This window comes from Rosenbergiella metrosideri, assembly GCF_022602565.1.
Lineage (GTDB): Bacteria > Pseudomonadota > Gammaproteobacteria > Enterobacterales > Enterobacteriaceae > Rosenbergiella > Rosenbergiella metrosideri.
On sequence record NZ_JALBCV010000011.1, the window covers coordinates 1 to 91050 of the forward strand.

The 91050-nt window shown below is 47.3% G+C and carries 110 protein-coding genes and 1 pseudogene; 83 read left to right on the plus strand and 28 right to left on the minus strand.

What is annotated here, in order from left to right:
- The 15 genes from MKR94_RS11225 to MKR94_RS11295 all read left to right on the plus strand — a co-directional run.
- On the plus strand, positions 1 to 6766 hold a 6766-nt coding region (locus MKR94_RS11225; RefSeq protein ID WP_241646978.1), incomplete at its 5' end, for a helicase-related protein.
- A gap of 88 nt (positions 6767 to 6854) precedes the next feature.
- The gene (locus MKR94_RS11230) at positions 6855 to 7316 is read left to right on the plus strand and encodes an olxA (protein WP_241646979.1); all 462 of its coding nucleotides are present in this window, start codon (positions 6855 to 6857) and stop codon (positions 7314 to 7316) included.
- Positions 7309 to 7560, plus strand: a complete 252-nt coding sequence (locus tag MKR94_RS11235) for a hypothetical protein (protein ID WP_241646980.1) — start codon at positions 7309 to 7311, stop codon at positions 7558 to 7560. Before MKR94_RS11230 ends, MKR94_RS11235 begins: the two co-directional genes overlap by 8 nt.
- Before the next feature lie 56 nt (positions 7561 to 7616).
- Positions 7617 to 8138 (plus strand): VRR-NUC domain-containing protein, encoded by a 522-nt coding sequence (locus MKR94_RS11240; protein ID WP_241646981.1) that lies wholly within the window; start codon positions 7617 to 7619, stop codon positions 8136 to 8138.
- Positions 8139 to 8214: 76 nt separating this feature from the next.
- On the plus strand, positions 8215 to 8406 hold the full coding sequence (locus tag MKR94_RS11245) for a hypothetical protein (RefSeq protein ID WP_241646982.1): 192 nt from the start codon (positions 8215 to 8217) through the stop codon (positions 8404 to 8406).
- 2 nt (positions 8407 to 8408) lie between these two features.
- Positions 8409 to 8702: a hypothetical protein gene (locus MKR94_RS11250; RefSeq protein WP_241646983.1), complete on the plus strand. Its 294-nt coding sequence runs from the start codon at positions 8409 to 8411 to the stop codon at positions 8700 to 8702.
- Between the two features lie 115 nt (positions 8703 to 8817).
- A complete protein-coding gene (locus tag MKR94_RS11255; RefSeq protein ID WP_241646984.1) occupies positions 8818 to 10239 on the plus strand; it encodes a hypothetical protein in 1422 nt (473 codons plus the stop codon).
- Between the two features lie 454 nt (positions 10240 to 10693).
- Positions 10694 to 10978, plus strand: a complete 285-nt coding sequence (locus MKR94_RS11260) for a hypothetical protein (protein WP_241646985.1) — start codon at positions 10694 to 10696, stop codon at positions 10976 to 10978.
- Complete coding sequence (locus MKR94_RS11265) at positions 10978 to 11619, plus strand: Thoeris anti-defense Tad2 family protein (RefSeq protein ID WP_241646986.1); 642 nt, start codon at positions 10978 to 10980, stop codon at positions 11617 to 11619. The genes MKR94_RS11260 and MKR94_RS11265 overlap by 1 nt, the downstream gene beginning before the upstream one ends.
- 27 nt (positions 11620 to 11646) lie before the next feature.
- Positions 11647 to 12057 carry a hypothetical protein gene (locus MKR94_RS11270; RefSeq protein WP_241646987.1) on the plus strand — a complete coding sequence of 137 codons (411 nt, stop codon included), beginning with the start codon at positions 11647 to 11649 and terminating at the stop codon, positions 12055 to 12057.
- Complete coding sequence (locus MKR94_RS11275; RefSeq protein ID WP_241646988.1) at positions 12057 to 12263, plus strand: hypothetical protein; 207 nt, start codon at positions 12057 to 12059, stop codon at positions 12261 to 12263. Before MKR94_RS11270 ends, MKR94_RS11275 begins: the two co-directional genes overlap by 1 nt.
- 291 nt (positions 12264 to 12554) lie before the next feature.
- Complete coding sequence (locus tag MKR94_RS11280; RefSeq protein WP_241646989.1) at positions 12555 to 12695, plus strand: hypothetical protein; 141 nt, start codon at positions 12555 to 12557, stop codon at positions 12693 to 12695.
- A gap of 81 nt (positions 12696 to 12776) precedes the next feature.
- A complete protein-coding gene (locus tag MKR94_RS11285; RefSeq protein WP_241646990.1) occupies positions 12777 to 13196 on the plus strand; it encodes a hypothetical protein in 420 nt (139 codons plus the stop codon).
- Positions 13197 to 13261: 65 nt separating this feature from the next.
- Positions 13262 to 14569 (plus strand): hypothetical protein, encoded by a 1308-nt coding sequence (locus MKR94_RS11290; protein WP_241646991.1) that lies wholly within the window; start codon positions 13262 to 13264, stop codon positions 14567 to 14569.
- The gene (locus MKR94_RS11295) at positions 14566 to 16074 is read left to right on the plus strand and encodes a terminase (RefSeq protein WP_241646992.1); all 1509 of its coding nucleotides are present in this window, start codon (positions 14566 to 14568) and stop codon (positions 16072 to 16074) included. The genes MKR94_RS11290 and MKR94_RS11295 overlap by 4 nt, the downstream gene beginning before the upstream one ends.
- Before the next feature lie 15 nt (positions 16075 to 16089).
- On the opposite strand, the gene MKR94_RS11300 is transcribed toward MKR94_RS11295, so the two are convergent.
- Positions 16090 to 17184 carry a hypothetical protein gene (locus tag MKR94_RS11300; protein ID WP_241646993.1) on the minus strand — a complete coding sequence of 365 codons (1095 nt, stop codon included), beginning with the start codon at positions 17182 to 17184 and terminating at the stop codon, positions 16090 to 16092.
- A 764-nt stretch (positions 17185 to 17948) separates the two neighbouring features.
- On the opposite strand from MKR94_RS11300, the gene MKR94_RS11305 reads away from it, so the two are divergent.
- From MKR94_RS11305 to MKR94_RS11320, 4 genes are all read left to right on the plus strand, one after another.
- On the plus strand, positions 17949 to 18974 hold the full coding sequence (locus MKR94_RS11305; protein ID WP_241646994.1) for a tyrosine-type recombinase/integrase: 1026 nt from the start codon (positions 17949 to 17951) through the stop codon (positions 18972 to 18974).
- 81 nt (positions 18975 to 19055) lie between these two features.
- Positions 19056 to 19394: a hypothetical protein gene (locus tag MKR94_RS11310; protein WP_241646995.1), complete on the plus strand. Its 339-nt coding sequence runs from the start codon at positions 19056 to 19058 to the stop codon at positions 19392 to 19394.
- On the plus strand, positions 19375 to 19899 hold the full coding sequence (locus MKR94_RS11315; RefSeq protein WP_241646996.1) for a hypothetical protein: 525 nt from the start codon (positions 19375 to 19377) through the stop codon (positions 19897 to 19899). Before MKR94_RS11310 ends, MKR94_RS11315 begins: the two co-directional genes overlap by 20 nt.
- A gap of 26 nt (positions 19900 to 19925) precedes the next feature.
- Entirely contained in the window at positions 19926 to 20867 is a 942-nt protein-coding gene (locus MKR94_RS11320; protein ID WP_241646997.1) for a hypothetical protein, read from the plus strand.
- Positions 20868 to 20917: 50 nt separating this feature from the next.
- Here MKR94_RS11320 and MKR94_RS11325 read toward each other — a convergent pair whose 3' ends face one another.
- Together MKR94_RS11325 and MKR94_RS11330 are read right to left on the minus strand one after the other, a co-directional pair.
- Positions 20918 to 21250: a hypothetical protein gene (locus tag MKR94_RS11325; protein ID WP_241646998.1), complete on the minus strand. Its 333-nt coding sequence runs from the start codon at positions 21248 to 21250 to the stop codon at positions 20918 to 20920.
- Positions 21243 to 21629 carry a hypothetical protein gene (locus MKR94_RS11330; protein WP_241646999.1) on the minus strand — a complete coding sequence of 129 codons (387 nt, stop codon included), beginning with the start codon at positions 21627 to 21629 and terminating at the stop codon, positions 21243 to 21245. Before MKR94_RS11330 ends, MKR94_RS11325 begins: the two co-directional genes overlap by 8 nt.
- Before the next feature lie 115 nt (positions 21630 to 21744).
- On the opposite strand from MKR94_RS11330, the gene MKR94_RS11335 reads away from it, so the two are divergent.
- From MKR94_RS11335 to MKR94_RS11445, 23 genes are all read left to right on the plus strand, one after another.
- The gene (locus MKR94_RS11335; protein ID WP_241647000.1) at positions 21745 to 22404 is read left to right on the plus strand and encodes a Ref family recombination enhancement nuclease; all 660 of its coding nucleotides are present in this window, start codon (positions 21745 to 21747) and stop codon (positions 22402 to 22404) included.
- 189 nt (positions 22405 to 22593) lie between these two features.
- Positions 22594 to 22797, plus strand: coding sequence for a host cell division inhibitor Icd-like protein (locus MKR94_RS11340; protein ID WP_241647001.1), 204 nt, complete (start codon positions 22594 to 22596; stop codon positions 22795 to 22797).
- A gap of 95 nt (positions 22798 to 22892) precedes the next feature.
- Positions 22893 to 23363 (plus strand): hypothetical protein, encoded by a 471-nt coding sequence (locus MKR94_RS11345; protein ID WP_241647002.1) that lies wholly within the window; start codon positions 22893 to 22895, stop codon positions 23361 to 23363.
- 15 nt (positions 23364 to 23378) lie between these two features.
- Entirely contained in the window at positions 23379 to 23825 is a 447-nt protein-coding gene (locus MKR94_RS11350) for a hypothetical protein (protein WP_241647003.1), read from the plus strand.
- A gap of 24 nt (positions 23826 to 23849) precedes the next feature.
- On the plus strand, positions 23850 to 24080 hold the full coding sequence (locus MKR94_RS11355) for a hypothetical protein (RefSeq protein ID WP_099823708.1): 231 nt from the start codon (positions 23850 to 23852) through the stop codon (positions 24078 to 24080).
- A 110-nt stretch (positions 24081 to 24190) separates the two neighbouring features.
- Positions 24191 to 24628 (plus strand): tellurite resistance TerB family protein, encoded by a 438-nt coding sequence (locus MKR94_RS11360; protein ID WP_241647004.1) that lies wholly within the window; start codon positions 24191 to 24193, stop codon positions 24626 to 24628.
- Positions 24628 to 24795, plus strand: a complete 168-nt coding sequence (locus tag MKR94_RS11365; protein WP_241647005.1) for a hypothetical protein — start codon at positions 24628 to 24630, stop codon at positions 24793 to 24795. Before MKR94_RS11360 ends, MKR94_RS11365 begins: the two co-directional genes overlap by 1 nt.
- A 71-nt stretch (positions 24796 to 24866) precedes the next feature.
- Positions 24867 to 25277 carry a hypothetical protein gene (locus MKR94_RS11370; protein WP_241647006.1) on the plus strand — a complete coding sequence of 137 codons (411 nt, stop codon included), beginning with the start codon at positions 24867 to 24869 and terminating at the stop codon, positions 25275 to 25277.
- Positions 25277 to 25495, plus strand: coding sequence for a hypothetical protein (locus MKR94_RS11375; RefSeq protein WP_241647007.1), 219 nt, complete (start codon positions 25277 to 25279; stop codon positions 25493 to 25495). The genes MKR94_RS11370 and MKR94_RS11375 overlap by 1 nt, the downstream gene beginning before the upstream one ends.
- Complete coding sequence (locus MKR94_RS11380) at positions 25492 to 25725, plus strand: hypothetical protein (RefSeq protein WP_241647008.1); 234 nt, start codon at positions 25492 to 25494, stop codon at positions 25723 to 25725. The genes MKR94_RS11375 and MKR94_RS11380 overlap by 4 nt, the downstream gene beginning before the upstream one ends.
- A 35-nt stretch (positions 25726 to 25760) precedes the next feature.
- Positions 25761 to 26480 carry a hypothetical protein gene (locus tag MKR94_RS11385; protein WP_241647009.1) on the plus strand — a complete coding sequence of 240 codons (720 nt, stop codon included), beginning with the start codon at positions 25761 to 25763 and terminating at the stop codon, positions 26478 to 26480.
- Entirely contained in the window at positions 26480 to 26788 is a 309-nt protein-coding gene (locus tag MKR94_RS11390; RefSeq protein WP_241647010.1) for a hypothetical protein, read from the plus strand. The genes MKR94_RS11385 and MKR94_RS11390 overlap by 1 nt, the downstream gene beginning before the upstream one ends.
- Positions 26788 to 27153, plus strand: coding sequence for a DUF7694 domain-containing protein (locus MKR94_RS11395; RefSeq protein WP_241647011.1), 366 nt, complete (start codon positions 26788 to 26790; stop codon positions 27151 to 27153). The genes MKR94_RS11390 and MKR94_RS11395 overlap by 1 nt, the downstream gene beginning before the upstream one ends.
- The gene (locus MKR94_RS11400) at positions 27134 to 27610 is read left to right on the plus strand and encodes a hypothetical protein (RefSeq protein ID WP_241647012.1); all 477 of its coding nucleotides are present in this window, start codon (positions 27134 to 27136) and stop codon (positions 27608 to 27610) included. Before MKR94_RS11395 ends, MKR94_RS11400 begins: the two co-directional genes overlap by 20 nt.
- Complete coding sequence (locus tag MKR94_RS11405; RefSeq protein ID WP_241647013.1) at positions 27607 to 28116, plus strand: hypothetical protein; 510 nt, start codon at positions 27607 to 27609, stop codon at positions 28114 to 28116. Before MKR94_RS11400 ends, MKR94_RS11405 begins: the two co-directional genes overlap by 4 nt.
- Before the next feature lies 1 nt (position 28117).
- Entirely contained in the window at positions 28118 to 28330 is a 213-nt protein-coding gene (locus MKR94_RS11410; RefSeq protein WP_241647014.1) for a hypothetical protein, read from the plus strand.
- Entirely contained in the window at positions 28318 to 29058 is a 741-nt protein-coding gene (locus tag MKR94_RS11415; RefSeq protein ID WP_241647015.1) for a DUF2786 domain-containing protein, read from the plus strand. Before MKR94_RS11410 ends, MKR94_RS11415 begins: the two co-directional genes overlap by 13 nt.
- Before the next feature lie 2 nt (positions 29059 to 29060).
- A complete protein-coding gene (locus tag MKR94_RS11420; RefSeq protein ID WP_241647016.1) occupies positions 29061 to 29534 on the plus strand; it encodes a class I SAM-dependent methyltransferase in 474 nt (157 codons plus the stop codon).
- Between the two features lie 6 nt (positions 29535 to 29540).
- Positions 29541 to 30062, plus strand: coding sequence for a hypothetical protein (locus MKR94_RS11425; protein ID WP_241647017.1), 522 nt, complete (start codon positions 29541 to 29543; stop codon positions 30060 to 30062).
- 96 nt (positions 30063 to 30158) lie between these two features.
- Positions 30159 to 30404 (plus strand): hypothetical protein, encoded by a 246-nt coding sequence (locus MKR94_RS11430; protein ID WP_241647018.1) that lies wholly within the window; start codon positions 30159 to 30161, stop codon positions 30402 to 30404.
- A 1-nt stretch (position 30405) separates the two neighbouring features.
- On the plus strand, positions 30406 to 30606 hold the full coding sequence (locus MKR94_RS11435) for a hypothetical protein (RefSeq protein ID WP_241647019.1): 201 nt from the start codon (positions 30406 to 30408) through the stop codon (positions 30604 to 30606).
- 137 nt (positions 30607 to 30743) lie between these two features.
- A complete protein-coding gene (locus tag MKR94_RS11440; protein WP_241647020.1) occupies positions 30744 to 31454 on the plus strand; it encodes a hypothetical protein in 711 nt (236 codons plus the stop codon).
- 32 nt (positions 31455 to 31486) lie between these two features.
- Positions 31487 to 32122: a hypothetical protein gene (locus MKR94_RS11445; RefSeq protein ID WP_241647021.1), complete on the plus strand. Its 636-nt coding sequence runs from the start codon at positions 31487 to 31489 to the stop codon at positions 32120 to 32122.
- A gap of 53 nt (positions 32123 to 32175) precedes the next feature.
- On the opposite strand, the gene MKR94_RS11450 is transcribed toward MKR94_RS11445, so the two are convergent.
- Both MKR94_RS11450 and MKR94_RS11455 read right to left on the minus strand, forming a co-directional pair.
- Complete coding sequence (locus MKR94_RS11450) at positions 32176 to 32499, minus strand: type II toxin-antitoxin system RelE/ParE family toxin (RefSeq protein ID WP_241647022.1); 324 nt, start codon at positions 32497 to 32499, stop codon at positions 32176 to 32178.
- Entirely contained in the window at positions 32474 to 32704 is a 231-nt protein-coding gene (locus MKR94_RS11455) for a TA system antitoxin ParD family protein (protein WP_241647023.1), read from the minus strand. Before MKR94_RS11455 ends, MKR94_RS11450 begins: the two co-directional genes overlap by 26 nt.
- A gap of 266 nt (positions 32705 to 32970) precedes the next feature.
- On the opposite strand from MKR94_RS11455, the gene MKR94_RS11460 reads away from it, so the two are divergent.
- The 3 genes from MKR94_RS11460 to MKR94_RS17185 are packed head-to-tail and all read left to right on the plus strand — an operon-like array spanning position 32971 to position 33903.
- The gene (locus MKR94_RS11460; protein WP_241647024.1) at positions 32971 to 33552 is read left to right on the plus strand and encodes a hypothetical protein; all 582 of its coding nucleotides are present in this window, start codon (positions 32971 to 32973) and stop codon (positions 33550 to 33552) included.
- Entirely contained in the window at positions 33552 to 33725 is a 174-nt protein-coding gene (locus MKR94_RS11465) for a hypothetical protein (protein WP_241647025.1), read from the plus strand. The genes MKR94_RS11460 and MKR94_RS11465 overlap by 1 nt, the downstream gene beginning before the upstream one ends.
- On the plus strand, positions 33712 to 33903 hold the full coding sequence (locus MKR94_RS17185) for a crAss001_48 related protein (protein WP_422047523.1): 192 nt from the start codon (positions 33712 to 33714) through the stop codon (positions 33901 to 33903). Before MKR94_RS11465 ends, MKR94_RS17185 begins: the two co-directional genes overlap by 14 nt.
- Before the next feature lie 227 nt (positions 33904 to 34130).
- On the opposite strand, the gene MKR94_RS11470 is transcribed toward MKR94_RS17185, so the two are convergent.
- A complete protein-coding gene (locus MKR94_RS11470; protein ID WP_241647026.1) occupies positions 34131 to 34430 on the minus strand; it encodes a helix-turn-helix domain-containing protein in 300 nt (99 codons plus the stop codon).
- Between the two features lie 2 nt (positions 34431 to 34432).
- Positions 34433 to 34786 (minus strand): type II toxin-antitoxin system RelE/ParE family toxin, encoded by a 354-nt coding sequence (locus MKR94_RS11475; protein WP_241647027.1) that lies wholly within the window; start codon positions 34784 to 34786, stop codon positions 34433 to 34435.
- Between the two features lie 373 nt (positions 34787 to 35159).
- Here MKR94_RS11475 and MKR94_RS11480 point away from each other — a divergent pair, with 373 nt between their 5' ends.
- The 9 genes from MKR94_RS11480 to MKR94_RS17050 all read left to right on the plus strand — a co-directional run bounded on the left by MKR94_RS11480 (position 35160) and on the right by MKR94_RS17050 (position 43255).
- A complete protein-coding gene (locus MKR94_RS11480; protein WP_241647028.1) occupies positions 35160 to 35819 on the plus strand; it encodes a maturation control protein in 660 nt (219 codons plus the stop codon).
- Positions 35820 to 35821: 2 nt separating this feature from the next.
- Positions 35822 to 36148, plus strand: coding sequence for a baseplate protein (locus MKR94_RS11485; RefSeq protein WP_241647029.1), 327 nt, complete (start codon positions 35822 to 35824; stop codon positions 36146 to 36148).
- Complete coding sequence (locus tag MKR94_RS11490; protein WP_241647030.1) at positions 36141 to 37337, plus strand: phage tail protein; 1197 nt, start codon at positions 36141 to 36143, stop codon at positions 37335 to 37337. The genes MKR94_RS11485 and MKR94_RS11490 overlap by 8 nt, the downstream gene beginning before the upstream one ends.
- Before the next feature lie 2 nt (positions 37338 to 37339).
- Positions 37340 to 38212, plus strand: coding sequence for a phage tail protein (locus MKR94_RS11495; protein ID WP_241647031.1), 873 nt, complete (start codon positions 37340 to 37342; stop codon positions 38210 to 38212).
- Entirely contained in the window at positions 38209 to 38976 is a 768-nt protein-coding gene (locus MKR94_RS11500) for a hypothetical protein (RefSeq protein ID WP_241647032.1), read from the plus strand. Before MKR94_RS11495 ends, MKR94_RS11500 begins: the two co-directional genes overlap by 4 nt.
- Before the next feature lies 1 nt (position 38977).
- Positions 38978 to 39952, plus strand: coding sequence for a tail length tape measure protein (locus MKR94_RS11505; protein WP_241647033.1), 975 nt, complete (start codon positions 38978 to 38980; stop codon positions 39950 to 39952).
- A complete protein-coding gene (locus MKR94_RS11510) occupies positions 39952 to 40560 on the plus strand; it encodes a phage baseplate assembly protein V (RefSeq protein WP_241647034.1) in 609 nt (202 codons plus the stop codon). Before MKR94_RS11505 ends, MKR94_RS11510 begins: the two co-directional genes overlap by 1 nt.
- A 75-nt stretch (positions 40561 to 40635) precedes the next feature.
- Positions 40636 to 41550: a recombination-associated protein RdgC gene (locus MKR94_RS11515; RefSeq protein ID WP_241647035.1), complete on the plus strand. Its 915-nt coding sequence runs from the start codon at positions 40636 to 40638 to the stop codon at positions 41548 to 41550.
- Positions 41537 to 43255 (plus strand): DNA adenine methylase, encoded by a 1719-nt coding sequence (locus MKR94_RS17050; RefSeq protein ID WP_338328023.1) that lies wholly within the window; start codon positions 41537 to 41539, stop codon positions 43253 to 43255. The genes MKR94_RS11515 and MKR94_RS17050 overlap by 14 nt, the downstream gene beginning before the upstream one ends.
- Positions 43256 to 43330: 75 nt before the next feature.
- Here the strand turns inward: MKR94_RS17050 and MKR94_RS11530 are convergent, their stop codons facing one another.
- The 10 genes from MKR94_RS11530 to parM all read right to left on the minus strand — a co-directional run bounded on the left by MKR94_RS11530 (position 43331) and on the right by parM (position 49560).
- Entirely contained in the window at positions 43331 to 44032 is a 702-nt protein-coding gene (locus MKR94_RS11530) for a replication initiation protein (RefSeq protein WP_241647036.1), read from the minus strand.
- A 349-nt stretch (positions 44033 to 44381) separates the two neighbouring features.
- Entirely contained in the window at positions 44382 to 44789 is a 408-nt protein-coding gene (locus MKR94_RS11535; RefSeq protein ID WP_241647037.1) for a type II toxin-antitoxin system HicB family antitoxin, read from the minus strand.
- A gap of 66 nt (positions 44790 to 44855) precedes the next feature.
- A complete protein-coding gene (locus MKR94_RS11540; RefSeq protein WP_241647038.1) occupies positions 44856 to 45044 on the minus strand; it encodes a type II toxin-antitoxin system HicA family toxin in 189 nt (62 codons plus the stop codon).
- 93 nt (positions 45045 to 45137) lie between these two features.
- Positions 45138 to 45500: a S24 family peptidase gene (locus MKR94_RS11545; protein ID WP_241647039.1), complete on the minus strand. Its 363-nt coding sequence runs from the start codon at positions 45498 to 45500 to the stop codon at positions 45138 to 45140.
- Positions 45501 to 45573: 73 nt separating this feature from the next.
- A complete protein-coding gene (locus tag MKR94_RS11550; protein ID WP_241647040.1) occupies positions 45574 to 45804 on the minus strand; it encodes a hypothetical protein in 231 nt (76 codons plus the stop codon).
- A gap of 207 nt (positions 45805 to 46011) precedes the next feature.
- Complete coding sequence (locus tag MKR94_RS11555) at positions 46012 to 46869, minus strand: AbaSI family restriction endonuclease (protein ID WP_241647041.1); 858 nt, start codon at positions 46867 to 46869, stop codon at positions 46012 to 46014.
- A 114-nt stretch (positions 46870 to 46983) separates the two neighbouring features.
- Positions 46984 to 47277 carry a hypothetical protein gene (locus tag MKR94_RS11560; RefSeq protein ID WP_241647042.1) on the minus strand — a complete coding sequence of 98 codons (294 nt, stop codon included), beginning with the start codon at positions 47275 to 47277 and terminating at the stop codon, positions 46984 to 46986.
- A complete protein-coding gene (locus MKR94_RS11565; RefSeq protein ID WP_241647043.1) occupies positions 47274 to 47900 on the minus strand; it encodes a ParA family protein in 627 nt (208 codons plus the stop codon). Before MKR94_RS11565 ends, MKR94_RS11560 begins: the two co-directional genes overlap by 4 nt.
- Before the next feature lie 253 nt (positions 47901 to 48153).
- Positions 48154 to 48591, minus strand: a complete 438-nt coding sequence (locus MKR94_RS11570) for a plasmid partitioning/stability family protein (protein ID WP_241647044.1) — start codon at positions 48589 to 48591, stop codon at positions 48154 to 48156.
- Positions 48592 to 49560: a plasmid segregation protein ParM domain-containing protein gene (gene parM, locus MKR94_RS11575; protein ID WP_099823782.1), complete on the minus strand. Its 969-nt coding sequence runs from the start codon at positions 49558 to 49560 to the stop codon at positions 48592 to 48594. It abuts the gene before it with no gap.
- Positions 49561 to 49983: 423 nt separating this feature from the next.
- Here parM and MKR94_RS11580 point away from each other — a divergent pair, with 423 nt between their 5' ends.
- The 3 genes from MKR94_RS11580 to MKR94_RS11590 all read left to right on the plus strand — a co-directional run bounded on the left by MKR94_RS11580 (position 49984) and on the right by MKR94_RS11590 (position 51508).
- Positions 49984 to 50268 carry a PAAR domain-containing protein gene (locus MKR94_RS11580; protein WP_099823784.1) on the plus strand — a complete coding sequence of 95 codons (285 nt, stop codon included), beginning with the start codon at positions 49984 to 49986 and terminating at the stop codon, positions 50266 to 50268.
- 31 nt (positions 50269 to 50299) lie between these two features.
- Complete coding sequence (locus tag MKR94_RS11585) at positions 50300 to 50812, plus strand: hypothetical protein (protein WP_241647045.1); 513 nt, start codon at positions 50300 to 50302, stop codon at positions 50810 to 50812.
- Between the two features lie 159 nt (positions 50813 to 50971).
- Complete coding sequence (locus tag MKR94_RS11590; RefSeq protein ID WP_241647046.1) at positions 50972 to 51508, plus strand: DUF7338 family protein; 537 nt, start codon at positions 50972 to 50974, stop codon at positions 51506 to 51508.
- A 34-nt stretch (positions 51509 to 51542) separates the two neighbouring features.
- Here the strand turns inward: MKR94_RS11590 and MKR94_RS11595 are convergent, their stop codons facing one another.
- Both MKR94_RS11595 and MKR94_RS11600 read right to left on the minus strand, forming a co-directional pair.
- Positions 51543 to 52001 (minus strand): hypothetical protein, encoded by a 459-nt coding sequence (locus MKR94_RS11595; RefSeq protein WP_241647047.1) that lies wholly within the window; start codon positions 51999 to 52001, stop codon positions 51543 to 51545.
- Complete coding sequence (locus MKR94_RS11600; RefSeq protein ID WP_099823792.1) at positions 51998 to 52399, minus strand: hypothetical protein; 402 nt, start codon at positions 52397 to 52399, stop codon at positions 51998 to 52000. Before MKR94_RS11600 ends, MKR94_RS11595 begins: the two co-directional genes overlap by 4 nt.
- Before the next feature lie 154 nt (positions 52400 to 52553).
- Between MKR94_RS11600 and MKR94_RS11605 the strand changes: the two genes are divergently transcribed.
- The 8 genes from MKR94_RS11605 to MKR94_RS11640 are packed head-to-tail and all read left to right on the plus strand — an operon-like array spanning position 52554 to position 59331.
- Entirely contained in the window at positions 52554 to 54263 is a 1710-nt protein-coding gene (locus MKR94_RS11605; RefSeq protein WP_241647048.1) for a capsid protein, read from the plus strand.
- On the plus strand, positions 54260 to 54478 hold the full coding sequence (locus MKR94_RS11610; protein WP_241647049.1) for a hypothetical protein: 219 nt from the start codon (positions 54260 to 54262) through the stop codon (positions 54476 to 54478). The genes MKR94_RS11605 and MKR94_RS11610 overlap by 4 nt, the downstream gene beginning before the upstream one ends.
- Before the next feature lie 51 nt (positions 54479 to 54529).
- Entirely contained in the window at positions 54530 to 56119 is a 1590-nt protein-coding gene (locus MKR94_RS11615; protein ID WP_241647050.1) for a phage tail protein, read from the plus strand.
- Between the two features lie 12 nt (positions 56120 to 56131).
- Positions 56132 to 56884: a hypothetical protein gene (locus MKR94_RS11620; RefSeq protein ID WP_241647051.1), complete on the plus strand. Its 753-nt coding sequence runs from the start codon at positions 56132 to 56134 to the stop codon at positions 56882 to 56884.
- Positions 56885 to 56927: 43 nt separating this feature from the next.
- Positions 56928 to 57518 carry a hypothetical protein gene (locus MKR94_RS11625; protein WP_241647052.1) on the plus strand — a complete coding sequence of 197 codons (591 nt, stop codon included), beginning with the start codon at positions 56928 to 56930 and terminating at the stop codon, positions 57516 to 57518.
- Between the two features lie 11 nt (positions 57519 to 57529).
- On the plus strand, positions 57530 to 58021 hold the full coding sequence (locus tag MKR94_RS11630) for a baseplate protein (RefSeq protein WP_241647053.1): 492 nt from the start codon (positions 57530 to 57532) through the stop codon (positions 58019 to 58021).
- A gap of 2 nt (positions 58022 to 58023) precedes the next feature.
- The gene (locus tag MKR94_RS11635) at positions 58024 to 58578 is read left to right on the plus strand and encodes a hypothetical protein (RefSeq protein WP_241647054.1); all 555 of its coding nucleotides are present in this window, start codon (positions 58024 to 58026) and stop codon (positions 58576 to 58578) included.
- A 9-nt stretch (positions 58579 to 58587) separates the two neighbouring features.
- Positions 58588 to 59331, plus strand: coding sequence for a phage tail protein (locus tag MKR94_RS11640; RefSeq protein WP_241647055.1), 744 nt, complete (start codon positions 58588 to 58590; stop codon positions 59329 to 59331).
- A gap of 431 nt (positions 59332 to 59762) precedes the next feature.
- On the opposite strand, the gene MKR94_RS11645 is transcribed toward MKR94_RS11640, so the two are convergent.
- Positions 59763 to 60641, minus strand: a complete 879-nt coding sequence (locus MKR94_RS11645) for a RepB family plasmid replication initiator protein (RefSeq protein WP_241647056.1) — start codon at positions 60639 to 60641, stop codon at positions 59763 to 59765.
- Positions 60642 to 60982: 341 nt separating this feature from the next.
- On the opposite strand from MKR94_RS11645, the gene MKR94_RS11650 reads away from it, so the two are divergent.
- The 14 genes from MKR94_RS11650 (at position 60983) to MKR94_RS11715 (ending at position 80722) form a co-directional block, all read left to right on the plus strand.
- Complete coding sequence (locus tag MKR94_RS11650; protein WP_241647057.1) at positions 60983 to 61810, plus strand: hypothetical protein; 828 nt, start codon at positions 60983 to 60985, stop codon at positions 61808 to 61810.
- Between the two features lie 123 nt (positions 61811 to 61933).
- Positions 61934 to 66043, plus strand: coding sequence for a hypothetical protein (locus MKR94_RS11655; protein WP_241647058.1), 4110 nt, complete (start codon positions 61934 to 61936; stop codon positions 66041 to 66043).
- Positions 66044 to 66046: 3 nt separating this feature from the next.
- The gene (locus MKR94_RS11660; RefSeq protein WP_241647059.1) at positions 66047 to 66403 is read left to right on the plus strand and encodes a hypothetical protein; all 357 of its coding nucleotides are present in this window, start codon (positions 66047 to 66049) and stop codon (positions 66401 to 66403) included.
- Positions 66404 to 66412: 9 nt separating this feature from the next.
- Positions 66413 to 67846, plus strand: a complete 1434-nt coding sequence (locus MKR94_RS11665; RefSeq protein WP_241647060.1) for a baseplate J/gp47 family protein — start codon at positions 66413 to 66415, stop codon at positions 67844 to 67846.
- Positions 67847 to 67856: 10 nt separating this feature from the next.
- Positions 67857 to 68705, plus strand: a complete 849-nt coding sequence (locus tag MKR94_RS11670) for a phage tail protein (protein ID WP_241647061.1) — start codon at positions 67857 to 67859, stop codon at positions 68703 to 68705.
- A 60-nt stretch (positions 68706 to 68765) separates the two neighbouring features.
- Positions 68766 to 69218, plus strand: coding sequence for a phage tail protein (locus MKR94_RS11675; protein ID WP_241647062.1), 453 nt, complete (start codon positions 68766 to 68768; stop codon positions 69216 to 69218).
- A gap of 2 nt (positions 69219 to 69220) precedes the next feature.
- Positions 69221 to 74668 carry a tail fiber protein gene (locus MKR94_RS11680; RefSeq protein ID WP_241647063.1) on the plus strand — a complete coding sequence of 1816 codons (5448 nt, stop codon included), beginning with the start codon at positions 69221 to 69223 and terminating at the stop codon, positions 74666 to 74668.
- Positions 74668 to 75243 (plus strand): tail fiber assembly protein, encoded by a 576-nt coding sequence (locus MKR94_RS11685; protein ID WP_241647064.1) that lies wholly within the window; start codon positions 74668 to 74670, stop codon positions 75241 to 75243. The genes MKR94_RS11680 and MKR94_RS11685 overlap by 1 nt, the downstream gene beginning before the upstream one ends.
- Positions 75244 to 75297: 54 nt before the next feature.
- Positions 75298 to 76221, plus strand: coding sequence for a hypothetical protein (locus MKR94_RS11690; protein WP_241647065.1), 924 nt, complete (start codon positions 75298 to 75300; stop codon positions 76219 to 76221).
- A gap of 103 nt (positions 76222 to 76324) precedes the next feature.
- Positions 76325 to 76645 carry a holin gene (locus MKR94_RS11695; protein WP_241647066.1) on the plus strand — a complete coding sequence of 107 codons (321 nt, stop codon included), beginning with the start codon at positions 76325 to 76327 and terminating at the stop codon, positions 76643 to 76645.
- Positions 76642 to 77097 carry a lysis protein gene (locus MKR94_RS11700; RefSeq protein ID WP_241647067.1) on the plus strand — a complete coding sequence of 152 codons (456 nt, stop codon included), beginning with the start codon at positions 76642 to 76644 and terminating at the stop codon, positions 77095 to 77097. Before MKR94_RS11695 ends, MKR94_RS11700 begins: the two co-directional genes overlap by 4 nt.
- A complete protein-coding gene (locus tag MKR94_RS11705; RefSeq protein ID WP_241647068.1) occupies positions 77081 to 77704 on the plus strand; it encodes a defense against restriction DarA-related protein in 624 nt (207 codons plus the stop codon). Before MKR94_RS11700 ends, MKR94_RS11705 begins: the two co-directional genes overlap by 17 nt.
- Positions 77697 to 80318 (plus strand): antirestriction phage head protein DarA, encoded by a 2622-nt coding sequence (darA, locus tag MKR94_RS11710; RefSeq protein ID WP_241647069.1) that lies wholly within the window; start codon positions 77697 to 77699, stop codon positions 80316 to 80318. The genes MKR94_RS11705 and darA overlap by 8 nt, the downstream gene beginning before the upstream one ends.
- 2 nt (positions 80319 to 80320) lie before the next feature.
- On the plus strand, positions 80321 to 80722 hold the full coding sequence (locus MKR94_RS11715) for a hypothetical protein (RefSeq protein WP_241647070.1): 402 nt from the start codon (positions 80321 to 80323) through the stop codon (positions 80720 to 80722).
- A gap of 11 nt (positions 80723 to 80733) precedes the next feature.
- Here the strand turns inward: MKR94_RS11715 and MKR94_RS11720 are convergent, their stop codons facing one another.
- The 3 genes from MKR94_RS11720 to MKR94_RS11730 are packed head-to-tail and all read right to left on the minus strand — an operon-like array spanning position 80734 to position 82275.
- On the minus strand, positions 80734 to 81774 hold the full coding sequence (locus MKR94_RS11720) for a type II toxin-antitoxin system HipA family toxin (RefSeq protein ID WP_241647071.1): 1041 nt from the start codon (positions 81772 to 81774) through the stop codon (positions 80734 to 80736).
- The gene (locus MKR94_RS11725; RefSeq protein WP_241647072.1) at positions 81764 to 82078 is read right to left on the minus strand and encodes a HipA N-terminal domain-containing protein; all 315 of its coding nucleotides are present in this window, start codon (positions 82076 to 82078) and stop codon (positions 81764 to 81766) included. The genes MKR94_RS11720 and MKR94_RS11725 overlap by 11 nt, the downstream gene beginning before the upstream one ends.
- Positions 82066 to 82275 carry a hypothetical protein gene (locus tag MKR94_RS11730; protein WP_241647073.1) on the minus strand — a complete coding sequence of 70 codons (210 nt, stop codon included), beginning with the start codon at positions 82273 to 82275 and terminating at the stop codon, positions 82066 to 82068. The genes MKR94_RS11725 and MKR94_RS11730 overlap by 13 nt, the downstream gene beginning before the upstream one ends.
- Before the next feature lie 165 nt (positions 82276 to 82440).
- Between MKR94_RS11730 and MKR94_RS17190 the strand changes: the two genes are divergently transcribed.
- Both MKR94_RS17190 and MKR94_RS11740 read left to right on the plus strand, forming a co-directional pair.
- Positions 82441 to 85380 carry a hypothetical protein gene (locus tag MKR94_RS17190; protein WP_241647074.1) on the plus strand — a complete coding sequence of 980 codons (2940 nt, stop codon included), beginning with the start codon at positions 82441 to 82443 and terminating at the stop codon, positions 85378 to 85380.
- Positions 85373 to 85696, plus strand: coding sequence for a hypothetical protein (locus MKR94_RS11740; protein WP_241647075.1), 324 nt, complete (start codon positions 85373 to 85375; stop codon positions 85694 to 85696). The genes MKR94_RS17190 and MKR94_RS11740 overlap by 8 nt, the downstream gene beginning before the upstream one ends.
- A 38-nt stretch (positions 85697 to 85734) precedes the next feature.
- On the opposite strand, the gene MKR94_RS11745 is transcribed toward MKR94_RS11740, so the two are convergent.
- Positions 85735 to 86022 carry a type II toxin-antitoxin system RelE family toxin gene (locus MKR94_RS11745; protein ID WP_241647076.1) on the minus strand — a complete coding sequence of 96 codons (288 nt, stop codon included), beginning with the start codon at positions 86020 to 86022 and terminating at the stop codon, positions 85735 to 85737.
- A complete protein-coding gene (locus MKR94_RS11750) occupies positions 86019 to 86270 on the minus strand; it encodes a type II toxin-antitoxin system Phd/YefM family antitoxin (RefSeq protein ID WP_241647077.1) in 252 nt (83 codons plus the stop codon). Before MKR94_RS11750 ends, MKR94_RS11745 begins: the two co-directional genes overlap by 4 nt.
- 128 nt (positions 86271 to 86398) lie before the next feature.
- Here MKR94_RS11750 and MKR94_RS11755 point away from each other — a divergent pair, with 128 nt between their 5' ends.
- The gene (locus MKR94_RS11755; protein ID WP_241647078.1) at positions 86399 to 86896 is read left to right on the plus strand and encodes a glycoside hydrolase family 24 protein; all 498 of its coding nucleotides are present in this window, start codon (positions 86399 to 86401) and stop codon (positions 86894 to 86896) included.
- A 45-nt stretch (positions 86897 to 86941) separates the two neighbouring features.
- On the opposite strand, the gene MKR94_RS11760 is transcribed toward MKR94_RS11755, so the two are convergent.
- The 3 genes from MKR94_RS11760 to MKR94_RS11770 all read right to left on the minus strand — a co-directional run bounded on the left by MKR94_RS11760 (position 86942) and on the right by MKR94_RS11770 (position 90780).
- Positions 86942 to 87793: a hypothetical protein gene (locus tag MKR94_RS11760; protein WP_241647079.1), complete on the minus strand. Its 852-nt coding sequence runs from the start codon at positions 87791 to 87793 to the stop codon at positions 86942 to 86944.
- 289 nt (positions 87794 to 88082) lie between these two features.
- Positions 88083 to 89084 carry a head processing protein gene (locus tag MKR94_RS11765; RefSeq protein WP_241647080.1) on the minus strand — a complete coding sequence of 334 codons (1002 nt, stop codon included), beginning with the start codon at positions 89082 to 89084 and terminating at the stop codon, positions 88083 to 88085.
- 4 nt (positions 89085 to 89088) lie between these two features.
- Complete coding sequence (locus MKR94_RS11770; protein ID WP_241647081.1) at positions 89089 to 90780, minus strand: portal protein; 1692 nt, start codon at positions 90778 to 90780, stop codon at positions 89089 to 89091.
- Between the two features lie 68 nt (positions 90781 to 90848).
- Between MKR94_RS11770 and MKR94_RS11775 the strand changes: the two are divergent.
- Positions 90849 to 91050 (plus strand): annotated as a pseudogene (locus MKR94_RS11775) (hypothetical protein); the annotation flags it as partial.

The following is a 91050-nucleotide window of genomic DNA, read 5'->3' on the forward strand; positions in this document are numbered from 1 at the left end:
TCAAAAAACGCGGCGCACGGCTAACGATGCCGCGATTGAATTACTTAACGAATTACCGATTGGTACAGATGGCAATACGCTGAGCGATGAACAACGTGCAATTCTGGCTAAGTACACTGGCGAAGGTGGGCTACAAGGCGAGGGCGGCAGTCAGTATGAATACTACACGCCTCAGTTTATGGCCGAGGGTATTTGGGACCTAATGAAAGAGTACGGTGCGAGCGCTGGCCATGTACTTGAACCGTCAGCCGGAACGGGGATTTTCCAGGAAACTAAGCCGACTACCTCTATCATGTCGAGCGCTGAAATCTCGCCGATTTCTGGACGCATTAACAAGCTATTGCACCCCGAAGATGAAGTGAATTTAGGGGCCTTTGAGAAGTTAGCCAGCGCGGTACCGGATGGGACTTACGATCATGCCGTGGGTAACGTTCCATTTGGTGAAGGACGCTCCGGCTTTGCTCAACTGGATCCGGCTTATGCGCAAGAGAAGAACATCGGTAATTACTTTGTACTGCGTACCATCGACAAGGTTAAGCCTGGCGGTTTAGTTGTGCTAGTGGTGCCCAACGGTATGACTGACAGCACTAAGAGTAAGAAGCTACGCGATCAGGTATCACGCAAGGCTGAGTTTTTAGGCGCGCACCGTATGCCGTCCGGTACCTTTGCTGAGTCTGGCACCTCAACGGTTGTCGATGTGTGGGTCCTGCGCAAGCATACCGAAGCCCTCAAGACGATCATTGACGACAGTACCGACAAAGTATTGAAGCAAGCCAACGTTTTATGGCCGGAATTTTTAACAGGTAAATGGTTCCTGCAGGACGGTAAAAAATTCGTGCACGGGGAAATGGAACGCACCGAATATCAAAACATGCTGGTGGTCAAAAAGGATGCGCAAATCACCGATGCTGCCATGAAAACCGCGTTATCACGCCGTTTTGAGTCCCGTATTGATTATGACGCGTTAGGCACCCCCACTAGCACATTTCAAGGCGCAAAAGAAGGAGATCACCGACTGGTCTCAGGTATTTGGCATGAATTTAACGGTGAAATGTGGGTTAAGCAGACGCAAAGCGACACAACCATTGTGGATGCAACGCAATTTGGTGCGCAGAATTACGCTGAGTTAAGTGGCCGGACTTCCTCAACTGAGGGGCTATTGAGCTTTAACGCCGAGCAGCTGCAGAACATCGCGCGAAGCTACCCGAATCTTTTAACCGAGCAAGTTCATGCCGTTGTTCAATTCGCTAACTCACAGCCACCGGCTTCCCGTGAGCGCGTTTTACGGGGTGGCATGATTGGCCTTGAAATCATTAAGGGAACCGACAGGGCGGCACTAGGACAAGACTCAGCCGAAATCTTTGCCGATGCCGCGAAGCTTGTTAGTGCTGAGTTTGATCAGTATGGCCGGTGCGACACGATTAAGGCTAAAAACCTTTCCGATCCGCGCTCCCGTGCCTGGTTAGCGTTTAAGGGCAACGTTTCACCCACTGGCGAAGTCTCTGATCTCTTGTCAGGTACGCTCGATACAGAGGCGGCTGTAGGCGTTAACTTTGCGGAACCTGAGCAAGTGATCGCGCACCTCTTTAGCCAGGTAAGTTTAACGCCGGTCACGCTTGATGACTTTCGGGCAAACTTCACCGGCGAGCTGCCGGCAGATGATGACGAGGCACTGACCTACCTCGCGCAATTTAAAGAAATCGCCCTCGATGGCAACGGCAACTTACTGCCGATGACGCGCGCCACCTCCGGCGATGTACGCGGTCGTGCCAAAGACCTCTTGGCGCTGGCCGGCTCCGTGCCAGAAGGCCACCAGCAAGATAACTACCTACGCCAGATTGATGAAATCAACGCGAAACGTGGTCGTATCGAGCTGAAAAAAATCAAAATTAACCTCAATGCGCGCTGGCTTGACCGCCGACTTATCCAGGAGTTTTTAGCGGATCAGGGTTATGACCAGTTCAAGTACACCACGCCGGATCTGGATATTCAGAATGGCGAGCTCTTATCGCCAGATGGGTATGCCGGCAAAGATGGCGTATTCACCGGCTACCAGATGCGTACCGTGGTTTCACCAAAAACAGGTGAAAAAGAGTTTAAGAAGGCCACTAATGCTAACGGTTTCCTGAATCAGTTAGAAAACTACCTCAACGGCGTGAAGCCGCGCGGCTCTAATGCAGGTAAATACCTGACCAAAATCGCTGCCATGGAGGAAAGCTTTAACGAGTGGATCGCCTCTCACGCCAGCGCCGAACAGGTTGAGGATGACTACAACGATGCGTTTAACGGCTATGTGGCGTTCGCGCACTCTGATGCGAGCCTGAACCTATCCGGGATTAGTGGCAAACGCATACCAATGAGCCACCAAAACGAGGAAGTGCGCCGCTTATCAGAAGATGGCCGGGGCATAATGGGCTTTGGTACCGGACTTGGGAAAACAACAACCGGCTTAGCACTTGAAGCGTATAACTTTGAGAATGGCCGGACGAAACGCACCGCGACCGTAGTACCGAAAGCCGTCTATCAAAACTGGTACCACGAAGCGCGCGAGTTCTATTCGGATGAAGCTTTCGCCACGATGCTGTTTGTTGGCCTCGATGTGGTGACGGGGGATGACGGTAAACCATTAACCGCGCCGGTGCGTAACGAGAAAAACGAAATCGTCACGGATAAAGACGGTAATCCCGTTGTGCGTGATGTAGTTAAGGAGTCCTCAGCCGCCGATATTTTGCTACGCCTGAACCAGATCCCTACGTCTAACTGGCGAAACGTGATCCTGACTAAAGAGCAATTCGCCTCAATTCCACTGCGCCAAGAGACTATTGAGGCGAACCAACAACAAGCCGTATTCGATGCGATTGAATCTGGCCGCGTTGATATTGGTAAATCCTCGCACCGTGAAGCGAGCAAGATTAACCGCCTCAAGGACAAAGCCGCCGATACCGGCAGCGCGAAAAAGCAGAACGTACCGTATTTTGAAGACATGAATTTTGACAGTGTGATCGCCGATGAAGGCCACAACTACCGAAACTCATTCTCTGCAGGGCGTGAAGCCGGACAATTGGCCTATCTGCCGACCTCTGCAGTCTCGCAAATCTCGCGTGACATGGCGGTGAAGTCGTCTTATCTGATGAATAAGAACAATGGCCGTGGTGTAGTCATGCTGACTGCTACACCGCTCGTTAACTCCCCGATTGATGCGTTTAACATGCTTTCGCACGTTATTCCTGCAGGTGAGTGGCAAGCGATGGGCGTTTATACGCCAGATGACTTTGTTAGAGTATTCGGTGAAACAGCGACCGTGGATGTTCAGGCCATTTCAGGCGCTATCGAACAGAAACAGGGGCTAGTGGGCTTTAAAAACCTTGATGGCTTGCGTGGTATCTTCCACCGTTGGGCGTCAATCAAGACCGCTGCAGACGTTAAGGCTACCGTCAAAATACCGGACATTATCGAGAAATCCGTAGCGGTACCGATGACAGACGAGCAATCAGAAGCCTATGAGGTGCTACGTCAACGGGCGACCTTGCTCAGTAGCGGCACGTCCCTGGTTAAAATGGATGATGGCGATACAGGCGTATCAAACTCTAAGCCTGACGATGCTATTTTCTCAATTATCCGCGACATGGATAAGGTTTCACTGGATCCTGATTTATACAAAAACCAGATGCGTTTTCAGTTCAAGCCCGAAGACGCGGAAAAAGTTAAGGCAATTGTCGCTAAGTTACCGCTCTCAGCCGGTGGTAGTGATGACGAAGACGACAACGGCAGTGATAACCCTCTCAAACAGTCGAAAGAAATCACGACAACGCTTACCGATAACGGGACCTACTTAGAGCTGACAGTCAGTGTCGAGCTCGAAAAAGAGGTACTCAAGGCCATTGCTGATGCAGGAATTGATCTCAGTCAAGTTTCCCATCCAGTACCGCCTAAATACGCGGCCCTTATCGAAAACCTCAAAACCGGACTAGAAGACGGTAAGCAAATCATTTTCATTGATGAAAAGACGCAGCACGGCAAATTACAGCGCATTATCTCTCAAGCCCTGGGAATGGATGCAAGCCAGATAGGGATTATCAATGCCACAACCGTTGCAAGCGCTGGTGGACCAAAAATCAAAGCCGTTAAGCAGCCGGTGGAGCCGAAAGAGGGCAAAAACGGCTACAAAGATGGCGCGTGGGAGAAGTATTACGCGGATAAGGCTCGTTATGAGGACTATATCGCCGCGAAAAGTGATGTAAGCCTGTCTGGCATGGAAGGTATCGCCGCTGATTACAACGAAGGCCGTACCCCTATCGTTATCTGTAACAAGAAAGCGGAAGTCGGGATCAACCTTCACAAAGGGACCACGGACATTCACCATTTAACGTTCCCGTGGACACCGGCGAGTATTAACCAACGTAACGGACGTGGCGCGCGCGTGGGATCGAGTAATGAATCTGTCCGGGCGCATTACTATTGCGGCAAAGGAACCTTTGATGACTTCCGCTTAGAGACGCTGCAGCGTAAAAAAGATTGGCTGACCACGGTAATGACGTCTGACGAGTCTGAAATGGCGAACGGTGACGCCGCAAGCCATGAAGAACGTGCCGTTATGCTTGCTGCAAACCCCGAAGAACGCCGCGCAATGCTTGCCAAGCAAAAGGCTGAGCGTGAAGCGGAGCAAAAGCGCGTAGCGACTCAGAACGCGACTAATGCCCTCAATACCTACCTAAAAGCCAGTAATGCAGCTTCAAGACCGATTGAGCAGCTACAAAGTGAAGTCGATACAGCCACCAAAGCGGTAGCTGATTTAGGGGTGGATCTCGAAAGAGCGCGTGAAAACCAGACGCACTACGAGGAAGCCATGAAGGATAGCCGCACCTCGCTATCTAGCTACTACCAAGGTGAGCGCCGCAATGCGCGCCGGAAGTTCAAAGAAGTCAGCGCAAGCTTGCTAGACGCACAAGACACACTCAAGAAGGCAAACAATGCCCTTAAACGTGCGAAAAGTGCTGGTAGTGCTATCAAGCGCTCGCTCGCAGACGTGGAACGAGCTGTTAAAGATGGCGTATTAGATATTGACCAGGACGTGATTGATAATCCGGCCTCTTATACGCAGTTACCGGATGGACGCCTGGTTAAAGTCGGCAACTACTTTAAAACATCGGCCAATGAAGAAGGCGACATTACCGCCGTTGTTCGCCTAACAGCCATTTACCCGGAAAAGGGAAGCTGTAGCGTTGAGGTGATCAATATCACAAGGTCATCTGGTTATTCCTACACAAATTGGGGACCAGGCGACACGCGCAATGTGACCATGAGCAATTTAGGCGAGAAGGTCACTCTCTCAGAGAGTGATGCACAATTGCTTAAACGCGCGGCAATGGGCGTTCTTAGTACCGAGATTGCGAGTAGTTTTACCGCAAGTAAATTCGCTGAGCTCACTAAAGATGCCGGAATTAAGGTGAACGTGGTCCGTAACAGCTATTCATCCAGCGGTGCTGACTACTGGTTAGCTGATAAAGGAGGCAAGCTTGCGAGCGTTAGCATGTCCCGTGACACCCTCCAAGGGGATAACCTGCTTTACCCTGATTCGAGTAATGAGCAGTTAAAAACCCGTGTCGCTGAGTGGTACCACGATTCCAGTAATTCTAGTTATGGGCTTAAAGAGTTTCTTAAAGCGTTATATGGATCTAATTACCTAACTATCCTTCAAGGTTACGGCGCGCAAGCCACCATCAAAGACGTTGAGCCGGTTTACGATAAGTTCATCGCCAAGTGTGAGGAAAAATACCCTCAGTACGGCTCATTCTTCCACACTGACCTAGAACAAGGTAAGGCGTTCTACTTCACCAAGACCGATGCATTAAGTCGCTGGCAATACAGTATCTCTGATTACTCTGTCCGGGCAGAATTGACCGCGAAATTCTCAAACGAGAAAGAGATCACCGAGTTTATCCGTACCGTTAAAGAGGCGCGCATGAAGGCGAAAGGCGATGCCCTGGCGCAAGCCGGTGCTGAGTACGGCCAAGCTGTCATTAAGGCGATTAATACCGTGTCACAGATGCAGATAAACAGCGCGCTATCGGACATGGTAGGGGTTGGCTATTACAACCTAATCAACACGGCCAGAAACGACCAAGAGGCGATCCGCTCCGATATTCCACTGTATATCGCTACAGGGGTATTTTTCGGGGCTGTCATGCAATCAGAAGTCGATGACGCGAAAACATGGAGCGCGATTACACAGCTAGTCACTTCCACCAGCCAAACTATCAACGCTCTAAGAGCCGGTAAGTATCAAGATTCTGGCCGCGTGGAAGGTGAAGCCGACATGACCTTTGATGAATGGATTAAGGCGTTAACGGGCGAGCTAACCGATGCAGAACGCGAAACTATTAAAACCAATGCCGCTAAAGCTGCCACCGTGGCAGACCAGACGGTTGAGGCTGAGGTGGATAGCCAACAAGCAGACGGTTACACGATTAACGTTGTGAAAAATGACCTCAAAGCGAGCGTTAAGTCTAAATTCCGTGGCCGTTTCTACACGCGCACCTTAAACATTGATGCCGGTAACGGCGTGGTGCTTGTGGATGTAGGCAGTGAGCCGGTACTTAAACAGAAGGAAGTGCGAGAGCTATTAAAGACTCAATACGGCGCAATCTTTTGGGACTTCTCACAGAATCCGGTCGCCGGTAGTGACTTCAATATGCCAGCTTGGGTGATTGAAAAGAGCGTGGATCAGATACAACTAACAACCGCGATAAATCGCGTTAGAAAATAGATACAAACCTAATAATCAGGGCGGTAATATTCGCTCTGATTACAGTATAGTTATACAATATAAAATATATATAAAAGGTTAATAGAATATGACAACTTTAGTCGATACTGTAATACCACAAGAGGCATATTTAGAGGAAATATTACGAGGTGTAATGCCAGATGGTATGACCGAAAATAATTACTTGGACAGTTCACTCACTAATATTAAATCGCTGATCCTTTCGCAGCCAGAACGCTATATTGCGTATGGTCCCTGGTGGCCGGCACTAAAACAATTGATAGTCGAAAGTGGGGAATACGGACTAGGACAAAATATAGATAGTGACGTGGCAGCTATCTACTCTTACCAGCGTCCCGCCCTAACGGTTCTTTCTGCCATCATTTACAGTGCTGAGCGTCTTGTTGATCACATTGTCACCGACCCGTATCATTACCTCGATGTATCAGAAAGTGCCGATGATACAGAGCCTTATATGTATGTGAGTACAGATATTTCGATAACAAAATTCAACTTACCGACACAGGGGAGCGACCAAAAAAGTGACTAAATATAAGCGCGTTTACTGGAAGGATATTGCTGAACTTTGTGCAGCAAATGGCTCGGCAATTTTGCAGCATCCACAGTCCCGATCGATGACCTATGTAGCGAAATCAGGGCACTCTGTATGGTTAATTAATCCTGAAACAGAGAAGGTGATCAAAAAACTATCAGAATTAACGTTAAGCGAGTGGAAAGCACTAATTGACGAAACTCAATTAAATATTGAAGGGCAAATTAATAAAAATTTATAGTAATTTTAAATAATACAAGGCTACAATATTGCTTTATAACAGTATGTAACGAAATTATGACTTTACGGTTCTCAGAAGACTGGTATCAAGGCTATGTGAGTAAGAAATCGGTACCATCTAAAGCTAAAGGTACACCCAAAAAGCGAGCGAGTCGTAAAGTTGCAACGAACGTTAGTCCTCATGCTATCGCACTGGCAAAACTAGCCAAAAATCCAAGCTTAGAAGATGGAAAAGGCGAGCACTATTCGCAGGTTCGCTATTTTGATTATTTTGAGCGCTTTCACCCCGATGTGTACGACCTGATCCACGCCACGCCTAACGGTGGATATAGAACGGAAAAGGCCGGGGCAGAAATGCGAGCAGAGGGACAGAAAAAAGGGTACCCCGACATATCTTTAGACTCGGCGCAGCAAGGGTTTTACGGACTGAGGATAGAGATGAAATATGGAAAGAACAGCCTCACTGCAGAACAGAAGATTTGGCGTGAAAGGCTAGAAGGGCAGGGATATAAGTACGTTGAATGTCGTTCTACAGAAGAAGCAATTAGCGTGACACTTGATTATATGAATTTGAACTAGGGAATTTCTCTTGAAAGAAGCATCATTACAATCACAGCACGAAAACAAGACAGCTACTAATCTCACGTACTCTGAGGTGGAGTCTTTACTAAACGCTAAACATGGTAACGCTTCCTTTTACCGTGCCAGTTGGCCGAAAGGCGAGTTTTTATTCATCGAAATAAGTACCAAAGAGATCCAAGTCGTGCGTGATGGAAAGATACAAGGTCCAGCAAGGTTTATGCCGGACGATCTATTAGCAAACGATTGGATAGTTGAGGCGATGTAATTGTGCGTAGTCATTTTTTTAGCGTCACGCTGGCCGACAATGACGGCCGGATGCAGACCAGCATTATCAAGCACAGCGAACGAAACCTTACCGCGCCAGTAATTAACGCGCAGTTAGATGAGGTTAACGCTTATCAGCCTGTCATTATCGCTTCCATCAATTACCTGGGGAAAATGTCAGATCACTACTTTGAAACGGGCTTTAAAAAGCTGGTGGATCATTGGTGGTCAAAGTGGGTGATATTGCCCTCAATAGGTTTTGCGCTCGGTACCGCCGCGTATTGGCTCTCTCTATAAAGAATTCTACAAGCTCGGTTATGCCGGGCTTTTTGATGTATGCAACTTGATAAAACGGTTATAACCTTATAGATTTACGCGCAATTATTATCTAATAGAGTATTGTAGGCGTAAAATGGAACCACAAGCACAAGCAAAAACCCTCGAATTACCAGCCATCGTGCCAGGCGAAACCCCTTATACAGACGATTATTTCCAGCAAGCGGCCATGTCAGCCTTTAGCCAATTGGACATGGTGATCCACCGCTGCAAAGGTGATGACCTCAACATTAAAGCTATTCAAAACTGTAAAAGTGTTGTTGAACAGGTGATTGCCGACCTAAACGCGCGCCTAGACCATGAGGCGAGCGAATATAACGGCGTATTGGACGTGGTAGAGCAGCTGTATGACCGTCTCAAAGAGTCTTTATCTGCGATTGAGTCCCTAAAGGCGCAAGCCGCGACCGGCACTGATACATTAAGCGAACGGTTAGCTGAGGAAATCGACAAATCCGATACCCTACAAGCCAATTACGACCGATTAGAAGCCAAGTTTGAGGCGTTTCGCCACGAACACGAAAAGATGGTGATTAATAATGATCGCGTGGCCGAGGTGGCTGCCATTCAATTACGCCAAGAACGTGCGGAGTTTGCTCATTACCGTAAGGCATTGCCGGAAAGCCTAAGTAAAGACAATCAAAAGCTGCAGCAAGAGAACGCCAAGTTACGCGCTGATCGCCGCGAAGATGCTAAGGTTCGCCAGGAGATATTAACGACCAATAAAAAATTGTCGTCCGAAAATAACACTCTGCAGCGTAAGCTATCTGACACCGAAAAATCAGCGAACAATATTCAGTTACGCAATCTCAATCTTGAGCATGACATGGCTGAAATGGCCCACCACATAAACCGTATGTCCGGTACTGATGGTTATACCGAGCACACAACGAGATCAATTGCCGGCCATAATATCACTTGTCACATAAACACGTTCCATCATCAAATCCTGATGCCGTTATATGGCGACTTTACCGAGCGTGATTGTCATTACGGGGTAAATGCACATTGGCAGATTAGAACGGCCACCATGATCGATATGACGGTATTAGCGTCACCATGGGGCAGAGCAATATTCCATAAGTTGCCGCACCTGGAACAGCATTGGAACGAAGACATAACCATTGATTTAGAAGGGCGCATTGAAGCTGCCTTTGAGGTAGAAACGCCACAACTCTACAAGCGCATTAAAGCCGGAGAAGAAGCCCCACTATCAGAGCTAAACCTTTCCACGCGTACAGCCAACACGCTTATGAATAACCGTTTTGTGACGGTACGTGATGTAGCGGCGATTCTGACACCGGAATTTAAAGATATTGATGGGTGCGGTGATGCGATGACTAAAGAGATTATCAATGCGGTGATCACCTGGGAAAATAACTGGTCAGCCGAGAATGGGGCAGTTGAGGAATACCGCCGTAGCAAGCTTTCAAGCCTTAAAATGCCTAACGAGCCGAACCGCGAACAACGCCGCAAACAGAAGGCAAAGAATAAACAGTGATCAGTCGGTTTTTTTTATCTGATTTCTGCTAGACAATTATAACCGGAAAATGTATATTTTGCCTTGTGACGTCATACGGCCTCAAGCTTAGCAGTTTCATCGGAGGCGTCACAATCTGTAGTTTTAGTAGTAGGCACGTTTTTGTCGGGGTGGTGAGGTTTTTTTTATGATCCTTAAATTTTTCCTCACTACCTCGCCGAGACTAAAACATTTAATTCAATATTAGTTTATTAAATTATTACAGATACTATCACTCAGCCGCCTTTGAGCTCATGGGCATTAGGCGACTTAGGCGGCTGACTGATAGTGAATGAACGGCGCTATCGGTGTTGAACTACCTGACATACCTTTGATTGCAACATTATAAAAGACCTTTGTATCAGTAGTCTTTGCCAGCGGGAGCTAAACACTTCCGCTTTTTTTTTGCCTGAATTTACATAAGCACCTTGGAACCATGCGTAAACTCATTAAACAAGCACTCAGCCGCCTAATAGGGCGCAATAAGCACAAAGCAGTCGAATCTGAGCTATCCAGACGTATCGATATGCTGGTGGCCGATAAGCAGACACCTACCACGACCGTTGATACGAACCAGGAACCGGCAGTCGAAACAGCCCCGGAGCCTGTCGTTTATGAGCTTCCTGTAGTCCCCGTGATTAAACGCAAATCTAAGACGCGCGCGACCGCAAAAAGCATCCGTAAATCACGTAAACGTATCACTCGTAAGGGTAAGAAGTAATGGAACAGCTAAGAGCAGGTAAAGCACTACCTAAAGCCAAAGCAAAGAAAGTCTACGACACACAAGACGATGCCGTCATTTCTCGCTACTTAGGCGTAAAGGACGTTAAAGAGTGGATAAGCTGCCACAAAGAGCTTATCGACTTACTTCTAAATTCTGGCCACACGATCGACATTGACGATTCAGACGAACATTTCAACCGCGTATCAGTAGGCAAACACGGCCTTACTCTTTCTGGTAAAGGGGAATCCCTCAGAGAAGCACTGGTACACGCCACCGTGAGTTTCGTCACCTTCATGCAAGACACCGGACAATCCAAAACTGAACAGCCTCAACGCGCTCGATCAGCCATGCCATTTCATACTGCATTAAGTTGGATGATAGAAGGGCGAACAGTACGCCGCCAGGTATGGGCTAAAGAGCAATCCGTAAAGCTTGAGGCAGGATTCCTACCAAAAGACAGTGAAATCCTTTATGGACGCGTTCTAGGTGTTCCCGTTGAATATTATCAGCAGGGTGTAGAGGGTGAAGAACTCAGGCCGTTACAGGATCCAAAATTCATTATGACGTTCGGTACCAATGCAGGTGATTGGAAACCATCAACCATTGCAGTATTAGCGAGTGATTGGGAGTTAGTGTAATGAACGAAGAAAATTGGGGCGTATAAAGTGGCTCAGTATCGCAAAAAGCCTGTAGTCATTAATGCGATTCAATGGACAGGCGAAAACCTTGGCCAATGCAAAATCTTTCTTGGTGATAGCTTTGCTGGAGCATTAACCGAAAAAAGGATCGGTGGGAAAAGGGACTTATTAGTTCAAACCCTTGAAGGAAAGATGATGGCTTCAAAAGGCGATTATCTTATCCGTGGCGTACAGGGCGAATACTACCCATGTAAGCCTGATATTTTTGCTGCAACCTACGAAGCAGTAAATCAACCTAAGACCGAAGAACACGTATACAAGTGCTCCGTTTGCCTAAGAACAGTAACGTCTGAATCTCAGTTTGCGTTGAGCGATTTATATTGCCACCGATTACCTATGATCATGAGGAAGGAGACCTGTAAAGAGGGGATAAAATAGTGTCAAAGCGTCTACTTATTGATGCAGCACTACTCTTAGCAGGATTTAGCCTTATGGGCGCGTCTGTTTATCTATTCGAAACAACACTATCAATATCTGGTGCCTTTCTCACGGGGGCACTATTCACGACTGGTTTTTTTATAGCCGGTATCACTGCATTATCACTTCAATTAAAGAGCACCATCAATGAGAGTAACCCCATTTAACTGGATTTCCGCACTATACGTTTTCCCATTGGCGCTTGATTGCTACACGAAGCACGCTGTATGGGCCAGCATTTCACGCGTTCAGCTATGGTTAGCTATCGCATACGGCGCTTTATCAGTCGTTGCATACGTGGCTTACGCTATGGCCACCAAGAAAAAAGAGGGACTAATCACGCGTATTGGTAAGGCTATCTATTTTTACGCGGGCCCGTTCGCTCAGCTAATTAGGTTTACTCTGTTCTGGCGCATCGTATTTATCACCTTAATGACGTGCGTATGTATCAATAACCTATGGAATTATTCGCTGGTGGCTTTCTTATTGCTATCCCTATGGAAATGCTGGCCGGAGAAGAAGGCCAAGACGGTATAAGAGAATACCCCCAACAAGCCTTGCTCATTGCAGGGCTTTTTTTTAACCATTTTTCGGGGTAAGTGTATGTAAGTTATAGCTTTGCTCTTATTCAAAAAATCACCATTCTTATAATTCCCTTACTATTATTGTGAGGATAAGAAATGCGAAAAGTGTGTAGCTTAGAAATGGCACAGCTAATGATTGAGCAAAAGGAACCCTTAACCATCAATGAGATAATTTCGCTGGTGGTAAAACGATACCCGAACATCATAGTAGACCGTAGCCAGATAAGTAGCATGGTCCGTAATTTCGTATCTTCACGTTTTTGTACCTGCATCGCAGTTAAAGACGTCTATCCCCATAAATACCGCCTATTATCCCTTAATGGCTATACCTTCAAGATCCGCAATGATGAAGGCTTAGTGCGCGACAGCTTCCCGTTATACGTCAAATCCGGTTCCCCACGCATCGCTCGTGAATATGCCGATAAAGTTGAGAAAGAGCGCAAGGTAATGGCCTCTCAAGCGTTCCTGATTATGGGCCGCGCAAATAATGATGGCTCACACGCTCGTTACGCATAACCCATCCTCGCAAATAGCGAACCTCCTATAGTGCGCGCTTATTATCGACATACAGAGCGCACCACATGGCAAAGGTAGATTGGGACTTACATCGTGAACAATACGCACAGTTACGCGCTGAGAAGGGCATAACTGCGCGTGAGTACGCTGAGTACCATGGCCTTAACCCTAATACGGCGCGCCGCGAACTAAAGAAAGCCGTCCTCAATGCTGAGGAAGTTGGCGTTATTCGTGATCAGAATAGTGATCAAAACAATGATCAAAAACGTGATCATAACCGTGATCAAAAGCGTAAAAAGGGCAAAAGTGATCACAATTCCGGTGACGCAGCCGCCAAGGGAAAAGGGCGAAAATCCAGTGATAGCAAGGTTTCAGGCGGTGATAGCGATTCAAGCGGAAGCGAAAACACGCCGCTTTCAAAGTCGCGCAAGAAAGATAACGCCAAAACCCAAAACGCGAAAATGATCACAAATGGCGAGGGTAAGGGCGAGCTGGTCCACGTTAAGAAGCCACGCGGCGAAGGTCGCCGTCACAAGCCTGGCAACGAAACGAGTATTAAAACTGGCGAACATGCCACGCCACGCCAGCAAGATTACATCGCCGCTGATGAAATGATGGAGCAAAGCATAGAAGCACTGGCCACCCAGGCGCTACGCGAATCCATTGCTCACATGCACTTAATAAAACGCTCCGTATCCCACGCCGTAGAGATATTGGACCAAGAAATTGAGGCCATCGAGCACCCGAATCCGGAAGATGACCTGGATCCATTCGGTACCCACCCGACCATTAAGAAAGCCAAGCTATTGATGGATGTTGGCTACCTACACATCGCGCATAACAACATGCTTAGCGGCGTGATAACCAGTACAAACAAGGTCGATTTAGAGGACCGTAAAGTTACCCTGGCAGAAGCCAAGGCCGCTAACCTCGATGTTTCCGCGAATATCGTCAAACAGGCTATCGAATTTAGGGACAAACACGGTTGGTCAGACATTCAAACCGCCGAATATATTGAAACCTTTGGCGTGAAGGTCCCAGCCTCACTCATGGCCCGTGCAGCGAAAGCCATTGCCGATATTGAGCCAGAAGTAGACGACACCGGCACCGTTGACGAGGCTCAGTTAGATGCTGAGGCGCGTGCTTATGCACTCTCGAAGATTGAAGCTGCAAACTTTGTTCATAAGCGCCGTCAAGAGGTAGCTGCCCTGACTGATACGCTTGGCCTTGGCGATCACGATAGTACCGGCGAGCGTAAAGCCGGTGAGTTTGAGGAAGGGGAATCTGACCTCGATATAGACTATGAAGCCACCAGCGACCTATACGGCGAGGATATACCGCCAGCCATAGCCATAGAAGGCGATGACGAGTGAGCGGTGCGCATAAGGTAAAATCCGTCACAACGGATCCCCGTTGGAGAGACCTCGTTAGGCAGTACCGCTACAATTGGGCTGAGGCTATCGTTCTGCTATTCGGTATGACGCCGACCTGGCAGCAAGATGAAATCATTGACTCAGTACAAGAGACAGGAAGCCGTACAACGGTAACGTCTGGACACGGTACGGGTAAATCATCCCTTACGGCCATGATGCTACTTATCTACATGATCATGTTCCCTGATGCCCGTGTCGTTCTGGTGGCCAACAAAATCGCCCAGGTGCGCACCGGTGTATTCAAATACGTGAAAATGTTTTGGGGTAATGCGATAAAGCGCCACCCCTGGCTACAAAACTACTTTGTCCTCACTGATACAATGTTTTATGAGCGTTCACGTAAAGGGATATGGGAGGTTTTGTGTAAAGGCTATAGGCAAGGTAACGAGGAATCGCTTGCAGGTGAACACGCCGCGCATATCCTGCTAATTCTCGATGAAGCGTCCGGTATCTCTGATAAAGCCCAAAGTATTATGCGTGGTGCGCTGACAGAAGTAGATAACCGCATGTTAATGCTCTCTCAGCCCACACGGCCAACCGGCTATTTCTACGAATCCCATCATAACCTGGCTAAGTCACCTGATAACCCACACGGGATCTGGACGGCTATCTGCTTAAACAGTGAAGAAGCGCCTCACGTTACTATGCAGTTCATCAAAGAAAAATTGATGGAGTACGGCGGTCGGGACTCCCTTGAGTACATGGTGAAGGTTTTAGGGCGCTTCCCTGACGTTATCAACGGCTTCCTGCTTGGCCGTGACGAGATAGATCGTGCAGCGCGCCGTAAAGTGTACTTAGAGCGTGAATGGGGATGGATAGCCACCGCTGACGTGGGGAACGGTCGTGATAAGTCGGTCCTTAATATCTGTAAGGTGTCTGGCCGGCGTAATAAGCGGCGTGTCGTAAACCACAAAATGCTAGAAATGCCCGGAACAATGAAGCCAAAAGAGTTTGCGCACTTCATTGCTCAGGAATGTACCCAGGAGCGTTACCCGAATATTCGTATCGCGGTCGATAGTGATGGCATCGGTGCGGCCACTGCAGATGAACTTCAATCTATGGGGATCTCCGTTACTCGTATCAGATGGGGCAAACCGATGTTTGCGAAGGTCGATAAAGAGCGCTTTGTGAGCCAACGTGCGTTCGCTAACTTTGCGGTAAGGGATGCTATTCAATCTGGCCGTCTGCGTCCTGACAGCTCACAGGCAACGGCTGAGCAGGGTTCTAAGATACCTTTTATGATGAATGAGTCCGGCCAACTCTGCATGATTAAGAAAGAAGTCATGCGTAATAAGATGAATATCAAGTCACCGGATAGGTGGGACACCTATTGCTTTATGTGGCTGGTGGATTATGTACCGGCATCGGAAGCGATGGGCGAAGATGTTGAGGACTTACGGAATAAGGCGGCTGAGGTGCTAGAAGTAGAGGGCTTAGAAATTTAAGCCCTCAGAGTGACGTTATTTCTTTTTAGGAAACAAGTCTTGATACAGGGGGATCCCTTGGTCAATGAGCTCCTGGCGGCGCTTGTTGACTGTTTTAGGGTAATAGCCGGTCGCTAGTTCATCGTCATACAGGTAACGCGCGCGAATATCGACAATGCTTTTCAGGTCGAATTCTGCAGTATCACGTAAACGTTCAACGAGGATGTAGTCTTGCTCAATGAGCCACTTACGGATCGGGCGTAGTGCGTTAGCGTTCGCAATATACGTATTGTATTTCTCGGTACCACGATACTTGCGGCGCGCCTCTTTCTCGCGTTTTTCCCAGCCATTACGCATTGATACGTCATTGCGTTGGACTAAGCGGTAGGCTTCACGGAACTGACGCTCAAATTCAACATCATCAACACGGTATAGCTCGCCTTGGTCCAATACGGAACATGGCAGAGGTGCTATACGGTCATACACTGAACGCTGATCTGAACTCTGAACGTCACGGAAACTAATATCATCCTTTGTCATCGTTTCAGAGAAGAACAGCGCGCCGTGCGCACCGATCTGAGCGCGTTCCGGGGAAAGGTCTGCTCCTGGACTATGTAGGTATGTTAGCTCAGTAAAGCCCGTTGCACGTAAGCGGTATAGGGTGCCTTCCGGTTCGCCCAGGAAGAAATCACGCTCTTGTTTTAGGTAATCAATAAATTTGACTGCAGCAGTGACTTTAGAAAAGCGAGCGATAGTCGAGTCGTAACGAGACAGTAATGATTCACGAGGATGCACAAATGATGTACTAGCCGGGCGGCGGATTATCTCAAGCTCTTTTTTTACCTTTACGATATATGGAACAGGTAAGTAAGTTTCTTTTAGTATTGTTGATTTACTCCCCTGTGCTTGCTTGTTGAATACGTCTGCGAAGCGCTGCCAATCGGCGACGATTCGCTCTGCTTTTTCAAGTAAGTTAGGGTCATTAATCAGGCCCACAAACCGGAAAGGAATACCTCTGGTGTCGGTGTCAGAGTAGATAAGAGCATCTTTAATAAGGGTTTCCCACTCAGCATGTACGCTGCGAAAGTCGCGGTACATTTCCTCGAATTTTTTATCAGTAAAGGTAGCCATTTTACGCCTTTAGGCAAAAGAGAAAAAAGTAACAATTACGGTAAGAATATATTATAAGGAATCTAAAATAAATTTATTTCTTTATGCTAATTGTAATACAGATTAAACGAAAATCGTTTGCTTTCAAGGTTTAGAATAATCCTAAAATTTCTTTGAAAATGTTTTATAAATAATTGGTAATGTTAACGTTAATGTAAGTCCCTAATAACCAGAGGATTACAAAAAAAACTAATCATATCAATGCTTATACTGTTTTGAACACTCTTTAGGCTGCTAAGATCTGCAACATCTAAAGCATTATAATGGAGCAACATAATAACAATGCTAATATAATCCAGATTTCTGTATAGCATGTAATTTATCGTGATAACTTAATTGTACAATTAATAAAATTAACCCTAAGAAGCAATTATATACATAGCGTTACAACTGTCTTACTTAAGTGATCAGGTGTTGCAATGCACTTAGGAATGATCATGTAAATGAAACGGTAAAAATTCGTGATCAAAATGACCAATCCTTTTCCGCTTTCCCTCAAAAACACCACCAGCACTGAGCTATTGAGAAAATAATCAGAAAATGATAACTTTAGATAATAACAGTTATATAAAGTTATAGTGTGATCACTGGATAGATGTACACTTGATTTTGATCACCAACTATGGCAGGGATTTTTGACGCGTTTACGTGAAAAGTTACGGGTTTCTACCCCCAACATAAATAAAGATTCACGTAGCGTTACCAAACGGGAAATAGAATAAATTATGAGCCAATTACCTACAATTCGTACAATTAACATGCCGGCGCACTTATCCCATGTCACGGCCGAGGATGTTGAGAGCAATTTACGGAATTTCTTTAGAGATAAAGAAGGATTCTCGCCTAACACACTCAAGAGTCTATTAAGCGGTGCAAAATTGTACGCGAACTGGTGTGTTGAGCGTGGCCATAGTTGGCTACCCGTTGATCCTGATAACTGCCGTGAGTATTTAATATGGATGAAAGACGTTAAAGGCAATTCTATTAATACTGTTAGGACGCGTCTTGCCATGTTGAATATGCTGATGAAAATATCTGGCTTGCCGGCTGTAAGCATGGATAGTGTTGTGAGCTTAGGGATGAAAAAGCTAAACCGTGTCGCGGCGACCAGTGGTGAGCGCGTAGGCCAGGCGGTGCCGTTTCACCTTGCCGATCTGCAGGTGGCCGACAGGCTCTATAAGCAATTAGGAACCGAGTCGGCATTGAGGAACCGCGCATTTTTGTTTGTGGCCTACAACACCATGTTGCGTATGTCCGAGATCGGGCGACTACGAGTGCGTGACCTGCAGATAAACGGTGACAACGTAACGTTATTCGTGGCCTATACTAAAACCAATACCGTGACCGAAACCATTAAGCAGCTGTCAGAGAAAACCGTTAGCGCCCTTTTTGATTGGCTCAAGGCGTCTGGCCTCAGTGCGCACCCGGATGCGATGATGTTTTCCCAGGTATATAAAAACGGTAAAGCTAAGATAGCTGATAAGCCAATGAGTAGTGTGGCCATAGAGCAAATCTATAAAGACACTTGGCAATTGATGGGTAAAGATGATGAACCGGCGAATAAAGGTCGCTATGCGCAATGGTCCGGCCATAGCTGCCGCGTTGGTGCCGCTCAAGACCTGAATACGACAGGTGCATCACTGCCTCAAATCATGGCCGAAGGTGGTTGGAAGAACACGGAAACTGTTATGCGCTATATGCGTAACTCAGGATCGATCGTGAGTGCCGTTACTGAAATGATGAAATTTTAAAAATATAATAAAGTTATAACCCTCTCTTGATTAATTTATAGTTTACATACAGAATCCCCGTCATGTTGATGGGGATTTTTTATGGCTGATAATCAGGTATTTGATACTCGTAAAATGGAAATTGACGGCTATACCGTTACTTTCACTGCCGGGATCAAGTCTGGTCGCCCTCTCGTTGTTTTCGGTATTTATACCAACGACAGCACAATCCCACTCGTCACATTAGAAAAAGACTATCCGAGCATCCAGAACGCCATCGGCTACACCATGGCCGTGACTGAGAAAGCCGGAAGAAAACTATTAGAATATTATTTATCGAATTTTGCCGATGTTGTGACGCGCGTTTCTAGCGCTATGAACAGCACGAAGATTACGCCGACACCACGGAACCCAAGAAATAATGCTTACTACAAACCATAAATGGTTGTTAGGTACGCCATTTATTTGCGCCTCTTACCCTGATGTGGCCCTGAAAATCATTGGGGAACTCTCCCAGGCTGGATTGGCCGGATTGGATAGATGGGGAATTACTGCAAAATGCGAGGGTATTTCTCCGCATAAAATTAGGATCTCGATTAACCAATTGGAATCATACGGCGTCATTGATTGCGACACGCGTAACTACACGTTGGCACTCTCTGATTACCGTTCCTGCATCATTGATAAGTTTAATTCTACCCAGGCGCGGTTACTGAGTTTCATTACTCGCCATCGCAATGGAAAAGCTGCTACCGCTGGCGAAATTCACGCGCATTACCTGCTAGAACGCTCACAGCTGCAACCGGCAGCTCGCAGACTTGAAGCTAACGGGTACATTACGATCACCCTATCTAATGACCCAGGCACCCGAAGTAAACTGATTTATCAGTTAAAAGACCTAACCGCTAAAACGGTTGGGGCTCTGCTCGACTTGCAATACCCATAAACTAATAATCTAATAGCGAGATAGTTATGCAATATTTAATTACACCAGAAATCAAAATTGAATTAGAAGCAGAAACGGGCATTACCATGCGTGATTTATCACGAATGATGCTGATTCTTGGCGATCACAAACTGATTAAACAAGAAGAAGGTTATGACGTTTTTGCTAACATCAACGATATTGATACTACTAAGCTGGTGGTTGTTCTTGACCCTAATTTAGATGGCGAAGCGTTAGCAAAAGAGCATGAAGGTATCCTTTACTCCCCATTACACGATAACGCCCTGGCACACGCTTTAATGCGCAAGTTCAAACTGCAGTTAACGCCTATCGTGACTATCAACGGCAACCTAAGCCCATCTTGGAAAGCTGAGCGTATGGGTACATTCATGTCCTTGGATCAGCAATACACCGGGCTGTTATCACCAGAAAACGAGCCGCTGGCATACGTACACCGTGACGCGATTACCGCAATTGGTATCTGTGCAATGATGGCAGTCGGTATTGGCCGTACAACCTTCATCACGTTTAATGAAGCCGGTAACGCGAGCCTGTTATACATGGCACATGAAAACGTACCAACCCTCTTCAACAAAGGATTAGGCCGTACTATCTTCCCTGCTCCTGACCTGGACCAGTACAACGTTGTTGGCGTTCCAGCTGATATTCTGGATGCGGCGATCGCTAAAGCACGTACCGAACTGGAAGCGGCTAAGGCGCAAGATGACACGCCAGCGGCTAATGTTCAAGATGCTGATCCGGCACCGACTGCAGAAGATAACAAAGATGATGCACCGGCACCGGTAATTGAACCTGCACCAGTTGCGCCTGTTAACCCTGCTCCGGTCATTGAGCCTGTAGCAGCTGCGCCAGTAGTTGAGCCAGCACCGGCACCGGCACCAGCTGCGCCGAGCGTAGAGTCTTCCCCATCTGTGGATTCATCCTCAGCACCATCTGACAGCATGTAATTGCCACCCCTCAGATAGAACAAAGCCCGATCATTGTCGGGCTTTTTTCGTTAGTCGATAACCTTTTCTACACTGGCTTCCAGATTAGCGCGCCATTCTTTATCACGGTAACTCAGCCGCATAGTGATTGATGGCCGTCCTTGTTTATGTAACCAGGCCATAGCGCCCATGCACTGATGTTCGTTGCCTGTTTCCTCATATTCGCCCATTTCACACTCTTCACCGTCCAGTGTCTTGTGGCATAGGAACCCTGAGAAATCGTCCTCTAACAATCCCTGTTTGATGCTTTCCATGCGATCGGGGTGCAAGGTGTGACTGATGGACTTCTCAGAGTCCAGAAAAGGACAGTTACCGCATGGCCGTGCTAATCCCATATTAGACATTAACGCCCCCTATTTTCGCCTGGTATGTCATGCGCGCCATTTCAGCGCTGTAATTTAAGCAGTTACCGATAAGGCGTGACGTTGTGACGGTACCGAGATCCCAAGATGGCTTAATGGGTAGATTGGCGATCATAAGGTAACTAGGGGCCATTTCGTCACTGCGCTGGCCCATCTTAGCAATGACTTTATTACGGATCAGGTTCCAGATTATCGCTTGTGCCAGTGAGACAGGTTTCTTGTTGTCTTTTAGGTAGGCGCGCACTTGTTTATTGGTCACGATAACGTTTTGGCTGTGTGCTTCCACGAACCCCTCAGACAGTTGGTTGATGGCTTGTACCCGTGCTTTTCCTTTTAACACTACTTTCTTGCTGGTGGTCATAACGGCCTCAAAACTATTTCTCAATACTATTTTAATCTATTAGATAATTATAGTATTGATATATTGCACGAGGCAATATATTATTGCCTCACTTTCCGGTAACGCAGTAACGACTATGAATACTGATTACGCCGCTAAGCTCGAAAAAGCGAGGCAGCAACAGGAAAGAGCAAGAGAACGTCAAAAGGCCAAACAGAGTAACCCTGAATACCAGGCGAAAGTGAAGGCTAAGGCTCAAGCAAGAGCCAGCAAAGCAGTAGAAAAGCAACGGCAAAAACTCTCCGACCCCGTGTATATAGCGAAACAGAGAGAAAAACAGAGAAAGGCTATTGAGCGGCGGTTAGAAGTAGCCAAAACGAAAAAGCCCGAATCTAAGCCACCAGCGGCGCGCAAGTCAGGGACTAAAATCGCTTATCGAGAACGGTCCACAAGCACTGATGAAAAACGCTTATGGGATGAACTAGGCCAATTACCTTGTGTAGCTTGCCTGGAACACGGGAAAGAAAGACACCCCGTAGCAATTCATCACATGAGGGGGCGTACGTCTGAAAATTGCCATAAATTTGTAATCCCTTTATGCGACTGGCATCACGACACGCCAGCACCAAAAGAAGTGGTTGCATTGCACGAGTGGATGATACCGCGACATGCGAAAGGCTCTTTAGGTGGTAAGCCAGCGTTTGAAGCGGCTAACGCAAAAGAAACTGATTTGATGCTGACCGCTTACACAATGATCGGTCGGCGTGAAGAAGCCTTAAAACTTCTTGCTCTTTAACAATATGACCTGTTAAATTCGCCCCGTCTTGGGGTATTAACGAATCCCGAAGGCATCACGTCAATGGTGGCGTGTTAGTACGCTCACGCGTACCAAGGTCGTGCTTGTCCTTGGGGTTCCAACTAACACGCCGCCACCAAATTAGATTGGACCTCTAATTAATGACGGCTTAAACAATGAGACAAGCACATGAAAATGACTCAATGTAAAAAGCAATCCCTTTATGTATGGCGCTTTGGTACAACTCGTATTGATGACGAGCGCGAAACAATCAAACCTCAAACCGTTATCGCTCGTACCGAGCATGAAGCCCGTAGCTCTCTCGATGATTATATTTGCTATTTTTCTGGCAAGCGCCCTGCTTCACCGGATGAAATCAGCACATATCAATGATCATCACCAGGCCGCAATGCGCGGCCTTTTTTGATCGAGCTAAACATCTTGTTTCCAGGGTGCTTAACTCGATTAAAACAGTAAGAGAGCTACCCATGGCTAAAATCAATACCCATCACCCTGACTACTTATCCGCTGATCGCGTTCGCCAGGCATTGCAAATGGCCGGAATTAAGCCGGTAAGCGGCTGTAAGTATGCGCATGAGTACCGGATTAACGGTTGTGGTTATCACTATCACATCCACTACTACGTTAAGACGCCTGAACAAGCGCAATACACTCCTGCAGTAATGGTTATTCACCCTTTCAGATTGGACCAACTGCAACACGTATTCGATAAGGTACCGGATGCCGTTCTGTGTAAGGCTGATTTAAGTACCTCTTTCTTAAAACTTGCACCTTATGAGGGAACGAACTCACGGATCGGCTATAGCGTTGTCTTTAAAAAACATCGCGCGGTCGCAGACTTCCTTAAAGAGCTACGTTCAGCGTTAAAGGCTGGCATTGTGACTGACGAGATAGAGCCTACCCTTACAGAAGGACAGGCATTTATTAGTTGCCACTAACAGCGAGGTTACGTTGTGCGTGTATCAAAACAGCAGTACCAATTAATTGTGGCGTTCGCCTCAGCAATCCCTTGTGAACTTAAACCACCCGAAGGTACGCCGGCGCTGGTGGACAGCTCAGGCTTTTACTATGGCGATGGCATCACCCGACATGAAAGAGCGATATTGCAGCTATTTAAGGCTCGCATACTGGACTGTCACGGCGATGAAGACGATTACACGGTTAGGCTGGTGGATAGGGATGGCTTCTTACTCTCGTTTAAGGCCGGTGCGCGTGAAGCGGCTAACGGTAATGGGATCGGCTACATAGATTACAGCGATTGCCCTATGGCGTTTATGGCTGGCTATGAGCACTGGCATAACCGCCAGAAGAAGAACACACGACCTTATAGCGAACAAGATTTTGATGTTTGTCACGGCTTTATTAGTGCTGACACCGGTAATGAATGGCTCCAACTATAACAATCCGTCAAAAGGAGTAAAAAGATGGCTAAGAAATCAACTAAAACCAAAACGCACATGATTACTCTCGTAAGTGAAAAAGGCAGAAAGCGCGTCAAGGTTCACGAAACCGCTACATCGTGGGTAGTTGGCGTAAATGAAGGTTACTGTAAGCAAACAGGACGCCGTAACGCGTGTCCCACCAGCTACCGTCGCTTATTGATCGACACATTGACTGAGATCGTCGTGTTAGAGCCACTGCGCGTTTGTGCATAAAATCACTGGAATTTGACTCAGGCCGCTCATTGCGGCCTTTTTTACGCCTAAATTTTGCATAAAGCCGCTAATTCTGGCGGTTTTACCCAACGTTTATAAGAGAGTTGATTATGTTCGGAATGTTTAAAAATAAAGTTCGTAAAGTTGCCGGTAACGTTAAGAAGATGGAAAACCGCGATGCGGTAGAAGCCTCAGTGTGGGGTGCATACGCGGTCGCGTTCGCTGACGGTAACTGCGAGCCATCCGAGATCGCTATTCTTGAGAAAACCCTTGCTGCCACCCCGGCTTTCGCTGGTTTTTCAGGTGAAATTTCTCAAATGAGCAGCAATATCCGCGCGCGTTACGAAGCCTCGCCTCGCGCAGCCAACGTTGCCGCCCTACGTGAACTGGCTGATATTGCCGGTACGCCGGAAGCTGAGGACGTTGTTGCCCTATGCTTGGATATTGCCGCACAAGGTGGGGAAATCAGCGAAATCGGTGAAGATGAAATGAGTGTCCTCAAGAAAATTGCTCAAGCCCTGCAAGTACAACTTGAAAAATTCTTTTAATGACTAAAGCCAAACTGGTTTTTGCGCTGGTGGCATTGTTGGTCCTGGCAACATTGGGACTCAGTAGCCGCCTTATCGGCTTGTTTGCCGATTTAACACTGATGGGAATACTACTTTGCATCATTGTTTATGTATTGAAGCCTCGCAACTCCACGCATAAAAAATAACGCTTCACGCATAACACCACACACTTAACGCATAAGGCCGATTAATACCGGCCTTTTTTTATGGGATCACTATGGCATTAGAAATTATAGAGACAGATAAAATTGGACTGACCGGCTCAGTTAAAACGCGCACTGGCGATAAGTTAAACGTCCTAATAACTGAAAATAACGAGCGCGCCATGATCATGCTTATTCAGAATGGTGAACTTGAAGCTTTTAAATATATTCCTAATGATGACTTTAACAGTGTGGTACGCGAAATCGTTGAAGTATGGTCCTTTGATCATTTGTACAACTTGCTTTGGCCTAATGCGTTGTTCACAGAAAAACGCGCATTGATGATTGAAGGGCTTGTTTTCTTTGTAGAAACAATAGTCATAGAGCTATTGGAATCCATGCACGGTCATGTCTGCGAAGACTGCAGGGAAGAAGAACACAATCACCATGAAGTACACGCCGCACCAGGGGCAGTTCTTCACTAATGACAAGACGTAAAAAGAAGCCGGTTAAGTCCGGCTCAATTCCCCTCTATATCGGTTCATTCATCATGTTTTCCACGCTGTTTCTTGGGATCCGCTTATATGGCTTTGAATGGACCGTACACCACGTAACGCTAGGTGCCGTTCTATTCGGGTTAGGCTCGATGGCCGGACGTGACCACCAGCGCCAAATTCAACGTAACAGAGCAAGCCGAAAATGAAGAAACGCACTAAGCAAGTGACAGCGTTCGGGCTGACCTTTGATGTGCATCGTGATGTGAAATTTATCACGGTAGATAGCGATGGCATGGTGCAAGCCCACTATGTTGATCCAGCACGTAAGCAGTCAGTGTGGCAAAGCCATACCAAGGGCTTGTATGAGCAATCAGATTGGCTCTTTAAGGTCAATTTTGAAGGCGAAGATTGGAAAGAATGTATCGCCGCAGTGTAACCAACATCAATTTTCCCATTCTGAGGTATCACCCCATGGAACAACAAAAACAAGCACAAACAATCGCCGCTGGTGGCCCGTTAAACAACGAATCCTTCAAGGACTTCATTCAACGCCTACGCCATGACGTAGCCGGTGAGAGAGTCCATGACCATTGCACCCGTGACGCCATTTTTACCGTGCAACGCTTACGCCGTATTGAAGGCATTGACCTTAACTTTGAACCGCCAAGACTTCTTACAGACAGTGACCACGAAAGGTATTGGTTTTCCCCTAAAGAATATTGGGACGAGTTAGAGCTAGAAGAAAAGAAAGCGCTCAACCAGGAAGCTATACAGGCAGAAGATAAGTTCTTTCTCGATATGAACGAGAACGAGCAATGGGACTTCCTAGCGGATCGCGATTATCTAAACGTGTATGGCTATCAAGAAGAATGGGAGCACGTTAACTCTCACCTTACCTATGCGGCCGCTGAGGCGTTTATTAAGCGTAAAACCAATGATTACCCTGACGGGCTACGTATCTTCACTGACAGCCGCGTGTGGTGCCCTGAGTTCACCATTATCGTTGATGCCCTTCTCGCTGGTCAGCTCGTTCTCAATACACCTGATAGTGACAATTACGCGGCGCTGAATTCTCTCAATAACGTTAACGAACAATTACAACGATTCGGAATTGATGAAGGCTCAGCGCAGTTAGGCGTACTTAAACTCATTGAATTGGCAAATCTTAGTAAAGTCACAAAGGCACCGTAATGAACGCACCGAACACTTACGCCCCACCTATCGAAACATTGCGCTATATCGTCATGCTTTGTGATGGACTAACCGTTAGTCAGATAGCAGCACAGGTGGGAAAAACCCGTCAGGCAGTAGCACAGGCACTTGTGACCTACGAGACACGCACCGGCACCGCGATTATTGAATCAGTAAGGCCGACTACAACGCTCACTCTCGAAGGTAAAGGGATCGCAATGATTGCCCGTGATGCTGTAGAGCAATATGACTATGCCAACAAGTTGATTGCCGAGTTAAACGAAAGAATGAGCAAGGAAAGCAGATAATGATTACCTCAGCGCGTTTCATTTCAATACCAAAAGAGAAATGGCCTCAGAAGTTATACGACCCTAAGCGCGTGGCCGTGTGGTTGAGTCCTGAGTTCCTTGTGCAACAAATTGCCGAAGAAAACGGCGTAATTCGCCTCACGATAAACCTTAATTACCGTAACGGTAATGGACGTTGGGAGGACGGCATTTCTTGGGATGAATTACAGCAAATCAAAAACGCCGTTGGCTTTAGTGAGTATGACGCCGTAGAGGTTTACCCCAAAGCAAGTGACCTGGTTAACGTTGCCAATATGCGCCACCTTTGGATTTTGCCTGAACCGCTGCCGTTCGCATGGAGAAGTGATGACAAACGAACAGATTAAGCAAATCTTCCTTGCTAACGGCTTCACTGAGAAGCCGCAAGCTGGTGGACATACCGATTTAAACCCTTACGTCTATGACGCCGCTAGGGCGCTTATAGAAGCCGATAGGGAAAATAGTAAACCCACATTTACTAATCGGGAAGAAATCAGACAAGCCGTTGTTACCATGTCAAAAGCTGTATATCTCTACTATAGAAGCCTTCCTGACGGTATAGAGAAAGATGAAGCCTATAGCGTCTACAAAGCCTTGGGTTTTTTGCGTTTTTCCACGGTGGCTAAAGAGTTTATTGAAGCCATCAATCCACGGACAAGCGTTAAAGATGACATTATAAAAATCACCAATCTGTTAGCGGAAAACGAATGGGCTGAGCATATTGCCAATACGCCATTAGGCCAACGCCTTGAAGGGCAGATAACAGACATGATTAACCGCTTTAACGGGAGTAGTGACGAATGATTGCATTAACACAAGAGAAGCGGCAAAAGAGAATTGACTGGCTAAAGGGCCGCATCTCCAGCATGGAACAGTGCCGAGATGAAATCCCATTTGGCTTGAGCGAAGATGAATCGATGGAGCTTTCTGCTTATAAGGATTCATTGTCATCACTAACGGCTGGTAAGCTATCAAAAGATGCATCTGAATCTTTAATTGCGATGGTTGAATATTCCCTTTCTCACAGAATATGTATGGGGATGGATGAAGGGTTTAAGTCTTTCGACCCAGTGGTCGAGCATGACTTTGTGCAAGAAATACGAGACTTTATTGCTTCTGGAGATAGTTTCTTCACCGCCCCGCCAGTGCCGGAGATTAAGTTGCCAGATGATGATCTGTGTGAAGAGGGATTAAAGAAGCACGGCTTAAGAACAAAATCAGAAGGTATTAGCCAGCTTTCTGATGGGTTTAGGTGTGGCTTTGCATGGCATGAGAACGAAATCAAACGCCTAAACGGATTGGGGGAGTGATATGAAAACTCAGATGCAATTAGCCAACCGCGCGTGGCGTGTTGAAACAAAAGCTATTGGTTGGGATAAGGGGTGGAAAAAAGGCCGTAAGGGGTGGAGGACTTTTTGTAGAGAAAATGCAGAGGTAACGGCCCAAGAAAGTCATGAATACTTCGACTCACAGGAAGCCGCGAATGATGCAGTTCGCGAAGAAATTAGTGAATGGACACCTTAACCATGAATGACGATCGCAAGCGTTACCTGAATAAAATCCGCAAACTAATGAATCTGGCCAACAACACAAGCAGTCCCGCTGAGGCTGCAAGTGCTCTCTCAAAAGCCCAAGCATTTATGCGTGAGCATGGCTACAGTGAGTCAGAGGTGCAATTCTCAGAGATTAGCACCAGCGAGACCAAGTCAGCTCCTAGTAACGCGGAGAAGCTACCTAAGTATATGACTATCTTAATAGCCTCAGTTGAGAAAGCTATGGGAGTGAAGGCACTAATTAGGTGGCGAATCACTGACGCTGGACACGCTAAAAGAGTTATTAAATTTTATGGGCTAGATCGCCGCGATGTAACGGCGGCGTATGTCTTCGATGTGCTGACCCGCTTAATAAAAAAAGCACGTAAAGAATTCCAATCAACATACTGTCCCTTCATGAATTCAGCTCAAAAATCACGAGCCGCTAATCAGTTCTGCGATGGATGGGCGTCAGGCGTTTATTATGCAATCAGTGAATTTATTGTGCCTGACGAACAAATCGAAAAGATGGATGCTTATACTGAGTCTTTGCGTAGGGATGGCCTAGAGGTTGCTAAGGAGCAGCGAGAACAGTCCCAAAAAGGGCGTAAAGACTCAGCCTATAAATTCCTTGGCTATGTAGAGGGAAAAAAAGCGGCAATATTTCAAGGCGTTGATGGTGGCAAGACTGTAACGCCTCAGTTAGCTGGTGGAACGTGACCATGGAGCCGCAAATACTTGATATGTGTTGCGGCTCTCGTATGTTCTGGCTCGACAAAGACGATCCTCGCGTCATGTTCTGCGATGTGAGAGCCGAAACACACGAAATGCCCGACAGAAAACCCCTTACCATTTCCCCTGATATTATCGCCGATTTTCGTAACCTTCCTTTCCCTGATGAATCATTCTGGCAAGTGGTATTCGACCCACCCCACTTATTGCGCGCTGGCATAAACGGTTGGATGCGCAAAAAGTATGGCCAGCTCGATAAAGAAACGTGGCCAGAAGATATAAAGCAGGGTTTCAAAGAGGCTTTCAGGGTACTCAAGCCCAACGGCACATTGATTTTCAAGTGGAACGAAACTCAGATCCGGATAAGCCAGATCCTTCCTCTTACCGAGTTTAATCCTACCGTATGGCAGCGTACCGGTAAGGGCGATAAAACTCATTGGATTTTGTTTATTAAACCAGAATAGGCACCCATGGACAGAAAAGAACTACTCCAAAAGGCGCATAAGCGCCTTTCTACATTGCGCGGTATGAGAAAGTATGGGAATGACGGCACCTGTATGCCCCGTGGTGGCGTTCGGGAGCAATACGATACTGATATTGCCCTAATGGAAGCCGCAATTGCTCACTTGAAGTTACGGCCACTTAGCGAGATTAAAACTACGCTGGTGAATAATGACGAGGCAGCTAAAGAAGTTATAGAAACAGCGCGCCTAATAATACCTCATGCCACCCCTGGCGATTGGTGGATGGACAGCCACGGCACCGCCCTTGTGTCGTTTGCTGACTCAGACATGAGAACCATATTTAGACCAATTGACGCAAGGGAAAAGCCCCACAGGCATGAAGCCACAGGAAGGCTGTCACATTGGGAAAATGACGCAGACGCCTCTTGGATCGTGTTAATGCAGCCTCGCAACGTCAAGCTGTTATTAGACGAGATAGAACAGCTGCAATCGAAAGTCTCAGAGCTAGAATCTCAACTGCCTAAATAACATAACCCCCTCTTTTTCATTCTTATTTCACCCTTTTCGTTGACTTAATCACCCCTGTAAATATAGTATATACATACTACTTACTGAGGCTAAAAGATGAACTATATCAACGAAGAAACTCGTACAGAGTCGTTACGCAAACTAGCGGAGGGTGAATCAATCCTTCTTGCCCCTTACCAGGGAAATACCTACGCAAGAGAATCCGCTTCAATTAAATCAACAGGCGCGCGTCTTGGCGTGTTGTTCATAATCAAGAAAGCATTAGTCGTTGTCGAAGATGAAGCACCGTTTGCAATGATCCGTGTCACGCACGGCGGCCCAATTAAGAAACAAGAGGCATAAAATGGCTAAAGGTTTTGAAGCATTATCGACAGTAGCAAACAGCCTTGAACAACAAATATGGGCCGCTGCAGAGAACAACAGTGATGTAGCATTAGAAATACTCGCTAATCTTGCAATGAGGACGATGCTACGCGCTGAAAGTGAAGATGCAGAGCTAGAATTCCTCGGAATGAAGGTACAAATCACGCTCGAAGTAGAATAGTTACGTACCACAAGTCGCCTAGTTCGGTGCTTTGAGAGTGATACAGGAAGCGAACCCCTTATGCCCTCAAGTGCCGAGCTAAATTAAAAACCCCTTCTTTATTTTTATTACCCCACAAGCACAAACGAGAATACCCCATGAAAGCAATCCTTACGCCGGACATATCACCGGCGATGGGGCTTGTTATATTCAAGCCTAGCAAAGAACTATTACCCCTATTCGAGAATGGCCGCGTGGTCATTTCACCTGAATTGCCCCACTTAAAGAATGTCGCTAGTGGTCCTATCCCCCACGCTAAGCAACCTCTCGCAATTAAGCGCGGTTTATCGTCATTCTTTGCAGCTGACGAGGTGATCAAAAAACTAGGTGGCGTAGGGATGTTGGTTCAGTACGTTAAAGGGTTGGCCCAAGGTCAGTGCCAAGCAACAGAAGAAGATGAAGATAAGTATCATTTTAAATATTTCTGCGAACTGCATACGGAATGTGGCGTTGTCTGGCTATGCCACCACCATGATAACCACTATCGAGATAACGGCGCGACTGAGGCACTTAACGAGCTCGCACAGACACAGCGCATAGAGTGGATTATCTCACGCATTATCCAGGCATTAGGCAAGGACCCCGATCACACGCTCTCACTGCAAGAGCTATGCTGGTGGGCTTTTACTCACGGTGCGGCGCACTTTCTTTCTGATTACGTTTTACGTGAAGCAGCCGGTACCGCAACACGAATGGAAGCGATTAAGAGCGAGTATAAAGAATCAGAATTAATCGTTGATTCATACGACCAGAATTACACCTATCTTGCCGATTGCTGCAGTCAATACACCGCCCACCAGCCAGAATAACTAAGGAGCCGGAGCAATCCGGCCATATAACCATGAAAAACAGATTTTACCTTTCTTGCCAGCGCGACAACGTAGGCGGCAACATGGCGTTTCACGGTCAAAACGGCCAGGGCTACCACACGAACATAGACAAGGCCCATGTTTACACGCGTGAAGAAGCACAGCGCGCGTGGGAGTTAGGGCGAGACTTTGATGTACCTATCAGTGCCGATCATGTTGATACTCTCACGGTATGGCGCGTAGACCATCAATACATTCCTTGTGAAAACCTGCTAGTGGATGGGTGCGATCAGTATGTCGCGTTCGTCAAAGGCTCATGGAACGGTAACGATGTGTATTGGCTCACTGATTATCGAACCAGTGACGATTTTTCAAAGGTGAAAGTATTCAGTCAGCCTGATTTAAGCGATACAGAATTGGTATGGATGCCGTATAGCGTGGCGAATGAGCAAAAGCGGCGCACCTTTGACGTGAGTAACTATTCGCCCAGGAAGATGACACAAGGCGCAGGGATTAAGATACCCGGACACGTTAAAAGAGCTAAGAATCGCAAGAAGAATCCCCTCTGCCGTATCAATTGCCCTGATTGTGGCCGTATCAATTGGCAGGAGCATGATTATCACTTTGAAGGGTGCAGGAACATGGATTGCGAGGCACGCCGGTTTTAGTATCAAACAACCATCAAACAAAAAGGGCGCATACAGCGCCCTTCACTTCTTAACTATTTAACTAACTTTATGTCTTGCGTTCGATGGCGTTTTTGTTCGGTATAGAAGTTTTCATGCGATCCGAAGCTGAGTAAATAAAGCTCAAGCTTTCCCTCATTAAAACTATACCCAAGCAAACACTGACGCCCTTTTAAGTCAAACTTATAGACTCGAAGGTAGGATAAATCACCCTTCTTTCTCTCACCTGCAGTTGGATTGTCTATAACAAAATCAATTGCATCTTCTACAACGGCGCACTCGTTATCAGGTAGTTTCGATAAAGCCTTTTCAAATCGGCGGCTTTGAAATACCTCAAGTGCGTTTTGTTCTCCTGACATACCGAGTCCCTAAAGAATGTTCTAGCTCTTGCTTAGCGAGTAGCGTTTCCATTACGAATTCATAGGTAAGATCGGGGTTTTCCTCAAGGATTTTACCAATGCTCGCCCAATGCTCAATTTGCTTAGGAACGCTACGCTTAGCAACGCCAGCATGGATTTTGATTGATTCTACAAAGTCATCGTCTAAACGGATGCTAGTAGCCATAAGGTGCCTCTCGTGTTCTAAAACTGCTCTGATTAAATTTAAAATTAAAATGATTACTGGAAATACCAGGACATGAGGGTAAGTACAAAATACCCCCATATGCGACAATATGCAACAAAATGCAGCGCTGACTTAAATCTAAAATCAACAAAATATCGGCGGTTCATCAAATCTCTAACTTCCTAATCTAGCCATGCACTCATAAACGAGGCTTAACCATGATCTTAGATTGGCTTATACGCCACAGTCAGAAGGAAACAGAGAGAATGTCATTAGAAGAACTGCAACCAGAACTACAACCTGAGCCACAGCCAGAACCGCAAGTCGATCCTCAACCGGAACCGCAGCCTGAACCGCAACCAGAAGCAGAACAAGCCGTTGTGAATGAGCCCACCCCTGCAGAACCTAAAGCCGAAGACGAACAAGGCGACCAGCAATCTAAGCTCGCTGATGCCCTGGACGCGTTAACGGTCGATAAGGGACAGTTAGCGACTGCATCCTCTATCACTGCAAAAGATGGAAATGCCGCTCTTGCACTGACTTCCCCAGGTGCGCTAAAGATTGAGGCTCCGCTTCACGAGCAAGGCTTTGCGCAACCTGAATTGGCACCATCACCCGATGGCGAGCACTCGCATAACATTGCTCCGGCACTGGTAGGTCAGCATACCCATTCTTTGTTCCCGTCCTTGCGCACGTATGCACTCGCCACCGCAAGCGCAGTAGATAAACTGGAAGCAGCCTATAAGAACCGTATTCTGCATATCCGAAGCATCGTTGAGCATTTAGGCAAAGAAGCCGAGGCAGACGTGCTGGCACTATTCGATAAGCACCCGATCGTTATCGACTAATGACCACCAGCCAGAAAGTAGAAGCGCCTATTGATTGGTGTCAGCGCATGATGGATAACGCGAAAGACGGCAACGAGGCGCTAGATTACTTCAACCTCAAAGAGCGTTGGGTAGGCATCATTAAAGAGGCTAATCAATTGCGCAGTAAGCAGGTAAAAAATGAGTCACCTTGACCGCGTTAAAACTGAAAAAGAGGAATTGGAAGTAAAAGCCGGTTCCCTCGCTGTATTTATCTATAAGTCAGAGACTTTTAAGGCATTAAGCACTGAGAAGCAAAATACCTTGAAAGCTCAACTTAGCGTAATGCAGTCGTATATCTCTATCCTAGAACTACGTTTAACGCAGGGATAGGCTTTGGCGTTGTGGAAATAAAGCGAATACTGGAAGCTGAACCAGTTTAAAAAAAGTTACGGGTGTCATCGCCACCTAGCCACCACAGCAAACATAAACACACCCGGCAAGCCTCTTAACAATGCTCAAATTGCCGGGTTTTTTATTTGGTGTAATTCCACCGTTTTAATTCCCCCGAATTCGAGGGAATAGACTATTTTCGTGACGTCAGCAATATGGTTGGCGGTCTATACCTCTAAATCAACCTTTTGGCCGTTTGGCAGGGAAACGCTAAGAGTGAGTTCCCCATCAAAGCCAGCAATATAGCGCTTAATAGTGGATAATTTAGGGTCATTCCCTATCTTCTCTACTTTAGCGATTGCAGGTTGTTTTACACCTATCATTTCAGCGAGATCTATCTGAGACACTTCGAGCATTTCACGCAATCTCTGCAAGGTGACTTCTCGACGTATCTGCTGGGCTCTTACGTCAACACGAGCTAGACTTTCAGGTGATAGGCCAGCCCTTAATTCTTTTAAGCTAGACATATTTACTCCTTAATTTCTTTTAAATGGTCGTCAAATTCTTGATCAGCCAACTTTATGAGCTCTTTATAAAAAAGCTTTTCGTTTTTTCCTTTCTTGTCGCCAGCGCAGAGAATTATTGCTTTTCTCTCTGGATCGAACGCAAAACAGATTCTTATCGGGTGTCTGTCTACCTTTAATCGAAGCTCTTTCATGTTTGGGTGCTTGGAGCCATTTAAAGTGTCGGAATAAGGTCTTCCGAGATTAGGCCCTACCGCTTCAAGCACCGTTAACAACGCCAAAACTTCAATTTTTATGTCATCGTCCTGCGTATCGAACCATGTTTTGAATGTGTCTCTGTTTTTGACAACCCACTTCATTTCAATGACCCTTATATTCCTTGTAGGCTATATTGTATTCCTTATAAGGAATATATCAAGTCTGTTTTGTAACCATGTTGCTGACGTCAACATGGTTACAAAACCGCAAATAATCGACACGTACTCCTGATGTGTCGAAGCCAAGTACACGCAAAGCCCCTTCCTGCCTCACTTTCTGCCCCGAAAAAAAATAAAAAAATTCTTGACCGCGTTTTCACGCAAATAACGAACCTCTTAATTTCCTACGCAGGCAAAAGCGAACCATTGGGTACTTTTGGCGATTTATCCTTTTTCAGCTAACGCGCGGAAAGGTTCGTAATGCTCAAAGACAGGCCGCTTTATGCGGCCTTTTTTTTTATGCGAGCGAGGAAGTATGCAACAGAAAATCGCAGTATTTGCCCTGTCCTTTGCCGCCCCGATGTGGGCGAGCGCTGTCTTTGATGATGGGGTCCTGACGTTTGGTGAAGTTAAGAAGATTTCCGCGAAGCTAAAGGACCAAGAAACCAAGGTTAAACCGGCGGTCGTAAAGCTAATGAATAGCGGCTTTAAGGTGCTGGTGGATGAAGTCTCCCCTATTGTGACGGCTGGCACCGGCGCGTCACTCATTAAGCTCTCAAGCAAGCACCGTGACGAGCGCCCCGTGCTGGTGGCAGGACTTGAACGGTACCGAGAATTAAAGCGTCTTAGCGCGATTGTCTTCCCTCCCAAATCAGGCGAGCGATTCAACATCCCCGAAGACGTTGTAGAGTCCGAATTCAACTCAAGCGGCGATGAAGTGTACCGGATTAACTGGCCGGTGCTGACGGCCGATCACGTAGTCACCATCCTGGCGTGTTACGCAACGATTTATCACCCCGTAGCCAGTGCCGCCTACATTGCCGGGCTTAATGCTGACATACCCGATAAGAAGCCCACCAGCGGCATTGTCGCAGCGTTTAACCGAATCCTTAACGCACGGCATATCAATGACGTTAATCCCTCCCCTGAGCCGCTAACGGGCCTCGTGATTGATGACAGCACGAGGATCCTATAGCCATGAACTACAACCGCTTAGATGACCGCTTTATCGAGAGCGATGTGCTACGGGCCATGATGCACCGGGAAATGCTCGATCGGGTGAGTCAGTACAACGAAGACAACTTTGATTATGTGATTAAGGTTGATGAACAGTACCGCTCGGACCTTGCCGCGTTTCGTGCATACGGTTCCCAAGAATTGCGATGGGTATTCCGCGTTATCGCTGGCCATGAAAGTGAGTATGAAGCCCTTCCCACCGGCAAGACCTTCACCCTGCCGGATTCCACCTGGTTACGTAACAAAATCCGCGACTATGCGGAAAAATCCGGTGCGATAGATGGCTGACATTCCAAGGACTAACGCCGGTCGATACCAGACGGAAGGATTGAGTTCTCAAGACTTCAACCGCGTATTCGACCAGATACAAAAAGACCAGCGAAAGAAGCGGCGCAGGGCGCGTTCTACCATCACGCCGTTTCTACTCAAAAACAAATCGCTCGATGACATTATCAAGCTCGGTCGCCGTAAAGGTGGAATGTACTTCACTAAGGACGATTTAAAAGGCTTTGAACGTAATCGTAACGATGCCCGGAACAATTTTACCAATGGCGAAGCTGGGATCACTTATGCGCAATTGATCGCACACAGCCAGCAGATAGATATTAAGCGCGCCAACAACAAGGTCGATAACGGGCTAGGCATTACCAGTGCCACCCCTGTCTCTATCAAACATAACTTACTCATTGTTCGGGTTAAGGCGTCCCAAGCGTCACATGACCAACATCACCGCGTAAAGATCCGGTTTGAGCAATGGGATGCACTACTGGATGAATTAACAGATGATAAGCGGAAAAATCAGGCAATTGTTCGCCAGCTCTGCGCTGGTCGCCTCTCTTTCGACTGCGATTGCGGTAGGCACCAGTATTGGTACCGATATATCGCCACAGCAGGTAACTTTGCCGTTGCACCCCCGAAAGAATACGCCTACCCCAAGGAAAAGAACCCGGACCTTAAAGGCGTAGCTTGTAAGCACGTCATTCATGCTACTACGCGTCTGCAGTCACCAGCCTGGCAAGTCCGTGTCCTGCAAACAATGCTGCAGGTCGCAAAGCAAGTCGGCTATGGCGATGACCGGCGCAATACTACCGAGCACTTTTCCGATAAAGAGCAAAAGCAACTTAACCGTAACCGTAAATCGCAGACTAATGCCGCCGCACTGAAACGTGAGTGGCAAATTTATCAACGCCGCCAGGTTGCGCTAGGTAAAAAGCTCGATGACGAGAACGGCAGTATTGATGACCTACGCAAGCAGCTAACTAAATCTAAATCCCTCACCAAAGCCCAACGTAAGAAAGCCGAAACCGCCCAGGCAAAGCTACAAAAAGAGCGCGACAAAAACGCCCTACTCCAACAGCAATTAGCTGATCAGTTTCAAGTCCGTAAACAGGCGTTTATTGATGCCCTGGTTATGACGGGAATGAGTGAGAAGGACGCCACGGCCAAGTTTATGCAGACAGTTAAAGGAGGCCGTTAATAATGGGCCGCTATGATGATTTTTTTGAAGACGAGACACCTACCGTCACGCCGACTGAATTCAGTCCGACTCCCACCGTTGAACCACAAGCCGATGCGCCGGCAGCGGTAACACCATCGCCAGAATCGGCAGAAAACGTAACAACTGAGCTAGAAAACGCACCAGATGTGCCAAAAACGGAGGAACAAGCCCCCCAAGGTGAGACACAAGCTCCTGCAGACGACACGAGCTCCGATAATGAGGCAAGCAGCTCCGATACTAGCGCCACTAGCTCCGATACTCACGACACTGCAGAAGTGCCAGAAACCGAACAACCAACCGCACCGGTCGTACCGTCAGCCATTGCCGGTAAACAGCAATCCACCAGCCTCAAGCCTCGGTACCAAGGCGACAGCGAATTCAGTCAAATGGTGGCCGAGGATTGGTTTGAAACCATAAAAGCCGATCCTCGCAGTTACCAGGCGCTTTTATATCGCCCGGCCAATGGCACCTATGGCGTGGTGGACCCTGAAACGGGTATCGAATCAGATGCCTTTACCGAAATGGATAACAACCAGCGCGAATTGACGTATGACGATCCGGTAATTGTGGTGCTACGTGATAGCAACGATAGCCGCGAGGCTTTTGCGGCCCTGGACGATGACACAAATCAAGATGGGCTGGTGGATAACTACTTGATTGTTTCGATCGCCGATAAGCACGTCCCTAAAGGCTCAATCCTTGAGTGGAACGAGGAAACGCTAGACGGTGGCGAACGCCGCGTGTGGTGGTACGTAAACCAACTTTACAGCTATGGCACACAGCATGTCGGCACCTTGTATTACTGCATACCAGCTCGAACCTTTGACACAACTGATTCAGGTAAACCGCTATGAGTAACTTAACAGCCATCCCTTTATCTCGCACTGGCGAGTGGAAAACAACACGCACCGGCAAGTATGAAACTATCGGACTCAAGACGGTAGATGATGCCCTGGCGGCGCGCATTAGTGGGATGTTTTCTAATGCCGTGGTGTTAGGGAGCAATCCGGGAACAGAACGCTTTGCCTCTTTCCTCAATCGCAAGCCTCAAGAGCGTGTCTATAGCGGTAAATTCGATGACGTTGCACAAATACTCCGATCCATTGGACAGGAAAAGTCAGGTCAGCAAGCAACCCTGAGCGATGCACAGATTAACAGCCTGGCTTTGCCCGTGGTGAACGTGTCCCGAAACTTTGATCTGGTATTTGAAAACGGCGATGAAGGCACGTCTGTTTGGTATTATAACTATTTCACTGATGACGCCGGGAAGCCACTCGCTGACCTCTTAACGCAATACGTGAGCCTGAGCTATGAAGTGATGCTTATTGCTGCCGAGAAAGAAACCTTGGCGATGATGTGTAATGCCCTGGCGGCGTCGTTCTACAGCATGACGGAGCACACCCTAGCCCACACGGGCAAGCTCTATTACTCAGATATTCCCCTGCAGAGTGCAATTGCCACCCCTAAATCGCTGATGTTCAGTGAGATGACGCCGAGCACAACAGGCCGGATCTTTGCGGCCAGTCTTCCCTTAACGGTAACTGCGCAAGTCGTTTCCGCATGGGAATTAGAAGCAAGACGCGTCACTACAACCGTTGGAATGGAGCTAAGAAGATAATATGGCCACACTCCACCAGCTATTCCTTCAATCCGTCACAATCAACGGTACCGAGGTGCCGCGTAGCGCCATTTTCAAGGTGATTTACATCGAGAAAACGTCACTGCAAGCCCCTATCATTATCTTATCTATCCATGATCCCGCCGGAAAGATAGCCGATGACTACAAGGCTAAGTATGGCGCGAAAATGGTTGCCGAAATCGGGGATCCATCCGGTAAAAACACTAGCTACAAAGAAAACTTTTTTATCACCTCAGCGCCCGTTGAGGGCGATGTGGTAACGGTTATTGCGACAACCGAGGACATTTACCGCCTCAAGACGCCTTCTACGCGCTCATGGCTTTACACGGACCGACAGCCAGGTGATGTGATGAACGCGCATAAGGGCGGCACGAGAGTAGTCAGTGACGTGGTGAAGAAACCGTGTACCTATCACCTCAATATCGGCGACAAGCCCTCTAAGGTGCTCTCAAAGATGGCTAAGGATAGAGCCTCGTTAGTGTGGATTGCACAAGGCGTCTTTTACTTTCGTTCCTACGATGCCCTGATAAAAGATCCTATCGCCTTTGAGTATGAAGCCTATAACCCGTCAGCGCGCTACACCATAAGCCGTATGAGTAATATCAACAAAGATAACTCAGCGTTAGAGGCCGTTCGCTTTTACTTCACTTCTTGGTCGTCAACCGATGGCTATGTTTCCGCTGGTGATCCGAAGCTGCCGATTAGGCACATTTCAGACACCGATAAAGAAACCCTTACCGCCATGACCCGAACCATGGTCCCGAAACTTGAAATTGATGTGACCGGCAATGCGGCCATCAAGGCAGGAATGGTTATCGGGATCACCATTCACCGTATGGACAAAGAGAACCAGGTAAGTGAAGCCCTACCTCAAAAAATGGTCGTGCTACGCGTAGCCCATGTTGAGCAGCGCGATACGTACATGACGCGCATGATTTTAGGAGTACCCAACTAATGAAAAGACGTGCCGTGATAGTCGGAACCATGCACCCTGGCGGATTGATGCGCGCCCAGGTGCGATTAACGCCAGATTGGCAAGGGATTGATGATAAGGATCTGCCTTGGGCAGAGTATTTGATGCCTATTGGTAATGGCTTTGTGCCAACGATTCAAGGCGATCTGGTATGGGTAGAGTTTCCGTATCTCGATGATGACGGCAAACCTGACACGCGTAGGCCGCTTATTGTGGGTGCTGCAGAACAAGCCCCTGGTGGCGTCCCTAACGTTGCCGCTGAGGCGTCCGGGCAAGGTCAGCCATACGATCCGGGTAAGTCCGATGGTGCACCGGCGCGCCCTTCCACCAGCAAGACGAAAGACGCCGTAATCCATCGTAATAATTTACTGGAAGTCAGAACGGCTGGCGGTGGCTATGAGATAGCAAATACCGCTGGTGGTTCGCGTATAGGGATGAATGAGGCCGGCCAGATTTACATAATCAGCCCTGATAACGCGGTGATTAACGCCGGTGGTGATTTAACCTTTAATGCAGGAGGAAAAATCGCGATTAAGGCCGGTGGGAAGTTTTCAGTCGTGGCTGGTGGCATGTCGTTCGATAAAGGTTGATATAACGTTATAATCTTTGTGTTATATTTATATAGTGCTTTTTCATATAATACACTATTAGAAAATTATCAGCCTATGTCACCTTTTTTTAAAAGCGCGCAAGTTTATAGCTTGCGCCGTAATGATGTCATTGACACCAAGGAAATTGAGAATCAACTTGCGTCACAAGCCTTTAAGCCTTGCGCCTCGCAAGATAAGGAATCTGTAGGGTGGACGCCGATTATCGGGGAGCTATTTGCGCTGGTTCAAGGCAATAACTTGCTAATCAAGTGGCAGCGTGAAGAAAAAATACTCCCTTCAACGGTCGTCAAAGAAGAAGTGGCCAAGCGCGCTGCAGTGCGTGAAGAACAGCAAGAACGCCGGCTGAAAAAGACGGAGCGTGACGCGCTAAAAGATGAAGTCATTCACGCCTTTATGCCTCGTGCCTTTACCCGTCAAAAGTTCGCCTTTGTATGGATTGACCTCGACAATAGCCGTGTAGTGGTTAATGCCAGTAGTGCTAAGCAAGCAGAGAACATCTTAGCCTTACTACGCCGTACCATTGGTTCGCTGCCGGTGGTCCCTTTCACGCTTGAATCCCCTATGTCACTGACCGCTAAAGAGTGGTTAGCCTCGCAAGAGCTCCCTGCCCTATTCCATACGGGTGATTCGGTCCGTCTTTCCGGCGTGGTGGAAGGTACCGGCAGTGTCGCTTACACCAAAAGCGAGATATTCAGTGATGAAGTCGTTACCAATATCAACAACGGGAAAATTGTTGCGGCAATTGGCCTGAATTGGAACGAGCGGATCAGCTTTAAAATTGATGATGGGCTATCAATTACCGGCATTAAATTTGCCGACATTCTGACCGAGCAAAACAACGATATTAGCCGTGAAGACGTTGCTATCCGCTTTGATGCCGACTTTCTGTTATTCCGCTCAGAGTTTAACGAGATGTTTTCGGCGCTAGTGGCCGCATTAGGTGGTGAGGCTGTGTATGCCGCAAGTTAAGCAAAGCTGGCATGGTGCTCATTATCATGGCACTCCCATATGGGGTGGCGGCTCCCGTGTGTTGACTCACGCAGTTTCAGGAGTTGGCGCATTTGTTTCTTTTGCGCGTCCAGATCAAATTAAGCTGTGCTTTCAATCGGCATCTAGCGTGGCCATAGATAACGGGGCGTTTTCAGCATGGAAGCGTGGTATTAACATCGATTGGAACGACTATTACACGTTTGTCGAGCAATACTACAGCGACCCCAAGCTGAAATTTTTCGTTATCCCTGATGTGATAGAAGGTGGCGAGGCTGAGAATGATGCGCTTATAGAATCCCTGCCAAGCCATTTACGTGGGAAAGCTGCCCCTGTATGGCACCTTCACGAAAGCATTGACAGGCTAGTTAAGCTTTGTAGTGAGTGGCCATTGGTCTGCTTTGGATCTTCAGGGCAATACGCCACGATAAGAACAAAGGAATGGCATAAGAGAATGAGAGAGGCATTTAGTGCCATCTACGTTGAGCGTAATCTTAAAACGAAAGTTCATGGCCTACGTATGCTCGATGGTAGGGTTTTGGGGAATTACCCGCTATCCACTGCAGACAGCACGAACCTAGCGTGTAACGTGCCTAAAACCAATGTTAAATACCCTGGACTAACCCGCGCCGTAATGGATTCTAATTATGTAAAAGGCTTGAGCGAAAGGGACATTAAAGATTCTGTGCTTATGCATCGTTGCGCAGTTTTGAAATCTGCCATAGAAAGCGTCAATCCACCTACACGGGAAGCGTGGGTGTCAGATTTCAATGCAGCGGAAAGCGCCCGGACCAAGCTAGTGAAATTACCGGTAGGTGGCGGCACTAAAAAAGCAGGTGCCGGCAGCGAAAGGCAGCAATTTACGAAGCCATTCCTAAAATGGGCAGGCGGTAAGTTCCAGCAATTACCGGACATTCTGCCGCTATTGGAAGGCCACCAGCGGCTTATCGAGCCTTTTGCTGGTGGAGGTTCAATATTTCTTAATGCTGGCTTTAAAACGGCTCTCATTAACGATAATTGTTCGGACCTGATTAATACCTATCAGCAACTCAAAGAGAACGCGCACGACATTATCACGAGAGCCTTTCGCTTATTTCAGCTCTACAACGGGCAAGCGCCATATCTGCGAATCCGCGAGAAGTTTAACGCCGGGAAATACACCCCGTCTGAACGTGCGGCCGTGTTTATCTACCTAAACCGCCATTGCTTCAACGGGCTTATGCGTTACAACGCTAAGGGCGAGTTTAATGTGGGCTTTGGTAAGTATGATGCGCCCTACTTTCCCCTGGCTGAGCTCGAAAACTTTCTCGGTTGTTGTGAAGGCATGACGTTTAGTTGCGAGGACTATTCGACCGTTATTGAACAAGCCGGTGCCGGTGATGTTGTGTTTTGTGATCCGCCCTATGAGCCAATGCCGGATAAGGAAGGATTCACTCAATACAGTAACGGGACCATCTTTAAGATGGCAGACCAAGAAAGGCTCGTTAAATACGCCCTAGAAGCCCACCAGCGCGGCGCAACAATCATCATAACTAATAGCGGTGCTGAGTCGATTAAAGAGCTATACCGTGCCAATGGCTTTGATATTCGGGAAGTATTAGTAAAGCGTAGCATGTCGAGTAAGGCAGGGACGAAAGTAAGAGCGAAAGATGTGATCGCGGTGCTTGAGTCGTTGATACCGTTTTAATAATTAAGCCCTGACAATCAGGGCTTTTTTGTATGTGGGAAATAGCACAAGTTTCAATATGGGAAATGGCACAAGTTAATTGCTGATTTTTGGCTTTCCACTTTCTTTTTCAGCAAAGGTAAACACAAAATCACCGTTACTGTTCTCAGAGTAGACAGTAGTTAATACGGTGTTTTTGTTGATACTTTCGATTGACGGCTCAATAAAAGTACGTTTCATTTCGGCACGGTTATTACGTTGAGAGTCTGGCAGCATGAAGCGTTCCGCTAACCATTCAGGTGATGCGATGAATTGACCCGTGCTGCGATACTGGCATAGGCACTCATACAGGCGTATCACGCGTACTGATTTTAGTTTACCGCAGTCGTAGAGGCTATAAGTCGTGAATTTAGATGAAAGGCCCGTAATGTAAGGCATAATCTTAGAATTAAACTCGATAGACCATGCTCCGCGCCCGCGCTTTAAGCCAACCTCAGCCAGCCAAGGACGCCTTATTTCCTCGCACTCACCATTAGTCGGATAGAACACGACAGAGCTATTGCTTATCATTTCAATGGCGTTCTTTAAGTCTTTTGAAGCTGTGGACAGACTTACCTGAAAGATTTGCGCATAGTCGGACACTTTAACGATATAGGTTGGCTCTAGTGGATCGGTTTCTGATTTCTGAAATATCTGGCGCAAGCATAGCCATAACATCCTCTTTGCTTGCAAAGGTAGATGATAAGCGGCTTCCGTTAACTCATTAGACTGAATAATACGGGGGTTCTTAGCTTTCATTGTGCGCCTATGGGTAGAAAAAATATACCCCATAATAGGCAGTAAAACGCTTGAGTCAACAGTCAGAAAAAGAGGGAATGAACTTGTGCTGTTTCCCATAGTAACTTGGGGTATTTCCCACACCTTGTTGTGCTATTCCCCATATTTAGTTGAGGCGCTTCCCATATCAACTTGGGGTAATCCCCACACCACCAACCTACAGCCCTTGGTATTAAAGGGCTGGCGATGTGCTAAAAGGAAAGAAAAGGTGGAAAGGTAAGAAAAGGTTATTAAAATTATTCTGTGGATAAATAACCTTAAACTTGGGGTATTTCCCATAAGCTATGATGTTTATGGCTTATAGGGCGGATTAGCGTGAAATCTCTTTCCTTGCCAACTCAGCGAGAAACGCAGAACGGTTTCTATAAAGCCCTGATGATTCAATATGGCGGTCAATCGCGCTAATCAAATTGCGGGGCATTGTCAGATTAAACTTTTCTGCCTTTGACTCGTATTTCGATGGTTCTATCTGCACTAATGCCAAAAATCCATCATCTTCGCTTAGTCGAGGGTCGCCAAGATAAGTCGCCGGATCTGCAGCCGCAGGGACAAACTCACCACGCTCTACTAAGGCACTACAATGTTGAGCAAACGCTGACTCAGCGTTTTTCATAGCGCCCTCAAACGTTTCACCGGCAAAAAAACACCCGTCAACGTCTGGAAAATAACCGTCAAACTCGCCGCTTTCGGTTTTAAAAATAAAAATTGGATAAATCATGGTTAGCCTCATTGTGTAAAAGTTGATGCAGAGCGTAATAAAGAGGCGGCTTTCGCCGCGCTCTGCTTAGAGTAATTTCAAACCGGAGTATTTCTGCGCCTGTCTGATTACTCCCTTTGAGGAATCTTTGCGAGGATGCGGAATTGTGATTATTTCCCTGACTCCTTCCTTCGCAAATGTCCGGTGGCTGCCACTTCTACTCACTTCAACCCAACCGTCTTCCTCAAGCCTACGTATTAACTCTCTACTCTGCATCGAATCTCCTTATTGTTTCGATGTGGGTATAGTACCCACAAATAGGGAGATGGTCAATACATTTATGGGTATAATACCCACTTTTATTTATATTCAGGAAAACGTCACTGTATTTGTTACCACACCGAAGAATTGAGGCCAATCACCCTCAAACAAGGAATCATCTGAGGATATGCGCCCTTTTGTTGGCTCGTCCAGCTGTTCTAGGCGCACCGCCCCACCAGCCAGTACATAACGGCGAACTACAAACTCCCCGTCTATGGTAGCCACAATGAGCGAACCGCTGGTGGGCGTCACTGATGAATCAACAACGAGGACAGAGTTAGGCTTGATATATTCCCGATGCGAGCCTTGGGCGTACCGCATGAGGTAGACAGAAGGTGCTCGCGTATTGCAGAGCTGATCGAGGGAAAGTGGTTGTTCTTCAAAGTCTTTTGCTGGTGAAGGAAAGCCCATATATCCCCCTAAAATATACTGTATATAAATACAGTATATTAGGGAATTATAGGTAATGAAAGTGCCCTACTTATTACCAGCGAGGCTCGCCATTAGGCCAATGCTCCACCAGCAACGGCTCACCAGAATACCGGTGGCCTTTTAGGCTCTCTCGCCTGGTAGGTACTTCGTCAAAATCCGTCATTGTATTGAGGAAGTAGAGTGCTTCGCTAAAGTCCGCAAAGCACCAGCGATAACGGTATGCAGTCACCGCATCCATGTCTACGCACACAGCCCAAGTATAAGCGAGCTTACTAATTGCCACCCACGAGCCATCATCGAGTATGCGAGGCATTATGTAGTGGTTGGCTTCTATCCAAGCTTTAATATCGCTCTCACTACCAGAACTGAAAACATCAATGAAATGACTCATAGCTTAAAATACCAACAAGATAATATTATAATATTAGGCTATTATAATATTATATGACGATATTTTCATAATATAATCATATCATCATATCATCATATCCTAATAAGCTATGAGCACGGCTGTTTTGTCTGAGACCTTGTACCAGCAAAGCCCTACTTTAAAATTTGATGCTTCTTGGTCCAAGGCGTACACCCCTTTGAACCTAAACAAGTTAAACCCAAGTGAATTTTTAGACTTGGCAAAAACAATCCGCTTTGTCCTTTTATCAACGTTCACAGTCTTGTTGAAATGAATATCAAAATCATCCTGGGTGCCGCCTCTTTTCTTCTCAAATATGTATTGCTCGTCAGTCGATATACTGTTATCCCAATCAGCATGATTGATCAGCATAGGCCACCAGATTTCGGTATCATGCTCAGTTGGATGCTTTTTTCCACCGCTACAGAAGCTCTTATGGTTGAAACCAAAAAGCGCTGTTATATCGACAACCTTACGCAAACACACGTCATCTTGGGCATAGATATAACCGTCCTTAATTTTGTTTTTAACATTTAAAATGTCGTCGAACTCCCATTTGGGGATCGGACCGGCTGATTGCAGTTTTTGCTCGATATAGGCTACGCATTTATCAATTTCTGTATTGAACGCAAAAATATCCTCAATGACAGGGATTCGATAAAACTCATGGCCAGTAGCATTTACAATGTCGGCTTGGCGTTCTGCATCTTGTTTAACCCGTTTGAGGTGATAGGGTTCATCAACTTCAATGTGTAATCCGATTGCAGGAAAATAGAGGTCGGTCAGGGATCGCCTTGTGCCAGTGGTAATGTGCTGCTGGGTAATAAATTGCACATCAAAACGATTCAGTCGATGCAAAATCCTAGATAACACGTATTGCTCATGTTTCTTATGCTTGGCTTTATATATCTGCTCAATGCTGTAGGTATAAGTGTTCATATTTATAAGATGATATTAGGATATGATAATAGGATGGTATGATGATGCGAGGATGTTACTACTGGATAATATCATAATATGGTCACATCATCGCTTGATATGACCATATCATCTTTAAGCTTTTGCTTTGATTATGAGCGCTTCTAATTCTGTATCAGAAGTATTATCCAACAACATCAGCGCAGCCCTTACCACATCAGAGCGATTAGCATTATCGCCGCCTAGCTGCATAAGACGTAGTTGAGCGCGCTTTATACTATCTAAGCTTGCTGGTGGTAGTGTAAAAGAACAAGCCTTGTATGGCTCAGCTTTAGGCTTTGAACGGGGCAAAGTATTATCAGCGCTGCCAGAAGATAAAAACTGCTCTTCCGACTTTTTCACTTGATCTGCTGTAAATGGTTTTCTCATAGCCCTATCTCTTTCATTAGGTTAATGACTTCTAACTGTGCTTTCTGGTTATCCATTTCGAAAATAGTCTTGGATTGGCCCCAAGCATCCCGATGGACTTTACGATCACAGATTCGTGATTGTGTTAGCGTCAAGGCCGGAATATCTGCAAGTGCATCAGCGGCCTCATTCCCTTCGGTAATAAACATATTGGTGGGAACCATATTTAATACGACATAGCCCTTCACTTTCTCATTAAAGTCCTGAGCCTCAGTAAATATCCGAGTAAGGTTTGGCATAACATCAAGGTCCATCTGCGATGCTCGCAGAGGTGATATGAATATGTCACAAGCAAGTAGGCCATTCCGCATTTCGGCACTATCACGGCCAGCACAATCAACAATAACGAAATCGTAGTTTTGCCCATGTTCCAAGAGCATGTTCTTGATCCGTCCACTAGCGCCAGTTACAGGGATGTGGTCTAGTTCTTCACTACGATTGTTATACCAGTTGATAATTGATTGCTGATCGTCTGCATCAACAACCATTACAGATTTACCTTGCTGCCTAAGATAGCTTGCGATGGCGACAGTGAGAGTGCTCTTACCCACGCCACCTTTCTGACTTCCTATAACGATAATCATTGTTACCTCATACGGTCCAAATACGACGATATTATGATGTGATGGTCACATGACACGATTATATGACCATATTACTCTAATAGGATGTTATCAGAAATATCATGCGTTGATAGCATAATATTAGGGTAATATAAAAAGATAATATGAGGATAGGATGATATTATTATCACATGATTGCATGATATGATTTATTTAAAATCATATATTTATGTCATAAAAAAAGCCCCTTTAGGGGCTTATGTAAATGGCATGACTATAATGGACTAAAGTTTTGTTTCACCGCAGCTGAAACAGGTTTGTCAGTTTCAGCTTTGGTATCGGCTGGCGTGGTTTTAACCGCTTTCGTTTGAGGTAACTCAGCCGGTGGCGGTGAAGCCGCCGCAGTTCGAGGGACGGCCATATTTGCCGCTCCCTCTTTCAACTGCGTATCACTTGTCGCCTCCCACGAAGCAAAACTACTAATGAGTTTTGCTATAAACTCACCTTGCGTACCTCTACGATACATAGCCGCAATCGTACTGACCAAACGCGGATCAATTTCCTTCAATGCGCAAGCAGCTAACATGGCCTCACGGGCCAAACTGGAAGGGCGTTCTTTAGAGTCTTCTAAATATTCCTGAATCAGTTCGTCTTGCTCGCGTGTTTCAGGCGAGATATAGAATTGAACCTTTATGCGTTGATCATTAGCCATTTATTCCCCCGATATATACAACATGCCACGTACTAAATCGAATTGCGGATCATTAGAAACAAAGAATCGCTTATCGCTTATCTTTAATGCTTCCTTAACGTGGTCAGCAACCAGGCTTGCACCACCACCAACAACCGCAACATGAGTAAAACCACTAAACCTTGTAAGGAAGTCAGCTGTCGCATTGGACAGCGACACAATGGATTTATCTAAAGCCTCACGAATAGTTGGTAGGTTTTCTTCTTTAAAAAGACGGGCAGCGATGAATTCATTGTTATGCCGGTTCTTCACAATTGCGTCAGCAATGCGCCATGATGATTGACCATTAACAGCTCGTAATGCTTGATCAACTTCTCGCGTCACCGCTGAGGCACCAATGCTTGCATTGCCTTCAACTTTTACCAGGGACGCTGTTTCACCCTGAATGAGTGAAACATCTAGCGTTGTCCCACCTAAATCAACAACCAGCAACGCATCTAAATCTGTTAGCTCAGAAACCTTAGCGACCGCTGCAGGAATTGACTCAGGGGAAACACTAACTTTTTCGATAATGAAAGCTTGGCCACCTAGCACCTCTACAACCTGACCGACAGAGGCTTTTTTCTTCTCGATGTTGTTCAGGTTAGGCTGATTATTATGGTCGTAAAACTCACTCAATGGCAGCGTGACGAGCGCGTGCACTGGCTGAGGTTCTAGCCCTGATTGCTGTAGGGCGTGTTGAATAGCAACAGCATTTGCAGCGCTGTACTGCCATTGAACGTTATTGGTCATAACAATTGAAGTGCTCATTGGTGAAAATGAGAAATCTTCCCCTGTACAACGGTAGTTATATACCTGGGACTCACCAGTAGGGGGTGAAAGCTCTTTTTTGAAAGTGTTGTTTGTGAGGGCGGTTTTAACCTCACCATTCCCATCTTTCCAAGCCAATTTAATACCAGTTGAGCCATCATCAATATAAATCTTTTTCACTGCTTGCTACTCCTTTAGGGTTCCTGCAACAACAATAACCTATTAGAAAAAGATTGTGAATAATTCCGAGATTAAAAAGAGACACTTTGAGATTTAATTGTTTCTTTATTGCTCTTTTTGAGATTACTTTAATCCCAAAACCCTCGTTACAGGTCATTTTAATCCCAAACAAACCCATAAAAAGCCCTAAAAAACCCCTTAACAATCCCAGAATTTCGTCAACTTGAGAAAAAATACCCAACTTAATCCCAAATAGATTCATTTAATCCCATAAGGGATATAATGAGATTAATTTGAACCAATAATAACCCTACTTCCTTCACATCATCGCTTTACACCATAAGCGCTTACAAATCGTCTATCGCACCCTGCGCAAATCTCTAACTGGCTAAAGTCGCCGTGCATATCTAGTACGGAGGTTATATGGCAGCAATTGGCACCATTCAAAGCATTGATACCGGACACGGATCATTCCCACCAAGAAAGGTTGCTGAGGACGTTTCCTGGTTCACCGTTAACGGACAGCCGGCAATCGTTGAAGGCGATTTATTCCCACTGCATACCGATGGACATAGCGCGCATACGGGGAAAGCCGTCACAACGCGCAGCTGGTTCTCTATCGGCGGAAAAGGGGTGGTTTGTGTCGGTGATCCAGTTTCGTGTGGCGGCAAGGTGGCAACCGGTGACGGTTCACTGCAAATAGGCTGACGTGCTTTTCACTCACGACTAAGGGGAATAAATGGGCGCGTTAATCAAGCTCACTTTAAAAGGACTCGGCTTGCGAGGCTTCATGCTCATGGCGCTGGTGGCGGTAACTGCCTACCTCAGTGCTAAAGGCGTTAGCAAGTACCACGAAATGACTTCCGCTATAGCGACCTATGCGCAAAACGCTGAAAAGGACGCCGCAGAGAAAGCCACTTTACGAGACAACATCCATGCAGAAAAAACACGCGCTGACGCCGCTGAAAGCAATTCCAAGTTGCTTGCAGATCAGATGGCCCACCAGCAAGCAGAAGCAAAAAACTACCAAGACCGGTTAAAAGCATTACAGGACCAGAAGGACAAAGACGATGCAGCGACTCAAAAAACCCTACAACGACTTAACCACGAACTTAGCCTTGCTGGCGTTCACAATGTTCGCGTACCTGATCCTGTTATCAGGCTGCAGCAACAAGCAATCTGCCGCGTCAACGGCTCCTGCGCCAGTAGTAACCGTGACAAAGCTCGTCACGCCGCCACCAGTAACCGTTGATCCGTATGAACCGTGCCGACTGCCTAATGACGTGCCGGTATGGATGAATGATTACCCTAGCTACGTCACGTTAACCGCGAACAAAGTAGGGCAGTGCAACGAGCGCAATAAAGCGATTTCTGATCACAATGCGGCGTTAGTTGCCGATAGGAGCATTTAATGGAATTTATTATGGTTTTACGTTGGGTGCTCGGTACCCTGAGTTTCTTCCTTGTCGCACCGTTAGCCTACATCCTTGCGCCATTCGTTGCGCTGTATTCGGTGATTAAGAACGACACCGCACCACGGCTGTTCTACTACCTGTTAACGCCTGATAATCCCCTGGATGGCGACAAGTACCATTTAGCACGTTGGCCGAATAACAGCGCGTGGGGTAAATGGCTACGCCGTACCGCATGGCAATGGCGCAATGTGCTGTACAACTTCCGTTATGACTTGTTAGGGGTGGATGTATGCCCGGCTCAAGCGCGTTGGTATGGTGATCAGTCCGTTAACGGTGAAGTAAGCAAGAAAGGCTGGCAGCTTGCGATCGATGAAAACTCGAATACGTTTAGTTTCTTTGCCTTCCTGGTTTATCCAGGCACTCGCCACGGTGTACGAATGTATCTTGGTTGGAAGTATAAGAACGGCCAGCGTGATACCGCAGTGAAACGCAAAATGCTCTCGTTTTGTATCAATCCCGTGTGGGGTGGGTAGGGGAGTCAAAAAAGGCCGCTTAATGCGGCCTTATTTATGCGTATTTGCGATCAATCTCTCGGCGTTGGTGCGCTATAGAGCGTCTAAGTTGCTGGTGGAGTGGTGTTTCTTCAAACGAAAGCCTACGCAAGAAGTTTACCGACTGAACATACGCGTTAAACGCTTCAAAACGTCCCTGCAGTGACAGAAAGTAAGAGCTCAGTCCTGCGTCTAACACAACGTACATATTGATAAACGTTCTGATCCCATCATCGGGGCCGTTGATGATATTCAGCATACTCAGCAATGCGCCTCGCCAGATAAAGCGATAGTGCTTATCGGTGCGCTTGTGTACGTAGAGAAAGGCTATCAGGGTGCAGAATCCAACGAAAAAAGCGTGTTGTGCTGTCATGCCTTTGAGTAAGGCATAAGGCAAAACGCTGAAAATAAGCGAGGTAAGCACCAAAGGCACCAATGACAGTACGTTTTTGACGACCAATAGAATAGTTCTCACAACGTTACCTCTTTCACGACTTCTTTATCCTTACATTGCTTTAATACGCTGATCAGCCCTGAGCTAATCGATCCGTTTCCACGCGCTCTTAGTACTGGAATTAAGCCAGCCGGAACATAAAGCGAGGTTGATACACCTTCACGAATTTTTCGGGGTTGCCCTGCATCATTGGTGCATTGGTCGATTTTCTTCCACGTCCGGTTATGGCTCAGTGAGCTATCACCCGAATAAACGACATTACGGCCAGTTTTCACGGTGATTTTCTCTGCGAGCGACAAAAGCTCCTTGTCTTTGAAAAGCTCTTTTACGATCTGTTTTAGCTCTGCTTTGCTCGTACATCTACGCACGTTACTGCGTTGACGGCCATTCGAGTATTCGAGATAAACCGTATATTCCATCAACAATTACCTATTAGAAAATAATGAGTTAAGACTTCATTATAATATAGTAAGAGAATTATTTTTTTATTATTTTTATTTGTTCCGCAAATCTCTAACCTCCTAAATTCCTCTCTGCCAAAAGTATTATCCGCGCCCTAAATAGGGCAACAAAATGAGTAACACTCAGCGCGCGCATGACCGCGCAAAAGATATTAAGAACCGCGCCTCTGCAGTAATGGCGATGACCATTGGTGCAGTTGATTCCTCCGCTTCTCCTGAACTGCAATTAGAGCAGCTGCAAAGCTCTGTAGTTAAAAATCCAATGTTTGAAGGCGTTGACGCGCGTTTTGGCGTAACCGTTACTGGTGCATGGACCGAAGCGTTACACAACTACAAAGCATCCCACGGTAAATACCCATCTGTAGAAGTCCTGGCTAACGCCCATAAATCCTTGCAAAACCTGATGACCGAGAGCGTTAAAGAGTCCGGTACCATCAAAGGCCCTAATGCACCGATGTTTGAATCTGCAGCCGCAGACATGCGCACCTCTGAGGGTGTGATGAAACAAGCGATTTTCGCTGCAATGATCCTGCCGGCCGCTTTAGGCGCTGCCACCAGCGATGCGTGTACCTTTGTTCCGTGTGAGCGTGACATTGCCAAGATTTACGAACTGACCAATATCGCAGGTTCTAACTTTGGTAAGTTCCGCGCAGGTGACGAACTGAATATGCACCGCACTGGCGCGTACTCTCAGATGCGCCGCACTGAGCGTTTTGATAAAGACAACCAACCAGACGGTACTAAGAAAGACTTCACGTTTTCTTTAGCAACGTTCCTGGGTACTGATGCGCCAATCATCAAAGGTCGCTCGAAGCTGTTAGTAAACCGCCGCGTTTCTAAGAAAGACGACTCTGACGGCAACCTGTATTTCAACGATACCGATTTCAACGGCGTTCAATACCAGGCAACCGGTAAAGTTGATTACGCGAAAGGCGTTATCACTGTTTCTTTCAACACTGCGCCAGCAGCCGGCACTGAGTTAGCCGCACAGATTGAGATCAACGTTGAAGGGAAAGCAGACCTTATCCCGGTTATTAACCAGACCATGCGCGAGTATGAGGTTAGCCCGTCACAGTACATCTTAGCGTCTGAGCATACCGTTCAGTCTGCGTCTGATTTACAACGTGAATTCGGCTTAAACCTGCAATCTCAGCAATTCCAGGCGATGACTCAATGGTTATCCCACGAAACTGACATGGCGCGTTTACGCACCCTGGTTTTCCATACCATCCCGAACTTCTCACGCGAATTTGACGTGGCACTGCCAGAAGGGCAGACCTACGAAAGTTGGGTGGGGATCATGAGCCACGCGGTTAACCGCCTGAGCACCGAAATGCTGAACCGTAACAAAGAGTCAGGCATCCGTGGTGGCTTTGCTGGTGGCGATGCAGCGAACTATTTACGTTCACTGCCTTCTAGCGTGTTCCAGAAAGACCCTAACTACGTCCAATCTCCATACGTCCAGTACATCGGTACGTTATTTAACACCATTCGTATCTACGAAGTGCCGAACCCTGCTTGTGAGTCTCTGCAAGCTGATGGCTTGGATTTTCAACCATACGACATCTACTTCTACGGTCGCGGCGACAGCATCGGTAAAGCTGGCCTGATCGCAGGTGATGCCGTTCCTGCAATGCCGTTTGTTCACCCAACCGACAAAAACCTTGTTAACCGCACAACCATTTGGGGCTCCGCGCTTAACGAAATTCACCCACGCGGCGGTGAGAACTACTTCTCTCGTTTACGTCTGACCAACTCCAAAGTTGGCTCGTTCGACATGCTTACCGGCAAGCCAATCGAGGCAGCAGTCGCGGGAAAGTGAAGTCGGTAGACGCGCAATCGTCTACCGATAACAGCGCTCAGGTCGCCGCAGCTCAGGCGCAAGCCGATGCAGACGCCGCAGCCAAAGCGCAAGCCGAAGCTGACGCAGCAGCAGCCCAGGCGAAAGCAGATGCGAAGGCTAAGGCTGACGCAAAAGCTAAGGCAGATGAGCAAGCTCAAGCCGATGCCGCAGCAAAAGAAACTGACGCTAAATAACGTCAATCCTTACTAATAAGCGCCCCACGGGGCGCGTTTTAGGAACAAGAAATGAAAAAAATTAGTTTTGCGATGGGGTCAGCAGCCGGCATTGCAATAAATGAAGTTAACGCCAACGCAACCGGTAGTGTTGGCGCTGGTGGCGCGAGCTCCTTTGCAGGTTTAGTCCTGTCAACGCGAGGTGGTATCAACCGCGTTTTGAGCCTGACCGCTGACAACTTCACTAGCGTATTAGGTAAAGCATTGCACCCTCGTACTGGCGCGGCATTTGAGCCATACCGCCACGTACAAACTGCCGTGTTAGGTGGCAACGGTAACGTTGTGCGCGTACCAGCACCAGGCATGATGATCCCTGCGATTACGCTGCAGATGTTAGCCAGTGATGACGCACAGGGAACGACCTTCAAAGTATCGAATACCGCGTTTGCTGCAGGTTCCACCCCTACAGTGCCAGCTGGTTCATTCGGTCTGATTTACGTTGATGACGGCGACGCATCCGTTAACCGTAAAGTGCAGATCGTGCCAGACACCCAAAACACCGCGTTATACGACTTAAATCTAGTCGAAACGGGCAGTGATGGCGTTGATGTGCTTGTAGAGTCATTACAGGTTTCGTTCGATCCAGAAGTACAAAACGATATGGGGCAAACCGCCTTTATTAGTGCTGCATTAGAGAATAACAACTCACGTTTACGTGCGGTGCTAACTTCTGATGCCCTGGCGCAATCACTTAAAGCGACTGTGACCTCCGATTACATTCCGTTTATTGGTGGTACTGACGGTGATTTCACCAAGGTTTCTTCTAACGACTACGCCAAAGCGTTAGCCGTCCTGAAAAAGTCACAAGCAAACTTTACCGCGATTCTTGCGCTAGGGTGCTATGACGCACCAACGCTTATCGCCCTGACCCAATACGCTGCAGATTGCCGTGTCGATATGTTCTATGACGTGAAAGGCGCGCAAAACTCTACTGATGCAATCAAAGAAGCGAAAAGCCACAACCTAGGCGGCCAGCACGTTGCCGCGCGCTACTACTTCCCATACAGCGCGATGGATAGCTACAGCAGCACTAACGTTGTTTACGGTATCAGCTGTGATGCGTTCGTGGCGAAAGCTAAAGGCGTAGCCCTGGTCAATGACGTAGGCGGCTGGCACTACTCACCGGCTGGTACCTCTCGTGGCGTCCTGAACCGCTCAGGTATTTCCGTGCTACCGAACCTAGACGAAGTAGACATGGAAGCAATGTACACCGCGCGTATTAACTGCGTCTCCGTTACCCGTGATGGCTCTGTTTACATTGATGACTCTCTGACGACCTACGGTAAAGAAAACTACCTACGCCTACAGCACATTAGTTCGCTAATGAACGCTATCGGCCGTGATTTCTACGCTATTGCTGGCGACTTGAAGCACGAGCCAGATGGTATCACTCAAACCGGCCTCGCTTCCGCGATGACTAACCTTCTTGAGCGTTATTACGCAGCAGGAGCATTGGTTACACCACGCGATGCAAGCCAGGGCAAAGAGCCGTTTATCGTCAATGTGCAGCAGCTAGACATTGATAAATGGCAAGTCACTTGGTCTGTCTGTCCGACCGGCACCAGCCGCCGCATTGTCGGTGTTCCAGTTCTACTGCGTTAAGAGGACGCTTAAATGAAAAATCAAAATATCGGCCTGATGGGCCTATCTATGGCGGCGTTCGGTAGCGCCACCGCACAAGCAATGCTTGAGTCTGCCGGGTCTAAAAAAGACGCAGCGGCGAAGGAAGATCCGAAGAAGGGCGAGCCAGAAGTAGACGACAAGAATACCAAGGCGAGTAAGAAGAAAAAGGCAATCTTTGAAGCTGTTGAAGCGCGCGCCGCGCAAGATTCTCGCGCACTGGCCGCGTCCTTGGTTACTGGTTGGGCGACTGATGGCTCACCGGATGCAGATGATTTTGACGCCTTAGCTATCAACATGGCCGGTTTAGGTGACATTGACGAGGACACCGACCTGACTGATGACCAGGTAGATGCCTACAACGATGCGCTAAGCGCACTGGCTGACGCTGCGGTATCGCTTGGCGCTGGCCAAGACGATGTAACGAGCATGATCAATGACGAGGACGATGACGCTGCAGAGCGCGTTTATGACGCAATCAACGCGAACGTATCCCCTGATGACTCTGACGATGCCGTTGCTGAGTATTCCGTGGCTGATGGTGCAGACGATGACGCAATGTTTGAGTCCACTATCAAAGTTGTTCGTAACGGTGTCGTAACGCTGATCAAAAAGCGCCTACGCCCACGCCGCATGACCTCACTACAGAAAGCAGCATTGCGCAAAGCCCAAAGCAAAGCGCATAGCTCAAGCGGAAAAATGGCGTTTCGCCGTTCCATGAAGCTGCGCGCTAAACGCGGCTTGTAACTGGACATTCCACCAGCTGCGGCTGGTGGATTAAGGGAACGTTATGTTTTGTGGCGCAATTATGCCGGATGGGATTAGCCCCTATCTAAAAGTCTATTTCACGTCTGATACAGACATGGTTGTCGGCTATTTAGGGCAGGGGTCCAGTGCCAACATTTCCGCGCAGTGGGAATCGCCATTTGAAAACGCGAGCGTAGGCGGTGTCACCGGCGCAATTACCCAATACGGCCAACAAGCCGCAGGTGGTGCGCAAGTCTTCACGGGCTACACCTCTAAATCGTCTTTTGAGTCTCGTCTTGTGTGGGGGGGGCAGATGCCGCCTGAATTCACGATTGTTGTTGATCTCATGGCAACGATTAACGCGCAAGTCGAAGTCAACGCGGCGATAACCACGCTCCTGCAGATGGCGTCACCTCAACTCAACAACCTAACACCTATGGGACGTCCACCAGCAACCGTAACGCTCGATATAGGGCGGCGATTAAAGCTGATGGACGTAGTGATCAAAGACGTCAGTTACGAGCTCGATGCACCGCGTACCGCTGATGGGTTTTACACCCATAACAAGGTGACGCTGCAGTGCTCAGGTGACGGGATGATCAACAAATCTGATATTCCATCAATGTTTATTTAGGAAAAAATATTATGAGCGGTTTCGCTAACTCAAAGCCTAACATGAGCTTTTTAAAACAACGCCTTAACCAAAACATCGCAGCCGGTGAGAAACTTATCTCTGCCGAATACTGGATGACCATTAAGGGCTATGAAAATATCTCCGTACTGATCCGCACGACTCAGTTACCAGAAATGACGCGTGAAGACGTTGAAGACGTAGGCCCAGGAGGCTTGAAGTTCAACCAACACGGCGTTATGCGCAACTCAGGTGAATTCCAAGTTAGCTGTGTTGAAACTATCGAAGGGGATGTGTTCAAGGCGGTCCGTGAGTGGGTCCGTGAAAAGAAATACTTGGACATTACTATCTCTGCAGCGTCCGAGTCTAAAGGCGGCGAAAGCGGCGGTATTACTCGTTCATTCACCCACTGTAAAATTTACTGTGATGCGGTTGATTTCTCGTATGAGGATGTCACAGCTGCAGTACGTCCAAGCCTACGTGTAGTCTACAGCTGGGCTGAATAATTATGACGCCAGCAAAGTTACTTGAAGGTGTAAAAAACCGCTTCAAGCCGCTATTAGTGAGGGAGCCTGATACACAACAGGCGCTTTTGCGTAAAGCGCTTGCAGCCTATCAAGACCGCGCTGGCGTTATGAAGGTAACTAAACTTGGCAAGGAGGACGTCACAAGCGTTGCCTTGCCAGGTGACTTCTTAGCGCTTATCCATGTTGCAGACTCAAACGGTGGGCTTGTCTATGCTGATCCGATAGGCAGCACGGTAGAAATTGATTTAATGGGCCGCGAGCGGTTTCCGTTACGGATATACTATTTTGCGAATCTGCGTGATTCTGACCACGATAGCTACGAGTTACCGGCTGATGCCGTTGGCATGATTGAGGACTATCTTGAAGCGTTGATAGCGGTTCAGAATACCGACCGGCAACGCCGTGTTGAAATTAGCGGTAAGTTTGATGCAAGCAACCTTCCTGATGAATCCACACTCCACCAGCGCGTTATTGACCTAGAGGATAAGATGGCCGCGAACCGGGCAATTATCCCAGGCGCAACATTAGTGCCATAAGGGGGTAGGGTGGGTTACTTTTCAAGCTTTGTTAGTACCTTTGGCAATACCGTTAAAAACGAGGTGCAAAGCACGATCCGCACGGCGGCTCAAGATGCCGTATCGCGCGTGTCCTCGCGTATGTACTCAGACTTTAGCGGCGCTGTCTTCAAAGGCTTAAACACCGAGCTAACCAACGCTAAATCCATCGTGGCGCAAGCCATGCGCATACGCTACGCACAAGGCTGGCAGTGGAATATTGAGATCGAGGGCTTTGCAGGGTTGGATATGTACGTTAAGGACATAACCTATGGCTTTGGCAACATCGAGACAGAAAACACGCTGATTGGTAGCGTTGAGTTCAACAAGCCAACTCATGCAACGGCCGGTACCTTAACCGTTACAGTTCGAGACAACGAAAAGAGGGAAGTGCGCAACTGGTTCTTAGAACGCAAGCGGCGTGTAACCAATTCTGACGGGACTTTGAATCTGCCTAAGCAATACCTGATGAAAGCGCGTATTTACAGTGTTGACCAGGACGGGAAGCAAACGCTACTCGAAACGGTTGATGTGTTCCCTACGCAATTTGGGGAGGTATCTTTTGCGCGCGATCAGATAACCGAGTTTAGTTATTACCCGTTAACCTTTGTTCGCTACTCGTCTGCAGAGAGTAACTTGGTCGGCATGGCGACTAACCTTGTTGAAGGTCAAATTACTGGCGCGGTAAGTGGAGCGGTAAGCAGCGGAATAGGGAAGATAGGCAGTCTATTCTGATGGCTGGCCACAATCATAAAACGCGTTGGGTTTCGGCTCAGCGCGTTTTTTATGGGTGATACGCGGTGTAAGAAAAACGGTCACTTTCATGCAAAAGGTGTGTCACAACATGCAAATGGTGTGTCGCGTTATGCGTAACGGCCAATAAATACACAAAAAAAGCATAAGGCAGGGGGTGGCTTTCACTTTTTTGGGCGATATTTGTACGACTTGCATGTTACTACCCACTTTTTAAAGTAGCCTCGATGTTAGCTGGTTCATGGCAGGTGTTAGTCAAAGACCGGTAATCAACGACTTTTCGTTAGTCTATTCATGGAAAAGAACAATAAATACGCAGATTTTGAGTAAGTATCAACCTATACATACCCTTTACCATGAATAGGCTAACACTCACCATGAATAGACTAACACTCACCATGAATAGACTAACGTTAGGGCTCAGGTATCAGTTCTGGTCTGCGTGAGTGAATCAAGAAATATACAACCCCGTCTTTTTTGGTTTCCGTGTAAGTTAAATAGCCAATTTTTTCTAGCTCTTTCATAGCATTACGGACAGCTAGGTTTTGAGCGCTATTACTTGATGTGAGGCTCAACCGGTCTTTAAGGCGGGCCATTGATATTTGAATAAACCCACGAGGCATACTTTCAATGTAAACGTATAGAGCTTGCGCGGATTCTTTCCTAGGAAGGGCTTTAATTGCCTTTAGTTGGAGAAGCACCTTATGATCGAAGGCGTACAGTTCCCACAACCTAGAATCACCTTCAAGGTGAACAATGTCTTTTTCAATATCGAATGTAGCAGACTGTAATAAGTGAGTTATAGTAGCTCTGGAAGCGTCTTTATTCTTAAAGCTAATAGTGATTGAAGATAATCGAGAGAGTGAGTGGAATAGCCGATCGCGAGCACGTTTATTGATGTCATCAACAGCAATACCGCAGAGTTTAGCGAATTCGGTAAACGGAATTTGAATGGAGTTTTTGTCTAGCCCGTACTTTGAAAATGCGCGAACTGACCCAATCCATGTTTTGAAGTCTGTGCTCATATCAAGTCTTGAGCCACGCAAGGTAATGTCCGTGTAGCCCTCGGCTTTCGCTATTTCTAGTTCTCTAAAGTCCTCGCTAACATCAATAACATTAGAGCCACGAACAGGTTTGCTTTTAGCTGATGGCACAAATACACCCAACCGCATTAATGCAATAGGTTGGACCGTTCTATTGCTATTAGGTACCAGTGAATAAACTATTGATTCCTCGCCACCAATAGTCACTAAGGCGTCACTTATTGTTTTGATTTCGTTGTCATTTTCCATGTTACCCACAAATCCTGGTTATCTGTTAGTTAAAACGGCTTTTACCATGAATAGACTAACAACCTACCATGAATAGACTAACGTTTACCATGAATAAACTAACATTTACCATGAATAGGCTAACATTTACCATGAATAGACTAACGCAAAGTGTATTTTTAACAATGAAAATCATAGACTTGGAGTGTCGGTGATCTCTTTTGATCTCCTTTTGTACTCTTATGATCTATTTATTTGATCTATCCAGTGGATAAGTGGATAAGTAATCGCTGCCAGAAAAATACCTACCTCAAATAACGAACCCCCTTTAATGGCCTCACATTGACATAACGAGGCTAATTATGAACCTTCCATCATTTCCCCTACCTTCGCAGCCTTTTGTTGAGGTGATCTTTCGATCGCCTACCGTGCGCGATTCAATGGAGTACATCGACATTCAGCCGTTTGATACGGAAAAGGTTACTACTAAATATCTCAATGCCTTACAAGTTGGTGAGCTCAACGACAGTGGCCTATGGACCCAACAAGACCGCCGCACAGCCTTATGGTGGATTTTCGTTAACTCACGCGACAGCGCTTATCTGACTTACCAATATGAGTGTGGTCACTGTAAAGACTTTCACTTTGCTGACGTGGATATGAGCGATTTAAGCCAGGCATATTCTGTCCTTGAAGTGCCACCAGCGATCGAGTGTGAAATCCCCGTAGAAGGCAATCCGGTTACATGGAAACTCGTTCCTCTCGATGGCCGTTCAGCGGAAATGCTCGAATACATGAAACACCAGTTACCCGAAACCGGTACCGAAGATTATGACGCCGCGCTAACCGAGCTACGCATTGCTGAGCTGGCACTAATGACCCGAACTCAAGACGACCCGGAAGACTACAAGGTTGCCGCTGATTACCGTATGGAAATGATTAAGCGCATGGACCTTAACAGCGAGTTTTCGCCGCTGGTGGCACGTATTCAGCTAATGACCCGTGATTTAAAGCATGGCTTGGATATGGACGTAGAGAAAACCGGCGTATTCCTCAACCTACCGCAACAATCCTGCAAGAAAACCAAAAAGGGGGAGCCGCAGCTATTCACAGCACTGCGCGCCCCATTTCGCAATACAGAATTTATCTCACGGATTAGACCGGAATGGATGGCTAACCATCATCAATAACTTGGCCCTATACGGCTATCAGCCTGTAAGTGATGTGGAGAGCCTGGCCAGCTGGCGCGCCCTCGATATGAACAAGGCACTGGAAGAAAAATATAAAAACGCCGCCAAGGGCAAGGGGGGGAATTGAAACAGAACAAAACTCAGCTAGGAGTAATTCTAGCGATTGAGGAAGCTAGTACGGAGCAGCTAAAGGCACTGTCCCGTATTGAAAATGCGCTCTCAAATGATAGGCCGGTCAACACGCAATCAAGCGTTGCGACAGCACCTAGCGTCGCCTTGCAAGGGGTGACGGTTAAGGCTAAGCGTAGAAATCGTGGTGCGCAATCCAACGCGCCGGTGAATGACAATGCTCAGAATGAAGACCTCGCCAAGAAGATTGCGAATCAGATAGCCAAGGTTCACGCACCGTTTGAGAAGCGCCGAGCCCAACGCAAAGAACAGGAACGCGACAGTAAAGGCCGCTTTGTCTCTGCCAATGCAGTACACAACTTGGGTGAAAGTAAGCAAGGTAACATCACAGTTGGTAGCAATGAGCGTATTCATGCAGAGGAATCGGATAGTGGTATCAATCGGCAAAAGTCAGTAAGAAATGGGACGGCTGAATTGCCACTCATGAAAAGCATTACGACCCTGACCAGCACTATCTCTGAGCAAACCTCGGAAGTCGTTCGGATCGATAAGAACGGGCGCAAGCGTGACAGTAACGGCCGTTTTCTCTCGAAGGAAAAAGCCGATGAACTGAAAGCAAAGAACGGCGATAAAACCAAAAGTGCAAACGGTGAATTACAAGAAGGTTTCCTAAAACGATTAGGCTCCGCGCTGACTGAGCACGGCAACAAAAATGTGCAAAATGACGGCGCTGATATTGTTGGTACCGCAGCTGGTGGCGCACTTTGGCAGATGGGGCGCGGTGCGTGGGATATTGCGAGCACCGCGAAAGATAACGCGGTTTCCGTCAATGATTGGCGAAAAAAACACTTTTCCCGTGATCCTGAAAGCACGCCAACCGACACAGCCGGTCATGCTGAGGTAAATAACCATCCAACATCGGGCAATCTGGCATTAAAACCTGCCGTTGTTTATCCATCTGTCACCGCCAAGCCTGTAACGCCCTCAAACGCTCCTGACGCGTCCAAAGAGATATTTGAGGATAACGCCAAGAAAGAGCAAGTAAAGGCCACAGAGAAGCAAACAGCCACGCTCAGCGCCAAAGATGACGCAATTATTAAAAACCAAGAGGAAGAACTAGAACTCTTAAAGAAAATTGCGCACAACGGCTCTGCAAACGATCCCCTCGGTAATGGCCTGTTTAAAAAGCTGTTCGGTAAATTCGGTCGCCGTGATGGAGATGGCCGTGGACGTAGCCGGAGCCAATCGCGCCGAAGTAAGAAATCAGGCAGATTAGAGCGGCTAAAGGACAAATTTAGACGTAAAAACCCTAGCACTGAGCCGGATGTAGACGAAAAGGCGAAAGGGTCTAATAAGCCTGGCAAGACCAAGCCCACCACAACCGCCAACGATAAATCGAAGCCAAAATCGAGCACGGCCAGTAACCCAACGCCTGAAAAAGCCGGTCCGACGCTCAAAACCGCTGACGCTGAAAAAGCCACTAAACCAACGTTAAAAGACGGGGGCAAAATTGCCGTTCAGTCTGAAAAATCGGTAATGGCGGCAGGGGGAGTCAGTTTCAGTGAGGCCGCTAATGATGCGGTAGGTGCCTCTGAGAAAGTTGGCGGTAAAACGCTGGCAAAAGAAGCCTTTAAAACTGGCGGTAAAGTTGCGCTGAAAACCGGACTTAAAGCCATTCCGATCATTGGTACCGCTGCGGGTGTCGCATGGGATGCCGCAGACGGTTACAACGATACCGAAGGGCAGAAAAAAGCCTTTGATCTGAAAGATGGCCAAGAGGCTACAAAGCGCGAAAAAACTGAAATGTCAGCTGCGAACGTAGCCGGGTTAGGGGGATTGGTACCGCTTGCCTCGCAAGGTGCATCATGGTTGGCCAACAAAACAGGATTCACGGATAAGACGGACGCGCTAGACGTTGATACCTCTGACATTGCTAAGGGGATCCATAAAGGCGTTGGTGCGGTGGGTGCCGCTGCAACAGGTGCGTATTCCCTGGCTAAAGGATTGTTTAGTACCAGTAGTGATGATAAGGCTGCGCAAGCCGCACAGATGCAGCAAGTTGCCGACATTACCAATGCTGTTAAAACGGGATCTGCCGATACGGTCAACGCCATTGACCGACTCACTAAGCAGTTAGAAGGGGGTAAATTCGGTGAGGATGGCGTAGGTTCCGTAGGGACCAAAAAATCCGATTACCAAGCACCGACAACAAGTACGGTGGTTTCGGGCCCTAACGGCTTAAACATTGGCGGTACCCACGCGGCGAACCGTAACTTTAGAAATAACAATTTCGGTAACTTGAACTTTGCAGGTCAAGAGGGCGCGGTACTGGAAGACACACCAGGGAAAGGACAGGCTCGTTTTGCCCGTTTTGCAACACCGGAGGACGGTTTTAGGGCATTGGCTAACCAAGTCTCAAGCTATGCAAACGGCACAAGTAAAGCTGCCGGCTACCAAAAGCTTAATACCGTCCAGGACATTATCAGTAAGTGGGCTCCACCTAACGAGAACGACACCGGAAAATATATCCAGACCATATCGGCGAGTCTCGGCGTTAAGCCTACCGATAAAATCAACACTGCCGATCCGCGAGTGATGACAAAACTTATCCGGGCAATCTCGACCTATGAGGGCGGCAACCCAACGGTAAGTGATGGGTATATTCAAAACAGTATCGGCTCTGAGGATGCGACTACGCATAAATGGGGAGGCGGTAGCTACAGCAAGGAAAGCCAGGAGTACATGGCTAAGCACGGAATTAGCGCGGCTAAAGGGATGCAACAGGTAGCCAAAGCGACCGCGACCAGTGCCGCTAAGACCGCTGAAACCATCAAGGCCGTAAGCCTTCCTGATGCTGCAAACCCACCAGCCAAAACAGCCGCCCCAGAACAAGCTAAGCCGAAGGCCGAAGAAAAGCCTCACGCACAAGCGAGTGTACAACCAGCAACCGTTACGGCCACGCCTAGCACCACTGATGAAACCAAGCCGACTACAGCCAGCGAAGGTGAAGAAAGCAGCCTATCAAGTAAGTTGCCACGTATCGCTGAGGTTATGTCCGATATAGGCAACAATAACTGGCTCGATAAGGGGGCTGAGGGTTCCGCGAAAGCCGATCAGTACCTCACAGAAAAGCTTGAGAAGGTATCAGGTCAGCATGTTGGTTTTCGCCGTGCAACGTCTGATCTAACGCTTCCGAAAAATTCCGGTCCGGTACCGGAGTCGATTAAAGCCGCCATGGCATCGCCAGACCAGATAGCGAAGGCGCAAGCACCTGACTTGTCAGTGAGCGACTACGGACAGCCAAGCAGTAACGCTGTTACACCAGCCTCACAAGCCGATGATGGAGTCGTGCCGGCCGGCATGATTAACCAGGCGTTCCCAGTTGATCCGAAAACAGGCAAGGCACAGCAGCCGGCAGGTATGCCACAGCCGAAAGCTGAGCCAACTAGCTTGCCGACTGATGGCGTGATCCCTGCAAGCATGGTCAATCGTGCTTTCCCTGTATCACCGGCACAGCAAGGAAAAGGTTTAGGCGGTGCGCTGAGCCAACAGGCTACACCTGAGAAGGGCGGCGAAGGGTTCTTTGGTCCTATCGGGAGTTTCTTTTCTGACGTAGGCCATTCAGCCATGAAGTCGGTACCACAGGCGTTAAGCACCGTGGGCGATATTGCTATGCCGGCCGCTCAAGGGTTAATCGGAAACATCGTGGGGGATCTAGGTGGACAAGTAACTAATTCCATCGGTTCGCCAATTATTAAAACTCTTGCTAACCCATTCATAAACAAAGGAGTAAGCGCCGCTAATAGTTTTATTCAATCCCCTCAACAAGCAGTTTCATCGTTCAGTATGCCGCAAGTCTTACCCACCGTGACTGACCTTGCCAAAAGTGGCGCAAGCAATGCCATGCAGCAAATCACCGCGCAGATGCCGCCGGACATAGCCAAAGCTCTGCAACAGCTGGTGGACCTGACTAAGCAATCACTGGAAGCTCAGAAAAACAAAGGCGACATGAAACCAGACGTTGTAACGCACGGCGGCCAAAAAGCGCCTAAGCATGACGACAAATTTAATGATAGTGCGCTCGATGCGCTATTGGAGGACTAATCATTGATTAACGAAATCGACCCGCTTGTACGCGCTGACGCAAACGGAATTATTCAACAAGACGGGAGCGCTGCATGGATGGCGCGCCTTGAGGAATGGCTTCATACGCCTATTGGATCAATTTATGGGGCACCTGCTTGGGGGAGCCCCTTAAATGAATTCAAGCATGAACCAATCGGTAGTGTAGATAACCACGTTTTAGAAGTGGCGATCGAGAGCCGAGTGGCTAAAAAGCTTAATGAAGATATGCCGGGCTTTGCACTACAGGCGATTCGCTGCGAATCGCTAAGCATCGACCAGATAAAAATCTCTTTTGTGTCAGCCGGTGGACGGTATGACGCGCAATTATCACTAAATTAGAGCGAAATAATGGATATTCAGACATTAACCGACAAGTTTAATAACACAATTAAGGGTAATTCCTGGTGGGCGAAATTCGCTAATAGTCAATTCATTCAAATGATAGCTATTTTTGCCGGGCAGGTTATCTACATCGCGCAAACTTATGCGTCGCGCGCCCTGACAGAAGGCTTTATCTCTACTGCGACCAAGCGTACAAGTATTTTAGCGGCGGCAGAGGACAAGGGGTATGTGGGCCGTTTTATCATTCCGTCCAAAGGGACCATTCAAATCACTAATAAATCAACGAGTACGATCACCGTGCCAGCAGGAATGGAAATGCTGACGAATGACCAGACAATGATCACGTTACAAGAAACGCGACAAATTCAACCAGGCGAAACAGCTACCGGGCTACAGGTGTCACAGATTGAGGAAGTTATCGTTGATTATTCCGTGGACGCACAAACTCCATTCCTAACAGTTTTACTCGATACGGAACTGACTCAAGAAGCCGCAGATCTCACTGTATCTGTCATCAATGACGGTGGGGAAATTGAATGGATACATAACCCGTTATTCCGTATGTCACGCGAAACAAGTGAGCATTATGTGATGGTTTACCGCCCTACGGAGCAGCTAGGTGTACGTTTTGGTAATGGTCAAATGGGGAAAATGCCACCGACAGGGAGCATTATTCGTATGAAGGTTAGCGCGAGTCGCGGTGATTACACGTTAGCGATTAACCAGCCGCTAACCCCTGCAGGGGATTACGCGACTCTTGCAAATATTCTTGATATTAAAAACGACACTGCTATTCGTTCAGGTGCCGGGCATGAAACCACAGAAGAAACGCGCAATCGAGCACAATACTACGTACCGTATGACGGACAGGTGGTATGGGGCGGCGACTATCGCTACTACATCCAAAGCAATGTGCCTAATTTAGCCTGGCTAAATGTGTGGGGCGAGCAACAACAAGAGCAAGCAACAGGTGTGCGTGATGTCTCAAACATCAACAAAATATTCTTTTGCGGCCACCGTCCGGGCTACTCACAAGAAGAAGTACAAGCGATGATTTATGACGCTATTGGCACAATCCCCAACGAAATGAACAAACGGTACCAATATGTGCCGGTCAACGAAAAGCCGTTTGCCATCAACGTGACGGGCATTGCGAAAAAGAACGTGATCCTGAATGAAGCTATCAACGAAATCAAAGACACCTTAGAGAAAAACTTTGGACATGACTCGTCAAAATTCGGCGAATTATTTGAGAATGATTCCTCGTCTAACCGGATTTACGCCCAGGTAAAAATTAAGGACCTTTGGAACGCCATCGAGAAGCTAGGGATTATGATCAGCTATGACATTCAACTGAATGGCTTCACTCAAGCGGTCAACCTTAATGACTTTGTTTACCTCGACTTAACTAAGTCTACCTTCACGCTAAACTACCCATAAGAGGTGCGCCATGATTAAAGATTGGTTTAAAAACAGGCTTGTCCCGGATAAACAAAATACTGAGTTATGGTCCTCGTTTGCCGAGGCTATTCAGACGCTTTATGAGAGTGATATTGAGCCGATAATCAAACGTATTTCTGACCGGCGATCATTCTTCACTATGGCACCAGAAGACCTCGATACCCGTGCTTCTGAATACGGCCGATTCTTTGTAATGGGGGAGGTGGATCAGTCTCAAAAAGCAATGCTTTTAACGCAGCGTTTAGATGAAATCCACTTTAAGGGGACGACCCGACCGATAGAGCAAACATTCTGGCGTGAATTCGGTAATTTACCCGTAACCTGGCAACCACTTTACGCGCCCGTCAATACCGATGAATACCCGTATGGCTCTTATCTGATCACCGAAGATGCTATTTCAGTTGCTCAAACGACTTATGGTGAATTTTTCCTGACTTCACGCGGCAATATTCAGGTCGATTTAAACGCGCTGTATGAGTATTACGGCATTGGCGATCGGGACAACATCATCAAGACGTTGCTTGAAAAGTTTGACCTGATTATAGCGCCGCTTATGCCGTTGCACATGGTATTTGATGGGATCTCGTTGCTATTAGCCTTCAAATTGGCCGATAAAGCCGAACGATTCACTCTGTTTGAGCAGGTAGTCAGCATTGCAGGGATGAAATGGAGCGCGAAGGCTGACAACCTCACGACCGTTGGCTTAACTGCAGGGACATATCTCAATGCTTACCGTTCGGATAACAGCATGACTCAGGTAGCGTTAAGCATGGACCAATACCCTCTTGATGCGTGGCTACTTGATGCGCCACCAGTGAATACATTAGTCCAACCGTAATACGCCGCAAATCTCTAACTCCATACCCTCGCTAACTTACATTACCGAGGGTATTTTTTTATGTCTGATGTTATTAGCGTCCCGGCCAGTGCGCAGGGTACCGTCTATAAAGCTCAATTACTTGATTATTATTACACTCGCCGAGCCGCTTCCGCTATCGGTCAAGGCTCGCGCTTTCAGATGGTTAAAGCATGGTGGGGAACATCAAGTCTCGTCACCGCTAACCCGGCTGGTGGCTTCAAAATCGCCGACATTCCAACGAATTTCGCCAATAACCAACTCCTGAACAAGTTCGCTGAAAGTCAGCTCGTTTGTACGATAGTTGGCTCCACAATCAACATTTCTACCGTGGTACCGCAAGGCTCACTCAAAGATGGTCAGGTGAGTAACTTTAATACGTTATGCCTTGTTGATGACCAAAATAACGCCTTTGCCGTCCTATGCGCTCAACAGGACACCATTTTTAAAGGCAAAGACTACTCAATGTTCGTGTCGATTGAGCAGAGGGCATAAGTATGGCGACAGTTGGATTTTCTCAGGACAACTCATTGCCATTGATGGCTGATATTCAATACATGGAGCCTTACGCTTCCAGTGCATTGAACCGTAAATTTAAAAACATTCTTTTAGCCGGATTCTATAGCGGTTATATCCCGTTGCCGGGCAGTGGCCTAAACGTCCTCATTACCTCGGCGCAATCAGCTGGTGGGTTAGGGACAGGCGTTGCCTCAATCGACACTAATGGCTTTCAAATCTCAGTACAGCAAAATGCTGACATTACGGTGCCTCTTGCCGCAGGCAAGTCCTACATCATTGCGCTGCAAGCAGATTACCAGTTTGGGACCGTCACCAATCAGGTTGATGCTAACTCTACCGTTCAAGCCTCACAGCTTGTAACGCTCGACATTAACGCTAAGTTACAGTCTAACCAGATTGAATTATGCCGCGTTGTCATCCCAGCAGGAGCTAAGCAAATCACCAAAGCGATGATCAGTACGCTTTACCGGATTGACCGCTTAATTGGTATTACGCTCAGTGACCGTATCGACCTGGCCGACAGTAACACTGGCGCAAGCTCTCAGGCAGTTAAGAACGCCTATGAAACGGCCGTGAAATACGCTGATGACAATAAAGCCGCGATCGGCGTTAACAGCGATATTACGGACCTTAACGCAATTAAATCCCTGGGTAAAAATGCCCTTGCGATTGGTGGATATGTCTCAATCAATAACGGAATGGCCGTTACTGCAGAGTCACGCTTTTCTAGCGGTGGTTTTTCCGATCCGTTTTATGGGCGCGCCCTGGCGATTAAAGCAAGCGGTGGAATGGCCGTTGGTGGTGACGTATTTTTTAATAATGCGCTGACGGTCAAAGGTGGCGTAACTATCACAAACGGCGCGTCTATCGTTGGCGACCTAACCGTTGACGATGTAACCATTACGGGAACCGTTGTCGGCGCAATGCCTTCACGCGCTTTGCCAACGAACTATAGCGATCCGGTATGGCATAAAATTGCCAATATCCCCAACGCTGGCTCAGGTGCTAACTGGTTAACGTTAATGTTAACTTCCGGCAACTATGGCGGCTCTCAAATGGGCCATGACGTGCTTAGTTTCACTGGACGTAATATGCCAGCGAAAGATACTCCATGGACTAATGATGTAGCTCAGAAATACGTTAATCACGTACAACTGATGGTAGCCTCAGCGAACGGCGCGCAAATCGGCGTTGTGGCGAATATTTCAGGCGGTGTGTATCAGTCTTTCGACTTCTACATTAAAGCGCCTCAATGGTTTAATGGCGCAACAGTCAGTATTACGGGCGGTACGGGTTATAACTACTACGGTAATAACCTTACATCGGTTAAGGCTGAGCCAACAGGCATCCAGTACATTACGCCAGTAACCGTACTGACTACGCTCTCGCCGAAATATGACCTTTCGCAAGCGGATATGAACCTTAACTCGTTGAACCTCAACAATCCGTTAAGCGTTCAAAGTGGTGGTACAGGTGCGCGAAATGCGACAGATGCGCGCAATAACCTTGGGCTTGGATCCGCTGCAGTCTGTAACATCGGGACCAGTGGCCGAAACGTTCCATTGTTGAATTCATCAAACACCTGGGACGCACCTCAGATTTTTGATGACGGCATGAAGGTTAATGATGAAATTACATCAAGCTCGGCTAACGCCTTCCGTCTTGTTTCCAACGGTAACGGCGCAATTTTACGTAAAGACAACGGTTCCTTTTTCTTCCTAGTTGCAACTGATAACAACGGCTTAGGTTCTTGGAACGCATTACGGCCATTGCAAATCAGCATGAGCACAGGCTTGCTGCAGAGTGCAAACGGGCAAGTTTTTGGTGGTAACACAACCATCAATGACACGTTAACGCTTAAAAACGCCCTGGCTATGAGTAGTGGCGGTACCGGCGCAAACAACCTCGCCGATGCGCGCTCAAACTTGCAACTCGACCGCCTCAGACAAGGGGACACCGAAACGCAGTTAATGAGTGCTAAAGGGACCAACTATCTCTACGTTAGCGAAACCTCTTGGGGTGCGTTCGTTGCAGGTAAAGGCTTTCTTGCATTAGGCATCGCGCAAGGTGGTACCGGCGCAACGGATGCAGCCGGCGTGCGCAATAACTTAGGACTTGGCTCTGCCGCGTTAATGACGTCTTCAACGGCCAACTATGACGGCTTAACGGGAAGGACCAACGAAGCCGCGAGCACCACGCAATTAGTTCAGTTACGCGAAGCAGCGGCGCTTGAAGGGCAAGCCAACACCTTTGGCCCTATGCAAAGTTTCCAGGGCGGTGTAGCACTACCTAGCGCACCAGGCGGTAATGCGAACAGTAACGGTATCTTCAATGGTCCGGCTGACGGCGCAGCTTACGACAAGTACAACTTAGAATTACGCAGCTGGTACGGCATTGGCTTGCGAGATACTTGCTACAACAAGACGAAAATTTTCTTTAATGTCCGTGATGGCTCTATGGGGATGGCGGGCGGTATTAATGCAAGCGGCCTGACGACTTCGAGTGACATTACCGCTGGCGGTTATAGCATTACCAATAAGGAATTCATCTCTAATGGCCAAAACGGCTTACGGATCGCTAATGCCGGTAGTGGGATTCTTTTGCGTAAAGACGGCAGCACGTTTTACATCCTTTCCGTTGCAGATGATTCGAACACTACGACCTGGAATACCTTACGCCCATTCTCTATTGATGTAGCGAGTGGCCGCGTGACCATGGCAAACGGGCAGATCCTTGCTGGTGGGCAGACGTTATCGGGTAACACAACGATCAACGACACACTGACACTGGCTAACGCCTTATCTATCTCCAACGGTGGTACCGGCGCAAAAGATGCAGCCGGCGCGCGTAATAACCTTGGGCTTGGTTCAGCCGCGTTAATGACAACCACAAGTTCGACTTATGACAACATGTCAGGATTAGCCACGGAGTCTGCAAGCACCGCTCACTTAGTACAACTTAGAAACGCGGCAGCACTGAAAGGCCAGGCTAACACCTTTGTGCCCGTGCAAAGTTTCCAAGGCGGCGTAGCACTTCCTAGCGCACCTGGGGGGCAAGCTACCAGCAACGGATTGTTTAACGGTCCGGCAGACGGCTCTGATTACAGCAAGTACAACGTTGAATTACGTACTTGGTGGGGCTTGGCGTTACGCGACACTTGCAATAATAAAACGAATATCGTTTTTGATGCACGTACAGGCGATATGGACACGGTAGGTACCGTTAATACGAAAAATTTGAATATCGCGGGTAGTTATTTAACAGTAGTTGGAGCCGGTGCATCATCTGCATGGCTCGGTTCTGGTGGCAGTGATATCTATCTCTATAACACCAAAAGCGCTAAGCATCTTCAATTGAAAGATGACGGTACATTGCAGTACGAAAACCAGATGATTTATCACACTGGTAATAAGCCGAGCACGCAGGAGCTCATGGATGCGACCGCTAATACCGGCAACATCCCTGCAATTAGTGATAAAGACGACTTAAACGACTACTTAACCGCAGGAATGTGGCGTTGTGATTCAGTCGCTAAGACAATCACTAATGCACCGACTACGGGAATCCGATTCAACCTCACGGTTTTAAACGTTCAAACGGGGATTCCTGAAAACGGCACGACTCAGATTGCTTATGTGAGTAACGATGCCGCGCGACCGCGCGTATTTGTTCGCTGCTACTCAAATAAAACGTGGTCCCTATGGGTTGATATGGCGTCTAACGTCTTCCCTAATGGCGCGACTGTTAAGCAGAATTTACTCGTTGATGGCGGCGACCTGACCGTTAACTCCGGCTACTTACGTGGGATTGATGCTTATCATTACCTCTATATTGGCACACGTAATTCAAATGTTCCTGAATTGGGTACGTGGGGGGGGTACTTTGGGCTTAAAAATACCGATGGTGGCGCGACATTCACGACCTTTCAAAACGGTAATATTACTACCATTGGTAGCATAAATCTGACCAACGATAACACGATGATAAACGTTGGTAACGATAATGATTTTGCGTTGGTCAAGAAATCAGGAACGAGTACGAAAATTGTCGTAGGGAACACCACCCCTTTCATTGTGGCTGTAGCCAGCACAACAACGGTAAGTCCTAGCATTACACAAACTGACCTATTCCGTGTCGATACTGACGGCTCAGGTACGTTTAAGAATAACCTACAAATTAGTGGAAATCGTATAACTGTTGTCGGGGCTGGAAGCTCCAACCTAAATTTAGGGTCAGGTGGATCTGATGTTTATCTTCAGAACAGCAAAACGAACAAGTTCCTACAGTTGAGCGATGACAGTTATTTACGTTACTCAGGCAGCAAGATTTACCATGAAGGTAACAAGCCTACTCCTGCTGAACTAGGTTTCTCGATCGACAACAACCGCTATTACAACGCTAACGATGATAAGCGTAAGTGGGTTCGTGTTGCGACTGTCAATATTCCTCAAGGTGGCCAATGTGCGTATCTGACTATTGTAGGCGGTGCTGGCTATAACGCGGGTTCAAAAGGCCAAGCGGCTAAAACTGAGATTATCTTACGGGCAGGTAACGGCTCGCCGGCTAACTCCATTACTGCAGTGGCTTATGTGCAAGGTTCTACTCCGATTGATCCAGCTGGCGGCTTTGGATGGAAATTTACTAGCGGTAATAACTATGAAATTTGGGCTAATGTCCGTAATTTTACTCAAGGCCATATTGTTGAAGGACGCGCAAGCAGTGGGGTCTTAATTGATTACAGTGACGCTGCACAGGCTGACGAACCTGCCGGGCTTACTGACGGTACCATTTACTACATTCAGTACGATGAAAAAGTAACGACAGACGAAATCTACCCCGTTGGTGCTCCTATCCCTTGGCCGTCAGACTCATTACCAGATGGTCCTTACGCGTTTATGACCGGGCAGAGTTTTGATAAAAACAATTGCCCTAAACTGGCTAAAGCTTACCCAAGCGGCAATTTGCCAGATATGCGCGGTCAAACTATTAAAGGTAAGCCAGCAAGTAATCGCAGCATACTGTCTTATGAAGGTGATGGTAACAGGTGGCATAGCCACGGTGCCTCTATTGGAACAACGGATTTAGGAACAGTATCAACATCGGGCGTGGGTGATCATGCTCACCACATCGACTTCTCGACCCAAGGTGACGGGAACCACGCACATAGCATACAGGGGGTTCATGGTACCTATGTGCGACCGTCAAATATTATGACGGATGGTGCGACCGGTAGCGCATTTACTCAACAGACAGATACTGCTGGATACCACTCACACCGGGTTTTAGGTGATACCTGGGGTGCAGGAGGGCACTCCCATACCGTAGGAATTGGCGCGCACGGGCACTCAATAACTATTAATGGTGATGGTAACTCTGAAACTACTGTTAAGAACATCGCGTACAACTATATTGTGAGATTAGCGTAATGATTGAATTTTCTATTGAGCACCGAACCTTTACGGTCTTTCATTTTGATACGGGAACTAAAGAATATGTTGGTTCAGAAAAGGTTGTAATACCACCTCACACGGGATTACCTGCGAATTGCTGCCTCGTTACTCCGCCGAAAGATAAAAAGGACATGGTACAGATTTGGGACGGTAAAAAGTGGGAGTACGCTGAAGATTATCGGGGTATTGTTATTTATAAAAAAACGTCTGGCCAAGCGGAAGAGTTCCGGGCACTTGGTCCCATTCCTGATGATTATGTGACAGAACAGCCCACTAGCCAATTTGTTATATGGGAGAATGGCAAGTGGGTGGAAGACAAGGACAAAAAGATTGCCGCGCTTACTGAGTTAGCTGAGCAGCGAAAAGTTTCTGAGCTCAATCATGCTAATGAGTTAATAAAACCGCTCGAATATGCCGACAAGTTAGAAATAGCTACAGAGAATGAGAAACTTAATCTCAAAGCCCTGATGGAACATATCGTACTGATCAGTCGAATCAATACGAGTGATCCAGAAAAAATTGAATGGCCAAGCTTAACATTATCTGAGTAAATCACTAACTTCCTACGATGCCTCGGCTTATTAACCATAACTGAGGCATTTTTAATGCAAGTAGAAGATAGTCGCTTTGACGAAAACGGTGTAGTCATTGAGTCACAATGGGTATTCCTATACGGCTTTGATTACATGAACGTGTTTACAACAGGCTATAGCGCCTTTATGACACAAGGCATGGCATTACCGCCTGGTACCACACTTATTAGCCCACCAGCTATTGAGGATGGAAATGCTGCAGTATTTGACGAGACAAGCGGTAAGTGGTCAGTCACACCTGATCACCGTGGTGAGTCGGTGTACAACAAGAAAACACAACAACGCACTACCGTTGATTATCTTGGTGACTACCGCTCAGAAGTTACGCCAATTAAACCAGGTTCGACCTATGACAATTGGGACTATTCAGCAAACAATTGGCGCAAGGATGATGACTATTCAGCCGCGCAACTCCTTGCACAGCAGAAATCGCAAGTATCGGACGAAAGCGAGCGCGCTGATGAAATGATTGCTATCTGCAATGAGCAGCTAGAACTGTCCTATTACAATCCAGGTGAAACAGAGGAATCGATCACAGATAAGCTTAAATTGTGGAAGCTCTATCATCTGCAATGTCAGTCATTCCTAAACGGTACCCTTGCAACCGTTCCTTATGCGCCGGACTCACAGGCATATCAGCAGCAAGTCGCCCAGGCGAAGGCACAAGCCGAAGCTCAAGCCGCTGCAGAACTACAAGACGAATTATCGAAAGAACAGGCTGAGGAACAAGCACAAGCTGCCGCAGACGCGAAAGCCAAAGCGCAAGCCGAAGCTGATGCGAAAGCCGCTGCCGCACAAGCTCAAGCTGATGCAGACGCGAAAGCCCAAGCCGAAGCTGATGCTCAAGCTAAAGCAGACGCTCAAGCCGCTGCAGACGCTCAATCTGCCGCTGATGCGAACGCTAAAACCGATTCAAGCACCCAAGCTTCAAAATAATCGAAATTCTCTTATTCAAGCGCCATTTATGGCGCTTTTTTTTATTCGCAAATCTCGCACCTCCTAATCTTTCCGCACTGTTATTTATCTATCAGGAGAGGAAGTGACTTTAACAGAGCAGTGGTTACTCCTTGTCGCAGTAGGACTATCAGCGCTTAGCGGTATCGGCGTTTTTCTTCATGGCGCGCGAGAAAGGCGGATTGATCGCTCTTTTTTCAGCTTAGCCACAGAGATAGTTCTCGCACTGACTGCCGGATTAACAGGTTTCTATCTGGCACGTCATTGGGCGCTCGATGAAGGATTGACGTTTATCTGCGTACTTGCGGCAAGCAACAACGGGAGGGAAGTGTTGGCTACCCTCAAATCAAAAATCATTGATGGTATTGGAATGATGCTATCAAACAATAAGGATGGGAGTGCATGAGCAACTACCAAGAGCTAGTTCTATATGGATTAGCAGTTTTATGCCTGGTTGATCGGTTTATTTTAGGCCGTAAAAAGATTGACCTTATTGATATTGGAGAGCCACAAAACACGTTAGGTAACGCGATAGCGTTTCCTATCAAGTTGAAGGCAAAAAGAACCAATATCACCGGCGCTCAAGTTGAGTATTGGTTACGTGATAAACGCGACCCGACCACAGTTATCTCAGGGAAAACACGCACCCTGGAATTTACTGAGAAGGGCGCAAGCAGTGAAAACTTGCTTATCGACACGCGTTATCTCGATGCGTCCGATTGGGCACTGACCGTGAGAATTAAACACGGTAACTCACGCATTAACCCTCTTTACCGGGTATTTCCGATAACGAAGGTCCTCACCAAGCAATTCACCATTACTCAGCAAGCAGGAGTTTTCCATGCCACAGCCAGCTAATCACGTCTTATTGGATTTTGACCAGCTCAATGAGAAAGGACTAAAGCCCTTAGTCAAAGCGATCACCACAGGCGGATTTCAAGTGGCAAAAGTCATTCCAGCCGGTACAAGCCGTAAAAAAGATGGTGTAGCGACTAAGACATTCTCACTGGTGGCAATTGATGAACAAGTGATGCAGATCCAAGTCAACGACACGGGCGACATTTCAGGGGTACGGGTAAACGGCAAAAATGCGCCATTCACTCATGCCACTAGCCTTAGCCAAGTCGGACAACAGCTCGCTAAGCTTTTCTCAACCGGCGCGACCGCGTTTGAAAAGGCAATGGCGAAGAAAATTGCGCGCCAAGCGACCAAAGATGACGGCGACACACCGAAAAAGCCTGGTATTAAGTCAAACGTGCAATTACTCAGTGATGCGAAAGCGCGCCGCGATGCCGTAAAGGACGATATTGATAAGACTCAATCACGCCTGACAAGCTCGCAGCAAAAAGCCAACGACAACGCCTCGCAAATCTCAAAACTTACTCAAGATCTAACAAGCGAAAAAAGCTTAACCAAGCAGTTAAGAGAGCAAATCGCAGATTTAGAGGGGAAAAATAATGGTTAATACTGAACAACGAATTGCCATCCACGGACTAGGCCAATTCGGCTTACAAGCCATATTTGAAAGTAATAAAAACTATCACGCTGCAGTCGAGGAAGACGATAGCGAAGGGCTGTTACTTGAACCTGTCACACTCGAAGAAGTTGAGCACGTCTACTTAGGTCATGGCGAAGTGGTCCCAGGTGATAGCGCTATGTTTGAGGCTATTTCGACTCAGCGGCAGCAACTTGCTACTACAATGCGCGCGTTTACTCGCGTTCTTAATAGTGGTCTTAACGGGACCGGCATTTCTGGCGGTGTCGAAAATGCCCCAGGTGGTGATGATTCGGGAACCGTAGTGGGCGGCGCGCAAATCGGCAAGGTTCGCCGTATTGCCGGGGTACCGGTAATGGCTGCAAAAATCCCTCTTTCTGACGGGCAAAGCACCTCCATTATCTTTCACTCACCCACCAGCAACGGCAAGACTATCGTTAATAGTGATCTGCTAGTGGCGTTCCAATTCCTAATCAATAAACGCGATGTTACACACGTAGTCGCGCCGATTGGGGGTAAAGACGTTTCTCTTGCTCAGGTGGCGCAAGCGCTTTCTAACCTTATCGAAAAAAACTCAGGTAAGTTTAAGAAGCAGCAAGCCATGCAGCAGAAAATGAAGCAGGACATTGACGCGTATCAGAACGAAGCCGACAAGCTTGAGAATGACCGCGCTAACCTACTGCAGCAGTTTAATGACGCGCAAAAGCAAGCCGATGACACGGCAAGTCAGGTAAGCACTCTTTCTGATCAGCTCGCGCAGCAAAAGTCGATTAATGCCGACCTACAAAAGCAATTGGATGCCCTACAAAATGCGCCGGCACCTGCCCCAAGCCAAAACATTACCGATAACTTACGCACCGTGAAAAACGCGATCAACATGGACGGCCAAGCTAAGTTAAGTGATGGCTCAACTATCCGTGTTAAGACCGTTGATGACGGCGAAGCGCACACCTACGCCATTTTGGAAACGCCGGACGGCAATACGTACCAGGTAGAAGCCAAAAGTATGCAGGGCAGTAGCGTGAATGACGCGGTAGGCAAGATTTTTAAAGCCTACCGGGCAGGGAAAGCGGATAAGTACAAGGTAGATCAAGCCGCTGATGCGGTTTCTGATACGCCGGCACCAAAGACCGACACAGCGCCAGTAGATCAGGGCACTCCGATTGATGAAGCGATTGAATCTGTAGGGTTCCAGTTGACCCATACTGAGCGTGACGTGGTAAATGACTACGATAATGAAGATAGTCTGACGGCTGATGAACAGCAAAAGCGCGATCAGCTAGAAAAAGAGGCCGACGATGCTGAGGCTAGGCTTAAAGAACTGGCATACGCTACCAATATCAGTGGCGATAAACTTAGCCAGCTATTTGACGCGACAGACGGTAAGCATGACGGGGAAGTGAATACCTTAGAAGCGTTGCAGTGGATTAAGGACAACAATATCGACCCGAATACCGCCGATTTTAGCGAATTGGCTGACCAAATTAAGGCTAGTAAAAAAGCTGACGTAGAACCGACCCCACCGGCCGACCCGGAGCCAGAACCAGAACCGGCAGCACAGCCAGCAGGGTTCCGTTATGCCCTGGTTAACCGTCCGGCAGGTATTGGCGCGGTGCCTGATGGTCAAATTGCTATCTTGCCGAAAGATGACAATGACCCGTATAGCCAATATGCGCGTAATGGCGTGATTGTTTACCCGGAGAAGCTGACAGACGAGCAAATGAGCCAATACGAGCTCAAATACTTGCCTACCCAAGCCGATTACAAGCAATACGCTGAGCAACTGGCACAAGGGCGCTTAGGCGAGTATGCAGAGCAATATCTGGAACTGGCTAAGGAAGACGTTAATACGTTTACTAAAAATGTCTCATTGCAGTTTAAGAAGGCTTTCCCGAATGTTGCTTACCCGTTAGGCAGTGATGTGAACGTGTTTATGACGGATGTAATTGCCGCGCTGACCGATGTTGCACAACCGGATGACGCTAAGCCGGACGATCAGCCACCAGCTGACACCGGAACAGGCACAGACGATAGCCAGCCGGACCCGATGGACGTTGCACAAGCCAACTTTACTGATATTGCGAACCTCGCAGGGGTAAGCGCTGATTCTGTAGAAAGCTGGTGGACAGCCAACGGAAGCGGTAACGAAGCGTTAACCGATCTGAAAGATGCGCTAACGGCCGCACCAAGCACGGCCAACATTGAAGCGCTTAAATCCGCGATCGATTTTGGTAATACGTTTAGTGCCGATAACGTCAAGCCAATGCCTGAGCCTGAGCCTGAGCCTGAACCAGAGCCAACGCCTCAACCAGAGCCGGCGACCACACCTCAACCAGATAAGACAGGAGACAATGACGTGCCAGAGCTCGACAAGCAGAGTAATGATGCGATTGCCGCGCTTAAAGCCTTACTCACTTATCAGTCAGACGACATTAAGGTTATTGGCGAGAAGCTGCAGGAAGCGCAAAACGCCGCTCAGGCACTTGTTGAGGCCGGAACCTATGAAGATAACGAAAGCCTGGTAAACGATGTGGCTAATAACCTCATTCAGTTAATGGCTGAGATCCAGAAGAAGGGGGCATAACGATGTTAACGGCGATTCAGCGTTTACAAATGGCGGCTCAGGTCAACACGCTAATGGACCAGCAGAAAGACGCTAAGCCAATGGACCGCCTTTCTATTGCTATTCAGATTAATGACCTGATGACGCAGCTAGGGTATGGTCAATCGGCAACCAATAACGATGACCAGTCATCGCAACGGGATGATAATCAACCAGCACCGGCACCGGCACCAGAAAGCACCCCAGTACCGCAAATTGTGACCGATTTTCTGGCCGGTAAGTACACCAGCGCCACCAAGGATGCCTTTATCACGGCATTGCGAGGGGTTAAGGAATATGTGGGGACGTTTTTATCTTTTGAAGATGCTAAGGATAGAAGCCAGCAATGGCTTGAGCAAAGCGGCTACCTTTTAACGATAGCCTGATATAAAAGCCCTCAAATGAGGGCTTTTTCTGGACAGTCGAACACTCGTAATAGGCGCGTTTTGAATCGAATGTGTTGGGTAATAATGTGCTTGTGTTCGTCAGTCATATAACTGTTTTGGACTATCTCGATCAACTTATCCTCTTTGGCTACAACTTCCTCGATATATTTTTTCGCTAATGCCGGCTTAATATCAAAACCTGCGGCACATTCAATAAAATCATAGCCAACTAGATCTCCATATTTCGAGTCGTAACCATCGGCATTTTCATGGTCATATTCTTCTCGTTTCAATAAAGGGAGTGCCAAGTGCGCCGTGAACAAGGCAGGATAGGGAGCCACGCTAACGAAGTCATAGACAGGGGTTATATATACATTTTCCTCTGCAGGGTGCATTACCCCGATATTGCGTAGATGAAAGTCATTATTCCCAAAAAGGTAGGCACAGACTACACGTTTAAAATAATCGCGCCTAACGGATAACGCGGTATCTATTTCTCTCGTTATGAAGTCGCCAACTTGCTCATAACTTACCGTATAATATTTGCCTTCTTTTCCATACTTATCTTCAATTGCCATTGCCCCATCTATTTGCTCCTGGTGAATTCTCGACTCACCTTCACGATCGTAACGAGCGATGATAAAAGCGAGTTCTTGTTCGTCCGTTCCGTCTGGTGACGCAAAGGGGATTAACCCGAATTCAGGCACCTCGAAACCAAGTGCTTTCATACAAGACATGATCGCATGTTCGTTTTCAGCGAGGTTCGGAAAGGCTTCTGGCGAAGGTTTTAAGATGTAGGTACCGCCATCATCGACCACCTCAAGTTCGCCCTGATAATTAAGCACGAGAGATAGCTTAGGTTGCGCACCTGATATGCTCATTCCTTTTTGCTCAAAGGGTTTTTCTTCAATAAATTCTTTGCGTGTAAAGGGTAGCGCAGGTTTAGCATTGCGCTGAGCAAACAATGCCTTAATGCCTCTACGAGACATTCCTGACGGCCGCTCAGACTCCTTGAGGGGAGCCAAAGTAATCAAGCATCTTTCACGAGTCATTTTCTAACCTTAGCTTTACCGCACCGAGTAAGTCTTTCCCGTTTTCAACCAATAGGCCGAGCGTGTCTTTTTCATCAATTCTCTGCGTTTCTGAATAACGCTTTTTCAACCAGCCTTCCGGCGCTAAACCATGGAAAAAAGGCGGTAGCTTTTCTGATGAAAATACAGTGCCGTTATTAGGGAGGCTTAGCGAGATAGCAGGGCCCTTGTAAGAGGGTAAGTAGCTGAAATGAAACATCCCATCTCTCTGAATAAGATAGCCTACGTGCTTGTTGTAGAGATATACGCTCACTACCCTACGCATAATTTGAACCCTATCTCTAAACATAGCTTGCTGAGGTTGCCGAATCGCGCATGGTAAGGGCGCTTGATGATGCGTTTTAAGGTTGCGATGGGGATCTCTGTCTGAATAGACAACTCATCATGGCTAATTTTCAGGGTTTTAATCCTGTCCTTAATCTGAGCGCTTAGCTTTTCCTCAGTAATCAAAAAGCCTTCCATTTTATATCCTCGGCAGTATCAAAAATGATATATGTAACCATAATACACCCTATTTTATAACCAATCTATACCATTCAGTATCAAATATGATTCTTTGTAACACGTATTTTTGGTAAATACCGAAGTCCATAACCTCAAGCCTCAATTCAACATTGGGGCTTTTTTGTGACTCAAACCGACCAACTAAACGGAGCCGCGAGTATTGATGAATTAATCGTACTCATAAACTCCACCGAGAAAACGCAAACCGATACCGGGCGATCCTCGCATGTCGTGACGACCAAGGGAGGGCAGGTTAAAACCGCTTTTAAGGTTGTCGATGCTAGTAGCCTAATCATTTCCAACAACCAGGATGGGACCATTAATCCGGCGTTTCCGGCTGACCTGCAGCCACGCGACCGCACACGTCTAGCCAGTAAACTACAGGTGCAAAAAATTGCCGCGTCACTGCGACCTGAGCAACTTACTGATTCTGGACTGAGCAGCCAGGGCTCACCCATTATCGGCCCTGATAACGTTGTTGAGTCCGGTAATGGCCGTTCAATGGGGATCGTGCGCGCCTATCAACAAGGCCAAGCAGATGATTACCGCCAGTTTCTTATTGACCATGCCGCAGACTATGGCTTGTCAGCCGATGAAATCAGTAAGTTTAAGCAGCCGGTACTTGTGCGAGAGCGTCAAACAGACGTAGACCGCGCGCAATTCGCCCGTGACTCGAACCTTTCCGACCTACAGGAAATGTCGGCCAGTGAAAAGGCGTTTTCTGATTCGCAATTTCTATCCGATAACACCATGGCGCTCTTTGCGCCGAGCGATGACGGTAACTTACTGGCTAAGTCTAATATGTCGTTTATCCATGCTTTCTTGCGCGAGATTGGCGATAACGCCTCAGCTGGATTGCTGACAGAAGACGGACGGCCCACGAAGCAGCTGATTGACCGCTTACAAAACGCTATCTTTGCCAAAGCCTACAAAGACGACCGGCTAGTGAAACTGGTGTCCGAAGAACCCGATCCTGATATGCGCAATATCCTGACCGCGCTCAACGTGGCGGCGAGTGACTTTGCACAAATGAGCCGTGTGTCGGCCGATAACCATAAATCGACCGTGAGCGGCTTAGTTGATGGTATCGAGAATGTAGACGACCTAGACCAGCAAGCCATTGCAGCACTGCAGGAGGCGATTAATCTTGTCCGGGAAGCAAAAGACAACGGCCAGGCTATCGAAGAAGTGATCGCTCAGCGTGGGCTGTTTGAAGAATCAACGAAGGAGGCAGAATCCCTTGCATTATTCATTGTGTCTAACAACCGAAGTGCTAAACGCATGGGCGCGGCTTTTAAGCTTTTGGCGAGTAAAATTAATGAGGAAATTACCCACCAGCAGCAAGCTATTGGGGATATGTTCGGCGAAGTACCAGTAGACCTAAAATCCATTCTCAGCGCCGTATCAGCGCAGATTGAGGATGAATTCGGTGAAGGGAAAGGGCTTAACTTTGCGATGTTTGAGGCCGCTGGTGGCCGTAAAACCCTCAAAGATGTGCTAGGCGGTTGTACTAATTGTGACGATATTGAACACGTCATAGATATGCTAGAACCTGAGCTATCAGATTATAGCCGGTACGCGGCCGCTGTTAATCTTCTATCATCGACCACGCCAGATAATCAGGCCGCTCTAGCGACCTATCAGAAAGTCGCCGCCTCAGTGTTACCGCCGACCATCCGAGGCATTAACCAAGAGAACATGTGGATAGCGACTACGTTTTTCTTAGGCATCATGCCAACACCGAAAGAGTATAAGGCGCTATTTTTGGACGGCTCGCCTTATCAGTACCTATCACTAATAAATCACTTAATTGGCGATCAGTACGCGGTGACAGATGAAAACATTGCGATGGCACGGCAAGTCAGCGCCATGATTTATAGCTTTGTGAAAAAAAATGGCTTATTGCCTAACATCATTCAAGCGATGCTGAAAACGCAATCAATCCAATGGGCCGAAGTTAAGCCAATACTCGACCTGGCACAGAAGGTTAGCGTAGAAAGCCAGATCACCCCACAGGAAGCGGTAGAGAGAAAAGACGCCGCGATTACCGCTGGCGATAAGATTATTAGCGGCGCTAAACCAATGGAGGACCGCCAGGAGTCCCTGAAAAACACCATTTTGGCGAATAACAGTGAAGTGGTAGCGCTAATCGAACAATACGGTGGCATAGACGCGATTTATAAGGCTTGCGACTACAGCGCTAATATTGAAAATATTCTTTTGATCGCTTCTGGTTCTATCCCTGGCAATTTCCTGATGAACCGGGCAATGTCCACCATTCCTACACTGGATGATGGGAAATTTGAACAATTTGATAAGTTCGTTAAAAACTATCCCGACCTCTATCAGAGCCTAACCGAATTACGCTTAAAGGCGTTGTCCGGGAAAGGTGCTGAGGCACAAGGTCCAGACGCCACAGCCGAGCCAGGAACAATCCCTAAAGTGCTTTCCGATATGATGGAGAGCTCAGTGATTAGCAAAGAACAGGGCGATAAGTTCGCGCAATCCATCAACATACCGAAAACAGATCAGGCGTATTTTGATAAGGTTTATGGCAAGGGGGCGGTTCAAGATAACCTCAGCATGATTTATCGCCTTGTGGGAGGCAAGCTGACCACACTGAAAAGCATCAAGCTCGATAAGCGTAAAAATGGGCGTTCCTATGCCTCAGTGACAGAATCGCTGGTTGTTATGCGTAAAGGCGCAGGAATGGATGTGTTATGGCATGAAATAGGGCACCACATTGAGTTTTCTAACCCTGCTTTGCTACAAATGGTAAAAGAGCACTTACGTAGCCGTAAAATAAACGACCGAATGATTGTTAGCGGTACCGGCAGTGATAAGGAATACTATTTTAACTGCGATTTCTCAAATAAATATACTGGCCGGTCATACAACGATAAGGCGAATATCAACGATATTGACTCACTCGCTTGTACAGAAGTGATCAGTATGGGGATTCAATCGCTGGTAAATCCAGATTACGGCCGGCAGAGCCTTGCAAATGGCGATAATATTGTACAATTGGTTGTAGGTTATATGCAGGAGTCGCAACGTGGATAAAGTAACTGAAAGTAAGGTGCCGGTAACAATTAACGGCGTGAGTGGAGAGATTGTTTTTAATGGCCCTGACCTTAACGATCTGGACGCGGATTGCATCGTATCGACCACAGGAGACTTAACGCCGGTGATACTGGAAAAATACTTCTTTGATAATGCGCGTCCATTCCCTTATGACGACCCAGCGATGTATGAAGGATTACCGGCTTATTCGGTGCTGAACCTTTTAGGGATTTTTGGATTGGAATTCGTTTGGCCACCAGAAATCATCGTCCCGGAAAGGACAGAGCTTCAAGATTTAATGCCGGAAATTAACTAGCATTGAGAAAAGGGCCTTAGCGGCCCTTTTTTTGCATCCTACCGTATTCTTTTACTTGCTAGGCTATAGACGTCACTCCGTTCACGCTTACCTACCGCCACAACCGCAATAACAAGTTGATCATCAATTACCTCATAAACCAAGCGAAAGCCGGAAGCGCGCAGTTTAATTTTGTAGCAATCTTTTAAACCGCTCAACTTAGCTGAGGGAATATGCGGATTTTCGCATATTTTTTTTAATTTTTTAGCGAATTGTTGTTGGATGGTCTTATCTAGCTTTTGCCACTCTTTGAGAGCTGACTCCCTGAATTTAATGCTGTAGGTCACAAGTAACTATCCAGATCAACGTCAACTAAGGGTTGGTTCCTACGTTGCTCAACAAGTTTTACGAGTTCTTGATCATCTAACGCATCTAGTAAGCTTTCGTACAATTCAGCCGGTACACAATAAAAGGCTGGCTGATTGCGGTTAAGTATTGCAACAGGGTAGCCGTCACCAGCGTTAACAGTTGCCATGGGATTTTTTTTTAGTTCACTCACACTTGCGCTGGTATCGCTAAGAATAATATTAGGCATAAAGACCTCTAAAAAGACTTGTTAACAGGTCATGTATTATAGCAACAAAAGACCTGTTAACAAGTCATTTCATGGCAAATAACGAACTTCATACGGTACACGCTCCGTAACTATTGGAGTAGTACACAATGGAGCTTACCCAAGCACAGCAAAATAACCGTAAAGCTTTCGGCGATACATTGGCCTTCTCTGAGGGCACAAGCACTTCACCGGCAACACGAAACAAAGGCTATGACGTGATCGTGACGGGTACCGATGGAAAGCCTGAAATCTTCACGGACTATAGCGATCACCCCTTCGCAAATCGACCAGGTAAAGTATTCAGCAAGAATGGACAGCGTTCGACTGCAGCAGGGCGTTATCAGCAACTTTACCGATTCTGGCCAGCTTACAAGCAGCAATTAAAACTCACTGATTTTAGTCCTAAGTCACAAGAGCTATTGCTCGATCAGTTGCTCAAAGAGCAAGGCGCTTACCTAGACGTCCTAAACGGTAATATCAATGCTGTATTTGCTAAGTGTTGCGATATTTGGGCTTCATTGCCTGGTTCGCCCTATGGCCAGCACACGCACGAGCCGCAAACCCTACTGGATGTATTCGTAAAATCTGGTGGCGTTATCGCTTAACACGCCCACAATACCCTATTAGATTAATATCGGTAGGGTATTGTCTTAGCAGGTACGAAAACCTTTAGGGGTTGTGTAGTTCACGTCTGAGTAATCGCTTTTAAATGCACTGTCATTCTTCACGGGCTTACTGGACTGCTTAAACCAATTCATACGAGCACTGAGTTTTGTTGCCTCACGTTGAACCTTGGCGTGGTACTTACGTTTTCTAAGTAGCTTTTCCTGTTTACGCTCACGCACTCTCTTTGCAACGCCTTTTGCAAGACATTCCCTTAGAATTTTATTAGACATTGGCGCTTTCGCTGGTGGCGAAATTTGCTCAGTAGTTTCTTTGGGCTGGTTATCCATGGCAGCGGTAGTGTCGCTAGCGCCTTTTACGGTTTCTCTTACTTCTAAAGGTTTATATTTATTATTAGCTACGCCATTTTGGCGTGGGGGGATGTGACAATTTGGCGTAGGGGGGGTGGGTTTAAATTTAATGTTAATCAGTAACTTAGATATGATTGCTTTAACCGCCTTTACATGGTTTCCGATCGACAATCTTTTAGGCTTAATGGCGTTTCTTAGCTGTCGTGCGAAGGAAAGGAAGTTAGCAGTAAGCTTGTAGACGTTAGCCAGGCGCGCGCCGTTCTCTTTGTTATAGACCGGAAGCACCTCAACCATGTTGTGTTTCTCAGCTAAAGTGCAATGGCGTGAAGCTGTACGAAGGCTAACGTTCGCTATCTCGGCAAGCTGACTTTGTGAGCGGTTGATGATGTATTCATTCGTAGATCCGGCGATGTTGGACGAATCAGAAAAGATACTGGCGAAAGGAAAGTAAAAGCTTAGTGCTTTAAACGCGTTTTGGATGTCAAAACCCGTTAGACGGGCGGTGTTTTCATTGAATTCAGCGTTCATGTTGGTATAATAGCGCTCGCTTGTTGGTTACAAGTAAAAGTAAAAAAGGTCCTCGGACCAAGCTCGTTGTTTTAGCTCGATGGAGCAATGAGTAGAAAGTTTAGTTTTGCTACGGATTGAACTTTCGACTAAAGCCACTCTCAGAAGGTGGCTTTTTTTACGCCTGAAACAAAGCGGAACGGATAGTAAACCCTCTCAAAAATGCGATCAATACTGATCAAGCGATCAGGTTGCAAAATGAAAACGCAAAAAAGACGGCCGAAGCCGCCTTTTACCTGCCATCTACCGATTATTGCTGTCTTAATACGAAAGGATAGCTAATTGCATCTTTTTTACCGACTGCCGATGTTTTAGGCTGATCGGGTAACTTTCGTTCGCCAATAGGCAAGTCGCGTGTTGCTTTCTGTGACGCTGATTCTAATAACGCCGCAACAATTCTCACATCATCCTCAGTTTTCATATTTACCAACGCCTCGCGCTGCGCTTTTGATAAGAAAATAGGCATGTTTGATACGGCTTCAAGCATAATCTGCTTGCGCTTCTCGTTGTTACGTTCCAGTTCTGCGAGCTGACCGCGCATTACAGATTGCTCGTGTCGAGCTCGGCGACTACGCGTTTCTTCCATTGCCAATGCGGATTCCAGCATCGCATTACGTTCATATTGCGTAATTGGGTCAACTGCATGTAGCTTGTCGAAGTGTTCAGCAATATCAATCGCCGCCGACTCGCTAAAGCCGCTCGTTTGTAGGTGCGTAATGATCGAGCTTTGGCGCGATTCTGCCGATTCAAACATCATTCCTTTTTTATCTAGGCTGATATAGTTGGGAGTCGTTACGTAGTCCATGCCGTGATAGCTATTCACGAACGAGCGAAACGCCTGATCATCGCCACCGGTCGCCCATGACCAGCCACCAGCTTTCGATTTTTCCATACCATCAACAATTTGCCCTGGTACGGTGTCCATAATTTCCTGCGAGTGCGTCACAATCCCTGAATCATCTAACGAAATATCAAGCGTCCGGTTACTAGGGACGTTATCAAGTAAAACGGGCTTACCATCAACGAAAACCACGGAAGTTTCAGGTAGGTCCAATTCACCTGTTTTTTCGTAGTTCATTGCACGTCTACCATGCCCGTAATAGCCGTACATTTCCCCTAGTGCAATGCGCTCTTTGACCATCGGATCATTCAGAGTGGTGGCGATACTCTCAAGTAAATACTTGCGGTTGTTTTGAGGGGTGTACTTTCTGATTTTATCAATCAGAGAAAAGCGGTCCGTTACCGTTCTCATAAAGTTATTTTTCCTGTGGGTTTAAAATGAAGTGAGCAAAGGAAACTAATTGTTCATTGGACCAATTAGCCGGGTCGTCACCGATTGCCGGTGCGCTTTCGTTCATCATGTCGCCGCCACCGCTTTGCTCGTCAGGGGCTTTGATGGACCGAAATTCTTTAATCATTTGCGCGACTTGTTCCGGCGTCATTTTCAGCTGGTCAATGAATAGGTAACTCATAAACGTATCGCTGCCGGACATTTTCGGGCTGTTATTGATGGCATCCATAACCTGAACCAGCAGCGTGACAAAGTTCGCGCGCGCGTCTAGCTCGCGGTTTTCTTCCTCTTGGATAGCGGTATTCATTGAATGGAATGTGACGGTGAAAGGGCGGTCCTCGCCGATGTAGGTTTTGCCGTACTTGTACGCCAGGTGAATATCTATTAGGCGCTCGATGGCCTGTTTTGCTGCCGCACGGATCCAGTTTGCACGTAATGCGGCTTGGATAGCCGTTTGCGCCCAACCGCCTTCACCGAGGCCACCGGACATTTGATCAGCCCATCCCAACATTGTTGAATCAACGCCCAGGGACGCGGCCAGCTGGCGAAGATGGAACATAACGTCTTCAATGCCGTTAATGTCTGCAGGGATTGATTGCGTATCGACCGTAATCCCGTTTTTACCGTTCCCCATAACAGGTATGAGGTGGTTCATAACGGTAGGCATAGCAAGGTTGCTGGTGGCGCGCCGCTCTAACATATCGTTGTTACGTTTGAGAGATTGCGCGACCGTTCGCGTGTAATTTGCCGCGTTGGCCACATCTAGCGAATCGGTAGAAAGTGCGATCAGGCGGTCAACTTTGGCACTGTTAAAACGCACGGCTTTTAAGGCTTTCAATGCGCCGGTCAGGTTTAAGAATGGCTCGTAACTGGACTCTAAGAACGAGGTACCATAGTTTTGTGTTTCCATTACTTCCTTGTCAGCTTCATCGGCTAACAGGCTATAAGGTCGCGCGGTACTGGTTACGGGCATTGTGCCGCCGTCTGGCTTCCAAAATGGCGTTTTCATCGGGACCAATAGCCACGGTTCAGACAACACTCGCTCGCTCGAATCCTGCTTAGTGATGTAATCACCGGCGAAGCCTACCAGCTGATTGCCCTGGTAATACTCGCGCACGAAATAAGGCAGTGTGTAGTAACTCGACTCAATCCCCGTAATGCCCTTGCCTTGCTGAGCATAAGGACGGCAATAACTCGTTCCGAATACGGACATAATCATCGCCATCGAGGGCAACAGGGTATTAATCATATCGCCCAGGTCAGCCGTTAATTCAGCGCACCGATCGGCGGCATCCTTATCGTTTAAATCCTTGGGGGTGATAGCGAAAGAATGTCCGGTTTTCTTGTCTGGTGCGAGGGCATACGTGATGTGAATACTCAGCGCGGCGTTAACGGTCGGGCTTTTTGCCATTTCCTCAAAAACTGAGTATTGGCCGTGCCGGTCGCTTGGTAATTGGGCCGTACTGGTAATGCTGTCCCCACTTCCTGACATTGCCCCTTCACCATCAATCTGACCTGGCGCGCCTGTCACTGCAGAGCGTGAAACTACAGACGAGCCAGAAGATAAATAGAGCGGCGTGGAATCGGGTCGATTCCCACCAAAGAGCTGCCGGAGGGATTTAACTACGCCGTTCATCGGCTTAGGTATCTTTGCCATCGTAAATCACTAACTCCATAAATTTATTAATCGCATTAATCCTATGCAGTTCGTTATTTGGGGTACCCATGTCGATTAGAGATATTTTGAGCGGTGTAGCGTCTATGGACGACTTAATCGCTCTTATGGAGAAGGCTTATAAGCACCGGGATCCGGTCGCTTATGGAGTCAGTAAAGTGGAAGGTGTCAGCCTTCAAAAAACGCGGCGCACGGCTAACGATGCCGCGATTGAATTACTTAACGAATTACCGATTGGTACAGATGGCAATA

Excerpts from the sequence above, each read along its gene's own strand:
- MKR94_RS11470 (WP_241647026.1), bottom strand. The coding sequence starts at position 34,430 with ATGTCTAGCTTAAAAGAATTAAGGGCTGGCCTATCACCTGAAAGTCTA.
- MKR94_RS11395 (WP_241647011.1), top strand. The coding sequence starts at position 26,788 with ATGATTACCTCAGCGCGTTTCATTTCAATACCAAAAGAGAAATGGCCT.
- MKR94_RS11565 (WP_241647043.1), bottom strand. The coding sequence starts at position 47,900 with ATGATTATCGTTATAGGAAGTCAGAAAGGTGGCGTGGGTAAGAGCACT.
- MKR94_RS11515 (WP_241647035.1), top strand. The coding sequence starts at position 40,636 with ATGTCACCTTTTTTTAAAAGCGCGCAAGTTTATAGCTTGCGCCGTAAT.
- MKR94_RS11445 (WP_241647021.1), top strand. The coding sequence starts at position 31,487 with ATGAAAAACAGATTTTACCTTTCTTGCCAGCGCGACAACGTAGGCGGC.
- MKR94_RS11760 (WP_241647079.1), bottom strand. The coding sequence starts at position 87,793 with ATGAACGCTGAATTCAATGAAAACACCGCCCGTCTAACGGGTTTTGAC.
- MKR94_RS11420 (WP_241647016.1), top strand. The coding sequence starts at position 29,061 with ATGGAGCCGCAAATACTTGATATGTGTTGCGGCTCTCGTATGTTCTGG.
- MKR94_RS11290 (WP_241646991.1), top strand. The coding sequence starts at position 13,262 with ATGGCAAAGGTAGATTGGGACTTACATCGTGAACAATACGCACAGTTA.
- MKR94_RS11375 (WP_241647007.1), top strand. The coding sequence starts at position 25,277 with ATGACAAGACGTAAAAAGAAGCCGGTTAAGTCCGGCTCAATTCCCCTC.
- MKR94_RS11535 (WP_241647037.1), bottom strand. The coding sequence starts at position 44,789 with ATGATTTATCCAATTTTTATTTTTAAAACCGAAAGCGGCGAGTTTGAC.
- MKR94_RS11500 (WP_241647032.1), top strand. The coding sequence starts at position 38,209 with ATGAGTAACTTAACAGCCATCCCTTTATCTCGCACTGGCGAGTGGAAA.
- MKR94_RS11265 (WP_241646986.1), top strand. The coding sequence starts at position 10,978 with ATGGAACAGCTAAGAGCAGGTAAAGCACTACCTAAAGCCAAAGCAAAG.
- MKR94_RS11390 (WP_241647010.1), top strand. The coding sequence starts at position 26,480 with ATGAACGCACCGAACACTTACGCCCCACCTATCGAAACATTGCGCTAT.
- MKR94_RS11570 (WP_241647044.1), bottom strand. The coding sequence starts at position 48,591 with ATGGCTAATGATCAACGCATAAAGGTTCAATTCTATATCTCGCCTGAA.
- MKR94_RS11635 (WP_241647054.1), top strand. The coding sequence starts at position 58,024 with ATGACGCCAGCAAAGTTACTTGAAGGTGTAAAAAACCGCTTCAAGCCG.
- MKR94_RS11560 (WP_241647042.1), bottom strand. The coding sequence starts at position 47,277 with ATGAGAAAACCATTTACAGCAGATCAAGTGAAAAAGTCGGAAGAGCAG.
- MKR94_RS11615 (WP_241647050.1), top strand. The coding sequence starts at position 54,530 with ATGAAAAAAATTAGTTTTGCGATGGGGTCAGCAGCCGGCATTGCAATA.
- MKR94_RS11230 (WP_241646979.1), top strand. The coding sequence starts at position 6,855 with ATGACAACTTTAGTCGATACTGTAATACCACAAGAGGCATATTTAGAG.
- MKR94_RS11625 (WP_241647052.1), top strand. The coding sequence starts at position 56,928 with ATGTTTTGTGGCGCAATTATGCCGGATGGGATTAGCCCCTATCTAAAA.
- MKR94_RS11705 (WP_241647068.1), top strand. The coding sequence starts at position 77,081 with ATGCCACAGCCAGCTAATCACGTCTTATTGGATTTTGACCAGCTCAAT.
- MKR94_RS11260 (WP_241646985.1), top strand. The coding sequence starts at position 10,694 with ATGCGTAAACTCATTAAACAAGCACTCAGCCGCCTAATAGGGCGCAAT.
- MKR94_RS11485 (WP_241647029.1), top strand. The coding sequence starts at position 35,822 with ATGAACTACAACCGCTTAGATGACCGCTTTATCGAGAGCGATGTGCTA.
- MKR94_RS11280 (WP_241646989.1), top strand. The coding sequence starts at position 12,555 with ATGGAATTATTCGCTGGTGGCTTTCTTATTGCTATCCCTATGGAAATG.
- MKR94_RS11590 (WP_241647046.1), top strand. The coding sequence starts at position 50,972 with ATGGAATTTATTATGGTTTTACGTTGGGTGCTCGGTACCCTGAGTTTC.
- MKR94_RS11340 (WP_241647001.1), top strand. The coding sequence starts at position 22,594 with ATGAAAATGACTCAATGTAAAAAGCAATCCCTTTATGTATGGCGCTTT.
- MKR94_RS11450 (WP_241647022.1), bottom strand. The coding sequence starts at position 32,499 with ATGTCAGGAGAACAAAACGCACTTGAGGTATTTCAAAGCCGCCGATTT.
- MKR94_RS11425 (WP_241647017.1), top strand. The coding sequence starts at position 29,541 with ATGGACAGAAAAGAACTACTCCAAAAGGCGCATAAGCGCCTTTCTACA.
- MKR94_RS11505 (WP_241647033.1), top strand. The coding sequence starts at position 38,978 with ATGGCCACACTCCACCAGCTATTCCTTCAATCCGTCACAATCAACGGT.
- MKR94_RS11720 (WP_241647071.1), bottom strand. The coding sequence starts at position 81,774 with ATGACTCGTGAAAGATGCTTGATTACTTTGGCTCCCCTCAAGGAGTCT.
- MKR94_RS11380 (WP_241647008.1), top strand. The coding sequence starts at position 25,492 with ATGAAGAAACGCACTAAGCAAGTGACAGCGTTCGGGCTGACCTTTGAT.
- darA (WP_241647069.1), top strand. The coding sequence starts at position 77,697 with ATGGTTAATACTGAACAACGAATTGCCATCCACGGACTAGGCCAATTC.
- MKR94_RS11335 (WP_241647000.1), top strand. The coding sequence starts at position 21,745 with ATGAATACTGATTACGCCGCTAAGCTCGAAAAAGCGAGGCAGCAACAG.
- MKR94_RS11405 (WP_241647013.1), top strand. The coding sequence starts at position 27,607 with ATGATTGCATTAACACAAGAGAAGCGGCAAAAGAGAATTGACTGGCTA.
- MKR94_RS11495 (WP_241647031.1), top strand. The coding sequence starts at position 37,340 with ATGGGCCGCTATGATGATTTTTTTGAAGACGAGACACCTACCGTCACG.
- MKR94_RS11300 (WP_241646993.1), bottom strand. The coding sequence starts at position 17,184 with ATGGCTACCTTTACTGATAAAAAATTCGAGGAAATGTACCGCGACTTT.
- MKR94_RS11360 (WP_241647004.1), top strand. The coding sequence starts at position 24,191 with ATGTTCGGAATGTTTAAAAATAAAGTTCGTAAAGTTGCCGGTAACGTT.
- MKR94_RS11645 (WP_241647056.1), bottom strand. The coding sequence starts at position 60,641 with ATGGAAAATGACAACGAAATCAAAACAATAAGTGACGCCTTAGTGACT.
- MKR94_RS11435 (WP_241647019.1), top strand. The coding sequence starts at position 30,406 with ATGGCTAAAGGTTTTGAAGCATTATCGACAGTAGCAAACAGCCTTGAA.
- MKR94_RS11540 (WP_241647038.1), bottom strand. The coding sequence starts at position 45,044 with ATGCAGAGTAGAGAGTTAATACGTAGGCTTGAGGAAGACGGTTGGGTT.
- MKR94_RS11285 (WP_241646990.1), top strand. The coding sequence starts at position 12,777 with ATGCGAAAAGTGTGTAGCTTAGAAATGGCACAGCTAATGATTGAGCAA.
- MKR94_RS11310 (WP_241646995.1), top strand. The coding sequence starts at position 19,056 with ATGGCTGATAATCAGGTATTTGATACTCGTAAAATGGAAATTGACGGC.
- MKR94_RS11365 (WP_241647005.1), top strand. The coding sequence starts at position 24,628 with ATGACTAAAGCCAAACTGGTTTTTGCGCTGGTGGCATTGTTGGTCCTG.
- MKR94_RS11755 (WP_241647078.1), top strand. The coding sequence starts at position 86,399 with ATGGAGCTTACCCAAGCACAGCAAAATAACCGTAAAGCTTTCGGCGAT.
- MKR94_RS11725 (WP_241647072.1), bottom strand. The coding sequence starts at position 82,078 with ATGCGTAGGGTAGTGAGCGTATATCTCTACAACAAGCACGTAGGCTAT.
- MKR94_RS11320 (WP_241646997.1), top strand. The coding sequence starts at position 19,926 with ATGCAATATTTAATTACACCAGAAATCAAAATTGAATTAGAAGCAGAA.
- MKR94_RS11400 (WP_241647012.1), top strand. The coding sequence starts at position 27,134 with ATGACAAACGAACAGATTAAGCAAATCTTCCTTGCTAACGGCTTCACT.
- MKR94_RS11630 (WP_241647053.1), top strand. The coding sequence starts at position 57,530 with ATGAGCGGTTTCGCTAACTCAAAGCCTAACATGAGCTTTTTAAAACAA.
- MKR94_RS11750 (WP_241647077.1), bottom strand. The coding sequence starts at position 86,270 with ATGCCTAATATTATTCTTAGCGATACCAGCGCAAGTGTGAGTGAACTA.
- MKR94_RS11475 (WP_241647027.1), bottom strand. The coding sequence starts at position 34,786 with ATGAAGTGGGTTGTCAAAAACAGAGACACATTCAAAACATGGTTCGAT.
- MKR94_RS11545 (WP_241647039.1), bottom strand. The coding sequence starts at position 45,500 with ATGGGCTTTCCTTCACCAGCAAAAGACTTTGAAGAACAACCACTTTCC.
- MKR94_RS11370 (WP_241647006.1), top strand. The coding sequence starts at position 24,867 with ATGGCATTAGAAATTATAGAGACAGATAAAATTGGACTGACCGGCTCA.
- MKR94_RS11315 (WP_241646996.1), top strand. The coding sequence starts at position 19,375 with ATGCTTACTACAAACCATAAATGGTTGTTAGGTACGCCATTTATTTGC.
- MKR94_RS11580 (WP_099823784.1), top strand. The coding sequence starts at position 49,984 with ATGGCAGCAATTGGCACCATTCAAAGCATTGATACCGGACACGGATCA.
- MKR94_RS11770 (WP_241647081.1), bottom strand. The coding sequence starts at position 90,780 with ATGGCAAAGATACCTAAGCCGATGAACGGCGTAGTTAAATCCCTCCGG.
- MKR94_RS11555 (WP_241647041.1), bottom strand. The coding sequence starts at position 46,869 with ATGAACACTTATACCTACAGCATTGAGCAGATATATAAAGCCAAGCAT.
- MKR94_RS11480 (WP_241647028.1), top strand. The coding sequence starts at position 35,160 with ATGCAACAGAAAATCGCAGTATTTGCCCTGTCCTTTGCCGCCCCGATG.
- MKR94_RS11765 (WP_241647080.1), bottom strand. The coding sequence starts at position 89,084 with ATGAGAACGGTAACGGACCGCTTTTCTCTGATTGATAAAATCAGAAAG.
- MKR94_RS11355 (WP_099823708.1), top strand. The coding sequence starts at position 23,850 with ATGGCTAAGAAATCAACTAAAACCAAAACGCACATGATTACTCTCGTA.
- MKR94_RS17185 (WP_422047523.1), top strand. The coding sequence starts at position 33,712 with ATGAGTCACCTTGACCGCGTTAAAACTGAAAAAGAGGAATTGGAAGTA.
- MKR94_RS11650 (WP_241647057.1), top strand. The coding sequence starts at position 60,983 with ATGAACCTTCCATCATTTCCCCTACCTTCGCAGCCTTTTGTTGAGGTG.
- MKR94_RS11730 (WP_241647073.1), bottom strand. The coding sequence starts at position 82,275 with ATGGAAGGCTTTTTGATTACTGAGGAAAAGCTAAGCGCTCAGATTAAG.
- MKR94_RS11345 (WP_241647002.1), top strand. The coding sequence starts at position 22,893 with ATGGCTAAAATCAATACCCATCACCCTGACTACTTATCCGCTGATCGC.
- MKR94_RS11255 (WP_241646984.1), top strand. The coding sequence starts at position 8,818 with ATGGAACCACAAGCACAAGCAAAAACCCTCGAATTACCAGCCATCGTG.
- MKR94_RS11415 (WP_241647015.1), top strand. The coding sequence starts at position 28,318 with ATGGACACCTTAACCATGAATGACGATCGCAAGCGTTACCTGAATAAA.
- MKR94_RS11465 (WP_241647025.1), top strand. The coding sequence starts at position 33,552 with ATGACCACCAGCCAGAAAGTAGAAGCGCCTATTGATTGGTGTCAGCGC.
- MKR94_RS11585 (WP_241647045.1), top strand. The coding sequence starts at position 50,300 with ATGGGCGCGTTAATCAAGCTCACTTTAAAAGGACTCGGCTTGCGAGGC.
- MKR94_RS11680 (WP_241647063.1), top strand. The coding sequence starts at position 69,221 with ATGGCGACAGTTGGATTTTCTCAGGACAACTCATTGCCATTGATGGCT.
- MKR94_RS11715 (WP_241647070.1), top strand. The coding sequence starts at position 80,321 with ATGTTAACGGCGATTCAGCGTTTACAAATGGCGGCTCAGGTCAACACG.
- MKR94_RS11460 (WP_241647024.1), top strand. The coding sequence starts at position 32,971 with ATGTCATTAGAAGAACTGCAACCAGAACTACAACCTGAGCCACAGCCA.
- MKR94_RS11330 (WP_241646999.1), bottom strand. The coding sequence starts at position 21,629 with ATGACCACCAGCAAGAAAGTAGTGTTAAAAGGAAAAGCACGGGTACAA.
- MKR94_RS11240 (WP_241646981.1), top strand. The coding sequence starts at position 7,617 with ATGACTTTACGGTTCTCAGAAGACTGGTATCAAGGCTATGTGAGTAAG.
- MKR94_RS11620 (WP_241647051.1), top strand. The coding sequence starts at position 56,132 with ATGAAAAATCAAAATATCGGCCTGATGGGCCTATCTATGGCGGCGTTC.
- MKR94_RS11600 (WP_099823792.1), bottom strand. The coding sequence starts at position 52,399 with ATGGAATATACGGTTTATCTCGAATACTCGAATGGCCGTCAACGCAGT.
- MKR94_RS11455 (WP_241647023.1), bottom strand. The coding sequence starts at position 32,704 with ATGGCTACTAGCATCCGTTTAGACGATGACTTTGTAGAATCAATCAAA.
- MKR94_RS11440 (WP_241647020.1), top strand. The coding sequence starts at position 30,744 with ATGAAAGCAATCCTTACGCCGGACATATCACCGGCGATGGGGCTTGTT.
- MKR94_RS11385 (WP_241647009.1), top strand. The coding sequence starts at position 25,761 with ATGGAACAACAAAAACAAGCACAAACAATCGCCGCTGGTGGCCCGTTA.
- MKR94_RS11305 (WP_241646994.1), top strand. The coding sequence starts at position 17,949 with ATGAGCCAATTACCTACAATTCGTACAATTAACATGCCGGCGCACTTA.
- MKR94_RS11685 (WP_241647064.1), top strand. The coding sequence starts at position 74,668 with ATGATTGAATTTTCTATTGAGCACCGAACCTTTACGGTCTTTCATTTT.
- MKR94_RS11430 (WP_241647018.1), top strand. The coding sequence starts at position 30,159 with ATGAACTATATCAACGAAGAAACTCGTACAGAGTCGTTACGCAAACTA.
- MKR94_RS11675 (WP_241647062.1), top strand. The coding sequence starts at position 68,766 with ATGTCTGATGTTATTAGCGTCCCGGCCAGTGCGCAGGGTACCGTCTAT.
- MKR94_RS11530 (WP_241647036.1), bottom strand. The coding sequence starts at position 44,032 with ATGAAAGCTAAGAACCCCCGTATTATTCAGTCTAATGAGTTAACGGAA.
- MKR94_RS11700 (WP_241647067.1), top strand. The coding sequence starts at position 76,642 with ATGAGCAACTACCAAGAGCTAGTTCTATATGGATTAGCAGTTTTATGC.
- MKR94_RS11665 (WP_241647060.1), top strand. The coding sequence starts at position 66,413 with ATGGATATTCAGACATTAACCGACAAGTTTAATAACACAATTAAGGGT.
- MKR94_RS11510 (WP_241647034.1), top strand. The coding sequence starts at position 39,952 with ATGAAAAGACGTGCCGTGATAGTCGGAACCATGCACCCTGGCGGATTG.
- MKR94_RS17050 (WP_338328023.1), top strand. The coding sequence starts at position 41,537 with ATGCCGCAAGTTAAGCAAAGCTGGCATGGTGCTCATTATCATGGCACT.
- MKR94_RS11490 (WP_241647030.1), top strand. The coding sequence starts at position 36,141 with ATGGCTGACATTCCAAGGACTAACGCCGGTCGATACCAGACGGAAGGA.
- MKR94_RS11690 (WP_241647065.1), top strand. The coding sequence starts at position 75,298 with ATGCAAGTAGAAGATAGTCGCTTTGACGAAAACGGTGTAGTCATTGAG.
- MKR94_RS11325 (WP_241646998.1), bottom strand. The coding sequence starts at position 21,250 with ATGTCTAATATGGGATTAGCACGGCCATGCGGTAACTGTCCTTTTCTG.
- MKR94_RS11410 (WP_241647014.1), top strand. The coding sequence starts at position 28,118 with ATGAAAACTCAGATGCAATTAGCCAACCGCGCGTGGCGTGTTGAAACA.
- MKR94_RS11605 (WP_241647048.1), top strand. The coding sequence starts at position 52,554 with ATGAGTAACACTCAGCGCGCGCATGACCGCGCAAAAGATATTAAGAAC.
- MKR94_RS11670 (WP_241647061.1), top strand. The coding sequence starts at position 67,857 with ATGATTAAAGATTGGTTTAAAAACAGGCTTGTCCCGGATAAACAAAAT.